Origin of the sequence: Amycolatopsis sp. FDAARGOS 1241 (assembly GCF_016889705.1) — a bacterium.
GTDB lineage: Bacteria > Actinomycetota > Actinomycetes > Mycobacteriales > Pseudonocardiaceae > Amycolatopsis.
The window spans coordinates 3615583-3727726 of sequence record NZ_CP069526.1; the positions used below are offsets into that span (position 1 = coordinate 3615583).

Consider the following 112144-nt stretch of genomic DNA (forward strand, 5'->3'; position numbering starts at 1 on the left):
GATAAATCAGCGATGGCTGTACTGTTCGGGACGTGCTGACGTGTGAGACGCGGGGTGCGGCGCTGGCCCGGCTGGGCAAGGCGCTGGCCGACCCGACCCGGTGCCGGATCCTGGTGGCGCTGCTGGACGGCGTGCACTACCCGGGCCGGCTGGCCGAGCAGCTGGGGCTTTCCCGGTCGAACGTGTCGAACCACCTGGCGTGCCTGCGCGGCTGCGGGCTCGTGGTCGCGACCTACGAGGGCCGGCAGGTGCGCTACGAACTGGCCGACGTGCACCTGCAGAAGGCGTTGAGCGAGCTCGTGCACGTGGTGCTGGCGGTCGACCCCGAAGAACCGTGCCTCAACGACGAGCCCGTCGCGGCTTCCGCGAAGGCGGCCCGGTGAGCGACTCCCGCGAGTCGCTGAACCGGCCGGGGGCCACCACGCAGCCGGCGGAGTGCGCGGACGGGTGCTGCGGGCCGGCACCGGTACCGCGGGAAGCGGACGGCTGCTGCGCGGCGCCTCAGGCACCGTCACGGGTGGCCGCCGCCCGCCGGGCGGTGCTGTCGCGCCGGGTGCGACTGCTGGTCGCGAGCACGATCACCTACAACGTGATCGAAGCGGTCGTGGCGATCCGCGCCGGCTCGGTCGCGTCCTCGACCGCGTTGATCGGCTTCGGGCTGGACTCGGTGATCGAGGTCGCGTCGGCCGCGGCCGTCGCCTGGCAGTTTTCCGGGCGTGCTCCCGAGGCACGCGAGCGCGCCGCGTTGAAAGTGATCGCCCTGTCGTTCTTCGCGCTGGCCGCCTACGTGACCGTCGCATCGATCCGCAGCTTGGCGGGTGCCGAGTCCGCCGAGCACTCGACCGTGGGGATCGTGCTCGCGGCCGTGTCGCTGCTCGTGATGCCGGTCCTTTCCCACGCGCAGCGCCGTGCCGGCCGCGAACTCGGGTCGGCCAGCGCGGTCGCCGACTCCAAGCAGACTCTCCTGTGCACTTACCTGTCCGGTGTCCTGCTCGCCGGGCTGCTGCTCAACTCGCTGTTCGGCTGGTCCTGGGCCGACCCGATCGTCGCGCTCGTCATCGCGGCCGTGGCCGTCAAGGAAGGCCGCGAAGCCTGGCGCGGCGAGCGCTGCTGCTGAAGCGCTGCGGTAGTGGGATAAAACGGCGCCGCGGCGGCCTTCGCCGGCGTTCGCGAACTGGCTAGACTGTCCAGTGAGGTGAAACCGTGGTGGACGTCGTCGTCGCCGGTGGAGGACCCGGTGGGATGCTCCTCGGGTACCTACTGGCGAGGGCCGGGGTCCAGGTGCGGGTGCTGGAGTCGCGGCAGGACTTCGACCGGGACTTCCGCGGCGATTCAATGCACCCGTACACGTTGGAACTGCTCGATCGGCTCGGGCTGGCGCAGGAGCTGCTGCGGCTCGACCACTTCAAGGGGCGCTCGTTTCGCTTCCACACCACGAAAGCCTCTTTCAGCGTCGCGGCGTACGACCGGCTCGACACGCCGTTCGACTACGTCGCCCTGATGCCGCAGGTGCGTTTCCTCGACTTCCTCGCCGCCGAGGCGGCCCGGCTGCCGGCGTTCTCCCTGGAGATGGGTGCGAAGGTCACCGACCTGCTCACGGACGAAACCGGCGCGGTCGCGGGAGTCCGGCACCGGCGCGGGGAAATCGGCTGCGAGCTTCTCGTCGGCGCGGACGGGCGCTTCTCCACGGTGCGCCGCCTGGCCGGCCTCCCCGCGCGATCGCTCGGCGCCACCACCGACATTCTGTGGTTCCGCCTCCCGCGCGATCCGGCCGACCCGCCCGGCGCCGACCTCGAGCTGTACTACGGACCGGAGAGCTACCTCGGCGTGCTCGGCGGCGTGCGTGACTGGCAGGTCGGCTACAGCGTCGCGAAAGGCGACTACGCGCGCCTGCGCGAGCGGGGGGTCGAACCGATCCGCGACTTCGTCAGCACGCGGGTGCCGTGGCTGGCCGACCGCGTGCACCTCCTGACGGACTTCGCCCAGACCACGCTGCTGTCGGTCGACATCTCCCGCGTGGACCGCTGGTACCGCCCGGGCCTGCTCCTGCTCGGCGATGCCGCCCACGTCATCTCACCCGTCGGCGGCAACGGCATCCTCATGGCCGTGCAGGACGCCGTCGCCGCGGCCAATCGCCTCGTTCCCGCCTTCCGCCACGGCACCCCGACCACCGATGACCTGGCCGCCATCCAACGCGACCGGCTGCCTGCCATCGAAAAGGTCCAGGCCCAGCAGGTCCGCGTCGAGCGCCGCTCCGCCCGGGCGCGAGCGCGCGGCCGTGGCGCCGAACCACCCGCCTTCCTGCGCCGCCTGTTCGCCATCCCGGCTCTGCGCGCGAAAGGCGCCCGGGACAACGCTTACGGCCCCTACCCGCCTCGCCTCGACCCGGTTGTCCTGTCCGCGCACTGAACACGACCGGCCGGTGCGGCGGGTGCGGGCAGGTTCGTGCCGGAGATCGTCAGCGGGTCCAGTGGCACCCCCGGCGCCGGTAGGGGCGGTGGCGCAGCCGGCCCCACCGGAAGTACGCGAGCGGCCCGGCGAAGTTGACGGCGATCATCGCCGCCCACAGGGCTTTCGGGCCGCGGACCTGATCCGCCTGCCGGTGCGCGAGGTCCCACCAGGCCATCGCGGCCAGGGCGAGCTGCACTGCCGCAGCGCCCGCCACGACCAGCCGCTCGACGGGGGACAGGTCGGCCCACCTCCGCCGGCCGGTGCGCGCGGCTCCGCGCGGGTTCACAGCACACCAGCTCGATGAGTTGCCGGCAGCACGCGTGGCTCCCTTCGTTGTCGTACCACCCGAACACCCCGCCGGCGCGACCGTCGGTCTTCGTGCGGCCCGCGTCGAACACGCTCGGCGCGGGGTCGCCGCCGACCGGGGTTCAGCGCCCGAGCGCGGCGCGCCGGCGTTCGTACTCGTCCTGGTCGATCTCCCCGCGGGCGAACCGCTCGCGCAGGATCCCCAGGGCTCGATCTTCCTCCGAAGTGGGCTTCGGAGCCCGCCGGACCAGCAGCGTGCCGAGGATCCCGGCGACGGCGAGCACGACCAGCAGCCCGATGATCACCAGGACGAGTCCGACCCAGCCGCCTCCTTCTCCGTAGTGCCAGTAAGGCATTTCGCCCACCTCTCGTTCCGGTCAGTGCCGCCGGCCGGCGCCGCCGGGCAGCGGCGCCGTGTCGAGCGGCGTCAGCACGTCCGCCAGGTCGCGGCGCCCCGTGGCGGGCAAGGGGTCCGCGTTCGCCGGCGCCCAGCCGACGCGCAGGACCATCTGCGGGAAGCTGCCGGCGCAGACCTCCTTCTCCACGGTGCGGCGGACGTCCGGCAGCTCGAGCGGTTCGGTCAGGGGACAGGACGCCAGCCCGAAGGCGGTGGCCGTGAGCAGTGCCGCGCTCGTGGCTTCCCCGGCGCGCAGCCGGGACATCAGGTCGTCGGACGCGGTGCTCAGCACCAGGAGCACGGTCTCGTCGTCCTCGCCGGCGGCGCCGGGAGCTTCGGTCAGCCCGGGGTCGGCGAACGGCCGGGCCGGGAGCGTCCCCGGGGTGTCGTCCGGCGCCGGGGTGTTGCGCGAGGGCACTCCGTCGGGCGCAGCACGCCGACCACTCCACGCCGCCAGCTCGAGGCGGTACGCGGGGTCGGCGTTGTGCCGCCGGCAGGCTTCTTCGATCGCTGTGGCCAAGTAGTAGCGCTCGGTGCCTTCGGCCATCCGCAGCACGACGCCCTCGTCGGCGACGGCCTCGGCGATCGGTTCGAGGTAGCCGCGCGGGACGTCCCACGAACTGTGGCGGCGCCGGTCGGTGCGGCGCCGCGGGATGGCGGCGGCGAGCGCGATCTCGCCGGCCGTGGGCTCGCGCCGGTGGAACTCGATCGCGGCGAGGTGGTCGGGCTCGCCCGGGTGGGGCAGGTGGTGCACGTCGGCCTCCCAGCCCAGTGCGGCGAAGCCGATGCGCGCATGGTGCAGCGCCGCGCCGCAGCTGATCAGGAGGTCGCGCCGGTCGGGGTCGGTCTGCGTGAGCTGCCGCGACGGGTCGGCGTAGAGGTGGAGCGTGCGGTAGCCGACGGCCCAGCGCCAGGGCTGGGAGTTGTGCACCGAAGGCGCGCGGATGGCCATGGCCACCGCGGTGTTGACGGTGAAGGTGTCGGGGAGTCCCTGGTCCATGGCACGCCCGCCTCGTCGTGTCGGGAGGTCATCGGCTCGAAACTGCCACTCGCGGACCGCTCCGTTGGAGAGTCGGAGTTCCCCGGGCGGTGGGACTTTCGCCGCTCGATGGCGGCGGTGGGCCCGGTGGGCTCCACGCGGGTCACCGTGGCCTCGACGAGGTGGAGGCCGCGCCTAGAGAGTCGGGGTTTCGACCACCACGGTCGTGGATTTGATGATCGCCACCGCCAGGGAGCCGGGCACCAGGCCCATTTCGCGCACAGCCTCCGTGCTCATCAGCGACACCACGCGTTCCCGGCCGCACTGGATTTCGACCTGGGCCATGACCGTGTCGGCGGTGATGTGGGTGACGAGGCCGACCAGGCGGTTGCGCGCGGAGCGCAGCACGGGCGACGGGTCGCGCACCGGTTCGGCCTGGTGGCGGGCCAGTTCGGCGAGTTCGGCGCCCTCGATGACCGAGCGGCCGGCGTGGTCCTTGGTCGCGGTGACGGCGCCGGCGTCGACCTGGCGGCGGAGGGTGTCGTCGCTGATCCCGAGGAGCTTGGCGGCCTCGGAGATCCGGTACTGCGGCATCGGCCGAGTATAAGCGGCTAAACTCGGGCCGGCCGCGACTGGCGAGGGTGGACGACCACCGGGGAGCGGCCGTGACCGGACGCGAGCGTCGACCGCCTGGGCGCCTCCGTCAGCGAAACCGCTGAGGAGGGCACGAAGTGGAGTTGCGCTACGGCACCAACCCGCACCAGGCGGCCCGGGCCGCGCCCGTGAGGCCCGGCCGGTGGCCGCTGCGGGTTGTGCACGGGGAACCGTCGTACGTCAACGTGCTGGACGCGCTCAGCGCGTGGCAGCTCGTGCAGCAGGCGGCTCGGGCGCTGGACAAGCCCGCCGCCGCGTCGTTCAAGCACGTGTCCCCGGCGGGTGCGGCCGTGGCGGGGCCGGTGGACGACGTGGTCACGAGCCGCTCCGGCGTCGGGCCCGTTGCCGGCGCGTACCTGCGCGCGCGGGACGCCGACCCGAAATCGTCCTATGGGGACTTCGCGGCCGTTTCGCACCCGGTCGACGAAGAGCTCGCCGAGGTGCTGAGCGGCGTCGTGTCCGACGGGATCATCGCGCCGGGCTACGAACCCGGGACGCTCGAGCGGCTCAGCCGCAAGAAGAACGGGCGATTCCTCATCCTCGAGGCCGATACGGCGTTCGTCCCACCGGAGCGGGAAGAACGCGAGGTGTTCGGTCTGCGCCTCACCCAGGACCGGGACTGGACGCCGATCTCCGCGGCACTGCTGAAGAACACCGGGCTGCCGGGCGCCGCCGTCGAAGACCTCGTGCTGGGGCTGGTGGCCGTGCGCTTCACCCAGTCCAATTCGGTCTGCTACGTCCGCGGCGGCACGACGCTGGGGATCGGTGCCGGACAACAGTCCCGGGTGGACTGCACGCGGCTCGCCGGAGCCAAGACCGCCACGTGGTGGCTCCGCCGCCACCCGGTCGTCCGTGCGCTCACCTTCCGGCCGGAGGTCCGCCGCCAAGACCGCATCACCTGGCGGATCCGCTTCGCCGAGGGTGACCTGATGCCGGGCGAAAACCGCCGCCTCGCCGAGTCGCTGGCCGAGCCGGCCGGCGAGCTCACCGCCGAGGACCGCGCGAGCTGGCTCGCCGCGCTCGACGGCGTCGCCTTCGTTTCGGACGGCGCCCTCCCGTTCCGGGACAACGTCGACCACGCACGCCGGCACGGGGTCCGCTACGTCGCCGAACCGGGAGGATCCGTCCGCTCACCCGAGGTCGAGGCCGCCTGCCGCGAGCACGGGATCACGCTCGTCCACACGGGACTGAGGTTGTTCCACCACTGAACCCGAGGTGTGGGGAGGACCGTGCCGATCCTCCCCACACCGGTCACATGTTCTTCGCGCCCGCGACGATCGCCTCGCGGATCCGGGCGTACGTGCCGCATCGGCAGATGTTGCGGATTTCGTCGAGGTCCTCGTCGGACACGTCGCGCCCGGCCGCGCGGGCCTGGCGCACCTTGGCCACCGCGGCCATGATCTGGCCGGGCTGGCAGTAGCCGCACTGGGCGACGTCCATCTGCAGCCACGCTTCCTGCATGGGGTGCAGGTCCTGGCCGACGGTGGCGGGCAGTCCTTCGATCGTGGTGATCTCGTCGGTCGCCTCGATCTTCGAGACGGGCACCGAGCACGGGTTGAAGGCCTTGCCGTTGATGTGGCTGGTGCAGGCCTTGCAGACGTCGAGCCCGCAGCCGTACTTCGGGCCCTTCACGCCGAGGCGGTCACGCAGCACCCACAGGAGCCGTTCCGTGTCTTCGGCCTCCACGGTGACCTGCTCGCCGTTGAGCTTGAAGGTGTGTTGGGGCACAGGGGACTCCTAGAAGGCGTGGTCGAGACCGTCGACGGGGGAGGGCGGGGTGGAGGGTTCGAGCGGCAGCGGCTCGAAGCTGAGCGTGCCGTGGTTGATCGGGAACGTGGTCGGCACCTTGCCCACCGCACGCGCGTACGCGCACGCGACGGCGGCGAACGACGGTGCGACCGCGAGCTCGCCGGCGCCGGAGGGAGTGTCCGAAGTGTTCGGCATGATGACGATCTTCGTCTCGAGCGGCGTGTTCCACTCGCGGGTGTAGAAGTAGTTGTCCCAGCTGCCTTCCAGCGGGATGCCGTCCTTGATGTGCAGGCTCGACGTCAGGCACATCGCGATGCCGTCGCTGAGGCCGCCGATCATCTGCGCTTCCAGCCCGCGCGGGTTGATCGCGAAGCCGGGGTCGACGACCACGAGCGCCTTGGTCACGCGCGGACCGGTGACCCCTTCGGTGACCTTGCGGTTCACCGTTTCGGGCCGGCAGTCGATCTCGATCAGCACCGCGACAGCGCCCTTGTACTCCGAGTGCAGCGCGATGCCCTGGGCCGTGCCGGACGGCATCTTGCGGCCCCACTCGCCGACCTGAGCGGCCTTGTCGAGGACCGCGCGCAGCCGGGGATCGCGCAGGAAGTCGCGCCGGAACTGCACGGGGTCCTTGCCCATCTTGGCCGCCAGCTGGTCGACCACGAGCTCCTCGGCCGTGACCACGTTCGGCGAGTAGATGTTGCGCATGCTGCCGGTGTTGAACTTCAGCGGGATCTCGTTGAGCAGCTGGGTGGTCACGCCGAAGTTGTACGGCGAAGACTGCGACAGCTCGAAGATCGACTCGGCGAAGCTGAGGTTGCCCCCGATGGGCAGCTTCGACGCCGTCGACGTGATCATCTCGCCGAGGCCGTGGCTGAACTCCGTCTGGACGCTGGTGTGGCGCTGCTCGAAGCTCACCACGTTGCCGAGCGCGTAGGTGGCGCGGACGCGCGACACGCACATCGGGTGCACGCGGCCCTGGCGGAAGTCGTCGGTGCGCGACCACATGAGCTTGACCGCTTTGCCCATCTTCTTCGACGCCTCGGCGGCTTCGAGCGCCGCGTCGTGGAACAGGTGCCGGCCGAACGAGCCGCCGCCCTGCGTCACGTGCACGGTGACCGCGCTCTGCGGCAGCCCCACGGCCTGCGCGATCTGCTCCTGCGCCACGATCGGCACCTTGAGGCACGACCAGATCTCGGCGCGGTCCGCGCGCACGTCGGCGATCGCCGAACCCGTCTCGAGCGGGCTGTTACTGGCGAAGGCGAACGTGAACTCCGCGTCGATCGACTGGGTCAGCACGCCGGGTACGGCCAGCGGCAGCTGCGCTGCCTTGAGCTTCTTCAGCACGGTCGCGTCGGACTCGCCGTCGACGGTGCCCGGGCCCCAGGTCACCTTGAGCGCGCGGATCGCGTCGATGCACTGGCCGAAGGTCTCGGCCCGCACGGCCACACCGTGCGAGATCGCCGCGATGTCGGTGACCCCCGGCATCGCCTTGACCTCGGACTCGTTGTCGATCGAGCGGGGGGTGCCGTTGATCGTGGGCGGGCGCGCGACCATCGTCGGCAGTGCGCCAGGGACGTCGAGGTCCAGGGTGTACTGCTTGCGCCCGGTCACCGCCTCGAGCGCGTCGATGCGGTTCTGCGCCGTGCCGAGGACCTTGAACGCCGAGCTCGGCTTGAGCTGCGCCGTGGCGGTGGCCGTCTTCGCGGCGGCCGCGGCCGTCGAAAGCGAGCCGTATGACGCCTGTTTGCCGCTGGAGTGGTGGACCACGCCGTCGGCGGTGCGCAGCTCGGACTCCGGCACGCCCCACTTCGCGGCGGCGGCCGCCACGAGCCGCGCGCGGGCGATCGCGGACGCGGTGCGGATCGGCGTGTACATGCTGCGCATCGAGTTGGACCCGCCGGTGAGCTGGTTCATCAGCAGCTCCGGGCGGGCGTCGGCGAGTGTGACGTCGATCTGCGAAAGCGGTAGGTCGAGCTCCTCGGCGACGATCATCGCCACTGCCGTCGTCATGCCCTGGCCCACCTCGCACCGCGGAACGGCGAAGGCCGCGCGCCCGTCGGTACCGATGTGGACGGTGATGAGGCCGGACGTGGGAGCGGCGGCGAGGTTCTGCAGATCGCCGAGGTCGAAGATGTCCTCGGGCTGCGGCAGCGTGGGAATGGCCGCGTCGGCTTCCTGCGGTGCCAGGGAGGCTTGGGTGATCTGCGCGGCGACGGCGAGCGTCGGCGCCGCCAGCACGAACCCGAGGAAACGGCGGCGGCCGAAGTGCCGGGGCGCGTCCGGGGCCGGCCGGGCGTACTGGTCCTGCTGTGCCATGTGCGGCGGGTTCCTCTCGAACGACGTTGTCGGAGAAGTGCGCGGGGAGTGTTCGGGGCGCGCCGCAGTGTTACACGCCTCATCCCGCGACGCCATGACCTGGCTGCCTACTTTTGGCGTAACGCGGCTGTGCGCGGTGCACAACCGCCGCCACTCATGCGGTGCGCCGAGGTGGGAGGAAGGGCAGCGCGCGCACGACAAGAGCCAGCTCAAGGGGGATGTCGCCGCTGTCGAGGCGGCGCCCGGTGAGCACCTCGACCCGGTGCATCCGGTTGAGCACCGTGTTGCGGTGGCAGTGCAGCAGCTGGCCGGCGCGCGTGGCCGATCCGCCCGTTTCCACCCAGGTTGCGAGGGTTTGGAGCAGGACACGCCGTTCGTCGCCGGCCAGCTCCAGCAGCCCGCGCAGCCACTGCTGCATCAGCGAAGCGGTGAGCTCCGGCGAGCTCAGGAGCATCGCCTCGGGCAGCCGCTCGGCCAGGCACACGACGGCTTCGTGGCCGTGCGGCACCGTCCGCAGCGCGAGGACAGCCTGCCGGTGGGCGGTGTGCACCTCGGCGAGCCCGTCGACGACGAGCGAAACCCCGACCGGCCCGCGGACGGCGCCGAGGACCTTCGTCAGGTCCCCGGTGTCGGACACCGGCAGCGCCGCGAGCCCGACGAGCACGTCGGCGCGCACCTGCCACGCCGAGCGGATGCCGGCGTCGTCGAGGCCGCGGCCGAGCTCTTCGGTGAGCTCGCTGGTCGCGAGCCGCCCCGGCGCGGTGACCGCGGCGTACGCCCCTTCCACCGGTAGCCGGAGGATCCGCGCTGCTTCGTACGCGAACGCGGCGTCGGACGCGCGACCCTGCAGCAGGCCCTCCCACAGCGCCGCGCGGCGCTGCTCGTCGGCGCGGACCAGTGTCTGCTCGGCGGCGTGGTAGGACGCCGCGACCTGCGCCGAGAGCGCGTCGACCAGCTCCCAGATCCGGGTCGCGAGGTCGAGCAGGTCATCGGGGTCGGCTTCGTGCTCGGCGCGGGCCTCGGCGATGAACGCCTGCCACAGCAGCCGGCCCCCGATGCGGAACGACCGCAGCAGGTCGTCCAGTGGCAGCCGCTGCTGCGCCCGCCGTTGCCCGGTCGTGCGGGCGGCGTCGAAGAACTGCGCCGTGCGCACGGCGTCGTCGCCGCACTCGGCGACGAGCTGCAGCACCCGCTCGAGGTTGTCGTGGCACGACTTCCACAGATCGTCGTCGGGCACGACGTTGAGCTGCCGGTACCCCGGGTTCTGGTCGTTGATGGTTCCGACCAGCTCGTCCGTCAGGTCATCCACCCGGCCCAGCAGCGCGGTGGCCAGCACGTGCGCAGCCGCGGCCTGCGGCCCCTCCTGACGCTCTCCAGAGCCCACGGCACACCACCACCCAGACCTCGACGGCCTCGCGGCCGGGCCTCGATGCTAGCCCGCTGGAGTGCCGGTCGCGGGCTGAACGCCCGCGTTGCCGCTGAGTCCACTGTGGATGATGTCCACCGCGGGTCAGCCGGCCACGCCGTAGCGGTTTCGGGACCGCAGTTCCTGAGACAGGCTCGCGGCCAGACCGGACAATTCCGCGGCCGTTTCCAGCAGGCGGGGCGCGAGCTCCTCCATGCGTGCGTCCGGCAGCTGCAGGCTCGGCCCGGCGATGCTGACGACCCCCAGCGGTGCTCCGTTGTCGGGATCGACCAGGGGAGTGGCCATCGCCGAAATGCCCTCCTCGACGCTGTCGTGGACGCGAGCCCAGCCCTTCGCGCGGGCTTCCTGGATCCTGGCCTGGACCTCGGCGAGGCTGGTGGGCGCGTTGTGGCCGGCGGGGTAACGCTCGTCGTAGTCCTGGCGCGCGACCAGGCGCAGGGCGTCGTTGTCGCTGAGGCCCGACAGCCACGCGACGCCGCTGGCAGTGGAGGCGAACGGGACCTCCGAGCCGTGGTCGGGGTCGTAGCGCAGGCCGGCCCGGGCGCCCTGGGACTTGGCGACCCACAGCAGCTGCTCGCCGTCGACGAGGCCGAGGCGCACGAGCTGCCCGGACTCCGTGGCGAGCCGGGCGAGCACGGGCACGGCCAGCTCGAAGATCGTGCTGCTGGCGAGGTGTTTGAGGCCCAGGCTGACGATCTTCAGCGTGAGCGCGTAGTTGCCGGTGGGCTCGTGCTGCCGGGCGAACCCCTCCTCGACCAGGGTGACCAGGATCCGGTGGGCCGCGCTCTTGGGCAGGTCCACGGCCTCCGCGATCCGGGCGAGTGGCAGGCCCTCCGGGTGGCCGACCAGGCACTGCAGCACGCCCAGCCCGCGCGCCAACGCCCCTGCTGCCATGGTTCCCCGCTCTCCGCCGCACCGGGGTCCGGCCACCGCGGCCGGGCGCACTCGGGTTGGTCATCGGTCGATTGACATAGTATCAGAACGGTGTTCCACTCTTGAAGACCGTTCCATCTTGTGGTGCACTGTCGGCCTCGCGGAGACACCGGGCCCACCCGAGAGCGGGCCCGAAGAACGAAAAGGAGCCGACGATGACTCCCGCCGACACCGTGCGCGAGCACTTCGCCTGACCCGTCCGGAGCTCGACGATGATCACTGGCAACGAAGCCATCGTCCCGAATGGACGGAACCCGCGGCCCCGGGGCGCCCGCAGCTCTTGCGGTGCAACGCCTTCTCGCCGACGGCGAGCCGGACGGCACAGCCCGCACCCGCGTCGCACCTGATCCGCCATCCCCACACACCGTCGCGCGGCCAGCGCAGCCGCCGGCTTGCCCGCACCTGTCGAACAAAGGAGTTTGGATGTCTTCGTCGCTGTCGGCAGCACAGGACGCGCCCCCGCCGAAGGACGCCCGGCCACCAGCGCCGCCGCCCGCCGGACGCTCGGCCGCCGCGCGCCGCCGGCGCGTGCGGCAGCGGATCTGGAGCGTCGTCCCGATCGCCACGTTCGTCGGCATCATCGCGCTCTGGGCGCTGGTCGTCGCCGTGCTGGACATCCCGAACTACCTGCTGCCGAGCCCGTGGGCGGTGTTCGAGCAGATCTTCACCGGCTGGCCCGTCCTGTGGGAGAACGCGCAGACGACGATCGCCGAGGTCCTGCTCGGCTTCGGCATCTCGATCGTGATCGCGATCCCGCTGGGGCTGCTGGTCGCCCGGTCGCTCGCGGCCAAGCAGATCATCTACCCGCCGGTGATGCTCGTGCAGCTCGTGCCGAAGGTCGCCGTCGCGCCGCTGTTCGTGGTGTGGCTCGGGCTCGGCTTCAGCTCGAAGCTCCTGCTGACCGTGCTGATGACGTTCTTCCCGTTGCTCGTCTCCAGCATCAGCGGGTTCTCCATCCTGGACACCCGGCTGCTCTACCTGACGCGGTCGATGGGGGCCGGCGGCTGGCAGACGTTCCGCTACCTGCGGTTCCCGGCCGCGCTACCGGTGATCTTCTCCGGGCTCAAGACGTCGGCCACGATGGCGGCCACCGCAGCGATCGTCGCCGAGTTCGTGGGGTCCAACAGCGGGCTCGGGTACGTGCTGCTGCAAGCCACCAACACCCTTGACGCCACGACAGTCTTCGCAGTCCTTGTGCTGCTGACCCTGCTCGGTGTGGTGCTGAACTACCTCGTCGAGCTGATCGAGTTCCTGCTGACCCCGTGGCAGCGCGCCAAGCTCACCTGACGCGGCGCCCGAGCCTCCCCGAAACCCCGCCCCGAAAACGAAAGGTCTTCCCATGCACGCCGCCTTCAGAAAGGCCCTCGCCGCCGGTGTCGCCGTCGGTGTCGCGACGCTCGGCGTCGCCTGCTCCTCCGACGGCTCCGGGTCCGCGTCCGCCGGCTCGGGCGGCACGAAGCTCAGCTTCCAGCTGAACTTCCCGCCGGGTGGCTCGAACGCCGGCTTCGCCGCGGCGCTCGAGGAGGGCTACTACAAGGCCGTCGGCCTCGACGTCACGATCGTGCCCGGCACCGGCTCGTCGCTGACCGCGCAGATGGTCGCCTCCGGGCAGGCTTCGATCGGATACGCCGACTCGACCGCCACCGCGCAGCTGATCGCCAAGCAGGCGCCGCTGTCGGTGCTGGCCACGGTGTACCAGTCGAACCCGAACGCGGTCCTCGCCCTCCCCGGCAGCGGTATCCGGTCGGTGAGCGACCTGAAGGGCAAGAAGGTCGGCACCCCGGTCCCGTCATCCCAGGCGACGATGCTGCCGCTGTTCCTCTCGGCCAACGGACTGTCCGCAAAGGACGTCGACCTGGTGAACCTCGCGCCCACGTCGCTGGTCCAATCGCTGCTGCAGCACCGGGTCGACGCCATCCTCGGGTCCACCGACGCCTACCAGGTCCAGCTCGAGCAGCAGAACGCCGGGCAGCTGTTCGTCGCGCCGTTCGCGACCAACGGGGTGCCCACGGTCAGCACGTCGATCTTCGCGAACAAGGGCTGGGCCTCGTCGCACGCGAACGACGTGAAGGCGTTCGTCAAGGCGTCGTTGCAGGGCTGGCACTTCGCCGCCACGAACCCGGACAAGGCGACCGCGGACGTGAACAAGCTGTGGGGTGCCAAGGCGGACAAGGCCTCCGGTGCCGAGCTGAAGGCCATCATCGGCAGCAACCTGCTGTGCGCGGGCGGCGCCAAGTTCCTCGGCAAGGCCGAACCCGCCCAGTGGGCCAAGACGCAGGACCTCCTCTCGCAGGTCGGGTTGCTGCCCAAGGGGATCGACCCGGCCAAGTACTACACCTACGACTACCTGCCGGCCGATCTGCAGCCGTGCCCCGTCAAGTGAGGACCGGCGTGATGACTCCGCGAACAGCACCCGCTCCCGGGAGGTCCCGATCATGACCGCCGCGCAGTCCGCCGGCCCCGGAATCCGGGCCGCGCGCACTCCGATCGTCGTCGACGGCGTCGGCAAGGTCTTCGGCGAGGAGACCGACAAACCCTTCGAAGCCGTGCGCACCGTGTCGATGGACATCGCCCCGGGCGAGTTCGTCTCGGTCGTCGGCCCGTCCGGCTGCGGCAAGAGCACGCTGATGCTCATGGTCGCCGGCCTGCTGGAGCGCTCGGCCGGCACCATCACCGTGGGCGGCGAGCCCGTCGACGGCCCGATCACCGACGTCGGCATCGCCTTCCAGGACCACCTGCTGCTCGACTTCCGCACGGCGGAGAAGAACGTGCTGCTGCAGGCCGAGATCCGCGGGCTGGACCGGGCGAAGCTGAAGGCCCGCTCGGACGAGCTGTTCGAGCAGCTGCGCCTCACCCACGCCAAGTCGCGGTACCCGCGGCAGCTCTCGGGCGGCATGCGCCAGCGCGTCTCGCTCATCCGGACGCTGGTGCACGACCCGTCGGTGATCCTGATGGACGAGCCGTTCGGCGCGCTCGACGCCCTCACCCGGCTGCAGGTGCGCACCGATCTGGAAGCGCTGTGGCTCGAACGGCGCCCGACGGTCGTGTTCATCACGCATTCGGTGGAGGAGGCGGTGGGCCTTTCCGACCGGATCTTCGTGATGAGCCCGAGTCCGGGGGAGATCGTCGACGAAGTCGTGGTCGAGCTGCCCCGGCCCCGGCCGATCGTGCTCGGCGAGTCGCCCGAGTTCTTCGCCTACGTGGACCGCATCTACAAGCAGTTCCAGCGGATGGGTGTCCTGCACGGGATCGAGGTGCCTGCCGCCGGCCGCGAATCGTGACGGCGCTGTCCCGGTGTTCGCCGCGGCGCGGGCACCGGGACAGCGGCGTGGTCAGCTCGGGGCGCCGAGTTCGGCGCGGGTGCGGATCTCCTGCGACAGGCTGCCGGCCAGGCCGGACAGCTCGGCGGCCGTTTCGAGCAGGCGGGGCGCGAGTTCCCGCATGCGCGAGTCCGGCAGCTGCAGGCTCGGGCCGGCGATGCTCACGACGCCCAGCGGCGCGCCGGTGTCGGGGTCGACCAGCGGGGTCGCCATCGCGGAGATGCCTTCTTCGACGCTGTCGTGGACGTGCGCCCAGCCGCGTTCGCGGGCTTCGTGGATGCGCGACTGGACCTCGGCCAGGCTGGTCGGTGCGTTGTGGCCGGCGGGGTGGCGCTCGTCGTAGTCCTGTCGCGCGACCAGGCGCAGGGCTTCGTCGTCGGTCAGCTGCGAGAGCCAGGCGACGCCGCTGGCCGAGGACGCGAACGGGATCTCCGAGCCGTGGTCGGGATCGGGGTCGTAGCGCAGGCCGGCCCGGGCGCCTTGCGACTTGGCAACCCACAGCAGCTGCTCGCCGTCGACCAGGCCGAGCCGGACGAGCTGGCCGGACTCGGTGGCGAGCCGGGCCAGCACGGGCACGGCGAGTTCGAAGATCGTGCTGCTGGCCAGGTGGCGCAGGCCGAGGCCGACGATCTTCAACGTGAGCGCGTAGTTGCCCGACGGCTCGTGCTGGCGCACGAACCCTTCTTCAACGAGGGTGACCAGGATGCGGTGTGCCGCGCTCTTGGGCAGGTCCTGCTCCTCGGCGATGCGAGCCAGGGGCAAGCCCTCCGGGTGCCCGACCATGCTCTGCACCACGCCCAGACCGCGCGACAATGCTCCTGCTGCCATCGCTCCCCGTTCTCCGCAGCACCGACGTCCGGCCAGCGTAGCCGAGCGCTGCCGCGGCGGTGCTCAGTGTGTTCTTCGACTGATTGACAAATTATCAGAACGGTGTTCCACTCTTGAAGACCGTTCCATTTGTGGTGCACCTGTGTCGAAGGAGCCCGTGTGCGTCCCGCCGAAACCGTGCTGAGCCAGGGGAGTTTCCTGCACCTGGACACCGGTGAGTTCGCGCTCGCCGCGGCCGATGCCGGGTTCGACGCGCTGGCCGTGTGGCGGCAGGCGCCGGGATACCGCGGCGCCCGCGCGACGGCGAACGCGGCCGCCCAGGCGGGTATTCGCGTCGACACGCTGTGCCGCGGCGGGTTCCTCGACCGGGCTGGGCACGAGGAGACCCTGCGGGCGATCGGCGAAGCCGCCGAGCTGGGTGCGGGTGTGCTCGTCGTGATCGCCGGACCACCGCGGCCGGCTGACCCGCGCGCCGCCGGCGCGGACCTCCACGCCGCGCTCGACCTCGCCTTGCCCGCCGCCGAACGCGCTGGAGTCGTGATCGCGCTGGAGCCGTTCCACCCCGTGCTGGCGGCCGACCGGTCGTGGCTGGTCACCCTCGCGCAAGCCGTCGACGTCGCCGAAGAGTTCGACTCGCCGCACGTCGGGCTCGCCGTCGACAGCTACCACCTGTGGTGGGACCCGCGGCTCGCGGCCGGCCTGCGCCGGGCCGGGCACCGGATCGCCGCCGTGCAGCTCGCCGACTGGGTCGTGCCCGAGCCGGGCCGCCTGCCGCCGCGGGGACTGCCGGGCGAGGGCGCGATCCCGCTCGGGGACTTCGTGAAGCTGACCCGGGAAGCCGGGTACGAGGGCGCGCTCGAGATCGAGGTGCTCGGTGACCGTGTCCGGTCGCTGCCGCCGCTCGAGGCCGCCCGTTCGCTCAAGACCGCTCTCGACCACACCGCTGTCGGGGCAGAGGAAGGAACTCACGCATGAGCAAGGAGATCCCCCGGCAAGGACTGCTGTACGAGGACCTGTCCGTCGGTCTCTCGTTCCGCAGCCCGGGCCGCACGATCACCGACGCCGACGTCCTCGGCTTCGCCGGGCTCACCGGGGACTACTCCGAGGTGCACACGAGCGACGTGTACGCCAAGGCCAGCCAGTTCGGCCGCCGGATCGCCCACGGCATGCTGGGGCTGGCGTACGCGCACGGGCTGATGTGGCCGCGCACGGAGCTGCTGCGCCACACCGCGATCGCGTTCCTGGGCATCAAGGACTGGCGGTTCGTCGCGCCCATCTTCCTCGGCGACACGATCTTCGTGAACTACTCCGTCGCCGAGATGCGCGATTCGAAGTCCAAGCCGGACCAGGCCATCGTGACCTTCGACGTCGAGGTGGTCGACCAGGACGGGCGCCTGTGCCAGCGGGGACAGAAGGTCGAACTGCTGTCCAAGGTGCCGCTGGCCGGCGTCACCGCGAGCGGGCAGGCCGGCTGATGGCCGGGCGGTTCGCCGGCAAGCGCGCGCTGGTCACCGGTGGCGGCCGGGGCATCGGCCAGGCGATCGTCGCGCGGCTCGCGGCCGAAGACGCCGAAGTCGTGGTGGCCGACGTCGACGCGGTGCGAGCCAAGTCCGTGGTGGAGTCCTTGCGGGACAAGGGGTTCACCGCCGAGGTGCGTACCTTGGACGTGGCCGATCCGGCGTCGTTCGACGCGGTCGGCGAGGGGCTGGACGTGGTCGTCGCGAACGCGGGCATCCAGACGTTCGCCCCTGCGAGCGAGCTGACCGTCGCCGATTGGGACCGCGTGCTCGACGTGAACGCACGCGGCACGATGCTCACCCTGCAGCTGGCCGCGCGGTGCCTGCGCGGGGGCGGCGCGGCGGTCACGGTCGCCTCCATCCAGGCGCTGCTGCCCAACGCCTTGTCGGCCGACTACGCGGCTTCCAAGGCCGCCGTGCTGAGCCTGACGAAGTCGTTCGCGGCCGAGCTCGCGCCGCGCGGGATCCGGGTCAACGCGGTGGCGCCGGGGCGGATCGACACACCACTGTCCGACTTCGGCAGCGACCAGGTCGGGCGCATCACCGGCCAGGACGCGGCCGAAGCGCTGGAGCGCCGGCTGTCGACCAACCCGCTGGGCCGGATCGGCCGGCCCGAAGAGGTGGCCGCGGCGGTGGCGTTCCTCGCGTCCGACGACGCTTCCTACATCACCGGCGAGTGCGTGAACGTGTGCGGTGGGGACGTGATGCTGTGATCCCGCTCGACGCGGCACCGTCCGGGCGGGACCGCACCAACGTGCACCTGTCGCCGGAAGAGGCGGTCGCGCTCGTGCCCGGCGGCGCGACCGTGGCGGTCGGCGGCACCGGCTCCCTGTTGCAGGTCCCCGAAACGCTGCTCGCGGCGCTCGAGCGGCGGTGGGAGGACGGCGGTTCGCCGGCCGGCCTCACCGTCGTGCACGTGATGGGCCTGGGCGACCACGAGGGCCGTGGTGTCGACCACGTCGCGATCCCCGGGCTCGTGCGCCGGTTCATCGGCTCGCACTTCGTGCTCTCGCCCCGGGAACAGGGCGTGATCGCGCGCAACGAGGTCGAGGCCATCGGCCTGCCCGCGGGCACGATCTCCTTGCTGTACCGGGAGATCGCCGCGCGCCGGCCCGGGCTGTTCACCGACATTGGGCTCGGCACGTTCGTCGATCCGCGGCAGCAGTGGGGCCGGATGAACGAGCGCACCACCACCGGCCTGAGCGAGCTGGTGACCGTCGGCGGTCGGGAGTGGCTGTTCTACCCGCGGTTCGACCTCGACGTCGCGCTGCTGCGTGCCACCGAGGCCGACGTCGACGGCAACATCGGCATGGACGACGAAGCCGCGATCGCCGACAACCTGGCGATCGCGCAGGCCACGCACAACAGCGGCGGACTCGTGCTGGTCGAGGTGAAGCGGCTGGTCGACCGCGGCGAGCTCCCGGCGAACCGTGTCCGCATCCCCGGGCCGCTGGTGGACCACGTGGTGCTCACCGACTTCCCGAACCAGACGCCGATCACGGTCGCCGACCCGCGGCGCACCGGCACGCTCCCGAACCGCCCGACGCAGGTCGAGGCGCTGCCGTTCGACCAGCGCAAGGTGGTCGCGCGCCGCGCGGCGACCGAACTGCACGAAGGAGACCTGGCCAACCTCGGCGTCGGCATGGCCAACGGCATCAGCTACGTCGCGCTGGAGGAAGGTTTCCTCGACCGCTTCACGCTCACCGTCGAGCAGGGGATCTTCGGCGGCCTGCCCGGCGTCGGCCTCGATTCGGGCACCGCGATCAACCCGTCGGCGATCGTGGACATGCCGAGCCAGTTCGACCTCTACGACGGCGGCGCGCTCGATTTCGCCGGGCTCGCCTACGCCGAGGTCGACCGGCACGGCAACGTCAACGTCGCCGCCGCCGGCGGTCGTCCCATCGGCCCCGGCGGGTTCATCGACATCAGCCAGAAGGCCCGCACGATCGTCTTCTGCGGCACCCTGCGCGGCGGCGGGCTGGAAGTCGGGATCACCGACGGGCAGCTCGTCATCACGAAAGACGGGCGCTATCCGAAGTTCGTCGACGAGGTCTCCCACATCTGCTTCAGCGCCGAACGCGCGCACGCGGCGGGCCAGGAGGTCCTCTACGTGACCGAACGCGCGGTGTTCCGGCTCGGGCCCGCCGGTGTGGAGCTCATCGAGCTCGCCCCCGGCGTCGACCTGCAGCGCGACGTGCTGGACCGGATGGGCTTCACGCCGGTGCTACGGGGCGAACCCCGGCTGATGGAGCCGCGCCTGTTCCGGCCCGAGCCGGCCGGGCTGAAACCGCGCCCGCGCCGGGACAAGACCGGCTTGACCAGGACGGGCCGGGCCAAGACCGGCCGCGATCAGACCACAGAAAGGCCGTAGTCCTCATGACCGATGCGTTCGAAGGCGTCCGCATCCTCGACTTCACCCAGCTCGAGCAAGGCCCGTCGGCCACCCAGGTCCTGGCCGACTTCGGAGCCGAGGTGATCAAGGTCGAGCGGATCGACGCCGGGGAGATCGGCCGCTTCCAGCCGCCGTTCCTGGCGAACGGGTTCAGCCCGCACTGGTCCGCGACCAACCGCAACAAGAAGAGCATCAGCGTCGACGTGAAGTCGCCGGAAGGCAAGGACCTCATCTACGCGCTGGCCAAGGACGCCGACATCGTCGCCAGCAACTTCCGCCCCGGTGTGATGGACCGGCTCGGCTTCGGCTGGGCCGAACTGTCCGAGCTCAATCCGCGGATCATCGTCGCGTACGCGTCGGGCTATGGGCTGTCCGGACCGTACGTGCACCGGCGGGGCCAGGATCTGGCCGCCCAGTCGATCAGCGGGCTGATGGCGCTGACCGGCAGCCAGGAGACGGGCCCGGTGCCCGTCGGCACGTTCATGGTCGACTACCTCGCGTCCATGCAGTTCGCGCAGGGCATGATGATCGCGCTCGCCGCGCGGGAGAAGACCGGCCGCGGCCAGGTCGTCGACTCGAACCTGCTCAACGCCGCGATCACCAGCCACCTGCAGGAAGGCACGACCTACCTCAACACGGGGCAGCGCTTCGACCGGCCGTCCGCCGGCATCGCCCACGCCCACAACACCGCGCTCTACGGCTACTACGAAGCCGCCGACGGCCTGTGGTTCACGCTCATCGGCGAGTTCTACGTCGACGAGCAGTGGCGGCGCTCGGCCCGTGCCTGCGGGCTCGAGCCGGCGGACGTCGACGACCCGCGGTTCCAGACGATCGAGGGCCTGCGCGAGCACACCGAGGAGACACACCGCCTGCTCGCCGATGCCATCCGGAAGTTCCCGCGCGCCGAGATCATGGCCCGCTTCGAAGCCGAAGACGTGCTCGTGGCGCCCGTGCACGAGTACGACGCGGTGTTCGACGATCCGCAGGTGCGCCACAACGGCCTCGTCCTCGAGTCCGAAGTGGACGGTGTCGGCCCGGTCAAGTGGGTCGGCATGCCCGTGGCGCTCTCGGACACCCCGGCCCGCCTGCGGCACGTCCCGCCGAAGATCGGCCAGCACAACGACGACGTCCTCACCGCCGCCGGCCTCACCCCCGACCGGATCGCGCAGCTGAAGGCCGCCGGTGTCGTCGGCTCCGAAGCCGACCGCGAACGCGCCGGCGGCGACCCCGCCTGGTCCTGACCCCAGCAAGGAGATCCCCCGCAGTGACGACCCTGAACTCGACCACGCTCGTCCTCCCCACGGCCGACGGCGGCACCACCCGGCACGTGATGCACGAGGCCGTCGACTACCCGCGCCACCCCGCGCCGTTCACCTCGCGCACCGTGCTCGCCGCCGCCCACGTGGTCGCCGACGCGCGAGCCGACTACCAGCCGGGCCAGGAACCGCCGGTGGACTGGGAAGCGACCGTCGCGTTCCGGCAGCACCTGTTCTCCTACGGCGTCGGCATCGCCGAGGCCATGGACACCTCCGAACGCGGGCCCGGCGGCCTGAGCTGGCGTCAGGCCCAGGAGCTCATCCGGCTCGGTGTTGCCGCCGCGCGCGAAGCCGGCGCCGCCGTGGTCGCCGGCGCGGGCACCGACCAGCTCACAGCCCCCGCCCCGGCGCTGAACCAGATCGTCGAGGCCTACCTCGAACAGCTGGAGTTCGTGCAGGCGCAGGGCAGCGCGGCCGTGCTGCGCGCTAGCCACGCGCTCGGGTCCGTCGCGAAGACCGCGGACGACTACCTGTCGGTGTACCGCGACGTACTCGCCAAGACCGACAAGCCCGCCATCGTGCACTGGCTCGGCACCGGGTTCGACCCGAGCCTGGCCGGCTACTGGGGCCACACCGACGTGCTCGCGGCGATGGACGTGGTGGTGCAGCTGGCGCGCGACAACGCCGAGAAGCTCGAAGGCATCAAGTTCAGCTTGCTCGACCACGAGCTGGAGCAGGAGTTCCGCCGCCGCCTGCCCGCCGGCGTGAAGGTCTTCACCGGCGACGACTACGGCTACACCGACCTCCTGCTGGGCGACGGCGATCACCACAGCCACGGCCTGCTCGGCGTGCTCGACCCGATCGCGCCCATCGCGTCAGCCGGGTTCGCCGCGCTCGACGCCGGCGACGAAGCCGGGTTCACGGAGACGATGAACCGCTCGATCCCGCTGGCGGTCAAGATGTTCGAGGCCCCGGCCGACCGCTACAAGGTCGGTACGGTGTTCGTCGCCTGGCTTTCGGGTCACCAGGACCACTACCGCATGGTCAGTGGCCGGGAAGGCATGCGGTCGCTGCAGCACCTGACCGACCTGTTCGTGCTGACCGACGAGCTCGGCCTGTTCCCCGACCCCGAGCTGGCCGCCCACCGCATGCGGCTGCTGCTGGCCACCGAGGGGATCGAGTGAGCCCGCGGGAGCTGCCGCCGGTTCGCGGCGTCCCGGCCGAGGCGGTCCGCGCCGCACTGGCGGGCGCCCGGCAGGTGGCGGTGCTCGACGACGACCCGACCGGCACACAGACCGTGCGCGACCTGCCGGTGCTGACGCGGTGGACCGTCGAGGACATCCGCTGGGCGCTGCGGCAGGGCCGGGCGGGGTTCTTCGTGCTGACCAACACCCGCAGCCTCGCCCCGGCCGACGCCGCCGCGCGCGATCGCGAGGTCGCCGAAGCGTGCCTGGCCGCGGCCGAGCAGGAGGGCGTGCCGCTCGCGTTCGCCAGCCGCAGTGATTCGACGCTGCGGGGGCATTTCCCGCTGGAGACCGATGTGCTGGGCGAGGTCGTGGCCCGGCACGGGCGGGCCGTGGACGGGGTCCTGCTGGCTCCGGCCTATGTGGACGCCGGTCGGGTGACGATCGATGGCACGCACTGGTTGCGCACCGGCGAGGGTCTGGTTCCCGTGGCCGAGAGCGAGTTTGCCCGCGATGCGACCTTCGGCTACCGCTCGTCGCGGCTGGCCGAGTGGGTCGAGGAGAAAAGCGGCGGGCGCATCCCCCGCGGTGCGGTCGCCGAGGTGACGCTCGAGGTGATCCGCACCGGCGCCACCGGCGCATTGCGCGAGCGCCTGGACCGCGCCCACGACGGTCAGGTGGTCACCCTCGACGCCGACGTGGACGACGACCTGCGGGCGAGTGTGCTGGCGATCCTCGCGGCCGAGGCGGACGGGAGGAGCTTCCTCTACCGCGTCGGCCCGTCGTTCGTGCGGGCCCGGGTGGGGCAGGACGCGCACCCGCCGATCGACGACGCCACGCTGGCGCAGCTGGTCCGGCGCGGCACCCACGGGCTCGTCGTCGCCGGGTCGCACGTCGGGCTGACCAGCCGCCAGCTGGCGCACCTCGCCGGGCAGCGGAAGTTCGTCACCGTCGAGCTCGACGTGCCGGCGCTCCTCGACGGCACCCGGGCCGAGCAGCACCTGCGCGACGCCGTGACCACGGCGACGGAGGCACTCACGGATTCCCTCGTCGTGGTGCAGACCTCGCGGACGCTGGTGACCGGCGCCGACGAGGCCCACAGTCTCGACATCGCCCGGCGGGTCAGCGCCGCGCTGACCCGGGTGGCGGGCGAGATCGTGGCCGCGCGGCGACCGTCCTATGTGGTCGCGAAAGGCGGCATCACGTCCTCGGACGTGGCCACGGAATCACTCGGCATCGACCGCGCGTGGATCCGGGGGTCGCTGTTGCCGGGGATCGTGTCGCTGTGGGAGCCCGCGTCGGGGCCGGCCCAGGGCCTGCCGTATGTGGTCTTCGCCGGCAACGTCGGCGACGAGACTTCCCTGGCCGACGTCATCGATCGACTGGAGAACGCATGAGCACCCGCATCGTCATCACCGGCGGCGCCGGTTTCCTCGGCGCCGTGCTCGCCCGCCGGCTGCTCGACGCGCCGGTCAGCCTCGGCGGCGCGCCCGTGGAGGAACTCGGTGAGCTGGTGCTGGTGGACTTGTTCGCCCCGCCGCCCGACCTCACCGAAGACCCGCGGGTGCGCGTGGTCACCGGTGACCTCATCACCGCGCTGGCCGGCCTCGGGCCGGTGGACGCGATCTTCCACCTGGCCGGGGTGGTCAGCGGTGCGGCGGAGGCCGATTTCGATCTCGGGATGCGCACCAACCTCGACGGCACCCGCGCGCTGCTGGAGTACGCCCGCGGGCTGGCCCGGCCGCCGGTGCTGGTGTTCTCCAGCTCCCTGGCGGTGTTCGGCAGCGACCCGGCGCTCGGTCCGGTCGGCGAGGTCGACGACGACACCCTGCCGCGGCCGCAGTCCAGCTACGGGATCCAGAAGTTCATCGGCGAGCAGCTGGTGGCCGACTACACCCGCAAGGGGTTCGTCCGCGGCCGCTCGGTGCGGCTGATGACCGTGTCGGTGCGGCCGGGCAAGCCCAACGCGGCCGCGTCGAGCTTCCTGTCCGGCATCATCCGCGAACCGCTGGCCGGGATCCGCGCCGCCTGCCCGGTCCCGCCCGACACGCCGATCGCGTTGTCCTCGCCCCGCAAAACGCTCGACGGGCTGCTGCGCGCGGCCGAGGTCGACGACACGGCGTGGGGCAGCCGCACCGCGATGAACCTGCCCGCCCTCACCACCACGCCGAAGGAGATGGCCGCCTCGCTCGACCGCGTCGCCGGCCCGGGCACCAGCGACCTCATCGACTGGACCGACGACGCGGGCGTCGGCGCCATCGTGCGCAGCTGGCCCGCCCGCTTCCACACCCCCCGCGCCAGTGCCCTCGGCCTCACCCCCGAACACACCTTCGACGACATCGTCCGCGCCTACCGCGCCGGCCTCGACTAAAGGAAGCTCTCAGATGACCTCGGTTGCACAGCCACTGTCCTGTTCGGACGGAGGCCCGACATGACCGTCGACGACGTGGAGTCCGACGTGTCGCGGCACACCGCGACGCAGGTGCGCCGGGTCGGCCTGGCCGGCGGCATCGGCACGCTCATCGAGTACTACGACTACGCCCTCTACGGCTACGTTTCGGCGATCATCGCGCCGTTGTTCTTCCCCGGCAAGGATCCCGTCGCGTCGCTGCTGGCGGTGCTGGCCGTGTTCGCACTCTCCTACGTGATCCGGCCCGTCGGCGGGATCGTCTTCGGCTGGATCGGCGACCGGTTCGGCCGACGGCGCGCGCTGCTCGTCACCGTCGTCGGCATCGGGCTCGCGAACACCGCCATCGGGATCCTGCCGACGTACGCCACGGTCGGGGTACTCGCCCCCGCGCTGCTGCTGGTCGTGCGGCTGGCGCAGGGCTTCTTCGCCGGTGGCGAGGTCGGGGGCGCCGCCACGGTCATCGCCGAAGCGGCCCCACCCGGCAAGAAGGCGCGCTACGGCGCGTTCACCCCGATGGGGACCAACGCGGGTTTCGCGATCGCGTCGGCCGCCGTCGGCATCGTGTCCGGGGGGCTGGCCACCGAGCAGCTGAACTCGTGGGGCTGGCGCATCCCGTTCCTCATCGGCCTCCCGCTGACGGTCGTGTGCTACCTCGCGCGGCGCACGCTGCCCGACATCGACCGCACCGTCGCGACGGCCAAGCACGGCTTCCCGCTCGCGTCCGCCCTGCGCTCGTACCCGGGCGCGCTGATCAAGGCCACCGCACTCGGTGTCGGTGTGCAGGGCGCGGCCTACATCGGCTCGACGTTCATCTCGATCTACCTCGTGACCGACCTGCACTACGCCAAGTCGCCGGTCTACTGGATCACCGCGGCGGTCACGCTCGTCGCGGTCGGGCTCATGCCGCTCACCGGGCGGCTCGCCGACCGCATCGGCCCGCTCAAGGTCGCGGTGATCGGACTGGGCGGCTACGCCGTGATCACCTACCCCGGCTTCCTGCTGATGGACGTGGGCAACCTGTGGCTCGCCGCGCTCGGCTACGTGCTGATCATGGTCAACATGGCGTTCCTCCAGGTCGCCTCCTACACCGTGACGCCCCAGCTGTTCCCCGACGAGGTCCGCTACACCGGCACCGCGCTGGCCACGAACATCTCGGTGGTCATCGCCGGCGGCACGGCGCCCTACATCGGGACCTGGCTGGTCAGCGCGACCGACGATCTGCGCTCGCCCTACTACTTCGTCCTCACCACCTCGGTCGTCGGGCTGATCGCGGTGGCGACGATGCGCACCCGCCGCCACCTGGCGGCACCCGTCGCCGCCTGAGACAGCCACGAGACCCCGGGTGGCCGCGACGTTTCGCGGCCACCCGGTACCACCGGAAAGGACCTGCCCGCCCGATGCGAGCGGCACTCGACGACCTGATCACCCTGGGGCTCGCCGGCCGCGCGGCTGTGCCCGCTTTCACCTGCTATGGCGCCGACACCGCACTGGCGGTGGTGAACGCCGCGGAAGGACTGGGCCTGCCGGTGATCCTGCTGGTCGCGCCGTCGTCCGCCGGCGCGGACACCGGGCCGCGGCTGATCCGGACACTGCGCGCCATCGCCGACGACTCGGCCGTCCCCGTGTGCGTGCAGCTCGACCACGCGAAGGACGCCGCGCTGCTCCGCACTGCGATCGCAGCCGGCGCCGACGCCGTGCTCGCCGACGGATCCCACCTGCCGGCGGACGAGAACGCCGCGTTCGTCCGGCAGGTGCGCGAGTTCGCGGCACCCCGAGGGGTGATCGTCGAAGCCGAACTCGGCAGCATCCCCGGCGCCGAGGACCACGCCTCGGCCCAGACCGCCGACGACGCCGGCAAGACCGATCCCGGTCTGGTCCGGGACTTCCTCGCCGAGTCCGGTGCACAACTGCTCGCGTGCGGGGTCGGCAACGTGCACGGCCGCTACCGCGGTGCACCCGCGATCGACTGGCCCCTGCTGGCCCGCCTCCGCGAGGAAGCCGGTTCGGTTCCGCTCGTGCTGCACGGCGCATCCGGCTTGCCCGCCGCCGACCTGCGCGCGTGTGGCGCGGCCGGCGTCGGGAAGGTCAACGTCAACACCGAACTGCGCACCGCGATGCTGGCGGCGGCCGAGGACCGGATCGGCCCGGCCCGCGCGGCGGGTGAAGACATGCTGACCTTTACGCGCACTGTCCTGGCCGCGGCCACCGGCGTAGCCCGCGACGTGCTGCGCACCCTGAGCGGCCGCTGACCGGGCCCGCCCCGCTCAGCCGTCGATCTTGGAGGGATGCCGCGCCAGTGGCGTGACGTGGATGTCCATGAACGGGAACAGCGGCAGGTTGCTCAGGATGCCGTGCAGCTCGTCGTTGTCCTCGACGTCGAACACGGAGAAGTTGGCGTACTCACCGGTGATCCGCCAGATCTGCGGCCACTTCCCCTTGCGCTGCAGCTCCTGGCTGTAGGCCATCTCGCGGGCGACCAGGTCGTCGCGCGCCGCGGCCGGGAGGTCGGCGGGCAGGCGCACGTCCATGCGTACGTGGAAGAGCATCGCGTCACGCCCGGTCGAGGACGAAGCCGTACTCGATGGTCTCGCCGGCTCCGGCGGGTTTCGGGTCCAGCATCAGCTCCGGCTTCACGGCCGAGGCGATGTCGTCGGCGTTGTGGACGTCGCCCGGGAAGTACAGCTGGGCCGTCAGCAGTTCGTGGCCCGGGGCCGACACCTTGACGTGCAGGTGCGCCGGGCGCCAGGCGTGCCAGCCGGCGGCGGCGATCAGCTTGCCGCACGCCCCGTCGGTCGGGATCTGGTACGGCGCGGGCCGGACGGTGTGGATCTCGAAGCGGCCGGAGTCGTCGGCGGTGAAGGTCGCGCGCAGGTTCCACTCCGGCAGGTCGGGAGCGAACTGCGAGTACAGGCCGTCGGCGTCGGCGTGCCAGAGCTCGATCTTCGCACCCGCCAGCGGGGCGCCGTCGGTCGAGGTCACGGCACCGGTCCAGACCAGGGGAGTGCCGGGCTCGTCGGCCCGCATCGGCACGGTGCCGGTGGCACCCCGCTCGGGCGCACCGGGGACGTAGTACGGGCCCTCGATGGTGCCCTTGTTGCCCTTGCGGTGCTCGGTCGCGACCTCTTCGACGACGTGCTCGACCCACACGTCGAGGAACAGTGGCCACTCACCGTCCTCGCCGACGCTGATCAGCCACGCCTTGAGCGCGTTGTACTCGGCGTAGGTGACCTTCTGCTCGCGGATCGTGGCGTGCACCGCCTCCAGGACAGAGCGGGCCAGCAGGCTCACGCGTTCCTTCGGGGTGTCGGCGACGCCGGTGGTCTTGTCGGTCTTGAACCGCTCGGTGGCGCTGGCGCCCGAAGCGGCGGCGGTCGGTTCGTGGTGGGTGGTCGTCACGGGAATCCTCCTTGATCCTCTGTGCTGTCCGGCTGCTGATCCGCTGACGGTGCTCAGCGGTCCTGGCGGTACAGCTCGAGCTTTTCCGGGTCGAGTTCGGCGCCGAGCCCGGCGCCGGGGCGGACGGTGACCTCACCGTCGGTGATGGTGAGCGGTTCGGCGAGCAGGTCGTCGGCCATGTCGAGGAAGTTGGACAGCTCACCGGGCCGGCGCGAGGTGAGCCGGAACGACGCTCCGAACGCGACAGTGCACAGTGAACCCAGCTGACCGTCGATCTGGTTGCCCATCACCACTTCCAGGCCGAGGCCCTCGGCGAGGTGGTGGGTGCGCTGCGACTGCGTGAACCCGGTGCGCGCGGTCTTGATGCTGATCGCCGTGGCCGAACCGCCGAGGATCTCGCGCGTGACGTCGGCGGGCGTCACGGCGGACTCGTCGGCGATGAACGGCACGTCGAGCTGCGAGACCAGCCAGCGGCGGCCCAGCACGTCGTCGGCCGGGCAGAGTTCCTCGGCGAACAGCAGCCCGAGGTCGGCCATCTCGTGCATCGCCCGCGCGGACTCCGCGGCCGTCCAGCCGCGGTTGCCGTCGACGTAGAGGTCCACCGAGTCGCCGAACGTCTCGCGCAGCGCCCGCACCACGGCGGTGTCGAGCGAGGCCGGCCGGCGCCCGACCTTCACCTTGAACGACGTGATGCCGTGGGTCTCGCGGATCCGCGACGCTTCGGCGACCATCGCGGCCGGTTCGTCGAACCCGAGCATGTGGGTCACGCGCATCCGATCGGTGTAGCCACCGAGCAATTCGGTCACGGACACGTCGAGCGTGCGGCCCAGCGCGTCCCACAGCGCCATGTCCAGCGCGGACTTCGCGGCCGGGTTGCCCACGGTCCGGGCGAGCCGCGCGTGCACGGTCTCGCGCTCCAGCAGGCTGAGCCCCACGACCTGCGGCGCGAAGATGTCCTCGAGCACCGCGACGATCCCGGCCTGGGTCTCGCCGTAGGTGAACGGCCGCGGCGGGGCTTCGGCGATCCCGACGACGCCGTCGTCGGTGTGCACCCGCACGAGCACGTGCTCGGCGGTGCGCACCTCGCCCGAGGCGAACCGCAACGGTTTCCGGTAGGGGATGGCGAACGGGATCGCCTCCACCTGAGTGATCTTCACCTGGTCACCTCGGCTGGGGAACGAGTGGGAAAGACGTCTTCGAGCACCTCCAGCACGGCGCCGACCAGCGGCGACGCGTGCTCGTGGTGCCACGCGAGCGCGAGCTGCACGGATTCGGCACCGGCGAGGTCGCGGAACACGACTCCGCCCAGGGGCAGCGACCGGGCCGAAGCGGGGACCACGCCGATCCCGAGCCCGCCCGCGACGAGCGCGAGCAGCACCGCCGTGCCGGCGGCTTCGTGCTCCCGGCGGGGCGCGAACCCGGCGGTGCGGCAGCTGCGCAGCACCGCGTCGTTGACCACGGAGTCCTTGCCCGCGTAGGCGATGAAGCCTTCGGTGCGCAGATCCGCCGTCGCGACGGTCGGCTCGCCGGCCAGACGGTGGTCCGCGGGGACCGCCAGGACGAGCGGCTCGCTCTCGATCACCCGCACGGCCAGGCCCTCACCGGGTACCGGAGGGCGCAGCAGCCCGAGGTCGAGCGTGCCGCTGCGCAGCCCGGCGCACTGCGTGGGCGTGAGCAGGTCGGCGTGGACCTCCAGCTCGACCTGCGGCAGCCGGTGCTGCAGCGTGCGGGCGAGCTGAGGCAGGTGCGAGAACGCGGCGGTGCCGGTGAACCCGATGCGGGCCAGTCCCATCCGGCCGGCGCTGATGCGCCGGACCGCCCGCACGCCGTTGTCCACGCCGTCGAGCACCCGGCGCGCCTCGGCGAGGAAGAACTCGCCGGCCGGGGTGAGCCGGACCTGACGGGTGGTGCGGGTGAGCAGCACGACGCCGAGCTCGTTCTCCAGCTGGCGCACCGCGTGCGAGAGCGCCGGCTGCGCCATGTGCAGCGCTTCGGCCGCACGGCCGAAGTGGCACGTCTCGGCGACGGCGGCGAAGTAACGCAGGTGCCGCAGTTCCATCCCGTTGCCTCCTCACCGGCGTCCGTCGGATTGATTCACGGTAAGTCCGGATATTGCGCCGACACAAAGACCGATTCACGCCGGACTCATAAGCGCGATCGATCAATGCCGACTCGACCAGTCGCGCCTCGTCGCGCGCGAATACGACCGCTCGCCGAGGAGATCCGGCATGGCCCGCAGGGACAGCGCGTCGTGATGGCCCGTGGCCGGCTGAACCTGCTGACCGACCGGATCGACGACGCGCGCGTCGACCTCGAAAATCCCGGTGCGAGCTGATCGCCGCACAGGCCCGTGCGCTCCGACGAGGCCCGCATCGACTGCGTCCACGGCCGGCCGCTGAGCCGCCTCGGCCGCGCCGGCGCCGCGCTGACCGCCGGCCGCGAAGGCTTCGCCACGCTCGGCGCCACCACCCACGTCGCCCGCTGTGCGCGCGAAGTCAAAGCCGGCGGCCACATCCTCCGCGCTGGCCGGGGCGACCTGACGCCGCAAGAGGAAGCGGTCGTGCGGCTCGTTTCGTGCGGACCCGCACCGGCGGCTGAGTCATTGGTCGAGGTAGGTCCGGATCACCGAGAAGCGCACGTATTCGTCGTTGACGTGGACGATCGTGACCGCGACGGGCAGCTCGTTCGCCTGGACGTGGGTGTGGCGCAGCCGCAGCACGGGGTGGGCGGGGGAGAGGTCCAGAGCGGCCGCGACGGCGGGCGGGGGCAGCACCGGCCGGACCTCGGCGACGGAGTAGCAGACGGGCAGTCCGGTGTCGATCTCGACGAACTCGAATGTGGAGCTTCGCGGGTCCCGGTCTTCGGGGTGCTCGCCGAGCAAGCCCGCGGGAACGTGGTCGACGCTGTGCACCGCCGGGCGGCCGTCGGCTTCGAAGACGCGCTCGATGCGCAGCGCCCGCGAACGCGGCGAGACCTCCAGCGAGGCGGCGAGGTCGTCGTCGAGCTCGACGACGTGCTGGCCGATCGTGCGCACGCCCGGCTCGTACCCCGCTTGCCGGAGCAGGTCGACGAACGGGCTCGCGTCGGCGAGGTTGGCGGTGACCCCGATCGCGTGCCGGTTGATGAACGTGCCGTGCCCGTGCAGCCGCCGGATGCGGCCCTCCTTCTGCAGCGAGTGCAGCACCGAGCGCAGCGTGGCCCGGCTGACGCCGAGCGCCGTCGTCAGCTCCGCCTCCGACGGCAGCCGGAACCGTCCCTCCTCGGCCAACCGGCTGATGGCAGCGCGCAACCGCTCCTTCGTCTGCCGATAGGAGTCGGCCGCGACCGTCTCGATGCCCGCCCGGCCGGCGCGACCACCTGCGGTCATCGGGACTCCTCGAGCAGCGCGCTGATCACCATCCCCCGATCGTAGTGAACCGGCGCCGCCCGGGTGGGGAGCAGCGCCGCTCAGCCCACGACCCGTGCGCTGCGCCACCGCGGCTCCCACGCCTCCAGCTGCGCCAGGGTTTCCTGCTCGCTCCACTCCGTCAGCCCCGCGAACCGCGCCCATCCCGCCGACGAGGTTCGCGAGGTCGCATGCTGCTGCCGGCCCACTGCACCTCGGGCGGGGAGGCCCTGCTCGCCGAACTCTCCGGCGACGAACTGCGCGCCCTGTACCCGCGCGACCTCCTCGACTCACCCGCCGGCTCCGCGATGCGCCGCGAAGCCCTGCAACGCCGCTTGGCGACGGTTCGCCGCCGTGGCTGCGCCACCAACTTCGAGGAGAGTGAACGCGGCATCGTCGCGGTCGGCGTGTGCGTGCGCGACACCGCGGGCCGGGCGGTGGCCGGCCTCGCGACGGCGGTGCCGTCGGCGCGGTGCACGCGAGCCGACGTGCCGGCTCTGGCGAAGGCCGTCCGCGCCGCCGCCGAGGCGGCGACCGCGGACCTCTGAGCGCGCTCGGCGCAAGTCCGAGCTGCGGAACGGGAAACGGGCCGTGGTGACGCTGACGTGGTACTGCGGCGGGCCGGGTTCAGAACGAGCCGGTAGCCGCCTGCAGGCCGAGGCTCGTGGCGGCGACGGCGATCCACAGCAGGCCACCCAGCAGGAGCGGGCGGGGCCCGGCGCGGCGCATGTCGGCCAGGCGCAGGGAAAGCCCGATGCCCGCCAGGGCGGTCGTGATGAGGAACGTGCCGAGCGTGGACAGCGCGGGGTGCCAGGACTCGGGCACGACGCCGAGGCTGTCGAGCGCGGCGGCGGCGATGAAGCCGAGCAGGAATACCGGGACGATGCGGCGCCACGGCATCGCGCGGATGCCGAACTCCCCGGAACCCGCGTTCTGCCGGGCTTCGCGGCGGGCGGTGAGGAACGCCAGCACGATCACGATGGGGATGAGCGTGAGAGTGCGGGTCAGTTTGACGACGATGCCGTACGAACCGGCGTCGCCGCCGTAGGCGAAGGAGGCGGCGACGACCGAGGAGGTGTCGTTGATCGCCGTGCCGGCCCACAGGCCGAAGTTGTGCGAGCTCATGCCGAGCAGGTGGCCCAGCGGCGGGAACAGCAGCACGGCGGCGATGTTGAAGGTGAAGATCGTGCCGATGGCGTAGGCGACGTCGGTCTGCTTCGGCTTGATGACGGCGGTGGTGGCGGCGATCGCGGACGCGCCGCAGATGCCCGTGCCCACACCGATGAGGGTGCGGGTGTCACCCTTCACACCGAGCCAGCGGCCCAGCAGCCAGGCGCCGCCGAGGGCGACCGTGAGGGTGCCGAGCATGACCGGCAGCGACTGCACGCCGACGCGGACCACTTCCTGCAAGGACAGTCCGGTGCCGAGCACGACGATCGACAGCTGCAACACGGGCTTCGACGCCACGCCGTACCCCGGCGCCCACCGCGCCGCCCGCAGTCCCGGCACGACGGCCGCGGCGAGCGCACCCAGCAGGATACCGAAGACGGGTCCGCCGACGATCGGGACCAGCAGTCCCAGCGCGGTGGCGAGCCCGGCGACGAGCACTGCCACCAGCAGGCCCGGAGCGACTTCGCGGACGCGGGTCGAAGCGGGGGGCCGGTCGGTGGTCCGGTCTTGGGTGGCGGTCACCGGCTCGCCCGTTCGTTCGCGTGCCCCATCGACGCTCCCTCCACGGCCGCAAATGTACGTACATTGAACGTAGACTATGTCCGCACATTTGGCTACGGGTAGTGTCGGGCCCGACAGCCCGGAGGAACCGATGGCCCCACGAACGCTGAGCCGGTCCGGCTCCGAGCCGCTCTGGCGCCAGCTCCAGCGCGAGCTGTTGACCAGGCTCGACGCCGGTGAGTTCACTGACCAGTTCCCCGGTGAGCTCGCACTCGCCGACGAGTACGGCGTCAGCCGGCACACCGTGCGCCAGGCGCTGCGCCAGCTGCGTGCCGATGGCGTGGTCGTCGCCGAGCGCGGCCGTCAGCCGCGGGTCGCCCCGCCGGCGGAGATCGCGCAGCCGCTGGGCGCGCTCTACAGCCTCTTCACCTCCGTCGAGGCGGCGGGACTGGCGCAGCACAGCATCGTGCGCACCTTCGACGTCCGCGCCGACGCGCTCGTCGCCGAGCGGCTCAGCCTCGAAGCCTCGACACCGCTGGTCTACCTCGAACGCCTCCGCCTGGCGGGCGACGAACCGCTGGCCCTTGACCGCGTCTGGCTTCCCGCCGATGTCGCGAAACCGTTGCTGCAGGCCGACTTCACGCACACCAGCCTCTACAACGAGCTCGCCCGCCGCACCGGGATCCGACTCGATCAGGGTCGCGAAGAAGTGCACGCCGTCATCCCCACCGCCGCCGAACGCACGCAGCTGGCTTGCGCCCACGACGTCGCGGCTTTCGCCATCAACCGCCTGAGCCACTCGAAGGGCCGCCCGGTGGAGTGGCGCCACACCCTCGTCCGCGGCGACCGCTACGCGCTGACGGCGGAGTTCTCCGCGGCCGGGTACCGGCTGGTCAGCCAGACCTGACGGAGCCGCGCACCGGGAGGTCGGCGTCGCGCACGCCGATCCCCGGGCGCCAGCCGAGCCGGCGCGAAATGCTGAACGCGCTGGCCAGCACTGGCGCCACGGCCGTCGACAGGTCGAGCGAACCCGTCCGCACCACCACCGAGAGCGCCGCGACGACCCGGCCGTGCCCGTCGGCGATGCGGGCACCGACCGAGTCCGCACCCTCGGTCATTTCGCCGCGCACGGTGGCCGTGCCGGAGCGCCGGCAGGCCGTCAGCTCGGCCCGCAGGTCCGCCGGATCGGTGACGGTCCGTGACGTGTACCGCGCGGGCCCGGCGGCGAGGTAGGCCTCGATCAGCGTGCGCCCGGCGTGCGCGAGCAGCACCTTCCCGACGGCCGAGCTGTGCAGCGGCAGCCGCCCGCCGACGTGCGAGGCCAGGTCGACGGCGTCGCGCGCGGAGAAGCGTTCGACCACCACGGCCTCGTGGCCTTCGAGGACGGCGAGCTGCACGTGCTGGTGCAGCGCGGCGTGCAGGTCTTCCAGGAACGGCAGCGCGACGGCGCGCAGCGGTACCGACAGCGGTGCGAGCGTGCCCAGCTCCCACAGGCGCAGGCCGACGGTGAAACGGCCATCCGGCGTGCGGTCGAGGGCGCCGGCGGTGCGCAGCTCGTGCACGAGCCGCCGGACAGTCGCGTGGGGGAGCCCGGTGCGGCGGGTCAGGTCCGCGAGGGTCAGGGTGCTGTCCTCGGGCGTGAACGTGAACAACACCTGCAGCAGCCGGGAGCTGACGCTGCGGCCGGGTTCGTTCGTGCGGGGCATGGTGCCCGCAGCCTACGCGGGTGTCCATTGGATGAACATCGGTGTTCCCGGGCGGGCTCCGGTGCGGTCACACTCACCGCCACCTGACCCGACAGGAGGGAAACGCCGGTGCCTGAACTGCGGATCGCCGTCGTCGGAGGGGGCATCGGGGGGCTGGCAGCCGCCGCGTTCCTCAGCCGGGCTGGGCTGGGGTGCACGGTCTACGAGCAGGCAGCCGAACTCGGCGAGGTCGGCGCGGGGCTCGTCGCCAGCCCGAATCTCGTGCGCCTCCTGCGCCGGCTCAGGGTCGCGGACGAACTGCTCGCGCGAGCCGTGGCGATCGAGGTCGGGTGGGAGTTCCGCCGCTGGGCCGATGGGAGCGTGCTGTCCGCGGAGAACCTCGCCGAGGCGTGCGAGCGGCGCTACGGCGAGCGCACGTACACCGTGCACCGCGCGGACCTGCTCGGCGTCATCCAAGCCGCGGTGCCGCCGGACGCGATCCGGCTCGGCGTGAAGTGCGTGGGCCTCGAGGCCGGTCACGACGGCGCGGTCCTGTCGTTCGCCGACGGCACCACCACGACCGCCGACGTCGTGATCGGCGCAGACGGCGTGCACTCGACGATCCGCAACGCCCTGCTCGGGCCTTCACCCGCGACGTTCTCGGGCCTGTGTGCCTTCCGGGCCCTCGTCCCGGCAGCCGACGCTCCCGGGTTCGCCCTCCGCGCCGCCCACACCCTGTGGCTGGGGCCCGATCACCACCTGGTCCACTACCCGATCTCGGCGGGCAAGCTCATCAACATCGTCGCCTTTGCTCCGGCCGGCGAGGACGTCGTCGAATCCTGGAGCGCCACCGCGACCCACCGGGAGTTCGCGACCGAGTTCGAGGGCTGGGACCCGCGCCTGCGCGAGCTCATCGCCGCGGCCGGCACCCCGGGCCGCTGGGCTCTGCTGGACCGCGCGCCGCTCGCGCGGTGGAGCCACGGTCCGGTGACTCTGCTCGGCGATGCCGCCCACCCGATGTTCCCGTTCTTCGCCCAGGGCGCCGCGCAGGCGATCGAGGACGCGGCCGCGCTCGCGGTGTGCCTCGCGGCCGACGGCACCGATCCGGCCCGCGCGTTGCGCCGCTACCAGGCCGCCCGCCGCGACCGCACCGCGCGCCTCCAGACCGTGTCCCACGAGCGCGCCCACCTCAACCACCTTCCCGACGGCCCGGAGCAGCAAGCCCGCGACGCGTCGCTGTCCGGGCAGGACCCGCTGGCCGCCAACGCCTGGATCTACGGCCACGACGCCGAACTCGTCCCCTGACCGTCCTTTGCGGACCCCGGAAAGATCGGAAAACCCCATGACCGAGTACACCCCGTTCCGGCAGCTGTTCATCACGCCGGTGCTGCCGTTCCTGCGCGACGGCTCGATCGACGAAGCGGGGTACCGTGCGCTGCTGCGCCGGTTCCTCACGCCGGAGAACCTCGACGCGGGCGTCGCGATCGTCGCGAACCCCGAAGCCGGCGAGATCTACACGCTCGACCGCGCCGAGCGCAACCGCGTCGTCGAGATCACCCTCGAAGAAGTCGCGGGCCGGACCCCGGTGCTGGGCGGGGTGGCGCACGTGACGACTGCCGGCATGGTCGAGTGCGCGAAAGACGTGGAGGCCGCCGGCGTCGACGGCCTGTTCATCCTCCCGCCGATCGATTCCGCCGACATCACGCTGTCGTGGAACGCCGACGCCTACCCGGAGGTCTTCCTCGACGTCTCACGGCGATCGCGGACGCGGTCGACCTGCCGCAGGTGATCCACCCGGTCGGGCAATTCTCGGCCCGCTACGGCCCAGGGCTGTCCGCGGACGTCACGCGGCGGATCATCGCCGCGGTGCCGCAGGTCGTCGGCTGGAAGATGACCTACAACTACGACGGGTTCCGCGAGATCGCCGGCGTGCTGCGCGCCGCGGGGCGGCCGGTCGGGATCTACGGCGCGGTCGGGAAGTACTTCCACGAGAACCTCGCCAACGACACGCTCGACGGCACCAGCGCCGGGTCGTTCAACTTCGCGCTGGAGCGGATGGTCGAGCACATCTCGGCGTGGCGCAAGGGCGACGTCGCCCGGGCCACCGAGATCTGGCGCGGCGGCCTGGCGGCGTTGCAGGACTACATCTTCTCCGACTTCGGCCGCCTGCACATCCGGTACAAGGCCGCGACGTGGCTGCGCGGGTTCATCGACAACCCGCTGATGCGCCCGCCGGTTCCGGCCCCGCGCCGGCAGGAGATCGGCGACCTCACCCGGCTGCTGCGTGGAACCGACCTCACCACACGGCCGGACGACGAGATCTCCGAACTGGCCGCGGAATTCGGCCTCAAGTAGCCCCGGCCTTTCGGTCAAGGGAGAACAGCCATGACGAGATCCCAGCTCCCGGCCGCCGCGCTGCCCGGACCGGAGCGGGCGCGCGAGGCGGCCAAGATCGCCGCGCGCGTCGACCGCATTCCGGCCGGCCGGTTCCACGCCCGGCTCGCCTCGCTCGTCGGCGTCGGGACCTTCTTCGACGGGTTCGACGCCATCTCCCTCGCCGTGCTCCTGCCGGTGGTGGTGAAGGGGTTCGGCATCAGCCTGGCCGACGCCGGCCTGATCATCAGCGCCGGCTACCTCGGGCAGTTCGCCGGCGCGATCGCCGTCGGCCTGCTCAGCGACCGCGTCGGGCGCCGGCGCACGTTCCTGCTGTCGCTGGCGATCATCGGCGTGCTCGCGGTGTTCTGCGCGTTCGCGTGGAGCTCGCAGAGCCTGCTCGTGTTCCGGCTGCTGCAGGGGATCGGGCTCGGCGCCGAGGTGCCGATCGCCGGCACGATCATGAACGAGTTCCTCGGCCGCACGAGCCGCGGGAGGATCGGCGTCGTCTACCAGTCGCTGTTCAGCTGGGGACTGTTCTTCGCGCCGCTGATCGCGCCGCTGCTCACGTCTTCGCTCGGGCCCGGCACCGGGTGGCGGGTGCTGCTCGGGCTCGGTGCGCTGCCGCTGATCGTCGTCGTCCTCGGGCTCGTCGCGCTGCCGAATCGCCGCGCTGGCTGGCCCAGCAGGGCCGGCTCGCCGAGGCCGACGCCGTCGTGTCACGCGTGGAGGCCGGGAAGGACCTGCCCCCGCCCCCGCTCCTGCACCCGTCGCCGAAGACCGGCCCTTCATCCCGCGCGAAGTCCTGCGCGGCGAGTACGGGCGCCGCACGCTCCTGCTGGTCGTCCTGTGGTTCCTGGCCTTCTTCGTGACCTACGGCTACTCCTCCTGGCTCCCCACGATCTACGTGTCGGTGGGGAAGCTGAGCGCCACGTATTCGCTGACCCTGACCGTCGTCCTCGGCGCGATGCAGGTCCTGATGTGCTACGTCGTCGCCTGGTGCGTCGAGCACCTGGGGCGCAAGCGGTCCCTCGCCTACGGGTTCGGGCTGTCGGTGGCCGGCGGCTTGTTCGGCTTCGTGAACATCGTCCTGCTGGGCAACACCACCTGGCCGTACCTCTTCGCCACGGGCATCGTCATCGGCGTCGGGATCATCTTCCCGGCAACGTCGCTGTACGTGTACACGGGCGAGCTGTACCCCACCCGCATGCGCGGCTTCGCGACGTCCTTGACGAGCAGCTTCGCCCGCCTCGCCAGCATCGTGTCACCCCTGGTCTTCGGTTTCCTCCTCGGCGCGCCCGGCGGTGGCGGCCTGGTGTTCGCCGTCCTGGGCGGCGCCGCGCTGATCGGCACGCTGACCGTGGCGTTCGCGGGCATCGAGACCCGGGCGAAGAGCCTCGAAGAACTCTCGGACTGATTTCTCCGCCGCCGCCGGCAGTTCCCCTCCTCGTGTCAACCGGCGAGGACTCCCCGACGCCTTGCCGGTTGACGTGTCGTCTCTTCTCCTGCTCTACTGATCAGAGCTTAGTTCTGCTAGACAGAGATCGGCCAGCGATGGCCTGAGGAGAGTCGACGATGACGGACCAGTCCGGCACCCTGTCCGACGTGCGGCGGGGCATGATCCCGGCGCACATCTACAACGACCGGGAGATCTTCGAGCTGGAGAAGGAGCGCGTGTTCGGCCGGGCGTGGCTTTTCGTCGCCCACGAGTCGGAGATCGCGAAGCCGGGCGACTACGTGGTGCGGCGCGTGCTGGATGACTCGTTCATCGTCACCCGCGACGAGAAGGGGGAAATCCGCGCGCACTTCAACATGTGTCTGCATCGCGGGATGCAGGTCTGTCGTGCGGAGATGGGCAATGCGTCGCACTTCCGGTGTCCCTACCACGGCTGGTCGTACCGCAACGATGGGCGCATCGTGGGCCTGCCCTTCCACCAGGAGGCCTACGGCGGCGAGGCCGGGTTCAAGCGCAAGGGGCAGCGGCTGCTGCCGGCGCCGAACCTGGACATCTACAACGGCCTGATCTTCGTGAGTCTCGACCCCGATGCCGAACCGCTGGCGGACTTCCTCGGCGACTTCCGCTTCTACCTCGACTTCTACACCAAGCAGAGCCCCAGCGGCATCGAACTGCGCGGCCCGCAGCGGTGGCGCGTGAAGGCGAACTGGAAGATCGGCGCGGAAAACTTCGCCGGCGACATGTACCACACGCCGCAGACCCACACGTCCGTCGTCGAGATCGGCCTCTTCCGCGAGCCCAAGGCGGAGAAGCGCAAGGACGGCGCCACCTACTGGGCCGGCAACGGCGGTGGCACCACCTACAAGCTGCCGCCGGGCGGGTTCGACGAGCGCACGCGCTACGTCGGCTACCCCCAGGAAATGGTCGACCGCATGAAGACCACCTTCACCGAGGAGCAGCAACGCGTCATCGGCGAGGACGGCTTCATGATCTCGGCGGCGTCGGTGTTCCCGAACCTCTCGTTCGTGCACAACTGGCCGCGCGTCGCCGACTCCGACGACGTGCTGCCGTTCATCTCGATCCGCCAGTGGCAGCCCATCAGCGAGAACGAGACCGAGGTCCTGTCCTGGTTCGCCGTCGACGCCGAGGCGCCCGAGGAGTACAAGGCCCTGTCCTACAAGGCCTATCTGATGTGCTTCGGCTCCACCGGCATGTTCGAGCAGGACGACGTCGAGAACTGGGTCTCGCTCACCAACACGGCCGCCGGCTCGATGGCGCGGCGGCTCAAGCTCAACAGCCGCATGGGCATCCTCGAGGACGACACGGAGGTCGTCCCCGCTCTCACCCCGGAGCAGTTCCACGGCCCGGGCACCGCCCACACCGGCTACGGTGAGTACAACCAGCGCGAACTGCTCATCCGCTGGGCCGACCACCTCGACCGGCCGGTCAAGGCGCCCACGACCCTGGAAGTCGGCGCCGAGAACACCCGCAACGCCGAGGCGGTGCAGGCATGACGACCGGCACGACGACCACCGGAACCCACTCCAGCCGCTCCGCGCTCGGCGCCCACGCGTCGCGCGTCCAGCGCACCGGCGGACCCCTGCCCTTCGACGACGCGCGCCACCTGCAGGCGCACCAGTGGCTCGTCGACGAGGCCTGGCTACTCGACGCCCAGGACTACGAGCAGTGGCTCACCCTGCTCACCGACGACATCCACTACCTGATGCCGGTGCGCGTCACCACCGCGCTCGGCGCCGGGTTCGACACCGCACCGGGCATGGCCCACTTCGACGAGGACAAGTACTCGCTGTCGCGCCGCGTAGCCCGGTTCCTCACCGAGCACGCGTGGACCGAGGACCCGCCGTCGCGGCTGCGGCACCACCTCTCGAACGTTCGCACGTTCGCCGCCGACGACCCGGACCACCTCGTCGTGGAATCGGCGACGCTGCTGTTCCGCAGCCGCGGCGACGTGCTGCCCGGCTCGATCGTCTCGGCCGGCCGCGAGGACCTGCTGCGCCGCGGTCCCGACGGCTGGCTGCTGGCGCGGCGCACGATCCTCGTGGACGACTCCGTGATCCGCATGCAGAACCTGGCGATCTTCCTGTGACGCTCTCGTGGGAAGGCGAGGCCGAGGCCGCCCGCGCGGCGGCCGCGGCTGCCGCGGAACACGACGAACTGATCGCGCACACCACCGGCGAGGTCATCCGGCTCGGCAACGAGTTCGCGGAGATCGTGGTGCGGCGCGTCGAAACCCGCAACGGCGCCCGGCTGCTGGTCGAGTCGCCCAAGTCGGGCCAGTGGGTGGCGCTGTGCCCGCTGGAGCTGGAGGCACTGACCTGGCAGAACACCGAGACGTTCTCCGCCATGATCGGCCACCCCTTCGGCCCGCTCGTGCCGGCGGAGGACGAGTCGTGACGGGCTGGCTGGACGGCCGCCGCGCCCTCGTCGTCGGCGCCGGCTCCGGGATCGGGCGCGCGGTGGTCGACGCGTTCCGCGAGGAAGGCGCGCGCGTGGCCGTGCTCGAACGCGACGCGGCCAAGGCGAAGGTGCTCGTGGCCGAGGCTCCGGACGTACCGGTCACCGTCGGGGACGCCACGACTCGGGCGGCCAACGACGCGGCGGTCGCGGCCGCGGTGACCGCGTTCGGCGGACTGGACGTGCTGGTCAGCTGCGTGGGCGTGTTCGACTTCTACCGCAGCATCGAGGACCTCGACGCCGGCGTGCTCGACGACGCGTTCGACGAGATGTTCCGCACCAACGTCAAAAGCCACCTGCACTCGGTGAAGGCCGCGCTGCCCGAGTTGAAGCGCTCGGGTCGCGGGGTGGTGCTGCTGACCGAGTCGACGTCGTCGTACTACCCGGGGCGCGGCGGCGTGCTCTACCTGTCCTCGAAGTTCGCCGTGCGCGGCCTCGTCACCGCGCTCGCGCACGACCTCGCGCCGGAGGTCCGGGTGAACGGCGTGGCACCCGGCGGCACCCTCGGCACCGACCTGCGCGGTCTGCCGAGCCTCGGCACGGCCGAGCGCAGTCTCGGCGACACCCCGCGCCGAGCCGAAGAACTCGCCGCGCGCGTCCCGCTGCACGTGGCGCTCAGCGGCGAGGACCACGCGTGGAGCTACGTGTTCCTCGCCTCCGACCGCGCCCGCGGCATCACCGGCCACGCCGTTCATCCCGACGGCGGCATCGGGGTGTCCGCGCCCCGCAAACGATCCTGAACCACTGTCAATCGAACGGAAACAGCGATGGCCAAACTCACCGCCGACACCGGTCTCTGCCAGGGCTACGGCAACTGCCTCACCACCGCCTCCGATGTCTACGACATCGACGACGACGGCAAGGTGGTCCTGCTGACCGAAACCATTCCCGACGCCGACCGCGCCCGCGTCGAAGCGGCTGCGCGCAGCTGCCCCGTCAAGGCGCTCGCCGTGGTGGACGGATGAGCGGCACCGTCGTGATCGTCGGCGCGTCGGTCGGCGGCGTGCGCACGGCGCAGGCGCTGCGGGCGGAAGGGCATGCGGGCCGCATCGTCCTCATCGGAGCCGAGCCGCACCCACCGTACGACAAACCGCCGCTGTCCAAGCAGTTCCTCTCCGGCGCGTGGGAGCACCCGCGGCTCGCGCTGCTGAGCGAGGAGGAGGCGGCCGCCGCCGCGATCGAGCTGCGGCTCGGCGTGGCGGCCACCGGGCTCGACCCGGCCGCCCGCGAGGTCGAGCTGGCCGACGGCACTCGGGTCGCGTACGACACCCTCGTCGTCGCCACCGGTGCCGAGGCGAGACCGTCGCCGTGGCCCGCCCCCGGGGTGCACGTGCTGCGGTCCCTTGTGGACGGTGCGGGGCTGCGTGCGGCGCTCGCCGAGGATGGCCCGGTCGTGGTCGTCGGCGGTGGGTTCATCGGCGCGGAGGTCGCGGCCACGGCACACGCCGCCGGCCGGGCGGTGACGATCGTCGACCCGCTGCCGGCCCCGATCGCACGGGTGCTCGGCGACGAGGTGGGCCGGCTGGTCGGTGAGGTGCACCGCCGCCACGGCGTCGAAACGCGCTTCGGGACCGCGGTGCGGGACGTCACCGGCCGGGCCGGCGCGTTCGAGGTGACCCTCACCGACGGGACGGTGCTGCCGGCCGGCACGGTGGTCGTCGGCATCGGCGCGGTCCCGGCCGTCGGCTGGCTGACCGGTTCCGGCCTGGAGCTGGCCGACGGGCTCGTGTGTGACGAGTACTGCCGCGCCACCGGGCACCCGGAGATCTTCGGGGTCGGCGACGTCGCGCGCTGGTTCCACGGCGGCCACGGGGAGCACGTGCGCGTCGAGCACTGGACGAACGCGGTCGAGCAGGCCGCCTGTGTGGCCCGCACCATCACCCACCCCGCGGCGCCGGTGGCGTACCGGCCGACCGAATACGTGTGGAGCGACCAGTACGACTGGAAGATCCAGATCGCCGGACGGCCGCAGCGGGCCGACGGGTTCGAGCTGGCCGGCGACCCGGCGGCCGACCCGCCGCGGTTCGCCGCGCTCTACCGCAGCAGCGGCGCGCTTTCGGCCGTGGTCACCGTGAACTGGCCGAAACTGCTCGTCAACGCGCGGCGCCTCATCGCCGCGGGAACCCCCTACGAGGAAGGACTTTCCGTGCTGGACAAGCTGATCACGCCGGTGGGTGCGGCATGAGCGGGTACGCGGACGAGCGTCAGCTGGTGTCCGACGCCTGCCGCGTGCTCGCCGCCCGCGGCCTGGCCGAAGGGTTCCTCGGGCACGTTTCCCTGCGCGTGGACGAGAATCGCCTGCTCGTGCGCTGCCGGGGACCGCGCGAGCGCGGGCTCGCCTGGACGACACCCGAGGACATCCGGCTCGTCGACCTCGACGGCGCGGCCGCGGCGCCCGGGGAACTCGACGGCTGGTGGGCGCCCAAGGAACTGCCGCTGCATACGGAGGTGCTGCGGACCGATCCGGCGGTGACGGCCGTCGTCCACGCGCACCCACCCGCCGTGGTGGCGGCCGACCTGGCGGGGCTGGCGATCCGGCCGATCATCGGCGCGTACGACATCCCCGGCGCGCACCTCGCGGCCGGCGGCGTGCCGGTGTACCCGCGCGGCGTGCTGGTGCGGAACCGGACGCTGGCGGGGGAGATGGTGGCCGCGATGGCGGGCCGTCCGGTCGTGCTGCTGCGCGGGCACGGCCTCACGAGCAGCGGCGGATCGGTGCAGGAAGCCGTGCTGCGGGCGGTGTCGGTCGACACGATCGCGCGGATGGCCTTGTCCGTGGTGAGCGCGGGCGGGCAGCTCACCGACCTGCCGCCCGAGGATCTGGCCGAGCTGCCCGACATCGGCCCGGCGTTCAACGAAGGCGTCGCGTGGAGCCACGAGCTGGCGCGGCTCGGCACGCCGGGCTAGTGCAGGAGTGGTGCGGCCTCGGCGATCGTCTCCTTGAGCCGCTCGCCGATGTGCCGCACCTCCGCGCGCGAGAGCCGCCCCACCGGCAGCGACACGTTGATCGCGAGCCGCACCGGGAGGTTCCCGGCGGGGAAGGCGACAGCGACCGACGCGACGCCTTCCTCGCTTTCCTCGTTGCTGGTCGCGTACCCGCGCCGGCGCACGCCGTCGATCTCCAGCTCCAGCTCGCTTCGGGTGCCGATCGAGTTGGGCGTGAGCGTCTCCAGCTGCTCGCCGGGGTACATGCGGCGCAGGTCGTCGGTGGAGAACTCCGCGAGCAGCGCCTTGCCCGTCGACGTGCAGTTGGCCGGCATGGCCTGCCCGAGCCGCGAGGCGACCCGCACCGCGCGGGGGCTTTCGAGGGCTTCGATGAAGCGCACGGTGGTGCCGTCGAGGATCGCGAGGTGCACGGTCTCGGCGAGCTCGCTGTTGAGCTTCTCCAGGAACGGCCGCAGCGTCTCGCGCACGTCGAACCGTTGCAGGATCGCGAACGCGACGGCGGTGAGCGACGTGCCGGGCCGGTAGGCCTTCGTGCGCGAGTCCTGCCGGATGAAGCCGCGGTACTGCAGCATCGCCAGCAGCCGGTGCGCGGTGGAGGACGCCACCCCCAGGTACTCCGCCACGTCCGTCATCCGCAGCTCGGGGCGATCCCCCAGCAGCAGGAGGATCCGAAGAGCCTTGTCCACCGAATCGATCGGGTACTGCGGTGCAGGCGAGTGGGCACCGGCGGCGTCGAGAGCAGGCTTCTTCATAGCAGAAGCGTACGGCAACCGGACGATCCGGCCGAGCGGTGATCAGCTTCTCGGGTCCGGACGGACACTCGCGCGGGGGTGTCGTCGATCGCTTCTTCGTCGCGGTGGGTGGGCAAAGCCCGCCGGTTCGACGGCAGAGACGGGCTCCGTGCGCGCGAGACGCCGCCGGGGCGTGGCCTCACCCCGGGGCGCCACCCTCGGCCCGTTGCCCGTGCGTCTTGACCCCGACCACAACCTCTGTTAGACAGAGCGCGCTTCTTCATCGCAGAAGAAACTGGTGAACCATGACCGTTGCTGTTCAGTTCTCCTCCTCGCCGCGAGAGTCCCCGCCGCGGCGCCGCCTCGGCGCCCTGATCGCAGCGATCGCCCTCGGGGCCGCCGGGTGTTCCGCGTCGGCCGCGTCCGGGGACTCCGGCGCGTACACCCTGGGGCTCATCACCAGCCAGACCGGGACCGGCAGCCAGCTCGGCGTCGGCGAGCTGCAGGGCGCGCAGCTGGCGGTGGACCAGATCAACGCCCGCGGCGGCGTCAACGGCAAGCAGCTGCGCCTGCGCACCGCGGACGACCAGAGCAACCCCGCCCAAGCCGTGCTGCAGACGCGCAAGATGCTGGGCGGTGTCGACGCGCTCGTGGGGCCGTCGCTGTCCGGGCCGTGCCAGGCCGTGATTCCCCTGGCCACCAGCGCGCAGCTGATCGACTACTGCCTGTCGCCCGGCGTGAAGCCGAAACCCGGCTCGTACCAGTGGTCGGCCAGCGCCCCGACCGCCACGCTCGCCGACCGGCTGCTCGCCTACTGGAAGGGCCAGGGCCTCACCCGCGTCGGGCTGATCTACACCACCGACGCGAGCGGTCTCGACGGCGCGCACGCCGTCCAGCAAGCCGCGGCGCACACCGGTGTATCCGTGGTGGGGCAGGCGAGTTACAGCCCCAGCGCGGTTTCGGTGACGTCGCAGCTGCAGGCCGCCACCGCCGGCAAACCGCAGGCGCTCGTGGTCTGGAGCAGCGGCGCGGCTGCGGGTGTCGCGTTCAAGGGGATCGATCAGATGGGGCTGAAGCTGCCCGTCGCCACCACCGACGGCAACCTCACCTACGCCTTCCTGCGCCGCATCGCCGACTACACGCCGGACACGCTGCTGATCCCGGCGACGCGTGATTTCTGGTGGCAGCAGCAGAACCCGGGCGCCCCGGTGCAGCAGCTGGAACGCGGCTACCACGACGAGTTCCGCGCCCGCTACGGCGCCGACCCGGACTTCGGCCCGGGCGTCGCCTACGACGGGGTGCTCCTCGTCGCGCAGGCTCTCGAGAAGGCCCACGGCGACGTGACCCACGCCCGCGACGCGCTCGAGAGCTTGCGCGGGGTGTCCGGCGTCGTCGGCACCTACACCTTCGCCCGGGACGACCACCGCGGCATCGACGCCGAGGACGTCGGCATCGTGCGCGCGGTGAACGGCCGGCTGACCTTCGTCGGGAGATGAGCTCGACCATGACCGGACTGATCCAGGTCCTCATCGGCGGTCTCGCCGACGGGGCCGTGTACGCGCTGATCGCGCTGGGCGTCTCGCTCGTCTATTCGATCAGCCGCATCATCAACCTCGCCCAGGGCGGCTTCGTCGTCCTCGCCGCCCTCCTGGCCGTGTCGATCCAGCAGTGGCTGGGTGTGCCGCCGCTGGTCACGGTCGTGATCGTGGTGCCGTTGTTCGCGCTCCTGATGGCCGGCGTCGAACGCCTCGTGATGGCACCCGCCGCCGCACGGGCCACGCCGGACCGGATGCTGCTGGTCACCGTCGGCGTGCTGCAGGCGATCGGCGGGTTGCTGCTGCTCGCGTGGGGCAATCTGCCCTACACGATGCAGCCGTTCAGCGGGGACACGGCCATCACCATCGGCGGGGTCCGCATCGTTTCGCAGTACCTGTGGATCATCGGCGCGCTCGTCCTCACGGTCGTGGCGCTGTGGTTCCTGGTGCAGCGCACGAACCTGGGCCTGACGATGCGCGCCACGGCGAGCAACCCCGAAGCCGCCTCGTTGCAGGGCATCAACGTCGGGCGCGTGCGGCTGCTCGCGTTCAGCATCGCCGGAGCCATGGCCGCGCTCGCGGGCACCACGGTCATCCCGGCGACGTTCCTGCAGTTCTCCACCGTCACGCCGTACGCGGTCGCCGGGTTCATCGCGGCGGTCGCAGGCGGGCTCGGCAGCACGGCCGGCGCGGTCGTCGGCGGGCTGGTTCTGGGGCTGCTGCAAGGACTGTTCAGCCGCTACACCAGCGGTGACCTCGCGCAGGTGATCGCGATGGCGGTGCTCATCGTGCTCCTGCTCGTGCGACCGACCGGGCTGCTGGGGAAGACGAGCGAGGTGCGCCGATGACCACGCAGGAACGAACCACTCCCACCACCGCGATCGCGTCGCGCCCACGGCCCGGCCGTTCGCCCGCACGCCTGGCCCTGGTGGCGCTCGGCGTGGTCGTCGCGCTCGTGCTGCCGATGCTGGTGCCCGGCTGGCTGGGCCTGCTCGTGATCGCCGGGATCTTCTTCCTGATCGTGCTCGGGCTCAACCTGCTCATGGGCTACGCCGGGCAGGTTTCGCTGGGCCAGACACTGTTCATGGCGCTGGGCGGTTACGGCGCGGGCCTGCTCACCCTGCGCTGGCACTGGCCGACCCTCGTCGCGATGGTCGTGATGGCGGTCGTCTCCGCCGGCGTCGCAGCCGGGCTCGGCACAGTGTTCCTGCGGCTGCGCGGCTACTACCTCGCGCTCGCGACGCTCGGGCTCGCCGTGATCACGGAGTCGCTGGCCTCCGGGCTCACCGGGTTCACCGGCGGCCCGTCGGGGCTGGTGGGGGTGCCGAGCCTGCGGCTGGGCACGTTCGACGTCTTCAGCGACCAGGCCAACTACTACCTGCTGCTCGTGGTGTGCGGGCTCGGCGCGTGGTTCGTCGGCAATCTGCAGCGGTCGCAGACCGGGCGCGCGCTGTCGGCGATCGCCGCCGACCCCGCGGCCGCGACGATGCTCGGCATCAACTCCTCGCGCTACAAGACCGGCGCGTTCGTGGTCTCCGCCGTCTACGCCTCACTCGGTGGCAGCCTCTACGCGTACTACCTGCGGTTCATTTCGCCGGAAGTCGTCGGCGTGACGGTGGCGCTGAGCATCGTGATCATGCTCGCGCTGGGCGGCGCCCGCACGATCGTCGGGCCGCTGCTGGGTGCGCTCGTGATCCAAGGGCTGCCGGAGGTCGGGCAGAGTTTCGCGTCGTGGTCGCCGTTCGTGGCCGGCGTCGTGCTCATCCTCGTGATCACCTACCTGCCCCGGGGGATCTGGGGCACCGTCAAGAAGGCGGCGCAGCGATGACGACCGAGACCCCGCTGCTGGCCGTCCACGGCCTGACCCGCCGCTTCGGCGGGGTCACGGCTGTCGACAACGTCAGCTTCACCGTCGCGGAGGGTACGGTGCGGGCCATCATCGGCCCGAACGGCGCCGGCAAGACGACGCTGCTGGACCTGATGACCGGCTTCACCGCACCCGACGCGGGTCGCGTCGAGTTCGCCGGCCGCGACATCACCGGTATCCGGCCGCACCGGCTGCCCGCGCTCGGTCTCGCGCGCACGTTCCAGTCCGCGCGCCTGGTGGGCACGCTGACGGTGCGCGAGAACGTGATGCTCGGCGGCTACCGCTTCACCCGCGCGCGGTTCCTGTCCGACGGGCTGCGGCTGCCGCGGACGCGCCGCGAGGAACGCGCGCTCGGCCGCCGCGCGGACGAGCTGCTGGAGTTCCTGGAACTCGGGGCGTTCGCGGACCGGCCGGCGGGGGAGCTGCCGGCGGGCGCGCAACGGCTCGTCGAGGTCGCGCGCGGCCTCGCGGGCGGCCCGACGTTGCTGCTGCTGGACGAACCGGCCGCGGGTCTCGACGATACGGAGACCGGCGAGCTCGCCGCGGCGCTGCGGGCGGTGTGCGCCGGCGGGATTTCGCTCGTGGTGATCGAGCACAACATCGAGCTCGTGATGACCGTCAGCGACCACGTCACCGTTCTCGACGCGGGTCGCGTGATCGCTGACGACGTGCCGCAGGGGGTGCAGGCGGACCCCGCCGTGATCGAGGCCTACCTGGGAGCGAAGCCATGAACCTGACCGTCCGCGGGCTCGACGCCCGCTACGGCTCCACCCGTGTGCTGCACGACGTCTCGTGCGAGGTGCCGGACGGCACGATGGTCGCGATGATCGGCGCAAACGGCGCGGGCAAGACGACGCTGCTGAAGTGCATCGCGGGCCTGCACCGCCCGGCGAAGGGCGAGATCACGCTCGGCGGCTCACCGGTCACCGGCCTCGCCGCGCACCACGTGGCCCGCCGACGAGTGTGCCTCGTTCCCGCCGGGCGGCAGCTGTTCGGGGATCTGACCGTCGCGGAGAACCTCCGGGTCGGGCTGGGCAGCCGCGGTGAATCGGGGCGGCTGGAGCGCGTGTACGCGCTGTTCCCGGTGCTGCGGGAGTTCGCGGACCGCCAGTCGGGCCTGCTGTCCGGGGGACAGCAGCAGATGCTCGCCATCGCGCGGGCTCTGGTGCGGGAGCCGGAGGTGCTGCTGCTGGACGAGCCGTCGCTGGGGATCGCGCCGCTGCTCGTCACGGAAATCCTCGGTGTGCTCCGGCAACTCGCCCGCGACGGCGTGACGATCCTGCTCGCGGAGCAGAACGCCGCCGCGGCCCTCGCGATCGCCGACCACGGCGTCGTGATGGAGAACGGCACCATCACCCGCACTGACACGGCCGCGGCGCTGCTCGCCGACGAGGACGTGAGCCGGCACTACCTCGGCACTTCCGCCGATCCCGTCTCCGTCGGCCACGCGCGGGCTCTGCCGGCCGGTCTGCGGGAGCCCTTGTAGTCCACAATGGAGGATCAGTCATGAAGCTCGTTCTGGTGCACGGCGGCTGGCAGGGCGGCTGGGCGTGGGACGCCGTCGCCGACCACCTGCGCGCGGCCGGTCACGAGGTGTTCGCGCCCACGCTGCGCGGACTGGAGGACGGTCCGGTGGACCGCGCCGGCGTCACCCTCACCACGATGGTCGACGACCTCGTCCGGCAGCTGGCGGACTTCGACCGCTTCGTCCTCGTCGGCCACAGCGGCGGTGGCCCGGTGATCCAGCTCGTCACCGAGCGCCTGACCGGCCGCGTCGAGCGCACAGTGTTCGTCGACGCGTGGGTGCTGCTGGACGGCGAGTGCATCAACGACGTGCTGCCGGCCGAACTCGTCTCCGGAGTGCGCGCGCTGGCCGAGCAGTCCGCCGACAACACCATCGACCTGCCGCCCGCGTTGTGGTCGGCGTCGTTCATGCAGGACGCCGACGCCGCCACCGCGGACGCCGTCACCGCGCGGCTGGTGCCCACGCCGTTCGGGTGGTTCACCGAACCGGTGCGGCTGTCGCGGTTCTTCACCTCGGGGGTGGCGAGCAGTTACGTGTACCTGCTGGAGGACCAAGCGGTGCCGCAGACCGTCTACCAGGCAGCGGCGGCTCGGCTCGCGAACCCGCGGATCGTCTCGTGTGCGGGCAGCCACGAAGCCATGCTGACCAACCCCGGAGAGCTCGCCGACGCGCTGCTCAAGGCGATCGCATGAGCTTTTCGGGCTCGCTGTACTACGATGAGCTGCTCCCGGACGGCCCGCCGGCGGGCACCGCCGTCCTCGTCCACGGCGGCAGCCTCACCGGGGCCTGCTACCTGTCCACTCCGGACGGTCGCCCGGGCTGGGCGCCGGCGTTCGCCGCCCGCGGTTACCGCGTGCTGGTGCCGGACTGGCCCGGCACCGGCCGCAGCGCCACCGTCACGCCGGACGACGTGACGGGTGAGCTGGTGTGCGCTGCGCTCGGCCGGCTGCTTCAGGAGCAGGAGTCGCCGGTTGTGCTCATCGTGCACTCCATGTCCGGCCCGTTCGGGTTCCGTTTGCTGGCCACGCATTCCGCGCACTTATCCGCCCTCGTCGCCCTCGCCCCCGGCCCACCAGGCGACATCCAGCCGGAACCCACCGTGCTCCGGTCGACTCCCGACGAACTCGAAATCCAGGGGGAGTACCTGCGCTGGCGCCTCCCTCGCCGTGGTCTCTGGTGGCCCACCGAGGCGTTCGCTCGCACGAAGATGATCGGTGCCAGCACGCGGTTTCCGTCAGGTGCCTTCGACGCGTTCCGCCGCCAGCTCGTCCCCATCCCCGCCGGGCTTCTCTCCGAACGCCAGAACGTCGACGGCCGCCAGCTCCGCACCGCGGGCCCCGTACCCGGCACCCCGGCCCTCGTGCTGACCGGCGATCACGACACCGACCACCCACGGGAAGCCGATGCCGCCACGGCTCGGTGGCTCGCGGACCTCGGCGCCGCCGTCACGCACCGCTATCTCGACGACGCGGCCCACACGGGCAACGGGCACCTCCTGATGAGCGAGGACAACAGCGACGAGCTCGCCGAGCTGGTCATCGGGTGGCTGGAACAGGCTCACTGACCGGCTGCGGCGGAATCGTTCCCCGCCGCGGCAACGGGTCCCTGGTGACGACGGTCCACGCGTGCAGATTCCGGGGTTCGGCCGGCCGGTCGAACCCCTCCGTGACTTGGTCGTGGACGACCAGCGCGTGGCTGCACGCTTCGTGCCACGCGCTGATACGTTGCTCGCGGGTTGCTGCGTGGCGCGCGATCTCGGCATTCATGCCGAGCAGGCAGTGCGCCGAGTGCAGGAACGCGGCGGCCTTCGGATCGTCCGCGTGCTCGAGCTCGAGGGGGGTGCGACCTGCGCAGACCGCGCAGGCGCACGACCACAGCTGGTCGATCGCCGGGGTGTTCGTGAAGATGCGCCGGCACGTTTCGTACCTGTGGTAGCCGAGCAGCGCCGGCACGAATGCCGAATCTCCGGACGAGAGGTGCGGCCGGGCCCGCCCTGATGGGGTGGAGGTGGCGCAGCGAGCCGGTGGTGCCCATAGCGGCGGCGTGTGCGCCGTGGCGGGGCGCGCCGATCGCGGAGAGGTCGCACCGCAGCAGGAGCACGGGGACAACGCTCGCTTCCAGCAGCCGGAGAACACCGCGGACGACGAACTGAGTGCCGCAGGGGTCGTTGCCGTGCTCCAGGACCAGCGCCAAGGGGACGGCGTGACGGTTGATCTCGGTGCCGAGGGCGGTGCCGATCGCCGCCGTCGCAAACCACCGGGCAGCCAGGGGAAGCACGGCGACGTGGGTTCGGGTTGCCTGGCGGCGGAGCGCAGGATCGAGCGGAGGCCGTTGATGTCGCGAGGTGCCAGGTAACCCGAGTCGGTGAGCGGAAGCAGGCCCGGTTCGCGTTGGCGCCGGGACCACGCGGGGTACGTGCCACGGCAGGCGCTGATCCGCCGTTTGCCGGAGTACCGGTCGGCGTCACACAGGATCGGGCCGGCGAACTCCCGGTCGCGCAGGTACCGCTGTGGCTGGCAGGTAACCGGCAAACACGGCAAACCCCTCAGCGACGCTGTCCGGACAGCGTCTGAGGGGTTCAACCGAAGTTCAATCCCGGGCCACACACCGGAACCCCCCGCGCTCAACCGCCGCGACAACTCTGGCTGGGTTCCCACCACGGTTCCCCGAAGCCGGAAGGATTTTCGATGAGCACCTCCCCGGAGGCCGGACACGGCCTGACCCGCCGCAGAGTCCTCGGTGCCGCCGCGGCGGCCGGTGGGCTGGCCGCCGCCGCGACGGTGTTGCCGCCCAACGTGCGCACCGCGCTGGCGTCGCCGCCGCCGAGCGGGGCGAAGCTGGGTGACATCAAGCACGTCGTGATGCTGATGCAGGAGAACCGCAGCTTCGACCACTACTTCGGGACCCTGTCGGGGGTTCGCGGGTTCGACGACCCGCGCGCGCTGCGGCTGCCGAACGGCCAGTCGGTGTTCCACCAGCCCGATCCGTCCAATCCGGACGGTTACCTGCTGCCGTACCGGCTCAACACGAAGATCAGCGCGGCGCAGGCGATCCCGTCGACGAGCCACGCGTGGGGCGTGCAGCACCAGGCGTGGAACGGCGGCAAGATGGACAACTGGCTGCCCGCCCACCTCGCGGCCGACGGCGCCACCAAGAGCCCCTACACGATGGGCTACTTCACCCGCGAGGACATCCCGTTCCAGTACGCGCTGGCCGACGCGTTCACCATCTGCGACGCCTACCACTGCTCGGTGCTGGGCCCCACCTGGCCGAACCGCTACATGTGGCTCTCGGGCACCATCGACGCCGACGCGCAGTTCGGCGGGCCGTCGCTCGAGACCGGGAAGGTGCCCGACGGTCACTTCACGTTCAAGACCTACCCCGAGCGGCTCACGGAAGCGGGCGTCAGCTGGAAGGTCTACCACTCGCCGGGCGGCGCGACGGGTCTGCCGCCGTTCTCCGCGATCAAGCAGTACCACGACGCTAAGCCCGGCGACCCGCTGTACGAGCAAGCCATGAAGACCACGCCGCTGGGCCAGTTCGAGTACGACGCGATGAACGACCAGCTGCCCACCGTCAGCTGGCTGCTGCCGCCCAGCGCCTACGACGAGCACCCGGCCAACCTGCCCGCCGCGGGCGCCACGTTCGTCGCGAGCAAGATCGACGCCATCGCCGCCAACCCGGAGGTCTGGGCCAAGACGGTGTTCATCCTGTCCTACGACGAGAACGACGGCCTCTTCGACCACGTCCTGCCGCCCACGCCGCCCGCCGGCACGCCCGGCGAGTTCGTCACGGCCACCTCACCGAGCGGCATCAAGGGCGGCGGCCTGCCCACCGGCCTCGGCTACCGCGTGCCCTGCATCGTCGTCTCGCCCTGGACGGCGGGCGGCTGGGTCAGCTCGGAGACGTTCGACCACACCTCCCAGCTGCGGCTGCTGGAAAAGATCACGGGCGTCGCGGAGCCCAACATCTCCGCGTGGCGCCGCGAGACAGTCGGGGACCTGACGTCGGTCTTCCGCTTCACCGACTCCCGCAAGGCCCCGCCCGTCCTGCCGGACACATCGGGCGTCTACACCCTCGCGCAGTACGAGGTGGCCCAGCTCCCCAAGCCGACGGCGCCGACGAGCGGACAGGAGGTGCCGCACCAGGAACGCGGGCACCGGCCCCACGTGAGCTGAAGTCCGCTTGCGACGCCAGGAAAGGTGACCGCGACAAGGGCTTGGCGGAACGTGCGACCGGAGAGTGGCCGATGCAGGTGACGAACTCGGAAGTACTGGATATCTGCTCGCGGCCGACGAGCGGGTGTCGCGACGCGGGGAGACGTAGGCTGGGCGCGCCATTACCGTCGACGCGCTGACGACGACGTGGACCCTCGAGGTGGGGAAGCCGTCGTTGCCGGGCCTGGAACTGGCCGGCGTCCTGATCGAGTTCGGCAACCTCATCGACCGGCTCGCGGGACTGTGGCGGTCCTTCGGCGAGGGTTCGCTGCCGCGAACGACGTTCGATGACCAGTTCGAGGACGTCGTGGTGGCCCTGGAGTCGTGGCTCGCCGCGCGGCCGGCTCGGTCAGCCGGCCGCCCGGCGTAGCGCGTCGGTGGTGGTTTCCGGGGACGTGGTGAAGCAGAACGCAATCCCGGGGACCAGCCGCGTGAGGAGGTTCACCACGCGCTCGAACCGCAGCGTGTGCTCCGCCGCCATCGGCACGGCCCCGCCGATGATGGCGACGCGCGGCGGGTTCGCGGCCACCACGGCGCGGACCCGCTGCGCCGCCTCGTCCGGATCGGCAGGAACCAGAAAGGAGACGATGCCGAAACCCGCGTCGCGCAGCGCCGCTTCGGCGGCGGCGATGCGGGCCGGCAGGGTCGCCTCGTCGAGACCGGGGTGGCGGCTGTAGTCGAGGGCGCTCGGACGCAAGCCGAGCGAACGGATTCCGGTCACGGCAGGGAGCTCATGGCCTCCGGACGGCGCCGCCGGCCGCGGGCCGATCGATCCGACGTCACACAGCGCGGCAACCGCCCTGACCGCTAGCCCAGCGTGATCGCAGTGACGCCCGCCGCCGCGATGAGGAGGCCGGTGGCCTGCGTGCGGTTCCAGCGTTCGTGCAGCAGCACCCGCGCCAGGATGATCGTGATCGCCGGGTACAGCGACGTGACCACCGCCACGACGGCCAGCTGCCCGGCCCCGGTCGCCGCGACGAACAGCAGGTTGGCCGCGCCGCCGAGGACGCCGCCTGCCGTCGCGGGCCAGAAGGCGCGCGGCAGGGAGCCCCGCTGCGGCCGGAACCAGAACGCCGCGGCGACCAGCAGCACCGTCCCGACCGCCTGACCGGTCACGAGCGGCCAGCTGCCCGCGCCCGTGCCCGCCCGGTCGAGGCCGATGAAGAGCAGCGCGAACCCAGCCCCGGCGATGATCCCCTCCACGGCGCCGGACCGCCGCCGCTGCGGCTCGTCGCCGACGTGCTGCGACACGAGCGCGATGGCCGGCAGCACGAGCACGATCCCGGCCCACGACAGCCACGACAGCCGGTCGCCCGTGGCGAAGCCGACGAGGGCGGGCAACGCCGCCGCCAGCACCGCCGACACGGGCGCGACCACGCTCATCCGCGCCGTCGCGAGGCCCCGGTACAGCGCGAACGTCCCGACGGCCGTGCCGACCCCGCTCACCGCACCCCACACCAGCTCGGCCGGCACCGGAAACCGGGGCCCCGTCACCAGCACCGCGACGAGTGCCGCCAGCAGGCTCCACGGCTGCGCGAGCACCGCGATCGCGTTCGGGTCGCTGCGGCGCCCGCCCACGCCGGCGACGAAGTCGGAAGCGCCGTAGCTCAGCGCGGACAGCAACCCCAGGAAAACTCCCACCCCGCCCATTGTGCAGGCCGCCCGCGGTCACCGTGCGTGCGGCGATAGACGACTCCGGCACGCCGGGCGCCGCGCTCGGTGCGGCACCCCACGTGAGCAGGGACGGACGTCGACCGCGGACCGGGTTCACCCTCGCGGCACGCGACGCCCAGGAGCTCGCGCGGCATTCGACATCAGCAAACCCGTCCGACGCCCGCAACGCCGTCGCGAGTTCCGCCACTTCACCTGCCGGCCGACAAGATCCCGGCCGCCGCCTGGCTCGGCACGGCGAGTGCGCATTCGTCCACGGTGCGCGAACCCGCGGGCGTGATCGGCGCGACCAGGCCCGTACCTGCCGCCCGGGGGTGGCCGACCTGGCCGTGGTCGGCCCGCAGCGTCAGGCGGTCAGGCAACACCACGCGCCGTCGATCATGGTGGAGGAGGAACGGCGCGAGACGCCAGGGGTCAGCCGGGCCGTCGCCGGCGGCCGCGAGGATTGGCACCACCAGCTGGCTGATCGGCGTCGGGACGCCGTGCGCCCGGCCGCGGCGCAGCACGACACCGTTGCGGGTGTCCCACTCGAGCGGCCGGCCGGCTTCGCGGTCCGCGAGGATGGAGGTACCCACGTCGGCGGGGTACGCCCGGAAACCGTCGGCGATCTCTTGCGGCACCTGGTCGCTCAGGACCGCGCCCTCGGCCCGGGCGACCGCCAGGCACTCCCGGAGGTAGGCCAAGGACAGCTCGGCGACATCGGCCCGGGCAACATGCCGTCGCGGCGGCCCGTGAGGACCATCAGCCCGGCGACCGCGTTCTGCAGCAGCTTGCGCCACGCGACGGACGTGAAGTCCGCGGCCAGGTCGACCGAGCACCGAGTGCCGCGCAGCGCCTCGAGCACCACGCGGGATGCCGGCGCGTCCGGCAGCGTGAGGCGCGCTTCGCCACGCAGCCACGCCGAACCGTCGGGCTGTGCTTGGGCGGGGAACCACACGACCGAGGGGATGACCCGCACGCCGGGCACGTGCGGCGCGACCATCGATTCCTGCTCGACGCCGTTCTGCAGGACACCGACGACGGTGTCCGCACCGCACAGCGCCGTCAGCCACGGTGCCGCCGCCTCGAGCTGCGTCGACTTGACGGCGAGCAGGACGAGGTCGACCGCGCCGCCGGCCTGTGCCGGGTCGACCCGCACCGGCCCCGACACGACGACGCGACCTTCTGCCGAGTGCAGCTCCAGGCGTGCACGCGCGGGGCGGCCGCACATCCTCGGGGTACGGCCGACCTCGTGCAGCGCCGCCGCCACGTCGTGCCGATCGCCCCCGGACCCACGACGGCGACGGTCGGCTTCCCCGGCATCATCATCTCCCCAGAGTTGTCCCGGCCGGTCGAGCGGCACCGGGCGGGACCGCCACACCGTCGCCTTCGGATCACCGGAAACGGTTCAGCAAGACGGCGCGGCCACCAGCCGCCCGGGCCGGCTCGGGCGGATCATGCCTGAGGCACCTCCGGAAGCCGAACCCGGCGATGTGCACAGCCTCGCGCACGCTCCTGGGCGCATCGCACCGCGACCGGCGCCACCTGGCCCACCTACGGTGCGGGGGACCGTCCCCTGATCCGGATCAGGAGGTCGGCGTGGCTCAGCGGTCGGTGTCGACGACCACGCCCTGACGAGAGTGCCGGCGAGCGCCCGGTACTCGCGGTGGTCCGTCGCGGTCCAGCGGTTCGGCCAGGTGTCCGCCCTGTCGTAGTCCCTGCTCGGAGCCACCGTCGGCTTCGGCGTGGGGTTCTGGCCGGCGGTGCCGGCCTTCACCCTCGGCTCGGTGATCCTCGAGCTCATCACGATCCTCGTGGGCGTCATCGGCGTCCGCGAAGGGCTGTCCACGTCCATGATCGCGCGCTGGATGGGCTTCGGCCGCGGCGGGTCGCGCTCGTCGGGCCGGCGATCGGGATCAGCCTCATCGGCTGGTCTCGGCATCCAGTCGGCCGTGTCGGCCGAGGGACTCGTCTCGCTGATCGGCGGGCTGCTCGAATGGGCGTGGGCGCTGGCGTTCGGCCTGCTCGTCACCGCGATCGTCGTTGGTTCCACTCCATGGCCTGGACGGCCTACGTCACCGTGCCGGCGTTCCTCGTCCTCGTCGGCTATCGATCATCTCCGAGCTGACCCGGCACGCGTCGGCGCGCTCGTCGCCTCCGCCTCGCCGCCACTCGCGCGGAAACCGGCCACTCGCTCCACGTCGATCAGCTGGGCATGGCACAGCTGCTCCTCGAGTGGACCCGCACCGACACGGTCGAGCCCGCGGCCCGCGCGCTCGTCGCGCCGTTGCGCGACGTCCCCGGTCCCTTGCTGCGGCCGCTCGCCGCGTACCTCGACGCGGAGTCGTCGCTCGCCGAGACGGCGGCAGTGCTGGGCGTGCACCGCAACACGGTGGCCGTGCGCGTGGCGCGGATCGGGTCGCTGCCGGGTGTGGATCTCTCCGCGGCCGGACGAACGGCCGGCGCTGCAGCCGGCCTCGCGGGCGGTGATCCTCGCCGATCCGCCGCCTTCGTGAGGCCAGCGCCGCGAACGGGCATGTCACGCTCGGGCTCGCCGATTGTTTTTTCGGGCGGGTGTCGAATGGCGCCGGGTGCCTTCGTAGCCAGGGTGGGAGGCGGTCGTTCGCGGTCCGTCTCCGCCCATCCGATCAACGGCACGAGGAGACCATCATGACCGCCACCTACACCTTCGACGTGTTCACCAGCCTCGACGGCTTCGGCTCCCACACCGGCGACTGGGGCGGCTACTGGGGCAAGCAGGGCCCGGAGCTGCTCGAGCACCGCCTCGCCTCGTACGACCACCCGCAGCGGATGGTCTTCGGGGCCACCACGTACCGGTCGTTCGCGGAGATGCTCGCGCCCGGCGGCGAGCTGGCCGAGGCCCTCGATCCGTGGGTCACGCGGATGCGGAACCTGCCGGCGACGGTCGTGTCGAGCACGGTGCGAGAGCCGCTCGACTGGCCCGACGCGACCGTCGTGAGCGGCGATGCGGTCGAGATCGTCAAGCGGCTCAAGGAGGAGTCCGACGTGCCGCTGCGTTCCCACGGCAGCCTGTCGCTCAACCACGCGCTGCTGGCCGCCGGCCTCGTCGACCGCGTCCAAGTGACGGTTTTCCCGGTGATCACCGGGAAAACCGGCGCGGACCCGGTCTTCCGGGGCGCGGCCGACTTCGACCTCGAGCTCCTCGAGAGCCGGACGCTCGACGGGCACACCCAGGAGCTCGTCTACCGGCCCACCCTGCACGGCTGAGACATTCGCACTCCGACCGGCGGGTCCGAAGTGGACCCGGCCGGACGGCGGGTAGGCGCCGTCCGGCCGGGCGACTCAGCCGGTGAAGTGGATGTAGCGGAAGTCGCGGGTGGCGATGTCGTGGACGAGGTAGTGGCCGTCGCCCGTCCAGTTGTAGTCCTCGACGGTCGCGGTGGAGCCGTGGACGGAGTCGACGACGGCGACGTGGCCGTAGCGGCCCGCGTCGGTCTGGGCGATGGCGCCCGGGGTGGCGTGGAGTCGACGCGGTAGCCGTGTTTGCGGGCGTTGTCGTCCCAGTACTCGGCGTCGCCGTAGTTGTTGGCGCTGGCGCCGCGGCGGGAGATGGTGAGGCGGCGCACGAGACGCACTCGCGGTTGTACATCTTCCAGTCGTCGCCGACCGGGTCGTGCGGGATGTTGCGCCACTTCGCGGGGTAGTTGTCGCCGATGAGGTCGACCTGCGCCGCCGGCGCGAGCGTGCCCAGCGACTGCGCTCAGCGCGGCCGCGGCGGCCAGGGTGGTCAGGATCCGGGGGAGACGGCGCATCGCGGTGCCTTTCCGGGGAGAACGGGCGGGGTGGGGAGGCCGTTGCGGACGGTAACCAGCCTCTGAACCCTGCGTGCCAGACTCAAATGGACACCCGGTGCTCACCACGGTGGATCCGCAGGTCGGCGGTCCGTGTTCACAGAACTGGCGACCCCGCAGCAGCGTCACCAGGTCCAGCACGCGCCGTGGATCCCGGGCCGCACGTCCCGCGTCGCGAACGTGACGGCGTGCGTCGTTCCCGCGCGCAGGGGCGCGCCGGTGCGGTGGGGTCCGTCGGGGCGGCGCCGTTCGAACGACCGTACCTGCCGCGGCAGCCGCAGGCCGAGCTGGACCTCGCAGACGTACTAGGGCACGGGCCGCGTGAAGCGCCGGCCGTATTCGCGGGCCGGCGAGCCCGGCGGGAGCACGATCTCGTACTCCACGGCCGTGACCTCTCCCGCGGCGAGCACACGGTCCAGCAGCAGCTCCCCGGCCGTCATGCCGGTCTCCCGGTCCACGCTCACCCGCCCGACGCGGGCGAAGCGCACGCCCTGGTAGCGCGGCTCGGCGGGAAGCGGCCCGTCGGCCTGGTGGTAGGTCCTCATGCGGTCGACGCCGTCCATGCCCTCGTCGTCGATCGCCACGTGGTCGTGCACGGACCGGAACGCGAGCTGCCCGTCCGGCGCCGCTCCACCCGGGCCGGCGCGTGCCCGAGCCACCGCCCGCGCGGTGCCTTCGCGCCGAGCAGCGATGTCAGCGAGCCGGGGGAGAGCTCCAGCACGGCTTCGAGCTGCGTCACGGCGAGAAGCGACATCTCGCGTTCCGGGCGGGACCGGCCCCGGCGTCAGTAGGGCAGCGCCGAGCGCGACAGCGTCACGCAGCGCGCGGCGAGGTGGTGCCGGAACCGGTCGAGGGACAGCCCGGATTCTTCGATGGCGGCGTCCAGCGTGACCGCGAACGAACCGGAGTGCTGCGCAGACACGCGATCAGCATGATCAGGACAACCGGGATGCGGAACTCGCCGACAGTCCTGTGCGCGGGCTCTGCCGTCCCATTGACCGGATGGGCAGAATCGGTCTCAACCTTTGCGGAGCCTCACTCGTCCGACCGGGAGGAAAGAGCCACCGAAGAGCTGGGGAAGTGCGTGCCGCAGGGCGAAGACCGCGGCGGGGAACCGCTGCGCGCGTCGTGGAAACCGTTGCCGGAGCCGAAATCCGTGACCAAAAAGGGAGTTCTGCGCACCTACGGGTGGCAGGTGTACGCGGTGCCGGTGCTGCTCGTGCTCACCGTGCTCGTGGTGGTGAACACCGCGACGGCACCGCCCTCGTCCACCGCCGCTCAGCCGCCGCCGCACGAGGCACCGGTGGTCGCGCAGGAAGCACCGGCTGAACCGGGCGTCACGGAGAACCCGGCGACACCCGTCGACGTCACCGCCCCGACCGCCGAACTCCCCGCCGGCGGCCCGTTCACGCAGACCGGGCAAGGCAAGTGGCACGCCGTGCCGGGCTCGGGCCCGAAGATCGGCACCGGCCGGCGCTACCGCTACACCGTCGAGGTCGAGAACGGCATCGACCCCGCCTCCTACGCCGGCGACGACAGCTTCGCCGCCGCCGTGCAAGGCATCGTGTCCGGCGCGAAGAGCTGGACCGCCGACGGGAAAGTCGCCCTGCAGCGCGTGGACAGCAGCGTTGCGGACCCCGACTTCCGCGTCAGCCTGACGACACCCGACACCACCCACCGCGCCGACGCCTGCGGCTTCTCCATCGTGTACGAAGCGTCGTGCCACCGCTGCAGCATGCGCCGCGTGCTGATCAACCTGTCGCGCTGGGTACGCGGCGCGAAGGCGTACGGGGCGAACCTGGCGGCCTATCGCGAGGACGCGATCAACCACGAAGTCGGCCACGCACTGGGCCACTCCCACGTCGGCTGCGGTGGCAACGGTGAGTCCGCGGCCGTGATGTGCCCGGCGGGGACCGGGGCGCCGTCCCGGTGGATCACCGCGTGTGCGTCACGAATTCGTGGCCTTTCCCGCAGGGACGCCGAACCGTATAACGGCCTATACAGCGTCGGTCGATCCGGTGCCACGGTGCACCGAAGAACCCTGCGGCGATCACGGCAGAACGGCGATCTCCAGCTTCGCGAGCCGGTCCGGGTCGGCGATCACCTCGTACGCCGTGACGCGTCCGGCCACCACGGTCACCTTCAGCGCGCCCACCAGCCGGCCCGCCGGCGCGAGCACGAGCCCGGCCGTGCCGTCCACCAGGGCGAGTTCGGCCAGTGCGGCACGGCCGGCGAAGGCGCGCGTGCCGCGGGCCACCGCGTCGGCGCCACGCAGGACAGCGGCGGCGCCCGGAGGCAGGGCGGCGGCGTCGGCGTGGCGGACGACGTCGGGGGCGAGCAGCGACAGCAGCGCGGCCAGGTCACCGCCGCGGGCCGCGAGGAGGAACGCCTCCACAACCTGCCGATCGCGCGCCAGTTCGGGCGCGGGCAGCGCCGGGGTGCCGCGTACGCGCAGGCGCGCGCGGCTGGCCAGCTTCTTCGCCGTCGCCGGCGTGCGGTCGAGGATCGGCCCGATCGCGTCGAACGGCACCGCGAACAAGTCGTGCAGCACGAACGCCACCCGCTCGGCCGGCGCCAGCGTCGCCAAGACCACCAGCAGCGCCCGGCCCACCTCGTCGGCCAGTTCGACGTCGCCCTCCGGACCCGCGACGCCGCGGTCGGGCACGTGCTCGGTGGGCGTTTCGCGGCGGGCGCGCAGCAGGTCGAGGCAGATCCGCGAGACGACCGTCGTGAGCCAGGCCGCGAGGTTGTCCAGCTCGGGCGCGGCCGCCAGTCGCAGCCAGGACTCCTGCACGGCGTCCTCGGCTTCGGCCGCGGAGCCGAGCATCCGCCGCGCGAGCGAGCGCAGCCGGGGCCGTTCCGCTTCGAACCGGGCGGCGAGGGTCTCGGGCATCAGGTCACCTTTCCTCTTCCTCGTGCGTCGGGTGGGTGAGCGGAGCCGACCGGAGGAGAGGAACCGGATGACCGACATGCTAGCGCCCCTGCTGCGCATCGACTCGAGCGCCGACGGCGAGGAGTCCGTGACGCGGCGGCTGACGTCGCTGTTCGCGAAGCACTGGCCCGGCGAGGTGCGCCACCGCGACCTCGCCGCCGACCCCGTGCCGCCGATCAGCGAGGCCTACGCCCGCCTCGGCCGCCGCGTCGAACGGCGGGGAAGCGTGCCGCTGCCCGAGATCACGGCGCTGGCCGCCGACGACGCCGAACGCCGCGAATGGGAGCTGACCCTCCCGTTCGTCACGGAGGTGCGCGAGGCCGGCGCGGTCCTGCTGGGCGTGCCGATGTACAACTTCTCCGTGCCAGCCGCGTTGAAGGCGTGGATCGACCGGCTGACCTTCCCCGGGGCGTTCGCGGATGCCCTGCGCGACACCAGGTTCGTGGTGGTCTGCGCTCGCGGCGGCGCCTACGGGCCCGGCACGCCGCGCGAGGGCTGCGACTTCCAGGAGCCCTACCTGCGCACGTACCTGACCAATCTCGGCGTCGCGCAAGAGCACCTGACGTTCGTGGTCGCCGAACTCACCCGCGTCGCCGACATCCCGGCGCTCGCCGGGCTGGAGCACCTCGCGGAGGAGTCGTTCGCCGCCGCCGAACGCCGCGTCCTCGAGCTGGTCGCGTGAAAAAACGGCCGCCCGCGGGGGAAACTCCCGCAGGCGGCCGTGGTTCAGCGCGTCAGGTCAGATCCGAACACTCGAGGGCGTCCGGATCTTTCGCTCCGCCGGGCGACCACCGCACATTCGCGAACGAAGCCGAGAACGGGCCGTCGGTGTACACCAGGAACGGCGTGTTGATGTTCTCGAAGTCCAGCCCGTTGGCGAAGCACGACAGCGGGATCTTCACCGTCGACTTCTGGCCCGCGGGCAGATCCGTGAACAGCTTGGTGGCGTTGACCTCCGAGAAGCACGGATAGACGCAGTGCATGCTCACCACCGTGCGGTTCACCGGCGGCGAGTTCACGATCACGTCGAACTCGAGCGCCCCGTCGGCGTTGAGGTACCCGCGCAGATCGCTGGTCTGCGGGCTCTGCAGGTACAGCTGCGCCGCGCCGGTGCCGGTCCACGTCGTCTTGAGGCCGTCGGCCTGGACGTTGACGTCGGCCGGGGTCACCGAGATCTCCGGGTGCTCGGCGGTCCCGTCCGGCCCGATCTCCGTGCCGCCCCAGTTCGAGGCCGAGCCGAGGTAGCTCTTGTACGGCGCGACGTCGGTGCGGTCGAAGATCGGCAGGTCCTCGGTCGCGGTCCCACCGCCCCCGGTCGACCCGCAGGTCGTCGGGCCCTCGGTTTCGTCGAGCTGACCGATGGTGGTGCGCTGCCCGGTCTTGAGGCCGTAGCCGAGCTTGAACAGCGGGTCGTAGTCCGGGCTCCACGGGTTGAGCGGCGTCTGGCACGCGCTGCGCGGCCAGGAGTACGACAGCTTGCCCTGGTAGCCCGTGCCGTCCTTGCCCTTGACCATCATGTCCGCGACGCCGCCACCCTCGGTGCCGGGCAGCCACGCCGCGACGAACGCGTCGGAGCGGTTGATCTCCTTGTTCAGGTACAGCGGCCGGCCGCCGACGTACACGGTCACGACCGGCACGCCCTTGCCGCTGACCTTGTCCAGCACGGCGAGGTCCTCGGGGTAGAGCTTCGCGGCCTCCAGCGACTTGCGCTGCAGGTCACCCACACCCTCGGCGTAGGGCGTCTCGCCGATCACCGCGATCACCGCGTCGTAGCCGGCCGGGTCGACGTCACCCTTCTCGTCGAAGGTCACGTTGGCGTCGCCGAGATCTTCCCTGAGCCCGCCCAGGATCGAGGTGGCGTTGGGGAAGTCGGCGTTGGTGTTGCCCGTGCCCTGCCACGACAGCGTCCAGCCGCCGGTCTGGTTCTGGATGCTGTCGGCGCTCTTGCCGACGACCAGGACCTTCGACTTCGGCTTGAGCGGCAGCACGTTGCCGTTGTTCTTCAGCAAGGTCTGCGACTCGCGCACGGCGTCGCGGGCCAGCCACTTGTCGGTGAGCGCCTCGTCGGAGTTCGCGTACGAGCGGTCCGAAGGCTTCTGCTCGTCGAGAATCCCGGCGCGCAGCTTCACGCGCAGGATACGGGTGACGGCGTCGTCGATGCGCGCCATCGAGATCTGGCCGGCACGGACCTGCGCGACGGTGTTGGTGATGAAGGCCTTCCAGTCGTTGGGGACCATCACCAGGTCGATGCCGGCGTTGATCGCCTGCGGGCAGCTCGAGTTCGTGCAGCCGGTGACCTGACCGATGCCGTTCCAGTCGGACACGACGAGGCCGTCGAAGCCCATCTTGCCCTTGAGGATCTGGTTCAGCGCCTTGTCGCTGCCGTGGATCTTGCCCTCGTTGATGCCGAGGTCGGCATTGGTCCAGCTGTTGAACGACGCCATCACAGTCTGGGTGCCCGCGGCGAGCGCGCCGTAGTAGCCCTGGCCGTGGATGTTGATCATGTCGGCCTCGGACGAGGCGTTCACGCCCTGGTCCTGGCCCTTGATCGTGCCGCCGTCACCGATGTAGTGCTTGGCGGTGGCGATCACGCCGTTGTAGTCGATGCGCTTGGTAGCGCCGTCCTGCAGGCCGTTGATGGCTTCGTAACCGTACGCGCGGGTGATGCGCGGGTCTTCGGAGAAGCCTTCGTACGTGCGGCCCCAGCGGTCGTCCTGCACGACGGCCAGCGTCGGCGCGAACGCCCAGTCCTGGCCGGTGGCGCGGATCTGGCGCGCGGTGGCGTTCTCGACGTCGCGCACCAGGCACGGGTCGTGGGCGGCACCGAGCGCGATGTTCTGCGGGAAGACGGTGGCGCCGTAGACGTTGTTGTTGCCGTGCACGGCGTCGATGCCCCAGATCACGGGGATCTTCGTGCGGCTGGTCTTCGACGCGCTCCAGTAGGCGTCGGCGAGGTTCAGCCAGTCCTGCTGCGTGGCGTGCTTGTTGCCGCCGGGCCACGAGCCGCCGCCGTTGAGCACGGAGCCGATGGCGTACTGCTTGACCTCCGCGGGTGTGATCGCGTTGATCTCGGCCTGGGTCATCTGCCCGACCTTCTCCTCCAGCGTCAGGCCGGAGAGGATCTTCGCGATGCGGGCCTCGTCCTTCGGGTTCTTCTGCATTTTGCTGTCGACCTTCGGCCAGTCCGAAAGCGTCGGCAGGGAGTCTTCGATGCGCGCGCAGCCGTTCTTGTCGAGCGCGGGCTGCCCGATCTCGGGCTGGGTCGCGGCCGGGGTGTCCGCGACGGCGGGGGCGGGCGCCGCGTGCGCGACGCCGCCCAGGAGGGTGAGGCTCGCGAGCGCGGCGAACGTGGTTCTGCGGGCCCGGGACCACCCGGGGGATCTTCTGGCCATCGACAGTCCGTTCTGCAGAGGGCGGCGGGAAGGGCCCAGAAGGGCCCTGGCGATCCTCACCGGACAAACAGGATGGCGTCAATAGGTTCAGACCCTACGGAAGTCTGTTAATTCTCGACTCGAATTAAGGTCTGACCGAGGGATGCTCACCGCTGGACCAGACCAGTGCTGGAGGGCAGGGTTCCGTGGCCGCACAGGCAGAGTTCACCGCGGACCTCAGCGGATCGCGCCGGTGGGGAGTAGCGCGTGCACGCCCCACGTCTCGTTCGCGATCTGCGTGACGCGCAGGTCGACCACGGGGCTCGCGAGCGCCAGCGCCGTCGGGCGGTCGAGGTCGTAGAGCGACTGCAGCCACGTGAGCATCGCGCCGAGCGCTTCCGCGGTGGCCTTGTTGAGGTCCGCGGAGAACCCGAACGTGATCCGGCCGGCGGGGGCCTCGGCGTGGATTCCGGGCACGGGCCGGCCGGTGACGACGTCGAGCGTGAGCTCCGTGGTCATCGGGCACTCGATGGCCGTGCCGCCGACCTCGCCGTCGCCCTGCGCCGCGTGGCCGTCGCCGACGTGCAGGTTCGCGCCGGAGACCGTGACCGGCAGGAACAACGTGGAGCCGGCCACGAGCTCTCGGCAGTCGAGGTTGCCGCCGCCCTCGGCGCGGGGCGGGATCGTCGAGTGGTCGCCGGGTTCGGCGGGCGGCAGGCCGAGGACGCCGAGGAACGGCGCCAGCGCCATCGTGTGGCCGAAGTTGTTCGTGCCGGTGGCCCCGGCGAGTTCCCACAGCAGCTGCCCGCGCGGACCGCCGGCGACACCTAGCTCGCGCGTGAGCCAGTTGTCCTTCGCCGCGGCGGTCGTCCAGCCCCATTCGCCGGGGCGCAGCGCGTCGAGCCGCACCGCGAGCACGGTGCCGGGTTCGGCGCCGCGCACGGCGATGGGACCGGTGAGGCAGTGGCCGCGGCTCAGGTCGAACATCCGCGGCCGCGCCTCCCCGGGCGTGTGCTGGCGCTCCAGGAACCCGTGGGCGTCGAGCGACCCCGCGACCACCGTGTCGCCCGGGTCGACGGTCAGGACGGGTGCGGTGTCCCGGCTGAAGGCGTCGATCGTCGTGGCGGGCGTGGGGTCGAGGTGGTGCCGGGCCATGCGGGCGCTCCCTGCGGTCGATGCGATCCCCGGATCTTGGCACGGCGGCCCGGCGTGCGGCGCCACCGCGTGAGCAACACCGCCAGCCGGCCGTTTCGGGTGTCCGCCGTCCGGCGGTCGCGGTCGGTCTCGTGCTCCAGCTGCCAGGCCAGGTTGAGGGTGATCACAGCTTGCCTCCTGTCGTCGTCCTCGTCCTGACGACTCCCGGGTGGGTCGGCATTCGACAACTGGGTCCGGTTTTCCGTGATGGATCCGGCGATCACCGACGCGAAGACACTCAGCGCGACGATCACCTCGGCCCACAGGAACGCCGTGTAATCGAGCAGCGAGCCGATCGGCGACGGGCGCCGCGTTGCGGAACGCGGCCAGTGCGAACAGGGACGCGGCCATGAACCCGAACGCCGGCCACACCAGCCCGCGCCGGCGCGAAATCAGGTGGCGCGCCCCGAGCGCCACCGCGACCGTGATCGCCCACATCACGAACATCATGAACAGCCCGAACACGAGCACGCTGGTGGTGCGGGTGAGGTGGACCTCCAGGCCGGCGTCGGCGTCGCCGGTGATCGAGAGGCTGAACAGGCTGTCGACCTTGTCCAGCGTGAGCTGCACCGGCATCGGCTTGCCGCCCAGCACGGCCTCGAACTGGATGCGGCTGTCGTAGCCGTCGAAGGGGTTGTCGGTCACCGCGCCGCCGGCGAGCGCGATCGGCAGGTCGGTGCTCGCGATGCGTTCGTGGGCGGGGAAGGTGTGGTCGCCGCGCAGGCTCGAGGAGTTCAGCTGCGTGAGGTCCGCCGCCGGCGCCGCCCCGTCGTCCTCGCCGAGGCTCCCGCGCGGCTGGACGAGCACCCGCACCGTCACCTCCCGCGCGACGGCGTCCACTTTCTGCACCGTGGCGTACACGTCGACCCGGGTCGGGCTCGTCGGCGCCCACCGAGTGCCACGTGTCGCCCGCCGTGCGCTCCGCCGCGTGCACCCACACCCCGGCCCCCGCCGCGACGACGATGCCGGCCACCACGACCCCCGCCGTCCACACCGGACCCCGCCACCTCATGGCGGTGATCGTGGCACCGGGAACGGTGGCGCGCGCGTGCTCTCACGTCCCCGGGGTTACGGCCGGGTTGAAGGAGAGACGAACCGGTTCGTATCCTCAACACATGGCGTTCTTCAGGGTGGCCAAGCGACGGCAGTGGACTTTCCTGGACCCGCGTGGCGAGCCGTTCCCGTCGATCGGTGTCGCGCACGCGCACGACACGAATCTGCGTTACGGGCACAACCTGGACATCTGGCGGGAACGCTACGGCGGCGACCGTGCGAAGTGGCTGCGGGACGGGCTCGGCAAGGACCTGCGCGAGTGGGGTTTCACCACCGTCGGCGCGACAGGGGAGTACATCAGTGGCACCGGGCTCGGCGTGACGGGCATGGTGGTCGACCTGGGCCACGCGGAGGACCTGCCCGGGGTGGAGGTCGCGGAGGCGGGGTTGCCGTACGTGCAGGCGTTGCGCGTCGCGGAGATCGAGGCGTGGAACGGCTATCCGGCATTCCGCGATCCCCGCTCGGCGGCGTTCGCCGAGTACTGCGATCACCTCGCGCGCACGCTTTGCCGGCCGGACGATCCGCTGCTGCTCGGGTACTTCCTGGTCGACGGGCCGGCCTGGGCGGGCCACCCGACGGGCGCGGGCTGGGCCGGGCCGCTCGCGGAGATCGCCGAGGCGTACTACGCGACGGCCACCGCGGCGATCCGGCGCCACGACCAGAACCACCTGATCCTCGGCGACCGGTACGGCACGAAAGCGGGCGCACCGGGCGAAGTGCTCGACGCGGCCGCGAAGCACGTGGACGTGCTGTCGGTGCAGACGTTCCCGAAACCCGGCGGCTTGGCCCAAGCGCTGGAGACGATCGAGCGCTGGCACACCCGCACCGGCCTGCCCGTGCTGGTCGCCGACACCGGCAACTGGTGCCCGACGCGCCTGAGCCCGCACCGCACCGGCAGCGCAGGCGACCAGGCCGAGCGCGCCGAGGGCTACGTCCACACGGCCGAAACCCTTGCCGCGCTGGACTGGTGCCTGGGCTGGCATTGGTGCGCGTACGTGGAGAACCCGCAGCGCGGCTGGGGGCTCAAGGACCCGTGGGACGAACCGTACGAAGCGCTCACCGGCCCCGTCGCCGAGACGAACCGGCGCCTCGCCGGCGCCTGGGCGGCCCGCCGTGCCTGACGAGACCCGCCGCAACCCGCACGTCCACCGCGCCATCCTCGACGCCGCCTGGGACCTCACCGCCGCCGGCGGCTGGGCCGCGGTGAGCGTCGACGCGATCGCCGCCCGCGCCGGCGTCGGCAAGCGCACGGTCTACCGCTGGTGGCCGAGCAAGGCGGCCGTCGTGCTGGAGGCGTTCCTCGACCGGGCGCGCGTGAACCCGGTGATCACCCGCGCCACCACCGCCGAAGGCCTGCTGCGCGCCCACGCCCGCCACTTCGTCGACCTCTACGTGGACACCGAACTCGGCCGCGTCTTCACCGGCCTGCTCGGAGCCGCCCAGCAGGACCCCGACCTCGCCGCCCGCCTCGGCGAGCACTGGTTCGAGCCCCGGCGCGCGCCTTTGCGCACCTCCACGGAAGCGGCCCTCCCGCCCGGAACCGACGTGGAGTTGTTGCTGGACTTGGTGTTCGCGCCGCTGCACTACCGGCTGCTCACCGGGCGCCGTCCGCTCGACCACGCGTATGCGGACGCCGTCGTCACCGCGGTCCTGCTCGGCGGCACCGGGAACTGACGGCGTAGGTTGGCGCTCGAGAACCCGATTGCCTGATCGACAGGAGTGACATGCGCAAGGAGAAGGTGGACGTCCCGGCCGGTGACGGGGTCGCCGACTCGTACCTGGTCGTGCCGGACGGCGGGCCGCACCCTGGGGTTCTGCTGTTCATGGACGCGTTCGGGTTGCGGCCGCGCATCGAGGAGATGGCGGACCGCATCGCGGAGGCCGGCTACGTCGTGCTCGCGCCGAACCTGCTCTACCGCGGCGGGCGGTCGCCGCAGTTCGACCTTTCGGGGCTGGGCGATCCGGACAAGCGGGGCGAGATCTTCGGCAAGATCATGCCGCTGATCCAGGCGCTGGGCACGGACAACGCGATCCAGCGCGACGCCGAGAAGTACCTGGATTTCCTGGCCGCGCAGGAGGGCGTCGCCGCGGGGCCGGTGGTGATCACCGGGTACTGCATGGGCGGGACGAACGCGCTGCGGGTGATCGAGGCGTTCCCGGACCGCGTCAAGGCCATCGCGGCCTTCCACGCGGGCGGCGTGGTCACCGACGGGCCCGACAGCCCGCACCTGGGTGTCGGCTCCATCACCGGCGAGGTGTACTTCGGGCACGCCGACCAGGACCATTCGATGTCGCCCGAGCACATCAAGACGCTGGAGGCCGCGCTGGACGAGGCCGGCGTCACCTACCGCTCCGAGGTGTACGAGGGCGCGACCCACGGCTACACCATGTCCGACACCGCCGCCTACAGCGAAGCCGGCGAGAAGCGGCACTGGGACAACCTGTTCGCGCTGCTGGAACGCGTGAAGTGAGCCGACGGCGGGGTGGCTCGCGAGGAGCCACCCCGCCGCGCGGTCAGTCCCGGCTGCGGTGGAACAGCATCCGATAGGCGACGAGGATGATCAGCGCGCCGAGGATGGCCAGGCCCCACGTGCGCAGGTCGAAGAACGTGCCGAGTTGCACGTGGAAGAGCGTCTTGCCGACCCAGCCGCCCACGAAGGCGCCACCGATGCCGAGCAGGATCGTGATGATGCAGCCGCCGGGGTCCTTGCCCGGCATGAGCGCCTTCGCGATGAGGCCCGCGATCAGGCCCAGCACGATCCAGCTGATGATTCCCATGACTGTCCTCCCGGCCGCGGTGCGGCGTCGTCCTCCGGCGCGAACCGCGCGTTCGTGAGCGCACAGGATGTCAGGCGCCCGAACGGGTGGCGCGCCGAGTGGTCCCGACGTGAGCTGGATCTCATCGCCTCCGCCGCGAGACTCCACAGTGGACCGGACCGCGCTGCGCCGACCTCGCTCGATCGGCAGGCGCGGCGAACATCTGGGATCGTGGAGGGAGAACCAGTCCGGCCACCGCGAGCACGCCGAAGCAGAGGAGCGGTCCATGCCCCAGCCCGCACCGGTCACCAAGAATCCCGACAAAGGGTATCTGGCCGTGCTCGGCTGGAGTCTCAACGCGGTCGAAGCACTCGATCGCTTCGACCGCCGCTACCTCGTGGTCGCGCCGGACTGGGCCGAGGAGTACTGCGCCGAACACGAAATCCCCTACCTGCCGTGGAACTTCGAGCGGCTCAACGACCGGTCGATGGAGATCGCCGAAACCCTCAAGCGGGAAGGCGTCGACGTCGCCATCCCGCTGTTCGAGGAGACGGTGGAGTGGGCCGGCGCGATCAACTCCGTGCTGCTGGACAACCCGCGTCTGTTCGGCCAGGCCATGCTGCTGCGTGACAAGGCACTGATGAAACGCCGCGCACAGCTCGGCGGCATCCGCGTCGGGATCTTCGAGGAGGCCCACGCGCGCGACGACGTGGTGCGGTTCCTCAAGCGCGTCAACCAGACGCTGCTGAAGCTCGACGGGGATCCCAACGATCCGATCCACCTCAAGGCGTTCGACAAGGCCGGCTGCCTGGGCCACCGCGTGATCCGCACGCCCGACGAGATCGACATGATCCCGGAGGAGGAATTCCCCGTGCTCATGGAATCCCACCTCGATGGCTGGGAGTTCGCCGTCGAAGCGTGGATCCACCACGGGAAGATCAAGTTCCTCAACATCTCCGAGTACGTCACGCTGGGGTACTCGGTCCTCGTGCCCGCGACACCGGAACTGGAGCGCTACCGGCCGCAGATCACGGCGCAGATCCAGAAGCTCGTGAAGACGTTCGACATCGAGTTCGGGTTCGTGCACCCCGAGTACTTCGTGACCAGCGACGGCGAGATGTACTTCGGTGAGGTCGCCTACCGGCCGCCGGGGTTCAAGGTCTTCGAGCTGCTCGAACGCGCCTACGGGTTCAACGCCTACCAGGGCCTCGCCCTGGCCTTCGACCCGAAGACCACGGAGGAGGAGATCGACGCGTTCTTCCCGCGCGAGGTCGTGGACGCCTCCGGGGTCGCCGGCTGCTTCGGGGTCTATCCTCGGCGCCGGGTCGTGAGCGAACTGCAGATCCCCGAGGAGACCGAGGACCACGACTACTACGAGTCCCACGACCTCTCGGCTCCGCTGGAGGAAACGGTGACCAAGCGGACCGCGTTCGGCACCCACTGGGGACTGCTGTACTTCTTCGGCGACGACGCCTACCGCATGCGCGAGGTGTTGAAGAAGCAGGAAGAGCTCGACTTCTACGTCTGAGCACCCCGCGGGAGATCCGAGGAACGCCAGTGAATCCCACCAGCGACGCCAGGGGTGGCGCCACTCTCGCCAAGCGGCTGGCTTCGCTCGACGACGCCGTCCGGGTGATGGCCGAGACCCGGGACTTCGGCAAGCACACGAAGCTGCGCCGGGTGCTGGAGGCGCTGCGGCGCGTGCTGCTGCAGCCCGGCGGTGCCGCCGCCGTCCAGGAGCGGGCGCAGGCCCTGGAGGAAGCCGGCCTGTACCTGGGCACCGACTGGGCCACGCCGGAGATCCTGCTGCCGGCCCTGGTCGGGCCAGGGCTGCACAGCGGCGACGCCGACACGGTCGTGATCGAAGCGACCAGCGAGCTGCGGATGCTCGCGGTCGCGCTGGGTGAGTACGAGCACCCGACGCTGCCGGCCGAGGACGCCCGCGCGTTCCTCTCGCAGGTGCTCGCGATGAACCTGGAACTGCTGTTCACCCCGCCCACCGAGGCCGAGCGGACGTACGAGGGCCGCACCGCGCAGCTCATCCGCGCCCTCTTCCGCCACCTCGCCGACAGCATCGGCTACGCGAGCGTGCTGGACAAGCTGGTCGAGGAGATCTGGCGGATCCTGCGCCAGCGCCCGATCCAGGTCGACCAGGTCCAGTCGCTGATCACCCGGATCGCCGTCTACCGCGGCGACCCCGACGTCGACCTGGGCGCGAAGTCGGGCCAGGGCCTCGACCGGCTCATCACCAGCCTGTTCGGGACCACCGAGGCGTGCCGGGAGGATCCGGGTTTCGACGTCTTCCGCTCCCGCCTGGAGGCGATGGACGCCGGCGGCCTGCAGTACGAGGCGTCCGGTTTCGCCCGGGCGATGCACGACACCGGGCTGGTTTCGCCCTACCACGCGGAGCTGCTGCGGTTCGTGCGCCACGAGGGCGACTACCTCGTGGCCGAAGCGCTCGGGCTGTCCGACACCGGCCGCAACTGCCTGCTGCGCTACCGCGATCTCGTGCACCAGCTCATCGAGGAGGCGGTGCACCCGCAGACCGCGCAGTGCGTCTACGGGCTCGCGCTGCTGCTCGACCGCGGGATCCTGCACGAGCCCCCGGTGGTGCCCGCGCTGTGGCGCCAGCTGTCGCTCACGCTCGGGCCGGCCGCGCGCGAGCAGCTGACGTCGGTGTTCGGCGCCGAGCCGGACGCGAAGGCACGGCTGACCGCCGGCGTGCTGTCGATGCTGGGCCTGCCACTGGGGGTGGGCCAGGGTGACAACCCGACCTGCCAGTCGGCCCGCGCGCTGTCGATGTGGGCGGCCAACGACCCGGACTACCTGTTGCAGGTCGTCGTGTGGGCCGCGCGCGACGACGAGATCACGATGCACTTCGAGGGGCAGCCGATCTCGTCGCGCGAGACCGAAGGCGGCGTGGCGCGCACACTGCCGACGGACCTCGATCCCGTGTCGCTGCTGGTGGTGCCCCACCTCGACCGGATCTACGCCGAGATGGGCCGGCGCTGCGCCGACCGGCCCGGTGACCCGCACCGCTGGGTCAACCCCGAATTCCACGGCTGGTGGGCCTTCCGCGGGTTCCACATCAACGTCGACGTGGCGACCGGCAACCTGATCGACCTCGACGAGTTCCTGCGCCACTTCCACGCGAGCTACCACCCGGCCTACAACGGCGACCAGCCGCTGATTCACCCGCAGCCGGCCGGGATCGCCGTCACCGACAGCGCGGCGCGCTACGTCGGCTGGCACGCGATCACGATCCTGCGGGTCGCGCCGGACCCGCAGGACGTGATGCGCGTGTACTTCTTCAACCCCAACAACGACAGCGGGCAGGACTGGGGCGCCGGCGTGGTGGTGTCCACCTCGGGCAACGGCGAGCGGTTCGGCGAGGCCTCGCTGCCGTTCGATCAGTTCGCGTCCCGGCTCTACATCTTCCACGTCGACCCGCTCGAGCACGGCGAACCCGAGAAGGTGCCCGGCGAGGACGTCGCGCGCATCATCGGCTACATCGAGCGCAGCTGGGGCGTCGACCGGCTGCCCGCGGGGAGCCCGGAGGCTGGGCCGCCCCCTCACTGAGCCAGGTAGCCGCCGTCGACGACGAGCTCCGAACCCGTCACGAAGCTGGATTCGTCACTGGCGAGGAACAACGCGCCGTTCGCGACCTCCTGCGGGTCGCCGGCACGGCCCATGGGCGTCTGGCCGATCACGAACTCGTTGATCTCCGGGTCCTGTGCTTCGGTGAGCGGGGTGCGGATGAAGCCGGGGTGCAGTGAGTTGACGCGGATGTTCTCGCGCGCGTAGGTGATCGCCGCGCTCTTCGACATGTTGCGCACCGCGCCCTTCGTCGCGTGGTAGGCGTGCGCGCCCGCCACCGCCACGCTGCCCCAGATCGACGAGACGTTGATGATCGATCCACCGCCGGTGCGCTGCATGTGCGGCACGACCTCGCGCATGCCGAGCCACACGCCGGTCTGGTTGATGGCCACGACCTGCTGCCACGACTCGACCGTGAGCTCGTGCAGCGATTCGTAGGCGATCACGCCGGCGTTGTTGGCCAGCACGTCGACCCGCCCGTGGCGGCCGGTTACCTCGCCCACGACGCGGGCCCAGTCGGCGTCGCTGGAGACGTCGAGGCGGTGGTACTCCACGCCGTCGGCGAACCCGTTCGCCTCGCTGCGGCCGGTGGCGATCACGGTGGCGCCTTCGCGGGCGAAGGTGTCGGCGATGGTGCGGCCGATGCCGCGGCCGGCGCCGGTGACGAGGGCGACCTTGCCCTGCAGTCGGTTCATGGTTCCTCGCTCGAAGCTCGAATGGTGTGCACCCAGCTTCGCCCGTCGCGGGGCGGCCCGGTCGCTCAGTGTGAGACGGCGATGTGTCATTTTGCGACACCTCGTGGCAGGCGCCGCCGCTGTGGTGATGCTGGGGAAGACCGGCGGCCGGACAGGTGCCGGAAACCCCTGCGACCTCGCTGCTGAAGCGGGAATTCCCTCCAGGAGAGCCCATGACAGAGCTCGTGCCACCGCCCGGGCCGACGGATCCGCTCGCCGAGATCTACGCCGGGTGGGCGGTCGAGATGAACCGCCACCCGGACATGTCGGTGGAGCTGCTGCGGATCGTCTTCGACGACTGGCAGCGCGCGACCGCGGAGCCCGAAGGCGTGACCTACGCCCACACCGAACTCGGCGGCGTGCCGGGCGTGTTCGTGACACCCGAGGGCGCCGACGGCGACCAGGTGCTGCTGTTCTTCCACGGTGGCGGGTTCGCCCTCGGTTCCTCGGCCAGTCACCGGAAACTCGCCGGCCACCTCGCGAAAGCCTGTGGTGCCACGGCATTCGTCGCCGACTTCCGCCTCGCACCCGAGCACCCGTACCCCGCGGCGCTCGAGGACTGCGTCAAGGCCTTCGACGCACTGGTGGCCCGCGGTCACCGCGTCGCGGACATCACCCCGGTCGGCGACAGCGCCGGCGGCAACCTCGCCGTGGCCACCGTGCTGAAGCTGCGCGACCTCGGCCGCCAGCTGCCCTCGCAAGTCATCACGCTCTCGCCGTGGCTCGACATGGAAAACACCGGCACCACCATCGAGACCAACGACGACACCGACTTCCTCATCGCCCGCGAGGGCCTGCAGGCCAACATCGACCGCTACCTCAGTGGCGGCGCCGACCCCACCGACCCGCTCGTGAACCCGCTCTACGCCGACCTCTGCGGCTTCCCGCGCCTGTACATCAGCGCTGCGGACACCGAATCGCTCTACGAGGACAGCGTGCGCTTCCACGCCCTGGCGGCCAAGTGCGGCGTGGACGTCACCTTCGTCGTCGGCGAGGGCATGCAGCACGTCTACCCGTTCCTGGCGGGCCGCCACCCGCGGGCGGACCAGGAGATCCGGACCATCGCGGACTGGTACCGCGCGGGCCGCTGACCTTTTCCACCACGCAAGAAGGGACCACCATGCCGTCCACACAGGACACCAGCTTCGACGCCATCGTGATCGGCGCCGGTTTCTCGGGCCTCGCGATGCTGCACCACTTCAACCAGATCGGCCTGCGCACGGTCGTGCTCGACTCCGCGGACGGCGTCGGCGGCACCTGGTACTGGAACACCTACCCGGGCGCGCGCACGGACAGCGAGTTCTACTACTATTCGTTCTCCTTCTCCAAGGAGGTCCGCGAGGAGTGGACCTGGAAGGAGCGCTACCCGGCGCAGCCGGAGGTGAAGGCGTACCTGGAGTTCGTCGCGCGCCGCCTCGACCTGTACAAGGACATCCGCTTCGGCACCACCGTCGAGAGGGCGGTGTACGACGAGGCCGCCAACGCCTGGACCGTCACCACCGCCGACGGACAGGCGCTCACCGCGACGTATCTGGTCAGCGGCATGGGCGTGCTGTCCGCCCCGAACCTGCCCGACATCCCGGGCGCGAGCACGTTCGCCGGCGAGAGCTACCACACCTCGCGCTGGCCGCGCGACCGGGAGGTCGACCTTCGGGGCAAGCGCGTGGGAGTGATCGGGCTCGGCGCTTCGGGGGTGCAGCTCGTGCCGGTGGTCGCCGAGACCGCGAGGGAGCTGTTCGTGTTCCAGCGCACGCCGAACTACGTCGTCGCGAGCTCCAACCGCGAGGTCGACGAGCAATGGATGGCCCAGGTCAAGGAGAACTACGACGAAAGCTTCGAGCGGGCCTTCGACCACGGGTTCGCCGTGCCGTTCGTGAAGCCCGAACTCGGCGCGAAGGACGCGAGCCCCGAAGAGCGCGAGCGCGTGTTCGAGCAGGGCTGGGCCGAGGGCGGCTTCCACTTCATGCTCGAGACGTTCAACGACCTCGCCGTGGACCAGGAGTCCAACGACCACGCTTCGGACTTCATCCGGCGCAAGATCCGCGAGACGGTCACGGACCCGGCGACCGCGGAACTGCTGTGCCCCAAGGACTACCCGTTCAACGGCAAGCGCCCGCCGGGCGGCCACGGCTACTACGAGGCCTACAACCGCGACAACGTCCACCTGATCGACATCAAGTCCACGCCGATCGACGAGATCACGCCGGAGGGCATCGTCGTCGGCGGGCAGCTGTACGAACTGGACGTGCTCATCTTCGCCACCGGCTTCGACGCGATGACCGGCACGCTGACCCGCATCGACATCGTCGGCCGCGGCGGCGAGGTCCTGCGCGAGCACTGGGCCGACGGCATCAAGACCAACCTCGGTGTCTCCGTGCACGGTTTCCCGAACTTCTTCATGATCCTCGGGCCGCAGACGCCGTACGCGAACCTGCCGGTCGCCATCCAGGCCGGTGTGGGCTGGGTCGCCGACGCCGTCGAGTACGCCCGCGAGCACGGCATCGAGCGGCTCGAGTCCACGGCCGAGGCCGAGCAGGAGTGGGCCGACGAGGTCCGGCGCGCGGGCTCGGCGACGATCATGGCCAGCGGCGCCAAGGCCAACGCCTGGTTCATCGGCGCGAACATCCCGGGCAAACCGCTCGAGTTCAACGTCTACATGGGCGGCGCGGACGCGTACTTCCGCCGCTGTGCGGAAGTCGCCGACGCCGGCTATCCCGGCTTCGTGTCCGAGACCGCCAACGCCTGAAGCAGCGGGGAGGGATCCACATGCCCCGCTTGGCGGGCAAGACGGCGATCGTCACCGGTGCGTCGTCGGGCATGGGCCGGGCGACCGCGGAGCTGTTCGCCGCCGAGGGCGCTCAGGTCGCTCTCACGGACGTCGACGCGGGCAAGGGGGCGGCGGCCGCGGCCGAAATCGGGGCCGCCGCCCGCTTCTGGCCCGTCGACGTGCGCGACGAGGGCTCCATCGAGCGCGCGTACGGCGAGATCGTGGCGTACTTCGGCAAGCTCGACGTGCTCGTCAACTGTGCCGGGGTGATCGGCGTGGACAAGCCGACGCACGAGGTGACCGAGGCCGAGTGGGACCAGCTCTTCGCGGTCGACGTGAAGGGCGTCTTCTTCTCGACCAAGCACGCGGTCCCGCACCTCATCGCGAACGGCGGTGGCAGCATCGTCAACTACTCGTCGATCTACGGCCTGGTCGGCAACGACGAGTTCACGCCCTACCACGTGGCCAAGGGCGCGGTGACGATGCAGACCAAGCAGGACGCGGCGATGTACGGCAAGTACGACATCCGCGTGAACTCGGTGCACCCGAGCACGGTGCTCACGCCGCTGGTGGAGGGCATAGCCGCCGCGTACGAGGGCGGGCTGCCCGCGTACGAGCGCATGATGACCGCCAACCAGTCGCTGCGCCGGCTCGGCCGCCCGGTCGACGTCGCCTACGCCGTGCTCTACCTCGCCTCTGACGAAGCCTCCTGGGTCACCGGGGTGAACCTCCCCGTCGACGGCGGCTACACCGCGCGCTGAGCGCGCCGAGAAAGGACGACACCATGACCGCACTGGCCGAATCCCCGGCCGGGCTCTTCGCCGGGCACGAGGTCCCGCTCGGCTTGTACCTGGGCGGCGAGTGGACGCACCCGGGAAAGACGTTCGAGGTGCTCAATCCCAGCACCGGCCAGGTTCTGGCCGAGGTCGCCGACGGCGGCCCGGACCACGCGCTGGCCGCGCTCGAGCACGCCGTCGCCGCGCAGGACGCGTGGCGGCATTGGTCCCCGCGCCGCCGCGCGACGCTGTTCCACCGGGCCCACGCGCTGCTCCTCGAGCGGGCGGACGCGTTCGCCGACGTGATGGTGCTCGAGAGCGGCAAGCCGCGCGCCGAAGCAGCGGGGGAGTTCGCGTTGTCGGCGGGCTTCTTCCTCTGGTACGCCGAGCAGATCGCGCACCTGCACGGCACCTTCGCACCCGGCTCGCCCGGCGGCTACCGCGTGGTGACCACGCACCAGCCGGTGGGTCCGAGCTTCCTCGTGACGCCGTGGAACTTCCCGCTGCTGATGGTGGCGCGCAAGGGCGGCGCGGCGCTGGCCGCCGGCTGCACGGCTGTGGTCAAGTCGGCGAAGGAAACTCCGCTGACCGCTGCGCTGTTCGTCAAGACGCTGCACGACGCCGGGTTCCCGCCCGGTGTGGTGAACCTCGTCCACACCAGCGACTCCGCGGCCGTGTCCGACGTGGTGCTCGCCGACCCGCGGCTGCGCAAGATCAGCTTCACCGGCTCGACCGGCGTCGGCAGCCTGCTGCTGGCCAAGGCGGCCAAGCACATCGTGAACTCCTCGATGGAGCTCGGCGGTGACGGCCCGTTCGTGGTGCTCGACGACGCCGACGTGGACCTGGCCGTGCGCGAGGCCATCGCGTGCAAGTTCCGCAACGCGGGCCAGGCGTGCGTGGCGGCGAACCGGATCATCCTGCACCGCGCCATCGCCGCGGAGTTCACGGAGAAATTCGTGGCCGCCACGAAGGAGCTCAAGGTCGGCGACGGGTTCGACGACGGTGTCGACGTCGGCCCGATCATCACGCCCGTGCAGCTGGAGCGCGTGCAGTCCCTCGTGGACACCTTCACCGCGGCGGGGGCCGAGGTGCTCGCCGGTGGCCGGCGCGTCGAGTCGGTGGGTAACTTCTACGAGCCGACCGTGCTGCGGTTGAGCGACGCGGATCCCGCGCTGTGCAACCAGGAACTGTTCGCACCGGTCGCCGCTCTGTTCACCGTGGACTCCGTGCGCGAGGCGCTGGCCTTCGCCAACGACACCAGCTACGGGCTCGCGTCGTACCTGTTCACGAAGGACCTGTCGCGCGCGTTCGCGATCTCCGAACGGCTCGACTTCGGCATGGTCGGGATCAACCGCGGCATCATGGCCGATCCGGCCGCCGCGTTCGGCGGGGTCAAGGAGTCGGGGCTGGGCCGCGAGGGCGGGCACGACGGCATCTACGAGTTCCTGGAGCCGAAGTACCTCGCCGTGACCGTGAACGAAGAGGAGGTGGGCGAGTGAGCACCGAAACCCTGGGGCTGTTGCGCCAGCCGAAGACGGTCCTGTTCGGACCGGGCCGCCGCGCCCAGTTGCCGTACCTGCTGAAACCGCTGGGCGCCACGGTGCTCGTCTGCACGGACGAGCGGATGGCCGGCAGCGCCGAGTTCGCCGGCATCCGCGACTCGCTGACCGCCCACGGGCTCGACGTGCGGGTGTTCCCGCGTGTCGAACCGGACCTGCCGCGCGAGAACGTCGAAGCGCTGCTCGCCGAAGTCGACGGCGGCGAGATCGACGTGGTGCTCGGCGTGGGCGGCGGCAGCTGCCTCGACTTCGCCAAGGTCGCGTCGATCATGGTGCGACGCGGTGGGAACGTCGCGGACCTCTACGGGGAGAATCTCGTCGAAGGGCCGGGCTTGCCGCTGGTGACCGTGCCGACGACGGGCGGCACCGGGGCGGAGGTCACGTGCATCGCGGTGGTCTACGACGCGGACAGGGGCATGAAGGTCGGTGTCGCGAGCCCGTACCTCGAGCCGTACGCCGCGGTCGTCGATCCCGAGCTCACGCTCACCTGCCCGCCCGGCCTGACCGCGGCGACGGGTGCGGACGCGTTGTCGCACCTGGTCGAATCGTTCACCGGCCGGGAGAAGCACCCGGACCCCGAACACCTGCACCGGCACCTCTACGCCGGCAAGAACGTGCTCACGGACATGTACGCGCTGCGCGGATTCACGCTGCTCAACAGCTCGCTGGAGCGTGTGGCCCAGGACCCTTCGGACCTGGCCGCGCGCACCGACACGATGCTGGGCGCGTTGAGCGCGGGCATGGCCATCAACACCGCGGGCACGGCGGGCGCGCACGCCATCCAGTCGCCGATCGGCGCGCTCACGCACACCTCGCACGGCTTCGGCGTCGGCGCGCTGCTGCCATACGTGATGCGCTTCAACCTGCCGGTGCGGGAGGCGGAGTTCGCCGAGATCGGCGTGGCGTTCGGGATCACCGATCCGGCGCTGTCGCAGACCGCACGGGCGCACGCGGCGATCGAGCGCATGGAGGAGATCCTCGGCGCGCTCGGCGTGCCGCTGAACCTGCGCGACCTGGGTCTCGAACCGGACCAGTTCACCTACGTGGCCGAGCAGGCCATGTTGGCCACGCGCTTGACGGCCAACAACCCGCGCGACCTGAGCGAGGCCGCGATCGTCGAGATCCTCAAACGCGGGTACGCCGACGACCGCACGTGGTGGGAACTGTGACGGACCGTTCCGTCGCGGTGGTGGGCACCGGGGCGATCGGCGTGGGGTTCCTGGTGCTCTTCGCCCTCGCCGGCGTCCCGGTCCGCGCGTGGGACGCGGACGCGGCGGCGTTCGACCGCGCCCGCGCGGCTGTCGGAGACCGGCTGGCACTGCTCGGAAAACACGACTTGCTGCCGGCGACGCTCGGGGAGATCTCTTACCACGAGGACCTCGCCGACGCCGTCGCCGGGGTGGCACTGGTGCAGGAGTGCGCGCCGGAGGACGTGGCGCTGAAACGGGCGCTGTTCGCCGACCTCGCCGTGCGCACCCGCCCGGACACCGTGCTCGCGAGCTCCAGTTCGGCGCTGGTCCCGAGCTCGTTCGGCACGGGGCTGGGCGGGCGCGTGCTCGGCGCGCACCCGGGAAACCCGCCCTACCTGCTGCCGGTGATCGAGCTGATCCCGGCGCCGGACACGCGCCCGGAGATCCTGGCTAGCGCACGGGAGGTGTACGAGGGCGCCGGCCTGAAACCCGTGCTGGTGCGCAAGGAGGTCGAGGGGTTCGTCTTCAACCGCCTGCAGGGCGCGCTGCTGCGGGAGGCGTACTGCCTGCTGCGCGACGGCGTCGCGTCGGTCGAGGACATCGACGAAGTCGTGCGCAGCGGGCTCGGCCGGCGCTGGAGCGTGCTCGGGCCCTTCGAGACCGTCGACCTCAACACCCGTGGCGGCATCGAGGCGCACGCGGCGCGCATGGGCCCGGCGTATGCGCGCATGGGCGCCGAACGCGGTCAGCACGACCCGTGGACCGACGACCTCGTCGCGCTCGCCACGCAGCAGCGGCGCGCCCTCGTGCCGCTGTCCGATTGGGACGCTCGCGTGAGCTGGCGCGACGAACAGCTGATGCGGCTGCGGGCCGCGCTGCGCCGGGAGCGCTGAACTCCTGAAGCCCGGCAGCCGCTCAGGGCACAGCGTGGGGATCGGTGGTGTGTGCGGCAGGTCGACGAGGGCGAGGATGCGGTGTGCGACGCCGCTGGTCGGGGCTTAGAGCCGTACCGGAGTGCCGGCGGTCGCGTCGTCCGGTGACCGCCCGTCGGCGGTGGACCGGTGCCGGACGGCCACCGCGGCGCCAGCCAGGTGGCTCACCGAGGTCAGGTCGACGGTGAGTTCGTGGGTGCCGCCCAGGGTGAGCCGGTGCAGTTCGCCGGCGAGCCGGCCCGAGCTCGTCGCATCGAGCGGGCCGTGGACGGCGACGCGGCTGCCCGGCGCGTGGGGGTGGTCGAGGTTCAGCAGCACGTCGGGCACCGGCTCGGGCCGGCGCGGCTCGCCGTGGTGGATCTGGTCGACGGTGATCAGCCGCGCCGGGTGCGCCGGCCGCCGCCGCACGGACGCGGTGGTGCCGTGCTCGTCGCGGTCGATCACGAGCTCGTCGACGAGGGTGCGGGTCATGGCGAGCCCGAGGCCGTGGTCCCGGCGGAACCCTTCGCCGGCGGGGCGGGCCCGGTCGCGCCAGCGGCCGTCGTCGGCGACGCTGAACCGCGCGACGCCGTCGGTACCGAGTTCGGCGGTGAGGGTGATGGTGCCGTCGATCGGTCGGGGTGGCTGTACTCGGCGGCGTGGGTGACCAGCTCCACGATCGCGTGCGCGAGCGCGTCGACGTCCTCGTGGCCCGCGTCGTGCCGGCGGAGCCGGCGCGCGACGGCCACCCGAGCAGGGGCCGGCGCGCCCAGGTCGGCGGCCGGCCACAGGCGCGGCGGCGCCGGCAAGCTCACACGCTGCGCGGCGAGGAGGGTGATGTCGTCGCTCTGCCCGGTCGCAGGCACCAGCAGTTCGAGGACCTTCGGACACTGTCTATCCACGGTGGACACAACAGTGTACTCGAATCCCGCCCGGCCACGCTGTGCGTGGCGACCTGCGCCAGCTCGACCGTGGCTGTGGCCGAGGCCCGCCCGCGGCGCTCGATGATGCCGTCGCTGTAGAGCAGCACCGCCTCGCCGGGTTCGAGGCGATCCGTCGTGAGGGCGTAGCCGGCTCACGTGTCCAGCGGGCCGCCACTCCCCGTCGCCAGGTACCGACTGGCGTCCGCGTCCACAACGCACGGCGGCAGGTGGTCGGCCGCACAGACCACGCCGACGACCAGCGCGACCGGGCCGTCCGGCAGCGGGACGGCGTCGAACCAGGCGCCGCCCGCGGCGGTTTCGGTGTCCGCCGGCAGGTAGCTGCCCGCGATGCGGACCGCAAGAAGGACGGGGAGCCCGGGCGTGAGCAACCGCCGCTGCAACGCACTTCGCGTGCCCACCCGTAGCGTTGCTCGGCCTCCGCGGCTTGCCGCGGCATGCGCCACTGCTCGAGGACCCGGTCCGTGGTGTCGACGCTGTAGCACGTGAGACCGGCGACCGTGCCGTGCTCGTGCACTCGGGGCGAGACCGTGAAGTCGAAGTATGCGCGGACGTCGCCGGCGCCCGGTGAATTCGGACGAGCGGCGCGCGCGTTCGGTGGGAAAAGAACGGGATGTGTCAAATTGACACGCCGGAGTCTCAGAGTGACCGGCGCCGGTACGCCTGTGGTGACTGACACTTTTGCCGACTCGGGGGCGGAAAATCGGAAGGCGAACAATGACGATCAAGAAGAGGAACGCGCTGGTGGCGCTCTCGGCGGCACTGCTGCTGGGCGGTTGTGCCACGGGTGCGCCCGCGGGCTCCGGCAGCGGTGATGCGAGCAACGCGGCGCAGCAGCAGAAGGTCGGGGTGGTGGGCACCCAGGACCAGATCCAGGACGTGAAGAAGTTCTGCGGCACCAAACCGCTGACCGTCGCGTTCGCCGACGGGTTCGGCGGCAACTCGTGGCGCAAGATCACGCGCAAGCTGTTCGAAGAAGAAGCCGCGAAGTGCCCGAACATCACCAAGGTGCTCTACACCGACGCACAAGGTGACACGCAGAAGGCGATTTCGGATCTCAATTCCCTCGTCGCGCAGAAGGTGGACGTGATCGTCACCTTCGTCGACGGCGGGGAAGCGCTGCTGCCCACGATCAAGAAGGCGACCGCGGCCGGCGTGAAGGTCGTGCCGTTCGTCGGCTCGCCCGGTGGCACACCGGGCAAGGACTACGTGGACTTCGTGTCCGAGGACATCAAGACCTACGGCTCGGCGCTCGCCGAGTGGACCGTGAACGCCATGCACGGCAAGGGGAACCTGGTGATGCTGGGCGGCATCGCCGGCAACTCCTACTCCCAGGGCGTGTACCAGGGCGTGCTCGACGCGGTGAAGAAGCACCCGGACGTGAAGCTGCTCAACACGGACGGCCCCGTGGCCACCGACTGGGAGCCGGGCAAGACCCAGCAGGTCGTGGCCGGGCTCATCACCAAGTACGGCGCCATCGACGGGATCGTCTCGGACTACGGCGGCGGCTCGGTCGGTGGTGTGCGCGCCTTCATCGCGGCCGGCAAGCCACTGCCGGTGTGGTCGGCCAACGACTCCAACGAGTTCGGCTGCCTCTGGTACCAGTACAAGGCGAGCCAGCCGAGCTACCAGATCGCCACGGAGTCCTCGCGCAACTGGATCGTGAACGTCGCCCTCCACAAGGGACTCGCGGCCGCCAACGGCATCGCGGACGACGAACCGTCCACCTACGACCTGAAGATCATCGAGGACTCGACCGGCCCGGCCAAGCAGCCGAAGTGCGAGAAGTCGCTGCCGCCGGACGCGATCCTGTCCTCGGGGCTCTCGGTCCCGGACCTGCAGGCGCTGTTCAAGTGACCACCCGGCCGCCGGCAGGAGCGAGGGACGCAACACCATGACGAAGTTCGAAGCACCGCTGGTCGAAGATCCCGGCGTGGCCGTGGCGGCGCCCGCCGCGCTGGCCCTGACCTCGATCTCGAAGTCGTTCGGCCCCGTCAAGGCGCTGACCGGCGTCGACCTCGAGATCCGGCCCGGCGAGGTCCACGCGCTGGTCGGTGAGAACGGGGCGGGCAAGTCCACGCTGATGGCCGTCGCGTCGGGGGTGCTGGCCCCCGACGCGGGCACGGTCGTCATCGGCGGCGAGGCGCTCACGTCGGCCTCCCCGCAGCGGGCCCGGGAGCTGGGGCTGGGCATCGTGCGCCAGGAACCCGCGCTGCTGCCCGACCTGACCGTGGCGGAGAACATGGCCGTGGCGGTCGGCTACGGCCGCGTCGGCGGGCTGCGCCGTGCTCCGGCGTGGGCGCAGGACCAGCTCGATCCGTGGGGCATGGGCATCCGCGCCCGCAGCCGCGTGTCGGAGCTGAGCGTGGAGCAGCGGTTCGTGGTCGAGATCGCGAAGGCGCTCGCGCTCGGGCCGAAGGTGCTGATCCTCGACGAACCGACCGAGCACCTCAGCCTCGACGAGGTCCAGACGTTGTTCGACCGGGTCCGCGAATGCGTGCGCGCCGGCGCGGCCGTCGTGTACATCTCGCACCGGATCCCCGAGGTGAAGCTCATCGCAGACCGGATCACGGTGCTGCGCGACGGTGCGGTGCGCGGCACGTTCGCGGCGTCCGAAGTGGACGAACAGCAGATCGTCGAGCGTGTGATCGGCCGGGCGCTGGAGACGGTGTTCCCGCCCAAGGGCGGCGGCACCGGCGACGCCGAGCTGCTGCGCGTGGCCGGTCTGTCCGGCGTGGACTTCTCCGACGTGGCGTTCACGGTGCGGCCGGGGGAGATCGTCGGACTGGCCGGGGTGCAGGGCAACGGACAGAGTTCGGTCATCCGGGCACTGGCCGGGCTCGAACCGGCCGCTGGGACGGTGACCGTCGCGGGCCGGTCCGTACGGCTGGGCAGCAACGCCTCGGCCGCCCGGGCCGGCACGGTCTACGTCCCGGCCGACCGGCACGGCGAAGGCGTCTTCGGCGCGCTCGGGGTCGGGGAGAACACCGTGCTCGCCACGCTCGAGGACGTCGCCACCGCGGGGCTGGTGTCGAGCCGGCGCGTCGAGTCCGTCGCGCGCGGCGAGGTCGACCGGCTCGGCGTGAAGACTCCCGGGGTCGCGACGCCGATCTCCGCGCTGTCGGGCGGCAACCAGCAGAAAGTCGTGCTGGCACGGGCGTTGCTGGCGCAGCCGCGGCTACTGCTGGCCGAGGAGCCGACGCAGGGTGTCGACGCGGGTGCGCGCGTGGACATCTACCGCATCCTGCGCGAAGCGGCCGACGCCGGCGCGGCCGTGGTGCTGCTGTCCTCCGACGGCGTCGAGCTGGAAGGGCTCTGCGACCGCGTGCTCATCATGTCCCGTGGCTCGATCGTCGCCGAGCTGGCGGGCGACGAGGTGCAGGAGGCCGCGATCACGCAGGCGGCGCTGACCGCCACCACGGTCCGGGCGCGCATGGCGGCGCGGGCGCGCCGGTGGGTCACCGCGCACCGGTGGCTGCGCGGCGACCACACGCCGGCTGCCGTGCTGACGCTCGTGTTCCTCCTGCTCGGGCTCGCCGTCGGCAGCGGGAGCGCGAGCTACTTCTCGGAGTTCAACCTCTACAACCTGCTGTTCGCCGCGGCGCCGCTGATCCTCGTCGGCACGGCGCAGCACGTGGTGGTGCTCGGCGCGGGCATCGACCTGTCGGTCGGACCGCTCATCGGGCTCCTGGTCGTGATCGCGTCGTTCTGGGTCGTCGCCGGAGGACCGGCGGGGATCGGCTACGCGCTGATGTTCGGCGCCGCGCTGCTCGTCGGCGTGGTCAACGGCGTGCTCGTCACCAAGTTCCGCGTCAACGCCGTGGTCGCCACCTTGGCGACGTACATGGCGCTGCAGGGGGTGTACCTCACACTGCGCAGCACGCCCGGCGGAGTGTTCCCCGACGGCGTCACCGCGCAGATCTCGCTGCGCGTCGGGGTGCTGCCGGTCGTCACGATCGGCGCGGTGTTGCTGATCGCGGCACTGGAGTGGGCCCTGCGGCGCTCGCGCTGGGGCGTGGAACTGCGGGCGGCCGGGTCCAACCGCACGGCCGCCGAACAGCTCGGCATCCGCGTGGGCCGCACGCAGCTGCTGTCCTACGTGGCCTCGGCACTGCTGTGCTTCCCGGCGGCGGTGATCGTGATGGCGCAGATCGGCATCGGCGACGGGCGGCCGAGCCTCACTTACACGCTCTCGTCGATCACGATCGTCGTGCTCGCCGGGGCGAGCGTGTTCGGCGGGCGCGGATCGTTCGTCGGCGTGCTGGCGGCGGCCCTGCTCGTGCAGCAGCTGGTGACGGCGTCGCCGTTCCTCGGGCTCTCGCAGGCCTGGTCGTACTGGTTGCCCGGGCTCATCACGCTGGGGGCGGCCCTGCTGTATGCCCGGCTGCGCGGCGGAAGGAGCCGGGCATGAGCACACCGTCCGGAGTGGACCGGTTCTGGACCCGCCTGGCCGGCGGCCGGTCCACCGCCATCTGGGTCGCGTGCGTGGCCCTGTTCGCGATCAGCCCGCTGGTGGCGCCAGGCAGCCTCGGCCCGGCGCCGATCCTGAGCATGCTGCCGTTCGCGGCGGTCCTCGCGATCGCCGCGGCCGGGCAGACGCTCGTGGTGCAGCAGCGCGGGCTCGACCTGTCGGTGCCGGGCATGATCGCGCTCGCCGCGGCGCTCGGCACGGGGCTGCCGCAGAACCACGGCTGGCCCGTGTTCGCGGCCGTCGTCGCCGGCGTACTGGGCCCGGCCGTGGCGGGACTGCTCAACGGCCTGCTGGTGACCGTGTTCCGGGTGATGCCGCTCGTCGTCACGCTCGGCATGAACGCCGTGCTGCTCGGCACGGTGTTCTCGGTGGCCGGCGGAACCCCGGCGGGCGCGCCGCAGTCGCTCAACCAGTTCGCGCTCGACCGCACGGGGGGCATCCCGAACACGGCGCTCATCGCGATCGTGGTCGTCGGCGTCACCGGGGTCCTCGCGCAGCGCTCGACGTTCGGCCGGCGGCTGACCGCCGTCGGCGTCAGCGAACGCGCGGCCGCCGCGACGGGCATCCGCGTGCCGGCGCTGCAACTGCTCGCCTACGGGTTCGCCGGTCTGTGCTACGGCCTGGCCGGCGTCTTGCTGGCCGGCTACACGAAAACGCCACCGCTGTTCCTCGGCGACTCGTACCTCCTGCCCACGGTCGCCGCCGTGGTGCTGGGCGGCACGGCGCTCACGGGCGGGCTTGCGAGCGTGGTCGCCTCAGGCGCCGCCGCGCTGTTCCTGACGCAGCTCGGCCAGCTGCTGCGCGCGGTCGGCTGGCCCGACTCGACGCAGCTGGTGGCGCAGTCCGTGGTGCTGGTGGCGGTGGTGCTGGCCCGCGAGCTCGTGCCCGTGCTGGTGCGCAGGCTGCGCCGGCCCCGGCCGGTGGCCGCGGCGGTCTGACGATGAACCGGGCCCTGCCGGCTCGCGGCGGACTCCGGTCACGCCGTGAGCCGGTAGGCCTTCATCTTGCGGTACACCGTCGCGCGCGAGATGCCGAGGATCTCTGCCGCCTTGCCGCGGTTGCCGCCCGCCTCCTGCAGCGCCCGCTGGATCGCCTCCAGCTCCATGCGCTCGATCATGGTGAGTGGCTGCGCCTTCTGCAGCGCGCGCGGCAGGTCGGCCGGCTCGACCGGCCCCTTTCCGCGGGTCTTGACCGCCTGCGTGAACACGGCCTTCAGCTCGCGGACGTTGCCGGGCCAGTGGTAGGCGCGCATCAGCTCGAGCGTCTCGCGGCTCGGTGCGCGGCCCACGCCGGGCGCGGCCGCGACCGCGAACGCGTGCCACAGCACCGAGATGTCCTGCGGCCGCTCGCGCAGCGGTGGGACCCACAGGTGCGCGATGCCGAGCTTCAGCGCGAACGCCTCGGCGGCCGCCTCGTCGGCGGCGGTCAGCGTCAGCACCACAGGTCCGCTCGCCGGCGTCGACTCGACCACCGAGCGCAGCCCGGCGAGCACCTTCTCCTCGAGCGTTCCGACGCCCCGGATCACCAGCGGCTCGGCCCCGGCGAGCCGGCCGGCCACGTGCTGCAGCCAGGCCTGCGCGCCGGACACGTGCGCCTCGGCGGCGTCGACGATCCGGCCGCTGCGGGCGTGCACCTCGGGCCGGAACGGCGCGCCGAGCGCGAGCGACGTCTTCCCGGACCCCGGCTCGCCCGCGACGATCAGCGGCGTGCCCCCCTCGCGGTGCGCCGCGACCTCCCGCGCGACCCGCAGCCAGCCGGACGAGTGGCCGGCGAGCTCGTCGCGCCGCGGCCGCTCGGGTGCCGGCGCGGTGTGGGGAGCCGGTGCGGGCGTCTCGCGGGGGAGCAGCACCACGATGCGGTTGCCCGGGTCGAGGTTGGTCACGGAGATCGTGGCCGGCCCGTTCGACAGCGGCACGGAGTGCTTGCCGTCGCGCATCCCGTCGTCGCACAGCTCACGGATCAGCCCGATGTCGTCGGTGGAGAGGCTGCCTGCGAGAGGGTTCTGGATCAGCAGACCCTCGGGCCCGAAGGCGAGCACCGGCGAGGACTGCGCGCGGGTCGCGGTGAGGAAGGCGTTGAACGTGTGCCGGGCCGAGGGCTGCTCGACGTCGAGCACATGCTGCTCCAGCTGCGTCGTCACGGACCGCAGCAGCGGGCGCAGGAAGTCGGTGCCCGGGCGGACGTCGCACGAGATCGTGACGACCGCGAGCAGCTTGCCGGTCGCCGGGTGCAGCACCGGCGCGCCGGTGCAGACGGCGTTGCGGTACAGGTCGGCGAAGTGCTCGGCCCCGCGGATCTGCACGCTCTTGCCCGTGACGGCCACCGTGCCGACGCCGTTGGTGCCCACGGCGTTCTCCGCCAGCACCGCACCGCGCGACGTGCCGATCCGGTCCAGATGTGCGGCGGCGGAGGTGTCTTGGCACCAGCGCTGCAGGATCCGGCCGCTGGAGTCGGCGAGCAACACGGCCAGGCCCGTGCCGTCGAGGCTGTCGGAGAACCGGGCCAGCGGGGCGCGGAACACCTCGAGCAGGTGCGCGTCGAGCAGGTCTTCGCCGACGTGAGGTACGTCGGTGACCATGTCGGGGGTGCCGATGGCGAGCTGCGAACGCTGCCAGGAGCTCATGAGCTCGACGTCGTGCCACCGTTCGGGCGCCGGCGAGGCGAAGAATTCGTCCTTAGCGCGCTGGATCCGGCTGTCTTCGTCGTCGTGGGCCACGGTCGGACTCCCTGGGGATGGCCGTCGCGTCCGGGCTCGGCGCACGGCTCAAGCCGGCGCCCCGACCCTGGTGATGCTGGCGACATTGGCAGTAAGGTGGGTGGCGGGGATCGTAATACGATCAGACAATCATACGAGGGGGCGGGCGTGAACACAAAGGTAACCGTTCCGGAACCGGGATGTCACTCACCGAGCGGGAACGAGGTCTGCTGCTCATGAGCCTCGAGCGGCACGCCGCTCCGCTGCGCCAGCAGGTCGTCCGGCAGCTGCGGAGCGAGATCCTGGACGGGGTGCGCAAGCCGGGTGAGCGGCTCGTCGAGACCGCGCTGTGCGAGGCGTACGACGTGTCCCGCACGGTCGTGCGCGAGGCGCTGCGCCAGCTGGAGTCCGAAAGCCTCATCACCATGCGGCCCAACCGCGGGCCGATCGTCACGGTCCTCACCCCCGAGGACATCGAGGCGCTGTACGAGGTGCGCCAGAACCTCGAGGGCCTCGCGGGCGAGAAGTTCGCCCAGCGGGCGTCGGACGACGACGCGAAAGCGCTGGTGCGGCAGCTGGACCGGATGGAGGCCGCGTTCCCCGCCGGTGACGTGGCTTCCCGGGGCCGGGAGAAGGACGAGTTCTACCGGCTGCTGCTCGAAGGCGCCCACAACCCGGTGCTGGCCGACCAGCTGCGCGGCATCCATTCGCGGATCAGCATCTTCCGCCACTTCGCGTTCGTGGACGACCGGCGCGCCGAGCTTTCGCTGCGCGAGGTGCGCGCGATCGTCACGGCCGCCGCCGTGCACCGCGACCCGGCCGAGGCTCGCCGCGCGTGCGAGGAGCACATCCGGGTCGCCGGCGAGCTCGCCATCGTGGAGTACGAGACCCGCCGCGAAGGCGGCTCGGTCGCGGTCTGAGCGCTCCGCCGTGGCATCATGACCAGGCGGAACACTGTTCCGCTCAGGAGGGAGAGCTGCCGGTGAACGAGGCGCGCGCGAAGCGGGCGGACGCCCGGCGCAACGAGGCGTCGCTGCTGGACGCGGCGGCCGCCGTGTTCGTCGCGTCGGGCGTCGACGCTCCCGTGCGCGACATCGCCGCCAAGGCGGGCGTCGGCATGGGCACGATCTACCGCCACTTCCCGACCCGCGCCGACCTCATCATCGCCGTCTACCGCCACCAGATCGAGGCGTGCGCCGTGGCGGGGCCGGCGCTACTGGCCACCAGCCCCTCCCCGCACGCCGCACTGGGCCGCTGGATCGAGCAGTTCGTCGATTTCCTGGTCACCAAGCACGGCCTCGCCGCCGTCCTGCAGTCTGACGAGACCGGCTTCGAGGCCCTGCACACGTACTTCCTCGACCGCTTGCTGCCGGTGTGCGCGGCGTTGCTCGCCGCCGCGGCCGAGTCCGGCGAGATCCGCGCCGACGTGCAGGCCTACGAACTCCTGCGCGGCGTCGGCAACCTCTGCATCGGCGCCGAGAACGACGAGCGCTACGACCCGCGCCGGCTCGTGTCCCTGCTCGTCGCCGGCCTCAAGCGCGCGGCGTGACCGGTCCGCTGGACCGGCTCGTCTAGACTCCGCCGTCATGACCGGGTCGACGACCATCCCGCACCGGGAGAAGCTGCTGCGCGAAGGGATGCGCCAGCTCTACGCCCACGGCTTCCACGGCACCACGATCGACGGGATCCTCGACGGTTCCGGTGTGCCGAAAGGCTCGTTCTACCACCACTTCGGGTCGAAAGAAGCGTTCGCCAAGCAGGTGCTCGCCCGGTACATGCAGTTCCAGCTCGACCAGCTCGGCGAATGGAGCGGGCGCGCCGACCTCGCGACGCCCGCGCTGCTGTCGGGCTACTTCCGCGCGATGGCCGAGCGGTTCATCGGCTCGAGCCACGAGCGCGCCTGCCTGGCGGGCAAGCTCTCGACGGAGCTGGCCGCGGGGCACGAGGCGTTCCGCGCACAGCTCGCCGAGGACCTGGGTGTCTGGAAAGGACGGATCGTCGAGCTGCTGCGCACCGGCCAGCGCCGTCGCGACGTCCGCGGGGACCAGCCGGCCGAGGTGCTCGCCGACGCCGTGCTCGCCTTGGTGCAAGGGGCTTTCGTCGTCGCCTTGGCTTCCCGCGACGACGCCTCGCTGGCGTCGGTCGCCACGGCGCTGGAGCTCCTGGTCGCGGCCGGCTGAATCCACAGTGGACTGCCGCGCGGTCAGAACACGAGCACGCCCTGCCGGGCCGGCTGGAGTGTGCCGACCTGCACGGACTTGATCGGGAACTGAGGCACCTGGACGGGCTGACCGTCGGTGCCGACGAGGTCGACGGTGATCGTTCCCGTGGCCCCCGGCGGGGTCAGCTCGAAGTTGTTCGCGACGAGCGCGTCGGGGTCGGCCTTGTCGCCGAGGGTCCACTTGACGCCGGCGAACGCGGCGGTGCCGGGCTTGAGCGTGACGCCCGTCGGCGGGCCGGGGATGTCGACCTTCCGGATCGGGAGGTCCAGCGGTGAGCCGTCGCCGCCGAGGAACCGCAGCTCGGGCGAACCCGAGACCGTGATCGTGGACTTGCCGCGGTTCTCGAGCGTGAGCAGGGCAACGCTCTCGTCGGGCTGCAGGGTGAGCTCCGCGTGGAAGTCGGCGGCTGTCGCGGTCTTCGCCGTCTTCGTCGTGTGCGCGGGCGGTTTCGCGGTCGTGGTCGGGGTGGCGCTCGTGGCCGGTGCGGACGCCGGTGCGGACGCCGACGCGGTGGCGTTGCGGGCCACGAGCTGGTCGGGCGAAGCCGAACCGCCGGTGGTGCCGGTGCAAGCCGTGAGGGACACGGCGAGCGCGGCGAAGGAGACGACGGTGGCCACGGTGGTGACGCGCATGGGGTGGGCAGCCTTTCTCGAAGTGCCGGATCGTGCCGTCCGGTTCACCGGGCATCACGGACTCCGCCGGAAAACGGTTCACCGCAACGGTTTCCGCAGGTCGGCGAGGTGCCCGGCGGTCGTCGGTGCTCGGCTCGCCCGGCCGGCGGACGGCGCGGGTGCGACGCGCCGGTGGACCGGGCCCACCCGGTGGTCTCGGGGGAGGGGGCTTACGCTGAGCGTCATGGCGGATCGCGCGCTGTGCCTGGAGCCACTGGAGCTTTCCGGGCGGGAACGATCGGTCCTGCGGAGCGTTGCGGTCCGTAGGGCGAAGTCGTCGTTGTACTGCGAGCTGCAGGCAGGGCACGGCCAGGAGCACGTGGCGGGCGTCCGTGGTGACACTGGTGCCGGCCCGGCGTGGTGGCTGCGCTGGTGGCCCGGCCGACGCGTGCTGGAGACCCGGGCGGAGTGCGGCGCGGTGGCCGAAGACGGCGCGGCGTGTCGCGTGCCCGGTGGGCACGAGGGTGGGCACACCTACGACCTCGCCGACCTCGCCACCGCCGAAGAGCTGGCCGACGCCGGGTGGCCCGGCGGGTCTCGGTAGAGTCGCGGGTCATGCGCGAAGGCTTCCAGGACGACCTCGGCCTGCTCGACGATCGGCTCGCTCGCATGGGCGAGGCCGCGGCCGAGGCGATGCGCCGGGCGACCCGCGCGTTGCTCACTGCCGACTTGCAGCTGGCCGAGCAGGTCATCGGCGCCGACTCCGCGCTCGACGACCAGCGCGCGGCGTGCGAAGAGGAGGCCTACGCCCTGCTCGCGCTGCAGGCCCCGGTGGCCGGCGACCTGCGCGGCGTGCTCGCGGTCGTGTATTGCGCCGAGAAGATCGAGCGCATGGGCGACCTGGCCGCGCACATCGCGAACACCGCCCGGCGCAGCCACCCCGACCGCACCGTACCCGCCGACCTCGAACCCACCTTCGCCGAACTCGGCGACGTCACCGCCCGCATGGCCGACCGCCTCGTCGAACTCATCCGCAACGGTGGCGAAGAGGGCGGCTACCGCGAACTCAGCCGCGCCGACGAAACCGTCGACGCCCTGCACGCCAAGGTCCTCGCGACCATCACGTCCGCGAACTGGCCGCACGGCCAGCGCACCGCCGTCGCCGCCACGCTGCTCACGCGCTTCTTCGAGCGGTTCGCCGACCAGACGGTGTCGGTGTCGAAGCGTCTGGAATTCGCGGCCACGGGCGCTCTGCCGCACTGATCTTCTCGCTGCGGCCATCCATTGTGGATGGACAGCCGCGGCGGCTCCAGGTCGGCACCTCGACGCTGATGCCGCCTGCGCCGATCGGGCGCTGATGAATCACCGCACCGCCGCCAGGGTCGGCTTCAGGCCCGCGGTCGAGGTGGCGAGCCCCGGCCTTTCCACTGAGGTGCGCAAGTCTTGGCGTCGCCGAGCACGCGCGCTCGGCTGGGAGTGTGCCGGATTTCGCGACTGCCCGGCGGGTCCCGCACTGACCATCACGCTCGACCTTTCGTTGTGGGCGGGCCGTGTGCTTGCGGAGGCGCGGCGAAGCTGATGCGGGGTTCGCTGAGGTGCCGAAGGCGGTGACGCCGCATGCGCCAAGCTGCGGTGCCGGGGGGCGAGGCCGGCGACTCTCGCGCGCGTGACTGTCCGTTGTGGACGGTCAGCGCCCCTGAGGCGGCCGTCGCAGGGGCTGGTCGGGGTAGGGGCGCGGGGTCGGGTGGCGTGGTGCCGGCGGCTGGTGCCGGGCCGAGGCGGGCCGAGGTACGGGTGGGAACTGCCGGGTCGGTGTGGTGGCACCCGGGTGGCGGCGCGGCAGGCCCGGAGACGGGCGGGGACCGCGGGCGGCGGGGCCGTGGTCGGCTGAGGGGCGGGGCTGGCGGGCGCGGGTGAGGACAGCCGGCGCAGGGGTGGGGCGCGTGATCAGTTCGGTGGGGTCGTCGTCGAGCCGAACCTCGGCACTCGGGCCGAGCAGGTGCGCCGGGACTCGGTCGGCGACGCGCGTCACCAGGGCGGTGACGCGGGCGAGTGCGTAGCGGTTCAGCAGAGCCGCGACGCCGGCGCCGAGGCAAAGGCCGACGAGGACGTCGTGCGGGTAGTGGGCGCCGACGAAGATGCGGGAGAAACCCATCGCCGCGGCGAGGGCGCAGAGCCAGGGCCACGCGCGGCGCCAGGCGAACACGACCCCGACGGCGGCCGCGGCGGCGATCGTCGAGTGGTTGCTGGGGAAGGACCAGTCGCCGGGTGACGGGCACTCGCCGGCGATCGCCGAGGCGGGCAGGCCGCGGCACGGGCGTTCTTCGTGCACGAAGCTCTTCACGACCTCGCTGACGACGTAGGCCACCGCGGTGCCGATCGGCGCCAGCAGCGCGAGCGCCATCCGCTCCGCGCCGCCTTCGGTGCGGGCGCGCCACCACACCCAGGCGAACAACGGCACCACCAAAACCAGTCCGTAGCCGGTGTACGCCAGCGCCAGGTCCCGCAGCCAGCCGGGCGTCGAGACCCCGAACGCCGTGATCGCGTCGTACAACCCGCTGCCCGAGCCGGTGGGGCGCAGCGCGATCGGCATTCAGTTCTCCTTACCCGGCGCGTCCGCTACCGGTAACCTCGTGTTCACCTTGATCTTGAGGTTACCGATCCGGCGACACGCCGTCGCAAGGCCCTCGGTGTCGCCCGCTTCAGTCCGCTGTGGACCTTCCGGTGAGCGGGAAACGCCGAGGTTGCGGCGATTCCGGCGTCAGTCCAGGCATTCGCGCACGGCGGTGACGAGCCGCGTGGCGCGTGCGTCGCCGTGGCCGACCATGCGGTTGGCGACGTAGGCGAAGGCCACGCCGTGCTCGTCGTCGCCGAACGCGAACTGGCCGCCGGCGCCGTCGTTGCCGAAGCTGCGGGCGCCGAGCATCGGGCGGAACGCCGAGTGGAGCAGGAACCCCGAACCCCAGCGGGCACCCGCGTCGAACCCGAACCAGTCCGGCCCGGCCGACACCTCGCGCACCACGTCGGTGACGGTCTCCCGGGACAGCAGCCGCGGGCTGCCCTCGATCCCCGTCACCGCGGCCGCGTACACGCCCGCCAGCCCGGTCGCCGACGCCGTCGCGCCCGCGCCAGGCAGCTCCATGCCCAGCAGCGCCGGATCGTTCCAGCCGTGCGGTTCGTCGAGGCCCGGGAACACGAGCGCGCCGTTCATCGTGACGATCCGGGTCAGGATGTGCTCGGGCGGCGGCATCGGCGGCCGGCCTTCGGCTTCGACGAGCCGCGCGCGCCGCGCCATCTCGGATGGGGGCAGGCCCAGCCAGGCCCGTAGCCCCAGTGGTTCGCCCACGGTGTCGCGGAAGTACCCGCCGACGGTCCGCCCGGTGATCCGGCGGACGACCTCGCCGAGCAGGAACCCGAAGACGTGCCCGTGGTAGGCGTGGGTGGTTCCCGGCTCCCACAACGGTTTCTGCTCTTCGATCGCGCGGATCACCGGCGCCCACCCGGCGATCTCCCCGAACGGCACGGTCCGGTCGAGCACGGGCAGCCCGGCCCGGTGCCCGAGCACCATCCGCGTGGTGATGTCCGCCTTGCCGTGCTCCGCGAACTCGGGCCAGTAGCGGCTGACCGGTGCGTCGAGGTCGAGCTGGCCGTCCTGCGCGAGCAGGTGTCCGGCGAGGCTCACGATGCCCTTGGCGCACGAGAAAACCGGCACCACCGTGTCGCGCTCCCAGGCCCGGCCGGTGCCGGCGTCGGCGACCCCGCCCCACAGCTCGACGACCTTGCGCCCGCCCGCGAATACCGTGACCGCGGCGCCCAGTTCGGGGAAGTCGGCGAAGTTCCGCTCGAACGCGTCGGCGACGGCGCCGAACCGTTCGACGGCTTCCCCGTGGCGGATCGTGCTCACTGTTGCTCCTTCAGGCCGCAGACACCTCGAACGCCGCGCCGGACAGTACGGGCCGCACCACCGGGCCGACCACCGAATTTGCCGCCGGTCACCCGCTGGTGCCAGGATCCGCGCATGCCGACCTTCGCCGCCCCGGACGGGACCGCGCGCGCGTACCGGGTGCTCGGCGAAGGCCTCGGCGATCCGGTGGTGTGCTTGCCCGGCGGCCCGATGCGCGCCGGCGCGTACCTCGGTGACCTCGGCGGACTCGCGGCGCACCGGCCGCTGGTCGTGCTCGACCTGCGCGGCACGGGGGAGTCGGCGGAGCTCGCGGACCCGGCCACGTACCGCCGCGACCGGCAAGTGGCCGACGTCGAAGCCCTTCGCGAGCACCTCGGCGCGGACCGGCTGGAGCCGCTCGGCCACTCCGCGGGCGCAAGCCTGGCGGTGAAGTACGCGGCCGCGCACCCGCGCCGCGTCGGGCGGCTCGCGCTGATCACGCCGAGCGCGCGGTCCCTCGCCCTGGACCCGTCGCCCGGTGAACGCCGCCTCGCGATCGCCCGCCGGTCGGCGGAATCGTGGTTCCTGGAGGTCTCCGGGGCGTACGAAGCCATCGCGGGCCGCCGCGCCACGAGCGCCGACTGGGCCGCCGTTGCGCCGCTGTACTACGGCCGCTGGGACGACGCGGCGAAGGCGCACCACGCTACGGAAGCCGGGCAGCGCAACGCGAAGGCGGCCCCGGTGTACAACTCCGACGGCGCGTTCGATCCGGTGCGCACCCGGGCGGAACTGGCCAGGGTCACCGCGCCGGTGCTGGTGCTCGCGGGCGCGCTCGACTGGATCACCCCGTCCGGCGTCGCGTCTGCGATCGCCGCGCTGTTCCCCGGCGCGGTGCTCGAGGCGCAGCCGGGCGTGAGCCACTACCCGTGGGTGGACGACCCGGCGGTCTTCACCGGGAACGTCGCGAACTTCCTCGCCTGAGCGTTACTTGTCGGTGGTCTTGGTGCAGGTCACCGGTTTGCCGGGGGCGGGAGCGGTGGCCTTCGCGAGCACCTTCGTGCCGTCGAGCAGGATCCGGCACGACAGCGTGGCGTCGCCGGTCGGAGTGGCCGTGACCTTGGCGTCGCGGCCCGCGCTGATGATCACGTCCTGCTTCCACGGCAGCCCGAGCGGCCCCGTGAGCTGGTGGTCCGACGAGTCGTTCTGGTAGCGGTCGACCGACTGGGCGTAGGTGATCCCGGTCGTCGTGCCGCTACCGGTGACCTCGTAGCTGATGGCCCAGGACTTCCCGGTGGGGTTGCTGCAGCTGACGAGACCGAACGCCGCGGTGAGCGCGACCGCGGCCGTGAGTGCCTTCTTGATCACGCGGCGAGCGTACTGGCAGTCCGGTTGGTCCGCTGACGGGCTCCAGGGGCAGGATCAGGGGTATGACGGAGTCGACTGAGCTCGCGCGGACGAGGCGTTCACTGCACGGCGTAGCCGAGTTGCTGCTGGCCGGACCCCAGTTCCGCAGTTCTGGACGGATCGAGCTGCGCGTGGTGGGGGAGGGGTTCGCGACGATCGCCGAGCCCGCGCTCACCGTCGACGGACCACGGCTGGTCACGCCTTCGGGGGCAGTCGATCTGCCCGGCCGTACTTATCGCGAGGTGGCGGCGGAGATCGGCGTCGAGGCCGGCGACCTCGCCGACGTCTACTCCGACGGGCCGGGCGTGCGGCCGGACGAAACGATCGAGCTCGGCGCCGGCGCATTGAGCACCTTGCTGCGGGCGTTCGCCGCCGGGGACCGCGCGCTGCGGGCGTTCGCGCCCGGCGAGACCCCGGTGCTGTGGCCCGAGCACTTCGACGTCGCGATCACCGTCGCGGAGGTCAACTACGGCGTGTCGCCCGGCGACACGTTCCTGTCCGAGCCGTACGCGTACGTCGGCCCGCACGAGCCGCGGCGGGGCGAGTTCTGGAACGCGCCCTTCGGCGCCGCGCACCCCGTGCGCGAGGTGCCGGACCTGGAGGCGTTCTTCCGCGAAGGCCAGGCGCTCGCGGGGTGAGGGTGTGTCGCTGACGTCCGAGCTGGCCGACCCGGCGAGCGTCCTCTCGCGGTGGTGCGCCCGCGTCTTCACCGGCACGCCGGCCGTGGCGGCGCACGTCGAAGCGGCTGTGCAGGACGTGCGGCCGGTGCGCCCCGTGCACAAGCAGGTGCCGCGTCGGCACTGGGCCGAGCTCGGCGGGGCGTTCGGCCAGCGGATCGCCGACCTCGTCCAGCCCGCGCCGCCGTACTACTCGCTGCTGGGCTTGGTGACGGCGCAGTGGGCCACCGGAGCGTGGGCGCACCGCCAAGCCGCCGAGTACCGGACGCACCGCGGGCTGCCGGCGGAATTCCGTGCCCGCGCGCTCGGCGTGCGGCCCGCGGCGACGACCTGGCTCGACCTCGGGGAGCAGCTCGGCGGCGCGGTCGCCGGGCCGGTGCCCGGGGCCGCCGAGGTGTGGGCGGAGCTGTTCGGCCGCGCCCGCGCGTACCAGGAGCGGCACGCGCCGCCCGGCACTCTCGGGACGCCCGGCGTCGAGGCCGGCCTCGCGCGGACGAACTGGGTCCTCTCGGCGTGCGAGGACGTTTACCGGTCGGGCGCGATCGACCCGCGGCTCGCGCGGGCCGTCGACGGCGGCGGGATGAGCGTCGACGCGTTGCGTGGCCTGGCCACCGCGGACCAGGTCACGGAGCTGGCCGAGCTCGCCAAGCGCCTGCACGATCGCGGGGCGTTGTGGGAGCTGCGGCGGCTGGGCGGCAACCCGCCCGAAGGTGAGCAGCTGGGCATCGCCGGGCCGACGATCGTCCCCGGTTGGGCCGACGGCGATGTGCTGCTGGGCGCCGTCGACCCGGCGCGCGGGATCGGCGACGGCACCGCGACGCTGCTCGACGTGAAGACCGTGGTCGGCCTCCGCGACCCCGGGAACGTGGGCCGGTGGCTGTGGCAGCTGCTGCTCTACGCGTGGCTGGACGTCGGTGACCTCTACCGGATCCGCGACGTCGGGCTGCTGCTCGCGCGCCACGGCACCGTCGTCACCTGGTCCGTCGACCAGCTGGCGGAAGACCTGCTCGGGTCGCCCGACGTCATCGAGTTCCGGCGCGACGAGCTGCGCGAGCTCGTGGGCGGAATCCTCGCTTCGGCAGGGCTGGCGTTCCCGGAGAGCTGACGTCCCGCGGTGCGCGGCCGGCGAAGCACACCGCCGCGACGACGATTACGCACCCGGCCAGCTGCAGCACCGTGGGGTCCTCGCCCAGCAGCACGATGCCGTAGACCACCGCGCCGATCGGCTGCAGCAGCATGAGCGTCGAGCCCGTGGCCGCCGACATCCGCGGCAGCCCGGCCGCGATGAGCAGCCAGCCGACGACCTGGCCCACGAAGGCGAGCGCGACCAGCCAGCCGAACCCGGGCCACCCCGGCGTGAAGTCGAGGCGGTGGAAGGGCAAACCGAGGACCACGGCGACGGTGCCGGCCGAAACCGTCGCGAGCAGCAGGGACCGGATTTGCGTGGCAGGGCCGCTGCTGAGGCGGATGAACAGCAGGTAGCACGAGTAACCGGCGCCGGCGGCAAGCGCGAGCAGGGCGCCCGACAACGGATCGGAGCCGACGGCGGACTCGCCGAGGAACCCGCCGCTGAGCACGATGCCGACGAGCAGCACCGGGGTGGTGAGCAGGAACTGGCGGCCCGGCCGTTCGGCGAGGAACAGCAGCGCGAGCAGGGGCACGATGACGACCTGGACACCGAGCAGGACCGTCGCGATCCCGGCGCCGACGCGCGGGATCGACTCGCCCCACAGCACGAAGTCGAGCCCCAGGCCCAGGCCGCCCAGCAGCGGGAACAGGACCTTCGAGCGAACGCCGGTGCGTCGCCACTCCCAGTAGGCGAGCGCGGCCAGCACGGGCAGTGAGAACAGGCAGCGCCAGAACGAGCTGGTCGCCCCGCTCGTCCCCGAAACCTTGATGAACACCGACGACAGTGCGATGCAGAGACTGCCGGCCGCGGCGAGCAGCCGCGGGTCGACGCGTCCGGTGAGCACCGTGATGGGGCCGGCCGCGGGGGGACGGGAGGGCAGGTCGGTCGTGGTCACACGTCAAGCGTGGGGTCCGCAACTGTCAAGGACAAGCGAATGTTCCTGCGTCGAATTCGGTAGCATTCCTACTGTGTTCAGCCTGGACCGGATGCGCGCGTTGCACGCGGTCGCGCAGCACGGCTCGGTCGCCGCGGCGGCCGCTTCGCTGCACGTCACGCCGTCGGGGGTGTCGCAGCAGCTGGCGAAGCTGGAGCGCGAGGCCGGGCAGGTGCTGCTGGAGCCGCGCGGCCGCAGCGTCCGGCTCACCCGTGCGGGCCGCGTCCTGGCCGCCCACGCCGAGCGCGTGCTGGCCCAGCTGGCCCAGGCGCGGTCGGACCTGGAGCTGCTCAACGAGGAAGTGCTGGGCCCGCTGCGCATCGGTGCGATCCCGACGACCGTCCACGCGCTGCTGCCGCCGGCCCTCGCGACGCTGGCCACGCAGCACCCGCGGCTCGAGGTGACGCTGCGCGAAGGGGAAGCCGAGCAGACCATCCCGCAGATCGTGACGGGCGACCTGGACATCGCCGTCGCCGAGAGCTGGGCCGACCGCCCGACGGTGCTCCCGCCGACCGTCAGTGCCATCACCCTGTTCTCCGACGTCGCCGACTTGGTGCTGCCCGCGGGCCACCGCCTGGCCCACCGCCGCACCGTCGATCTCGTCGAGGTGGACGACGTGCCGTGGATCGCCTGGACGGCCGGCTCGGGCTGCTACGAGTGGCTCGTGCACGTCCTGCGCGCGCAGCAGCTGGAACCGAAGATCAGCTGCACGGTCGGCGGATACCCGACGCAGCTGGCGCTGGTCGCGGGGAACGCCGGAGCCGCCTTGGTGCCGCGGCTCGCGCGGGGTGCGCCACCGGCCGGGGTGCGCGTCCTGACGACGCGGCCGGCGTTGTCGCGCACGATCATCGCGATCTGCCGGGCGGGGGAAGAGCAGCAACGCGGGGTGCGGGCGGCGCTGGACGCGTTGCGCGCGGCTTCGGCCCGGTTCGTGGCGGAGGCGCAACCGGTGCGGTGAGGCACTCTCGCGTGGTCACGCTCGGCGGCCGGGGTCGTTGGGGTGCGGTTCGAGCGGGGTGACGGCCAAGGTCATCCAGTCGTGCAAGGGCAGTGTGCCGAGGACGTTGCGGCGCAGGTCGGCTTCGTCGTCGGCTCGCCCGAGGCCGACGCTGCGCAGTTCCCCGATCGTCGCGAACATCTGCTGCGTCGCCGGCTCGGGCTCGGGGAACTCGAAGGGCACCGGTCCGCCGTGCTCGGCGGCCGGGCTGGGCAGCCGCCCGGTCGGGCTGATCGCCTGCGCGGTCGGCTGGGCTGGGCGGTGACAGCGGCTCGCGCGAGGCGATTCAGCAGCGCCTGCGGCGCACGGCAAGAATCAGGCGCGGTGAAAATTTGTGAGGCTGCGGGCCGGTCTGGGCACGGCCCTGGTCGGGTTGATCACCGGCGAGTCGCCTGCTCTGTGACGATCGCTCGCCGACGACGAATCTTCAGCGGCTGCGGCGCAGGACAAGAGCACCCGCTGCGGCGAAGTTCTGTTGTCGGGTGGCTGCGCGGCCGGGCTGGGCAGCCGCCGGGTTGGGGGCGCTCACCCGCGCGGCGGACTGCGCTGCGCGGTCACGATCGGTCACCGAGGGCGGATCTTGCGGCTGTGGCTGGGCGCGGGCGTGCCTGCCGCGTTAGTTCCGTGGGCGGCCGGGCTGTGTGGTCGGGCCGGTCGCGCGCACGGTCGTTGGTCGGCAGCGCGGCGCGGTGAGTCGCGCTCTGTGGTGACGTTGGCTCGCCGGGGCGGATCTTGCGGCTGTGGCTGGGCGCGGGAGTGCCTGCCGCGTTAGTTCCGTGGGCGGCCGGGCTGTGTGGTCGGGCCGGTCGCGCGCTTGGTCGGTGGTCAGCGGCACGGTGAGGTGCGTCGTGCCGCTGACCGTCGCTCGCCGAAGGCGCCTCGGCCGCCGGCTGTGGCTGCGGCGCAAGACCGTCCACCGTAGTGAAACTTGCCGGCGGCGGGACTGCGTGCTGAGCGGGCGCCCGGTTGGGGCTGGTCGGCCGCGCGGTGAATCGTGCTGCGGTGACGATCGCTCGCCGGGGCGGATCTTGCGCGGCTGTGGCAGGGAGCAAGAGCGCCCACTGCGGCGAAAGTCGTCGGGCGGTCGGGCTGGGGCAGGCGCCCGGTGGGGCTGATCGCCGGCGAGTCGCTGCCTGGTGACGGTCTCTGGCCGAAGGCGAATCGGCGGTGGCTGTGGCTGCGGCGCAAGCCGGCCACCGTGGTGAAACTTATCGGCGGCGGGGCTGCGAGCGCCGGTCGCGTGGTGAATCGTGCTGCGCGGTGACGACGGCTTGTCGAGGGCGAAGAATCTTGCCTGGCGGTGGCAGGGCGCAAGAGCGCCTACGGCGGTGAAAGTCGCGGGCCGGGTTGTCCGGGCAGGCCGGGGCAGGCGCCCGGTCGGGTTGGTCAGCGACACGGTGAGACCGCTGTGTGGTGGCAGTCGATCATCGGAAGGGGAGTCGGCCGCGGGTGCGTGGCACGACCCGCGGTGAAAAGCCGCGTCCGCTATGGCGCCGGCCGAGCGCGCACAGCTGACCGGACGCGTTCGGGCGGCTCGCAAGGAAGGTCAGCCGCGCAGTGCCCCGTCGTGTCAACCCAGCTGAGCGCCGGGGAGGTGGCGCGACCCGGCTGGAGCCCACCCCCAGGGCGAAGATCAGCTCCGGCGTTCCACCAGCCATCCTGGGATCCGGCTGCGCGAGCTGAACCCCAGCTTCCCCAGGATGTGGTCCACATGCGACTCCACCGTGCGGCGGCTGATGACCAGGCGCTGGGCGATCTCCTTGTTCGTCAGGCCCTCCGCCACAAGTTCGGCGACCTCCAATTCGCGCGTGGTCAGCTCGGGCTCCGACGGCTCCCGCGTGACCGGCGCGGCCGGGGTCGGCGCGGGGACGTTCTCGCCCAGGATGTGGGCCAGTGCGGCTTCGAAGCTGGTCGCGGCTTCGGCTCCGCGCTTGAAGGCGGTGCGGTAGCGGGCGTCGCCGAGGGCTTCGCGGGTTTCGTGTTCGCAGGTGGCGTGCTGGGCGAGCGCGCGGGGCTGGCCGAGCAGCACCTTGCCGCCCACCAGGGGCCACACGCGGTCGGCCACACCGAGCCGCTCGGCGGCCAGCTCGGCGCGGCCCATGGCGGCGGCGGTCCACGCCAGGAACGCGATGCATATCGCCGCGCTGAGGATGTCGTTGAACTGCCTCGCCGTGCGCACTCCGCGCAGCAGGCCGGCCTCTGCGGCGTCGTGGTCGCCGAGCATCCACTGGCCCAGGGAACGGGCGTACAGCAAGTGGGTGCGGGCGCGCAGTTCCCCGGTGCTGTCGCAGATGGCCAGGCCCCGCTCGGCCACGGCGATGGCCGTCGCCGGGTCGCCGGCCCACGCCTCGGACTGGCCGATGGTCCCGAGGCTCAGCACCTTGATGCTGGTGAACCCGGGAATGGCCGAGAACCGTTCGTTCGCCTCGCGAAACAGCGTGGTCGCGTTGTGGAAGTCGCCCTGCAGGAAGTGGCACGCGGCGGTGATCATCTCGGTGTGGCCCAGCACCACGACATCGTTGTGGCGGCGGCCCCACTCGTCCGCCTCCTGGAGGAGTGGCAACGCCGCGCGCGGCTCGCCCATCAGGCAAGCCGCGTACCCGCTGATCCACAACGCCCGTGCGCGGTTTCGGCTCGCTCCTTCGTTCACGCCGAGAGCCCGCGCGAGCCACAGCCGCCCTTCGGTGAGGTGCCCGCAGTGCAGCCAGAAGAAGTGCAGCGTCACCACCAGGTCGAGACCCGCGGCGTACCGGCCGGGCGTGCTGAAGTCGTGTTCGAGCGCGGTCCGCAGGTTCGCGTGGTCGCGCCGCGTGGTCGTGTACACCTGCACCTGGTGCGCTCCGGTGTCCCAGTCGCGCTGCGCGTTCGCGGCCAGCCGGTGGAAGTACTCGCTGTGCCGGTCGCGCATCGTGGGTTCGTCACCCGCCTCCGCCAGCTTCTGCCGCCCGTACTCGCGGATCGTCTGCAACATCCGGAACCGCGTCGGTGCGCGGTCGTGCGTGGTCTGCACGAGGGACTTGTCGACGAGCGCCGCCACGAGCGCGAGCACGTCGGCGCGCTCGATGCCGTCGCCCGCGCACACCTCCTCGGCCGCGTCGAGGTGGAACCCGCCCGCGAACACCGAAAGCCGCGTCCACAGCAGGCGCTGCCGCGGGGTGCACAGCAGGTAGCTCCAGTCGATCGTGCCCACCAGCGACTTCTGCCGCTGTGGCGCGAGGGCGTTGCGGCTCAGCAGCTGGAACGTGTCGTCCAGCCGGTCGAGCAGCTCGTCGACGGACAGCGTGCGCACCCACACCGCCGCCAGCTCGATGGCCAGCGGCAGCCCGTCCAGGCGCCGGCACACCTCGACGACGCCGGCCCAGTTGTCGGCGTCGAGCGAGAACCCGCTCGAGACCGCGGTGGCGCGCTCGGTGAACAGCGTCACCGCGTCGAGGCTCACAGCGTCGGCGAGGTCGCGCACGGGCCGCACCGCGAGCGGTTCGACGGCGTACACGCGCTCGCCTTCGACGGCGAGCACGTGCCGGCTGGTGGCGAGGATCCGGATGTCCGGTGCCGCCGCGAGGAGGTCGCGCGCGAACCGGGCGCACGCCTCGGCCAGGTGCTCGCAGTTGTCGAGCACGAGCAGCATGCTCTTGCCGCGCAGGTACTCCGTGAGCCGCGCGGGCGGATCTTCGTCGGCGTCACGGATCCCGAACGCGGCCGTGACGGTCTGCGCGAGCAGCGCAGGATCGTGGAGGTCGCCGAGTTCGATCAGCCACGCGCCGTCCGGGAACGTGTGCCGCACCTGGTCCGCGACGCGCACGGCCAGCCGCGTCTTCCCGACGCCCCCGGCTCCGGTGAGCGTGATGAGGCGACTCGCGGAGAGCAGCCTGCGAATCTCGGACAGTTCCCGCTGGCGGCCGATGAAGCTGGTCAGCTCCGCAGGCAGCGTCCCCATCGAGACCACCTCCACGCGTCGGAGTGAGCGTACGTCGCGCGGTGGCCGATGTCAGGTTTCTCCGGTTCATCCGGGCAGCACCGAACCCCGTACCACGTCTTGTCTCCGTGGTACGGGGTTCAGCCGGGGCTCACTCGGTCGGGGGGAGAGCGAGCACCTCCTTTTTCCGCGGGATCGTCGGCTTTCTCCTTTCAGGCAGCCAGATCCGGTGCGGGCGGTCTGGTGTCCGATGCGGGGGAGTGCAGTGCTTCCCGGTCGCGCCCGGCGGGCTCGCAACCGGGGCGCCAGGTACCGACGTGCGTCCACTGCCGACCCCACGTGTAGCTGATGAGGACCGTGGACCGGAAGCAGACCGGGCACGGCTGGCGAGGGCTGTCTATCGCCATCGGGCACCTCCGTGTCGGGTTTCGCTTCGCACCTCTCAGAGTGGCGCGCGGCCGCTGCCGGCACATCCGGAGACCTACGGAGAAATTACGTACGCAGGCGTGTGCGGGCGGGGTTCGGCAGAGGTTCACCGGCGCTCCAGCCCGCCGACAGGTCCGGGCCCACGAGACGGGGTGGAATCTCCCGGATCCGCTTGACGCAAGGGAGAAGCCCACCGTGTCCACCTCTTCCCGTCCCCGCCGGGCGCTCGTGGCGGCCGTCGTCGCCGCAGGCGCGGCGGCGGTTCTGTCACCCGTCGCCGAGGCTGCGGTGCCCGGTCTGGCCGGCTACACCTGGACCACCGACGCCGTCGCGCCCGGGGTCACCGTCCGCACCGGTGTGCTGACGCAGCAGAACCACAGTCCGTTCTGGACGGTGACGATCACCGCGCCCGCGAAGAACGTGCTCACAGGCGCCGCGACCACGGCCGAACTCGGCGACGCGCAGTGGGCCCGCGACACCGCCGCGCGGCTGACGGCGGCGGGGTACCCGGTGCGGCAGGACACCGTCCGCTGGCCGGGGTTCTCCGACACCCCGCGCGGAGTCGAAGGCTTCCGCGTGCGCACCGGTTCCTACGCCACGCAGGCGGAGGCGACCGCCGCCGCGGCGAAGCTCAAGGCGGCCGGCTTCAGCGCCCTCGCCGAGTGGACCGGGTACGACGCCGACCAGGCGGCCGACGCCGAACGCGTCCACGTCGCCGTGATCGACCGGAAGGGCTTCCACGGCACGATCCAGGCGACGCACGACGGCACCGTCGCCCAGCGCGAGCCCACCTCGTCGATCGCCGCGAAGGCGGGCGCGCTCGTCGCCGTGAACGGCGGCTTCTTCGTCACCGCCGACGCCGACGGGTTCCAGGGCGTGCCCGCGGGCCTGGCCGCCTACGACGGCAAGATCCAATCGCTCTCGTCGGGCGCCCGCGCGGCGCTCGTGCTCGGCCGCCACGGCGACGTGGGCATCGAAAACCTGACGTCTGCCGTCACGCTTCGCTCCGGAGCGGCGAGCCACGCGGTGAACGGCGTGAATCGCAAACCCGGTGTCGTGCGCGACTGCGGCCGCCCCGGCCTGACCCCGACCACGCAGCCGCGGCAGGACTTCACCTGCACCACCACCGACGAGCTCGTGCTATTCACCCCCGAGTTCGGGGCCGCCCTGCCCATCGGTGCCGGCACCCAGGTCACGCTCGACCGCACCGGCCGGGTGCTGTCGGTCGGCGCCCGCTTGGGCGCGGTACCGGCCGGCGGTTCGGTCGTGCAGGGGATCGGCGCGTCGGCCGACTGGCTCACGGCCCACGCCGTTGCCGGCCGGCGGCTGACGGTCGACGGGCGCCTGCGCACCGCGTCGGGCCGGCCGGTCGACCTGCGGGCCGGTGACGGCATCGTCAGCGCGGCGCCGGTGCTGCTGCGCGACGGCCGTCAGGCCATCGACGCGGCCACCGAAGGGGTGCTCGACCCGAGGGACCTGTCGTTCGGCTACGCGTGGGCCGAGCAGCGCCAGCCGCGCACGATGGCCGGTCTCGACGCGCAGGGCCGGCTCCTGCTGGTCACGGTGGACGGCCGCCAGCCGGGCGTGAGCGAAGGCGTGACCGTCGAGGAGGGCGCGCAGCTGATGCGCAGCCTCGGCGCCGTCGACGCGCTCAACCTCGACGGCGGCGGCTCCACCGCCATGGCCGTGAACGGCGCGCTCGTCAACCACCCGTCCGACGCCGCCGGGGAACGTCCGATCGGCGACGCCGTGCTGGTGCGGTGACCCGCCACGCCGGGGCTCGTCCGCCACCCGCGGCCGAGCTCCGGCGCCGACGTCCCCGTAACTGATCCGGGTACCGACATCGATGTCAGCGTGGCCGATTCTTGTCTGACTTGTCGTCTTGACGGGCGGGTGCACGGCCGGGAAGCTTCCTGGCAACGTTGTCACCCGTCGACGTCGACGCCCCCTGGCCCCGCGTCACGTGGACGGGATCTGTCTCGGAGAGCGGGAGATCCCATGACGTTGGACCAGAGGCGTGCGCCGGGCGCGGAGTCGTCGCTGTCGAGACGGCACCTGCTGGCCGCCGGCACCGGGTTGCTGGCCGGGTTCGGCCTCACGGTCGTGCTGCCCGGCGTGGCTTCGGCGGCGTCGGCCGTCCCGGCGGCGCCCGACGGGCAGACCCCGGCGGACCTCGCGCTCTCCCGACCCGTCCAGGTGTCGTCCACCGACTACGCGGCCACGCCCGCGGAGTTCGCCGTGGACGGCCTCGCGCAGGTCGGCGTGCAGGGTTCCGGCTGGCGCGCGGCCAAGGGCGACTCGCAGTGGATCACCGTCGACCTGCAGGGCCGCTGCGACATCACGTCCGTGGTCCTCACGTTCGAAGCCCGCCCCGGCGACCCGGCGTTCGACGCCGCGGGCTCGCGCAGCCACACCACCGGCGCCGAGGTGCAGTCGAGCTACCCCGTGGTCTTCGACCTGGACGTCTCGGCCGACGGCCAGGCCTGGCGCACGGTGCACTCGAGCGACGCCGGGACCGGCGGCGTGGTGACCGTCGCGCTGGACAAGCCGGTCAGCGCGCGCTGGGTGCGGCTGACCTCCGGCAAGCTCTCGACCACGAACCCGTTGGGACTCAACGGATTTCAGGTCTACGGCACCAGCCACGGCACCCGCCCCGCGGTGCAGGGCTGGACGTCGTGGCCGGTCCGCAACCACGACAACCCGCCGGCGCTCGCCGTGGCGGCAGACGGCACGGTGCTCCTGGAGTCCGGCTGGGCGCTGACCATGCAGGACTGGGCCCCGAGCACCGACGGTGCCGTGCTGTCCGGCCCGTCGATCGACACGCGAGGCTGGCTCCCGGCCAGCGTGCCGGGCACGGTCCTGGGCTCGCTCGTCGAGCAGGGCCACCTGCCGGACCCGGTGTCGGGCATGAACAACATGCACATCCCCGAGGCGCTGTCGCGGCACTCGTGGTGGTACCGCCGCTCGTTCGGCGTGCCGCGCGGCCTCGACACGCGCGCGGGCCGCTACGTGTGGCTGGAATTCGACGGCATCAACCACGCGGCCGACATCTGGCTCAACGGCAAGCACGTGGGTTCCGCGTCGAACCCGTTCGGCCGCGCCGTCTTCGACATCACGCCGGCGCTGAACGGCTCCGGCGACCAGAACCTCGCCGTCAAGATCACGCCGATGCCGTTCCCGGGCAGCCCCGGGGACAAGGGCCCGGCCGGACAGTCGTTCGTCGACGCGGACAGCACGATGTTCACCAACTCGCCGACCTACCTCGCGGTGTCCGGCTGGGACTGGATGCCCGCGGTGCGCGACCGCGCGTCCGGCCTCTGGGACCACGTGCGCCTGCGCTCGACCGGCGCCGTCGTCGTCGGCGACGCCCGTGTGGACACCAAGCTGCCGAACCTGCCCGACACGAGCGCGGCGGAGCTCACCATCACCGTTCCGGTGCGCAACGCCAGCGGTGTTACCCAGCGCGCGAAGGTCACCGCCGAGTTCGACGGCGTCAGCGTGTCGTCCACGATCACCCTCGCCGCCGGCGCGGCGGGCGCCGCTACGTTCGCCCCGGCCGACTTCCCGCAGCTGCGGCTGAAGAACCCGAAGCTGTGGTGGCCCAACGGCTACGGCGACCCGGCTCTGCACGACCTCACCCTCACCGCCGCGATCGGCGCGGCCGTGAGCGACCGGCGCGCGGTGAAATTCGGCATCCGCAAGATCGATTACCAGTACGACGTGCCGATCGTGCCCGTCAACGGCGTCGCCGGGCAAACCGTGGACTTCGCTCCCCAGACGTCCCGGTTCGTGCGCCTGCAGTGCGACCGCCGCGCCACCGGCTGGGGCTTCTCGTGCTGGACGTTGTCCGTTGTGGACAGCGCGACGCCCGCAACGGACCTCGCGCTGGGCAAGTACGCGACCAGCTTGAGCGTGGCCGACGGCAACCCACCCGAGAACGCCGTGGACGGCAATCCGGGCACCCGGTGGACCTCGGAGTACGCGGACAACCAGTGGCTGCAGGTCGACCTCGGCTCGGCCGTGTCCTTCGACCGCGTGGTGGTCGCGTGGGAGACGGCCTACGCCCAGACGTTCCGCATCCAGGTGTCGCAGGACGGGCAGAACTGGACCGACGTCACCTCGGTCGACAACTCCGCCAAGCCGCTGACGATCATCGTCAACGGCGTCAAGGTGTTCATCCGCGGCGGCAGCTGGGGCTGGGACGAACTGCTGCGCCGCATGCCGGCCGAGCGGGCCGACGCCGTGGTCGCGATGCACCGCGACATGAACTTCACCCTGATCCGCAACTGGGTCGGCACGTCCTACCGGGAAGAGCTCTTCGCGGCCTGCGACAAGTACGGCATCCTGCTGTGGAACGAGTTCTGGGACGGCTGGTCGACCGACCCGGCCAACCACGACGTCTTCCTTGCACAGGCCGAGGACACCGTGTTGCGCTACCGCCACCACGCGTGCGCCACGGTGTGGTTCGGCTGCAACGAGGGCTCCCCGCCGGCCGCGCTCGACCAGGCGCTGCGGGAGATCGTCACGGGCAACACCGACCTGTTGTACCAGAGCAACTCCGCGGGCGGCGTGATCACCGGCGACGGCCCGTACCGCTGGCTGGACCCGAAGCAGTACTTCACCGGCGAGGCCACGGGCGGCAAGTCCGGGTTCTGGAGCGAGATCGGCATCCCGACCGTGTCGGTGGTCGAGAGCATGCGCAACCTCGTGGGCGAAGGCGACCCGGGCTGGCCGATCGGCGCGCCGTGGTTCCTGCACGACTGGTCCACGCAGGGCAACCAGTCGCCGCAGGGCTACCTGGCGGCGATCGACGCTCGGCTCGCACCGTCGTCGAGCCTCGAGGAGTTCTGCCGCAAGGCGCAGTTCGTCAACTACGAGAGCATGCGCTCGATCTTCGAAGCGTGGAACTCGAAGCTGTGGAACGACGCCACGGGCGTTCTGCTGTGGATGTCGCACCCGGCGTGGCACAGCACGGTGTGGCAGACCTACGACTACGACCTCGACGTCAACGGCAGCTACTACGGCTCCCGCAAGGGCTGCGAGTCCCGCCACGTGCAGGCCGACCTCTCGACGTGGCAGGTGCGGGCGGTCAACCACACACCCACGGCCCTGACCGGCCTCACCGTCACCGCGCAGCTGCACGGGCTCGACGGCACGGCCCTCGGCGCGCCGCAGCAGCAGAAGCTCGACGTCGGCCCGATCTCCGCGACGCCGGCGTTCACGGTGCCGTTCGGCGCGGACCTGCCGGCTCTGCACCTGCTGCGACTGACGCTCACCGACGCCCACGGCGGGGTCGTCTCGGAGAACACCTATTGGCGTTACCGGACGGACACCGCGATGCGCGCGCTGAACCAGCTCGGGCGCACGCAGCTGGATGCGAGCCTGCGTGCGGCCGGCAAGGACGGCTACACCGCGACGATCCGCAACGCCGGCAAGACCGTGGCCGCGATGGTGCGGCTGTCGCTGCGCGAGAGCAACGGCAAGGACCGCGTGCTCCCGACGCTGTACGGCGACAACTACTTCTGGATGCTGCCGGGGGAGTCGCGCACGGTCACAGTGGCGCCACGCAAGTCGGTCAAGTCACCCCGCCTGCAGGTGGAGGCCTACAACGTACCGGCGAAGCTGAGCTGACTCCCCGGTGCCGGAGCCTGTCCGCGAGGCGGCTCCGGTACCGGGCTCAAGAGCTCCTGACGAAACGATCGTGGACTAGCCTGATCACCTGTCTGTTGGTCGAGACGTGAGGAAGGGTCAGCTGCCGCCGTGGATCGTGTCCGATGAGTTGTGGGCACGCATCCAGCCGTTGCCGGTCGTCCCACGACGTGCCGATCATCCTGGTCGCAAGCGCCTGGACGATCGCACGGTGCCCCGCGGCATCCTGTTCGTGCTCTCCACCGGGATTCCCTGGGAGTTTCTGCCGCAGGAACCAGGCTTCGGTTCGGGGATGACCTGACTGGCGACGCCTGCGGGACGGGAATGACACGGGAGTCGGGCAACGCCTGCACGGATCGCTTCCGACTGCCGTGCACAAACCGCCGACACACTCGACTGGTCACGGACGGTGATCGATGGCTCTCACGTGCGAGCCCGGCAAGGTGACCTGAAACCGGACCGAGCCCGGGTTGACCGTGCCC

General features: G+C 71.7%; 109 protein-coding genes and 3 pseudogenes (1 of these 112 cut by a window edge). 70 read left to right on the forward strand and 42 right to left on the reverse strand.

The features are described from left to right. The first annotated feature begins 32 nt into the window (after positions 1-32). The 3 genes from I6J71_RS17735 to I6J71_RS17745 all read left to right on the forward strand — a co-directional run bounded on the left by I6J71_RS17735 (position 33) and on the right by I6J71_RS17745 (position 2409). Positions 33-383, forward strand: coding sequence for a helix-turn-helix transcriptional regulator (locus I6J71_RS17735; protein WP_204095710.1), 351 nt, complete (start codon positions 33-35; stop codon positions 381-383). A 134-nt stretch (positions 384-517) separates the two neighbouring features. After that, positions 518-1117 carry a cation transporter gene (locus I6J71_RS17740; protein ID WP_204097115.1) on the forward strand — a complete coding sequence of 200 codons (600 nt, stop codon included), beginning with the start codon at positions 518-520 and terminating at the stop codon, positions 1115-1117. 86 nt (positions 1118-1203) lie between these two features. Continuing rightward, positions 1204-2409 carry an FAD-dependent oxidoreductase gene (locus tag I6J71_RS17745; protein WP_239154972.1) on the forward strand — a complete coding sequence of 402 codons (1206 nt, stop codon included), beginning with the start codon at positions 1204-1206 and terminating at the stop codon, positions 2407-2409. 49 nt (positions 2410-2458) lie between these two features. Here I6J71_RS17745 and I6J71_RS17750 read toward each other — a convergent pair whose 3' ends face one another. The 4 genes from I6J71_RS17750 to I6J71_RS17765 all read right to left on the reverse strand — a co-directional run bounded on the left by I6J71_RS17750 (position 2459) and on the right by I6J71_RS17765 (position 4727). Next, positions 2459-2737: a PLDc N-terminal domain-containing protein gene (locus I6J71_RS17750; protein ID WP_204095711.1), complete on the reverse strand. Its 279-nt coding sequence runs from the start codon at positions 2735-2737 to the stop codon at positions 2459-2461. A gap of 142 nt (positions 2738-2879) precedes the next feature. Then, positions 2880-3113 (reverse strand): SHOCT domain-containing protein, encoded by a 234-nt coding sequence (locus I6J71_RS17755; RefSeq protein WP_204095712.1) that lies wholly within the window; start codon positions 3111-3113, stop codon positions 2880-2882. Positions 3114-3134: 21 nt separating this feature from the next. Beyond that, positions 3135-4154 carry an NAD(P)H nitroreductase gene (locus I6J71_RS17760; RefSeq protein ID WP_204095713.1) on the reverse strand — a complete coding sequence of 340 codons (1020 nt, stop codon included), beginning with the start codon at positions 4152-4154 and terminating at the stop codon, positions 3135-3137. 174 nt (positions 4155-4328) lie between these two features. Continuing rightward, a complete protein-coding gene (locus tag I6J71_RS17765; protein ID WP_204095714.1) occupies positions 4329-4727 on the reverse strand; it encodes a molybdopterin-binding protein in 399 nt (132 codons plus the stop codon). Positions 4728-4864: 137 nt separating this feature from the next. On the opposite strand from I6J71_RS17765, the gene I6J71_RS17770 reads away from it, so the two are divergent. Continuing rightward, positions 4865-5995 carry a phosphoribosylaminoimidazolecarboxamide formyltransferase gene (locus I6J71_RS17770; RefSeq protein WP_204095715.1) on the forward strand — a complete coding sequence of 377 codons (1131 nt, stop codon included), beginning with the start codon at positions 4865-4867 and terminating at the stop codon, positions 5993-5995. Between the two features lie 43 nt (positions 5996-6038). Here I6J71_RS17770 and I6J71_RS17775 read toward each other — a convergent pair whose 3' ends face one another. From I6J71_RS17775 to I6J71_RS17790, 4 genes are all read right to left on the reverse strand, one after another. Then, positions 6039-6515: a (2Fe-2S)-binding protein gene (locus I6J71_RS17775; RefSeq protein ID WP_204095716.1), complete on the reverse strand. Its 477-nt coding sequence runs from the start codon at positions 6513-6515 to the stop codon at positions 6039-6041. A 9-nt stretch (positions 6516-6524) separates the two neighbouring features. Then, the gene (locus I6J71_RS17780; protein WP_204095717.1) at positions 6525-8855 is read right to left on the reverse strand and encodes a molybdopterin cofactor-binding domain-containing protein; all 2331 of its coding nucleotides are present in this window, start codon (positions 8853-8855) and stop codon (positions 6525-6527) included. A 154-nt stretch (positions 8856-9009) separates the two neighbouring features. Continuing rightward, on the reverse strand, positions 9010-10239 hold the full coding sequence (locus I6J71_RS17785) for a CdaR family transcriptional regulator (RefSeq protein WP_204095718.1): 1230 nt from the start codon (positions 10237-10239) through the stop codon (positions 9010-9012). Positions 10240-10365: 126 nt separating this feature from the next. After that, entirely contained in the window at positions 10366-11175 is an 810-nt protein-coding gene (locus I6J71_RS17790) for an IclR family transcriptional regulator (protein ID WP_204095719.1), read from the reverse strand. Between the two features lie 462 nt (positions 11176-11637). On the opposite strand from I6J71_RS17790, the gene I6J71_RS17795 reads away from it, so the two are divergent. The 3 genes from I6J71_RS17795 to I6J71_RS17805 are packed head-to-tail and all read left to right on the forward strand — an operon-like array spanning position 11638 to position 14495. Further along, the gene (locus I6J71_RS17795) at positions 11638-12501 is read left to right on the forward strand and encodes an ABC transporter permease (protein ID WP_204095720.1); all 864 of its coding nucleotides are present in this window, start codon (positions 11638-11640) and stop codon (positions 12499-12501) included. A gap of 52 nt (positions 12502-12553) precedes the next feature. Next, the gene (locus I6J71_RS17800) at positions 12554-13597 is read left to right on the forward strand and encodes an ABC transporter substrate-binding protein (protein ID WP_204095721.1); all 1044 of its coding nucleotides are present in this window, start codon (positions 12554-12556) and stop codon (positions 13595-13597) included. Positions 13598-13649: 52 nt separating this feature from the next. Continuing rightward, positions 13650-14495, forward strand: coding sequence for an ABC transporter ATP-binding protein (locus I6J71_RS17805; protein ID WP_204095722.1), 846 nt, complete (start codon positions 13650-13652; stop codon positions 14493-14495). Positions 14496-14546: 51 nt separating this feature from the next. Here the strand turns inward: I6J71_RS17805 and I6J71_RS17810 are convergent, their stop codons facing one another. Beyond that, a complete protein-coding gene (locus tag I6J71_RS17810) occupies positions 14547-15362 on the reverse strand; it encodes an IclR family transcriptional regulator (protein ID WP_204095723.1) in 816 nt (271 codons plus the stop codon). A gap of 159 nt (positions 15363-15521) precedes the next feature. Between I6J71_RS17810 and I6J71_RS17815 the strand changes: the two genes are divergently transcribed. From I6J71_RS17815 to I6J71_RS17860, 10 genes are all read left to right on the forward strand, one after another. Continuing rightward, positions 15522-16337 carry a sugar phosphate isomerase/epimerase gene (locus I6J71_RS17815; protein WP_204095724.1) on the forward strand — a complete coding sequence of 272 codons (816 nt, stop codon included), beginning with the start codon at positions 15522-15524 and terminating at the stop codon, positions 16335-16337. Continuing rightward, positions 16334-16837 (forward strand): MaoC/PaaZ C-terminal domain-containing protein, encoded by a 504-nt coding sequence (locus tag I6J71_RS17820; RefSeq protein WP_204095725.1) that lies wholly within the window; start codon positions 16334-16336, stop codon positions 16835-16837. The genes I6J71_RS17815 and I6J71_RS17820 overlap by 4 nt, the downstream gene beginning before the upstream one ends. Then, positions 16837-17592, forward strand: a complete 756-nt coding sequence (locus I6J71_RS17825) for an SDR family NAD(P)-dependent oxidoreductase (RefSeq protein ID WP_204095726.1) — start codon at positions 16837-16839, stop codon at positions 17590-17592. Before I6J71_RS17820 ends, I6J71_RS17825 begins: the two co-directional genes overlap by 1 nt. Next, on the forward strand, positions 17589-19250 hold the full coding sequence (locus I6J71_RS17830) for an acyl CoA:acetate/3-ketoacid CoA transferase (RefSeq protein ID WP_204095727.1): 1662 nt from the start codon (positions 17589-17591) through the stop codon (positions 19248-19250). The genes I6J71_RS17825 and I6J71_RS17830 overlap by 4 nt, the downstream gene beginning before the upstream one ends. Before the next feature lie 5 nt (positions 19251-19255). Then, entirely contained in the window at positions 19256-20512 is a 1257-nt protein-coding gene (locus I6J71_RS17835) for a CaiB/BaiF CoA-transferase family protein (RefSeq protein ID WP_204095728.1), read from the forward strand. 23 nt (positions 20513-20535) lie between these two features. Continuing rightward, a complete protein-coding gene (locus I6J71_RS17840) occupies positions 20536-21711 on the forward strand; it encodes a DUF993 family protein (RefSeq protein ID WP_239154975.1) in 1176 nt (391 codons plus the stop codon). Further along, entirely contained in the window at positions 21708-23108 is a 1401-nt protein-coding gene (locus I6J71_RS17845; protein WP_204095729.1) for a four-carbon acid sugar kinase family protein, read from the forward strand. Before I6J71_RS17840 ends, I6J71_RS17845 begins: the two co-directional genes overlap by 4 nt. Next, positions 23105-24082, forward strand: coding sequence for a D-erythronate dehydrogenase (gene denD / locus I6J71_RS17850; RefSeq protein WP_204095730.1), 978 nt, complete (start codon positions 23105-23107; stop codon positions 24080-24082). Before I6J71_RS17845 ends, denD begins: the two co-directional genes overlap by 4 nt. A gap of 60 nt (positions 24083-24142) precedes the next feature. Then, entirely contained in the window at positions 24143-25444 is a 1302-nt protein-coding gene (locus I6J71_RS17855; RefSeq protein ID WP_204095731.1) for an MFS transporter, read from the forward strand. A 74-nt stretch (positions 25445-25518) separates the two neighbouring features. Continuing rightward, positions 25519-26370, forward strand: a complete 852-nt coding sequence (locus I6J71_RS17860) for a class II fructose-bisphosphate aldolase (protein ID WP_204095732.1) — start codon at positions 25519-25521, stop codon at positions 26368-26370. A gap of 15 nt (positions 26371-26385) precedes the next feature. Here I6J71_RS17860 and catC read toward each other — a convergent pair whose 3' ends face one another. The 6 genes from catC to I6J71_RS17890 all read right to left on the reverse strand — a co-directional run bounded on the left by catC (position 26386) and on the right by I6J71_RS17890 (position 30884). Next, positions 26386-26667, reverse strand: coding sequence for a muconolactone Delta-isomerase (gene catC / locus I6J71_RS17865; RefSeq protein ID WP_204095733.1), 282 nt, complete (start codon positions 26665-26667; stop codon positions 26386-26388). Between the two features lie 4 nt (positions 26668-26671). After that, positions 26672-27517: a catechol 1,2-dioxygenase gene (gene catA / locus I6J71_RS17870; RefSeq protein ID WP_204095734.1), complete on the reverse strand. Its 846-nt coding sequence runs from the start codon at positions 27515-27517 to the stop codon at positions 26672-26674. A 53-nt stretch (positions 27518-27570) separates the two neighbouring features. Then, complete coding sequence (locus I6J71_RS17875) at positions 27571-28674, reverse strand: mandelate racemase/muconate lactonizing enzyme family protein (RefSeq protein WP_204095735.1); 1104 nt, start codon at positions 28672-28674, stop codon at positions 27571-27573. Further along, positions 28671-29576, reverse strand: coding sequence for a LysR substrate-binding domain-containing protein (locus tag I6J71_RS17880; RefSeq protein WP_204095736.1), 906 nt, complete (start codon positions 29574-29576; stop codon positions 28671-28673). Before I6J71_RS17880 ends, I6J71_RS17875 begins: the two co-directional genes overlap by 4 nt. A 102-nt stretch (positions 29577-29678) precedes the next feature. Continuing rightward, entirely contained in the window at positions 29679-30065 is a 387-nt protein-coding gene (locus I6J71_RS17885) for a hypothetical protein (protein WP_204095737.1), read from the reverse strand. Between the two features lie 51 nt (positions 30066-30116). Next, a complete protein-coding gene (locus I6J71_RS17890; RefSeq protein ID WP_204095738.1) occupies positions 30117-30884 on the reverse strand; it encodes a GntR family transcriptional regulator in 768 nt (255 codons plus the stop codon). 209 nt (positions 30885-31093) lie between these two features. Between I6J71_RS17890 and I6J71_RS17895 the strand changes: the two genes are divergently transcribed. Further along, on the forward strand, positions 31094-31450 hold the full coding sequence (locus I6J71_RS17895) for an IclR family transcriptional regulator C-terminal domain-containing protein (protein ID WP_204095739.1): 357 nt from the start codon (positions 31094-31096) through the stop codon (positions 31448-31450). A 79-nt stretch (positions 31451-31529) separates the two neighbouring features. Here I6J71_RS17895 and I6J71_RS17900 read toward each other — a convergent pair whose 3' ends face one another. Then, positions 31530-32594, reverse strand: a complete 1065-nt coding sequence (locus I6J71_RS17900) for a YeiH family protein (protein ID WP_204095740.1) — start codon at positions 32592-32594, stop codon at positions 31530-31532. Positions 32595-32724: 130 nt separating this feature from the next. Here I6J71_RS17900 and I6J71_RS17905 point away from each other — a divergent pair, with 130 nt between their 5' ends. After that, positions 32725-33480, forward strand: a complete 756-nt coding sequence (locus I6J71_RS17905) for a GntR family transcriptional regulator (RefSeq protein WP_204095741.1) — start codon at positions 32725-32727, stop codon at positions 33478-33480. On the opposite strand, the gene I6J71_RS17910 is transcribed toward I6J71_RS17905, so the two are convergent. Beyond that, positions 33467-34279, reverse strand: coding sequence for an IclR family transcriptional regulator (locus I6J71_RS17910; RefSeq protein WP_204095742.1), 813 nt, complete (start codon positions 34277-34279; stop codon positions 33467-33469). The two genes, I6J71_RS17905 and I6J71_RS17910, sit on opposite strands and share 14 nt — an antisense overlap. Before the next feature lie 108 nt (positions 34280-34387). Between I6J71_RS17910 and I6J71_RS17915 the strand changes: the two genes are divergently transcribed. The 3 genes from I6J71_RS17915 to I6J71_RS49780 are packed head-to-tail and all read left to right on the forward strand — an operon-like array spanning position 34388 to position 36613. Beyond that, positions 34388-35563 (forward strand): FAD-dependent monooxygenase, encoded by a 1176-nt coding sequence (locus I6J71_RS17915; protein WP_204095743.1) that lies wholly within the window; start codon positions 34388-34390, stop codon positions 35561-35563. A 37-nt stretch (positions 35564-35600) separates the two neighbouring features. Beyond that, positions 35601-36047, forward strand: coding sequence for a dihydrodipicolinate synthase family protein (locus I6J71_RS49775; protein WP_204095744.1), 447 nt, complete (start codon positions 35601-35603; stop codon positions 36045-36047). Further along, on the forward strand, positions 36044-36613 hold the full coding sequence (locus I6J71_RS49780; RefSeq protein WP_204095745.1) for a dihydrodipicolinate synthase family protein: 570 nt from the start codon (positions 36044-36046) through the stop codon (positions 36611-36613). The genes I6J71_RS49775 and I6J71_RS49780 overlap by 4 nt, the downstream gene beginning before the upstream one ends. A 14-nt stretch (positions 36614-36627) precedes the next feature. Here I6J71_RS49780 and I6J71_RS17930 read toward each other — a convergent pair whose 3' ends face one another. Continuing rightward, positions 36628-36879 (reverse strand): hypothetical protein, encoded by a 252-nt coding sequence (locus tag I6J71_RS17930; protein ID WP_204097639.1) that lies wholly within the window; start codon positions 36877-36879, stop codon positions 36628-36630. On the opposite strand from I6J71_RS17930, the pseudogene I6J71_RS50820 reads away from it, so the two are divergent. From I6J71_RS50820 to I6J71_RS17970, 9 genes and pseudogenes are all read left to right on the forward strand, one after another. After that, positions 36836-37249: pseudogene (locus tag I6J71_RS50820) on the forward strand (MFS transporter); the annotation flags it as partial. The gene I6J71_RS17930 and the pseudogene I6J71_RS50820 sit on opposite strands and share 44 nt — an antisense overlap. A gap of 250 nt (positions 37250-37499) precedes the next feature. Then, complete coding sequence (locus tag I6J71_RS17935; RefSeq protein ID WP_239154976.1) at positions 37500-38048, forward strand: MFS transporter; 549 nt, start codon at positions 37500-37502, stop codon at positions 38046-38048. Between the two features lie 158 nt (positions 38049-38206). Continuing rightward, entirely contained in the window at positions 38207-39601 is a 1395-nt protein-coding gene (locus tag I6J71_RS17940) for a Rieske 2Fe-2S domain-containing protein (protein ID WP_204095746.1), read from the forward strand. Further along, a complete protein-coding gene (locus I6J71_RS17945; RefSeq protein WP_204095747.1) occupies positions 39598-40194 on the forward strand; it encodes a 3-phenylpropionate/cinnamic acid dioxygenase subunit beta in 597 nt (198 codons plus the stop codon). Before I6J71_RS17940 ends, I6J71_RS17945 begins: the two co-directional genes overlap by 4 nt. After that, positions 40191-40502: a hypothetical protein gene (locus I6J71_RS17950; protein ID WP_204095748.1), complete on the forward strand. Its 312-nt coding sequence runs from the start codon at positions 40191-40193 to the stop codon at positions 40500-40502. Before I6J71_RS17945 ends, I6J71_RS17950 begins: the two co-directional genes overlap by 4 nt. After that, positions 40499-41302 (forward strand): 3-(cis-5,6-dihydroxycyclohexa-1,3-dien-1-yl)propanoate dehydrogenase, encoded by an 804-nt coding sequence (gene hcaB / locus I6J71_RS17955; protein WP_204095749.1) that lies wholly within the window; start codon positions 40499-40501, stop codon positions 41300-41302. The genes I6J71_RS17950 and hcaB overlap by 4 nt, the downstream gene beginning before the upstream one ends. A gap of 27 nt (positions 41303-41329) precedes the next feature. Next, a complete protein-coding gene (locus I6J71_RS17960) occupies positions 41330-41527 on the forward strand; it encodes a ferredoxin (protein WP_204095750.1) in 198 nt (65 codons plus the stop codon). After that, positions 41524-42747: an NAD(P)/FAD-dependent oxidoreductase gene (locus I6J71_RS17965; protein WP_204095751.1), complete on the forward strand. Its 1224-nt coding sequence runs from the start codon at positions 41524-41526 to the stop codon at positions 42745-42747. Before I6J71_RS17960 ends, I6J71_RS17965 begins: the two co-directional genes overlap by 4 nt. Next, positions 42744-43469, forward strand: a complete 726-nt coding sequence (locus I6J71_RS17970; protein WP_204095752.1) for a class II aldolase/adducin family protein — start codon at positions 42744-42746, stop codon at positions 43467-43469. Before I6J71_RS17965 ends, I6J71_RS17970 begins: the two co-directional genes overlap by 4 nt. Here the strand turns inward: I6J71_RS17970 and I6J71_RS17975 are convergent. Continuing rightward, entirely contained in the window at positions 43466-44260 is a 795-nt protein-coding gene (locus I6J71_RS17975; protein ID WP_204095753.1) for an IclR family transcriptional regulator, read from the reverse strand. The genes I6J71_RS17970 and I6J71_RS17975 overlap by 4 nt on opposite strands. Positions 44261-44544: 284 nt before the next feature. Between I6J71_RS17975 and I6J71_RS17980 the strand changes: the two genes are divergently transcribed. Genes I6J71_RS17980 through I6J71_RS18010 form a run of 7 tightly spaced genes read left to right on the forward strand, consistent with a single transcriptional unit; the run spans position 44545 to position 50730 of the window. Further along, positions 44545-45735: an ABC transporter substrate-binding protein gene (locus I6J71_RS17980; RefSeq protein WP_204095754.1), complete on the forward strand. Its 1191-nt coding sequence runs from the start codon at positions 44545-44547 to the stop codon at positions 45733-45735. 8 nt (positions 45736-45743) lie between these two features. Next, entirely contained in the window at positions 45744-46622 is an 879-nt protein-coding gene (locus I6J71_RS17985) for a branched-chain amino acid ABC transporter permease (RefSeq protein ID WP_204095755.1), read from the forward strand. Further along, entirely contained in the window at positions 46619-47602 is a 984-nt protein-coding gene (locus tag I6J71_RS17990; protein ID WP_204095756.1) for a branched-chain amino acid ABC transporter permease, read from the forward strand. The genes I6J71_RS17985 and I6J71_RS17990 overlap by 4 nt, the downstream gene beginning before the upstream one ends. Then, positions 47599-48372 (forward strand): ABC transporter ATP-binding protein, encoded by a 774-nt coding sequence (locus tag I6J71_RS17995; protein ID WP_204095757.1) that lies wholly within the window; start codon positions 47599-47601, stop codon positions 48370-48372. The genes I6J71_RS17990 and I6J71_RS17995 overlap by 4 nt, the downstream gene beginning before the upstream one ends. Continuing rightward, positions 48369-49127 (forward strand): ABC transporter ATP-binding protein, encoded by a 759-nt coding sequence (locus I6J71_RS18000; protein WP_204095758.1) that lies wholly within the window; start codon positions 48369-48371, stop codon positions 49125-49127. The genes I6J71_RS17995 and I6J71_RS18000 overlap by 4 nt, the downstream gene beginning before the upstream one ends. Before the next feature lie 20 nt (positions 49128-49147). Then, entirely contained in the window at positions 49148-49858 is a 711-nt protein-coding gene (locus I6J71_RS18005; protein ID WP_204095759.1) for an alpha/beta fold hydrolase, read from the forward strand. Further along, entirely contained in the window at positions 49855-50730 is an 876-nt protein-coding gene (locus tag I6J71_RS18010) for an alpha/beta fold hydrolase (RefSeq protein ID WP_204095760.1), read from the forward strand. The genes I6J71_RS18005 and I6J71_RS18010 overlap by 4 nt, the downstream gene beginning before the upstream one ends. On the opposite strand, the gene I6J71_RS18015 is transcribed toward I6J71_RS18010, so the two are convergent. Then, the gene (locus I6J71_RS18015; protein ID WP_204095761.1) at positions 50702-51118 is read right to left on the reverse strand and encodes a hypothetical protein; all 417 of its coding nucleotides are present in this window, start codon (positions 51116-51118) and stop codon (positions 50702-50704) included. The genes I6J71_RS18010 and I6J71_RS18015 overlap by 29 nt on opposite strands. A gap of 735 nt (positions 51119-51853) precedes the next feature. Here I6J71_RS18015 and I6J71_RS18020 point away from each other — a divergent pair. Both I6J71_RS18020 and I6J71_RS18025 read left to right on the forward strand, forming a co-directional pair. Then, positions 51854-53344: an alkaline phosphatase family protein gene (locus I6J71_RS18020; RefSeq protein WP_204095762.1), complete on the forward strand. Its 1491-nt coding sequence runs from the start codon at positions 51854-51856 to the stop codon at positions 53342-53344. A 199-nt stretch (positions 53345-53543) separates the two neighbouring features. After that, on the forward strand, positions 53544-53753 hold the full coding sequence (locus I6J71_RS18025) for a hypothetical protein (protein WP_204095763.1): 210 nt from the start codon (positions 53544-53546) through the stop codon (positions 53751-53753). On the opposite strand, the gene I6J71_RS18030 is transcribed toward I6J71_RS18025, so the two are convergent. The 4 genes from I6J71_RS18030 to I6J71_RS18045 form a co-directional block, all read right to left on the reverse strand. Beyond that, entirely contained in the window at positions 53733-54104 is a 372-nt protein-coding gene (locus I6J71_RS18030) for a hypothetical protein (protein ID WP_204095764.1), read from the reverse strand. The genes I6J71_RS18025 and I6J71_RS18030 overlap by 21 nt on opposite strands. A gap of 86 nt (positions 54105-54190) precedes the next feature. Further along, positions 54191-55024 carry a DMT family transporter gene (locus I6J71_RS18035; RefSeq protein WP_204095765.1) on the reverse strand — a complete coding sequence of 278 codons (834 nt, stop codon included), beginning with the start codon at positions 55022-55024 and terminating at the stop codon, positions 54191-54193. Positions 55025-55245: 221 nt separating this feature from the next. Beyond that, positions 55246-55737 carry a ketopantoate reductase C-terminal domain-containing protein gene (locus I6J71_RS18040; protein WP_204095766.1) on the reverse strand — a complete coding sequence of 164 codons (492 nt, stop codon included), beginning with the start codon at positions 55735-55737 and terminating at the stop codon, positions 55246-55248. Then, positions 55683-56264 carry a 2-dehydropantoate 2-reductase N-terminal domain-containing protein gene (locus I6J71_RS18045; protein WP_239155386.1) on the reverse strand — a complete coding sequence of 194 codons (582 nt, stop codon included), beginning with the start codon at positions 56262-56264 and terminating at the stop codon, positions 55683-55685. Before I6J71_RS18045 ends, I6J71_RS18040 begins: the two co-directional genes overlap by 55 nt. A gap of 984 nt (positions 56265-57248) precedes the next feature. Here I6J71_RS18045 and I6J71_RS18050 point away from each other — a divergent pair. Continuing rightward, entirely contained in the window at positions 57249-57707 is a 459-nt protein-coding gene (locus I6J71_RS18050) for a helix-turn-helix domain-containing protein (RefSeq protein WP_239154978.1), read from the forward strand. Beyond that, complete coding sequence (locus tag I6J71_RS18055; RefSeq protein WP_204095768.1) at positions 57704-58282, forward strand: dihydrofolate reductase family protein; 579 nt, start codon at positions 57704-57706, stop codon at positions 58280-58282. The genes I6J71_RS18050 and I6J71_RS18055 overlap by 4 nt, the downstream gene beginning before the upstream one ends. Positions 58283-58357: 75 nt before the next feature. On the opposite strand, the gene I6J71_RS50825 is transcribed toward I6J71_RS18055, so the two are convergent. From I6J71_RS50825 to I6J71_RS18065, 3 genes are all read right to left on the reverse strand, one after another. Continuing rightward, positions 58358-58579, reverse strand: coding sequence for a CHAP domain-containing protein (locus tag I6J71_RS50825; protein ID WP_370542219.1), 222 nt, complete (start codon positions 58577-58579; stop codon positions 58358-58360). Positions 58580-59171: 592 nt separating this feature from the next. Then, positions 59172-59525 carry a hypothetical protein gene (locus I6J71_RS18060; protein WP_204095769.1) on the reverse strand — a complete coding sequence of 118 codons (354 nt, stop codon included), beginning with the start codon at positions 59523-59525 and terminating at the stop codon, positions 59172-59174. A 125-nt stretch (positions 59526-59650) separates the two neighbouring features. Next, positions 59651-59788: a hypothetical protein gene (locus I6J71_RS18065; RefSeq protein WP_204095770.1), complete on the reverse strand. Its 138-nt coding sequence runs from the start codon at positions 59786-59788 to the stop codon at positions 59651-59653. Positions 59789-60304: 516 nt separating this feature from the next. Here I6J71_RS18065 and I6J71_RS48345 point away from each other — a divergent pair. Continuing rightward, positions 60305-60709: pseudogene (locus I6J71_RS48345) on the forward strand (DUF3152 domain-containing protein); the annotation flags it as partial. A gap of 207 nt (positions 60710-60916) precedes the next feature. Here the strand turns inward: I6J71_RS48345 and I6J71_RS18075 are convergent. Next, positions 60917-61759, reverse strand: coding sequence for a sigma-70 family RNA polymerase sigma factor (locus I6J71_RS18075; protein WP_204095771.1), 843 nt, complete (start codon positions 61757-61759; stop codon positions 60917-60919). A 67-nt stretch (positions 61760-61826) separates the two neighbouring features. On the opposite strand from I6J71_RS18075, the gene I6J71_RS18080 reads away from it, so the two are divergent. Next, entirely contained in the window at positions 61827-62480 is a 654-nt protein-coding gene (locus I6J71_RS18080; protein WP_239154980.1) for an FMN-dependent NADH-azoreductase, read from the forward strand. A 52-nt stretch (positions 62481-62532) separates the two neighbouring features. On the opposite strand, the gene I6J71_RS18085 is transcribed toward I6J71_RS18080, so the two are convergent. Beyond that, complete coding sequence (locus I6J71_RS18085) at positions 62533-65190, reverse strand: exo 1,3/1,4-beta-D-glucan glucohydrolase (protein ID WP_204095772.1); 2658 nt, start codon at positions 65188-65190, stop codon at positions 62533-62535. A gap of 216 nt (positions 65191-65406) precedes the next feature. Next, positions 65407-67224, reverse strand: coding sequence for a DUF4436 family protein (locus I6J71_RS48350; protein ID WP_239154982.1), 1818 nt, complete (start codon positions 67222-67224; stop codon positions 65407-65409). Positions 67225-67478: 254 nt separating this feature from the next. Here I6J71_RS48350 and I6J71_RS18100 point away from each other — a divergent pair, with 254 nt between their 5' ends. From I6J71_RS18100 to I6J71_RS18110, 3 genes are read left to right on the forward strand one after another with little or no spacing between them, the layout of a single operon-like run. Continuing rightward, positions 67479-68537, forward strand: coding sequence for an agarase (locus tag I6J71_RS18100; protein WP_204095774.1), 1059 nt, complete (start codon positions 67479-67481; stop codon positions 68535-68537). Then, on the forward strand, positions 68530-69090 hold the full coding sequence (locus I6J71_RS18105; RefSeq protein WP_204095775.1) for a TetR/AcrR family transcriptional regulator: 561 nt from the start codon (positions 68530-68532) through the stop codon (positions 69088-69090). Before I6J71_RS18100 ends, I6J71_RS18105 begins: the two co-directional genes overlap by 8 nt. 50 nt (positions 69091-69140) lie before the next feature. Then, a complete protein-coding gene (locus I6J71_RS18110) occupies positions 69141-69887 on the forward strand; it encodes a dienelactone hydrolase family protein (protein WP_204095776.1) in 747 nt (248 codons plus the stop codon). A gap of 43 nt (positions 69888-69930) precedes the next feature. On the opposite strand, the gene I6J71_RS18115 is transcribed toward I6J71_RS18110, so the two are convergent. Continuing rightward, positions 69931-70194: a GlsB/YeaQ/YmgE family stress response membrane protein gene (locus I6J71_RS18115; RefSeq protein WP_204095777.1), complete on the reverse strand. Its 264-nt coding sequence runs from the start codon at positions 70192-70194 to the stop codon at positions 69931-69933. Between the two features lie 265 nt (positions 70195-70459). On the opposite strand from I6J71_RS18115, the gene I6J71_RS18120 reads away from it, so the two are divergent. Together I6J71_RS18120 and I6J71_RS18125 are read left to right on the forward strand one after the other, a co-directional pair. Next, positions 70460-71701 (forward strand): acetyl-CoA carboxylase biotin carboxylase subunit family protein, encoded by a 1242-nt coding sequence (locus I6J71_RS18120; RefSeq protein ID WP_204095778.1) that lies wholly within the window; start codon positions 70460-70462, stop codon positions 71699-71701. A gap of 29 nt (positions 71702-71730) precedes the next feature. After that, positions 71731-73752 carry a hypothetical protein gene (locus tag I6J71_RS18125; protein ID WP_204095779.1) on the forward strand — a complete coding sequence of 674 codons (2022 nt, stop codon included), beginning with the start codon at positions 71731-71733 and terminating at the stop codon, positions 73750-73752. Here I6J71_RS18125 and I6J71_RS18130 read toward each other — a convergent pair. Then, positions 73746-74465 (reverse strand): SDR family NAD(P)-dependent oxidoreductase, encoded by a 720-nt coding sequence (locus I6J71_RS18130; protein ID WP_204095780.1) that lies wholly within the window; start codon positions 74463-74465, stop codon positions 73746-73748. The genes I6J71_RS18125 and I6J71_RS18130 overlap by 7 nt on opposite strands. A gap of 212 nt (positions 74466-74677) precedes the next feature. On the opposite strand from I6J71_RS18130, the gene I6J71_RS18135 reads away from it, so the two are divergent. Genes I6J71_RS18135 through I6J71_RS18160 form a run of 6 tightly spaced genes read left to right on the forward strand, consistent with a single transcriptional unit; the run spans position 74678 to position 81689 of the window. Further along, complete coding sequence (locus tag I6J71_RS18135; RefSeq protein WP_204095781.1) at positions 74678-75595, forward strand: alpha/beta hydrolase; 918 nt, start codon at positions 74678-74680, stop codon at positions 75593-75595. 29 nt (positions 75596-75624) lie between these two features. Continuing rightward, positions 75625-77250: an NAD(P)/FAD-dependent oxidoreductase gene (locus tag I6J71_RS18140; RefSeq protein ID WP_204095782.1), complete on the forward strand. Its 1626-nt coding sequence runs from the start codon at positions 75625-75627 to the stop codon at positions 77248-77250. 20 nt (positions 77251-77270) lie between these two features. After that, positions 77271-78032 carry an SDR family NAD(P)-dependent oxidoreductase gene (locus tag I6J71_RS18145; protein ID WP_204095783.1) on the forward strand — a complete coding sequence of 254 codons (762 nt, stop codon included), beginning with the start codon at positions 77271-77273 and terminating at the stop codon, positions 78030-78032. A 23-nt stretch (positions 78033-78055) separates the two neighbouring features. After that, positions 78056-79546, forward strand: coding sequence for an NAD-dependent succinate-semialdehyde dehydrogenase (locus I6J71_RS18150; RefSeq protein WP_204095784.1), 1491 nt, complete (start codon positions 78056-78058; stop codon positions 79544-79546). Next, a complete protein-coding gene (locus I6J71_RS18155) occupies positions 79543-80775 on the forward strand; it encodes an iron-containing alcohol dehydrogenase (RefSeq protein ID WP_204095785.1) in 1233 nt (410 codons plus the stop codon). Before I6J71_RS18150 ends, I6J71_RS18155 begins: the two co-directional genes overlap by 4 nt. Further along, positions 80772-81689 carry a 3-hydroxyacyl-CoA dehydrogenase gene (locus I6J71_RS18160; RefSeq protein ID WP_204095786.1) on the forward strand — a complete coding sequence of 306 codons (918 nt, stop codon included), beginning with the start codon at positions 80772-80774 and terminating at the stop codon, positions 81687-81689. The genes I6J71_RS18155 and I6J71_RS18160 overlap by 4 nt, the downstream gene beginning before the upstream one ends. 105 nt (positions 81690-81794) lie before the next feature. On the opposite strand, the gene I6J71_RS18165 is transcribed toward I6J71_RS18160, so the two are convergent. Then, positions 81795-82598, reverse strand: a complete 804-nt coding sequence (locus I6J71_RS18165) for an ATP-binding protein (RefSeq protein WP_370542160.1) — start codon at positions 82596-82598, stop codon at positions 81795-81797. A 184-nt stretch (positions 82599-82782) separates the two neighbouring features. Beyond that, positions 82783-83049, reverse strand: a complete 267-nt coding sequence (locus I6J71_RS18175) for a hypothetical protein (RefSeq protein ID WP_204095789.1) — start codon at positions 83047-83049, stop codon at positions 82783-82785. Between the two features lie 316 nt (positions 83050-83365). Here I6J71_RS18175 and I6J71_RS18180 point away from each other — a divergent pair, with 316 nt between their 5' ends. The 3 genes from I6J71_RS18180 to I6J71_RS18190 are packed head-to-tail and all read left to right on the forward strand — an operon-like array spanning position 83366 to position 88057. Beyond that, a complete protein-coding gene (locus I6J71_RS18180) occupies positions 83366-84505 on the forward strand; it encodes a substrate-binding domain-containing protein (protein ID WP_204095790.1) in 1140 nt (379 codons plus the stop codon). A gap of 37 nt (positions 84506-84542) precedes the next feature. After that, on the forward strand, positions 84543-87059 hold the full coding sequence (locus I6J71_RS18185; protein ID WP_204095791.1) for an ATP-binding cassette domain-containing protein: 2517 nt from the start codon (positions 84543-84545) through the stop codon (positions 87057-87059). Further along, on the forward strand, positions 87056-88057 hold the full coding sequence (locus I6J71_RS18190; RefSeq protein WP_204095792.1) for an ABC transporter permease: 1002 nt from the start codon (positions 87056-87058) through the stop codon (positions 88055-88057). The genes I6J71_RS18185 and I6J71_RS18190 overlap by 4 nt, the downstream gene beginning before the upstream one ends. 38 nt (positions 88058-88095) lie before the next feature. On the opposite strand, the gene I6J71_RS18195 is transcribed toward I6J71_RS18190, so the two are convergent. Next, positions 88096-89835: a sigma-54-dependent Fis family transcriptional regulator gene (locus tag I6J71_RS18195; RefSeq protein ID WP_204095793.1), complete on the reverse strand. Its 1740-nt coding sequence runs from the start codon at positions 89833-89835 to the stop codon at positions 88096-88098. Between the two features lie 179 nt (positions 89836-90014). Here I6J71_RS18195 and I6J71_RS18200 point away from each other — a divergent pair, with 179 nt between their 5' ends. The 3 genes from I6J71_RS18200 to I6J71_RS18210 all read left to right on the forward strand — a co-directional run bounded on the left by I6J71_RS18200 (position 90015) and on the right by I6J71_RS18210 (position 91994). After that, positions 90015-90734, forward strand: coding sequence for a GntR family transcriptional regulator (locus tag I6J71_RS18200; RefSeq protein ID WP_204095794.1), 720 nt, complete (start codon positions 90015-90017; stop codon positions 90732-90734). Positions 90735-90796: 62 nt separating this feature from the next. Then, positions 90797-91363 carry a TetR/AcrR family transcriptional regulator gene (locus I6J71_RS18205; RefSeq protein ID WP_204095795.1) on the forward strand — a complete coding sequence of 189 codons (567 nt, stop codon included), beginning with the start codon at positions 90797-90799 and terminating at the stop codon, positions 91361-91363. Between the two features lie 37 nt (positions 91364-91400). Beyond that, positions 91401-91994 carry a TetR/AcrR family transcriptional regulator gene (locus tag I6J71_RS18210; RefSeq protein WP_204095796.1) on the forward strand — a complete coding sequence of 198 codons (594 nt, stop codon included), beginning with the start codon at positions 91401-91403 and terminating at the stop codon, positions 91992-91994. Positions 91995-92017: 23 nt separating this feature from the next. Here the strand turns inward: I6J71_RS18210 and I6J71_RS18215 are convergent, their stop codons facing one another. Further along, on the reverse strand, positions 92018-92668 hold the full coding sequence (locus I6J71_RS18215) for a DUF4232 domain-containing protein (RefSeq protein WP_204095797.1): 651 nt from the start codon (positions 92666-92668) through the stop codon (positions 92018-92020). Between the two features lie 223 nt (positions 92669-92891). Between I6J71_RS18215 and I6J71_RS18220 the strand changes: the two genes are divergently transcribed. Both I6J71_RS18220 and I6J71_RS18225 read left to right on the forward strand, forming a co-directional pair. Then, positions 92892-93251 carry a hypothetical protein gene (locus tag I6J71_RS18220; protein ID WP_204095798.1) on the forward strand — a complete coding sequence of 120 codons (360 nt, stop codon included), beginning with the start codon at positions 92892-92894 and terminating at the stop codon, positions 93249-93251. Positions 93252-93262: 11 nt separating this feature from the next. Further along, complete coding sequence (locus tag I6J71_RS18225; RefSeq protein WP_204095799.1) at positions 93263-93910, forward strand: PhoU domain-containing protein; 648 nt, start codon at positions 93263-93265, stop codon at positions 93908-93910. Positions 93911-94334: 424 nt separating this feature from the next. Here the strand turns inward: I6J71_RS18225 and I6J71_RS18230 are convergent, their stop codons facing one another. Next, the gene (locus I6J71_RS18230) at positions 94335-95240 is read right to left on the reverse strand and encodes a phosphatase PAP2 family protein (protein WP_239154984.1); all 906 of its coding nucleotides are present in this window, start codon (positions 95238-95240) and stop codon (positions 94335-94337) included. A gap of 168 nt (positions 95241-95408) precedes the next feature. Continuing rightward, positions 95409-96551, reverse strand: coding sequence for a serine hydrolase (locus I6J71_RS18235; protein ID WP_204095800.1), 1143 nt, complete (start codon positions 96549-96551; stop codon positions 95409-95411). 114 nt (positions 96552-96665) lie between these two features. Here I6J71_RS18235 and I6J71_RS18240 point away from each other — a divergent pair, with 114 nt between their 5' ends. Beyond that, positions 96666-97511: an alpha/beta fold hydrolase gene (locus I6J71_RS18240; RefSeq protein WP_204095801.1), complete on the forward strand. Its 846-nt coding sequence runs from the start codon at positions 96666-96668 to the stop codon at positions 97509-97511. Between the two features lie 3 nt (positions 97512-97514). Here the strand turns inward: I6J71_RS18240 and I6J71_RS18245 are convergent, their stop codons facing one another. Continuing rightward, on the reverse strand, positions 97515-97895 hold the full coding sequence (locus I6J71_RS18245) for a hypothetical protein (protein ID WP_204095802.1): 381 nt from the start codon (positions 97893-97895) through the stop codon (positions 97515-97517). Between the two features lie 62 nt (positions 97896-97957). Here I6J71_RS18245 and I6J71_RS18250 point away from each other — a divergent pair, with 62 nt between their 5' ends. Further along, positions 97958-98572 (forward strand): hypothetical protein, encoded by a 615-nt coding sequence (locus tag I6J71_RS18250; protein ID WP_204095803.1) that lies wholly within the window; start codon positions 97958-97960, stop codon positions 98570-98572. Between the two features lie 4 nt (positions 98573-98576). Then, on the forward strand, positions 98577-99716 hold the full coding sequence (locus tag I6J71_RS18255; protein ID WP_204095804.1) for a hypothetical protein: 1140 nt from the start codon (positions 98577-98579) through the stop codon (positions 99714-99716). On the opposite strand, the gene I6J71_RS18260 is transcribed toward I6J71_RS18255, so the two are convergent. Continuing rightward, entirely contained in the window at positions 99634-100635 is a 1002-nt protein-coding gene (locus I6J71_RS18260; protein ID WP_204095805.1) for a DMT family transporter, read from the reverse strand. The genes I6J71_RS18255 and I6J71_RS18260 overlap by 83 nt on opposite strands. A 73-nt stretch (positions 100636-100708) precedes the next feature. On the opposite strand from I6J71_RS18260, the gene I6J71_RS18265 reads away from it, so the two are divergent. Then, positions 100709-101632, forward strand: a complete 924-nt coding sequence (locus I6J71_RS18265) for a LysR family transcriptional regulator (protein WP_204095806.1) — start codon at positions 100709-100711, stop codon at positions 101630-101632. 15 nt (positions 101633-101647) lie between these two features. On the opposite strand, the gene I6J71_RS18270 is transcribed toward I6J71_RS18265, so the two are convergent. Continuing rightward, entirely contained in the window at positions 101648-101854 is a 207-nt protein-coding gene (locus I6J71_RS18270; protein ID WP_239154987.1) for a muconolactone Delta-isomerase family protein, read from the reverse strand. 1450 nt (positions 101855-103304) lie between these two features. Next, positions 103305-105608 (reverse strand): LuxR C-terminal-related transcriptional regulator, encoded by a 2304-nt coding sequence (locus I6J71_RS18275; RefSeq protein WP_204095807.1) that lies wholly within the window; start codon positions 105606-105608, stop codon positions 103305-103307. A 600-nt stretch (positions 105609-106208) separates the two neighbouring features. Here I6J71_RS18275 and I6J71_RS18280 point away from each other — a divergent pair. The 3 genes and pseudogenes from I6J71_RS18280 to I6J71_RS18290 all read left to right on the forward strand — a co-directional run. Continuing rightward, positions 106209-107777, forward strand: a complete 1569-nt coding sequence (locus tag I6J71_RS18280; RefSeq protein WP_239154988.1) for a phosphodiester glycosidase family protein — start codon at positions 106209-106211, stop codon at positions 107775-107777. Positions 107778-108011: 234 nt separating this feature from the next. Next, the gene (locus I6J71_RS18285; RefSeq protein WP_204095809.1) at positions 108012-111644 is read left to right on the forward strand and encodes a discoidin domain-containing protein; all 3633 of its coding nucleotides are present in this window, start codon (positions 108012-108014) and stop codon (positions 111642-111644) included. 121 nt (positions 111645-111765) lie between these two features. Beyond that, a pseudogene (locus I6J71_RS18290) lies at positions 111766-112144 on the forward strand (IS5 family transposase) (it continues 432 nt past the right edge of the window).

What these genes read in the sequence shown, in the direction of transcription:
- I6J71_RS17755 (WP_204095712.1), bottom strand. Translation starts at nt 3,113, where the DNA reads ATGCCTTACTGGCACTACGGAGAAGGAGGCGGCTGGGTCGGACTCGTC.
- I6J71_RS17760 (WP_204095713.1), bottom strand. Translation starts at nt 4,154, where the DNA reads ATGGACCAGGGACTCCCCGACACCTTCACCGTCAACACCGCGGTGGCC.
- I6J71_RS17765 (WP_204095714.1), bottom strand. Translation starts at nt 4,727, where the DNA reads ATGCCGCAGTACCGGATCTCCGAGGCCGCCAAGCTCCTCGGGATCAGC.
- I6J71_RS17780 (WP_204095717.1), bottom strand. Translation starts at nt 8,855, where the DNA reads ATGGCACAGCAGGACCAGTACGCCCGGCCGGCCCCGGACGCGCCCCGG.
- I6J71_RS17790 (WP_204095719.1), bottom strand. Translation starts at nt 11,175, where the DNA reads ATGGCAGCAGGGGCGTTGGCGCGCGGGCTGGGCGTGCTGCAGTGCCTG.
- I6J71_RS17795 (WP_204095720.1), top strand. Translation starts at nt 11,638, where the DNA reads ATGTCTTCGTCGCTGTCGGCAGCACAGGACGCGCCCCCGCCGAAGGAC.
- I6J71_RS17800 (WP_204095721.1), top strand. Translation starts at nt 12,554, where the DNA reads ATGCACGCCGCCTTCAGAAAGGCCCTCGCCGCCGGTGTCGCCGTCGGT.
- I6J71_RS17805 (WP_204095722.1), top strand. Translation starts at nt 13,650, where the DNA reads ATGACCGCCGCGCAGTCCGCCGGCCCCGGAATCCGGGCCGCGCGCACT.
- I6J71_RS17810 (WP_204095723.1), bottom strand. Translation starts at nt 15,362, where the DNA reads ATGGCAGCAGGAGCATTGTCGCGCGGTCTGGGCGTGGTGCAGAGCATG.
- I6J71_RS17820 (WP_204095725.1), top strand. Translation starts at nt 16,334, where the DNA reads ATGAGCAAGGAGATCCCCCGGCAAGGACTGCTGTACGAGGACCTGTCC.
- I6J71_RS17825 (WP_204095726.1), top strand. Translation starts at nt 16,837, where the DNA reads ATGGCCGGGCGGTTCGCCGGCAAGCGCGCGCTGGTCACCGGTGGCGGC.
- I6J71_RS17835 (WP_204095728.1), top strand. Translation starts at nt 19,256, where the DNA reads ATGACCGATGCGTTCGAAGGCGTCCGCATCCTCGACTTCACCCAGCTC.
- denD (WP_204095730.1), top strand. Translation starts at nt 23,105, where the DNA reads ATGAGCACCCGCATCGTCATCACCGGCGGCGCCGGTTTCCTCGGCGCC.
- I6J71_RS17855 (WP_204095731.1), top strand. Translation starts at nt 24,143, where the DNA reads ATGACCGTCGACGACGTGGAGTCCGACGTGTCGCGGCACACCGCGACG.
- I6J71_RS17860 (WP_204095732.1), top strand. Translation starts at nt 25,519, where the DNA reads ATGCGAGCGGCACTCGACGACCTGATCACCCTGGGGCTCGCCGGCCGC.
- catC (WP_204095733.1), bottom strand. Translation starts at nt 26,667, where the DNA reads ATGCTCTTCCACGTACGCATGGACGTGCGCCTGCCCGCCGACCTCCCG.
- I6J71_RS17880 (WP_204095736.1), bottom strand. Translation starts at nt 29,576, where the DNA reads ATGGAACTGCGGCACCTGCGTTACTTCGCCGCCGTCGCCGAGACGTGC.
- I6J71_RS17890 (WP_204095738.1), bottom strand. Translation starts at nt 30,884, where the DNA reads ATGACCGCAGGTGGTCGCGCCGGCCGGGCGGGCATCGAGACGGTCGCG.
- I6J71_RS17895 (WP_204095739.1), top strand. Translation starts at nt 31,094, where the DNA reads ATGCTGCTGCCGGCCCACTGCACCTCGGGCGGGGAGGCCCTGCTCGCC.
- I6J71_RS17905 (WP_204095741.1), top strand. Translation starts at nt 32,725, where the DNA reads ATGGCCCCACGAACGCTGAGCCGGTCCGGCTCCGAGCCGCTCTGGCGC.
- I6J71_RS17910 (WP_204095742.1), bottom strand. Translation starts at nt 34,279, where the DNA reads ATGCCCCGCACGAACGAACCCGGCCGCAGCGTCAGCTCCCGGCTGCTG.
- I6J71_RS49775 (WP_204095744.1), top strand. Translation starts at nt 35,601, where the DNA reads ATGACCGAGTACACCCCGTTCCGGCAGCTGTTCATCACGCCGGTGCTG.
- I6J71_RS17930 (WP_204097639.1), bottom strand. Translation starts at nt 36,879, where the DNA reads ATGATCAGGCCGGCGTCGGCCAGGCTGATGCCGAACCCCTTCACCACC.
- I6J71_RS17940 (WP_204095746.1), top strand. Translation starts at nt 38,207, where the DNA reads ATGACGGACCAGTCCGGCACCCTGTCCGACGTGCGGCGGGGCATGATC.
- I6J71_RS17945 (WP_204095747.1), top strand. Translation starts at nt 39,598, where the DNA reads ATGACGACCGGCACGACGACCACCGGAACCCACTCCAGCCGCTCCGCG.
- I6J71_RS17960 (WP_204095750.1), top strand. Translation starts at nt 41,330, where the DNA reads ATGGCCAAACTCACCGCCGACACCGGTCTCTGCCAGGGCTACGGCAAC.
- I6J71_RS17965 (WP_204095751.1), top strand. Translation starts at nt 41,524, where the DNA reads ATGAGCGGCACCGTCGTGATCGTCGGCGCGTCGGTCGGCGGCGTGCGC.
- I6J71_RS17970 (WP_204095752.1), top strand. Translation starts at nt 42,744, where the DNA reads ATGAGCGGGTACGCGGACGAGCGTCAGCTGGTGTCCGACGCCTGCCGC.
- I6J71_RS17975 (WP_204095753.1), bottom strand. Translation starts at nt 44,260, where the DNA reads ATGAAGAAGCCTGCTCTCGACGCCGCCGGTGCCCACTCGCCTGCACCG.
- I6J71_RS17980 (WP_204095754.1), top strand. Translation starts at nt 44,545, where the DNA reads ATGACCGTTGCTGTTCAGTTCTCCTCCTCGCCGCGAGAGTCCCCGCCG.
- I6J71_RS17985 (WP_204095755.1), top strand. Translation starts at nt 45,744, where the DNA reads ATGACCGGACTGATCCAGGTCCTCATCGGCGGTCTCGCCGACGGGGCC.
- I6J71_RS17990 (WP_204095756.1), top strand. Translation starts at nt 46,619, where the DNA reads ATGACCACGCAGGAACGAACCACTCCCACCACCGCGATCGCGTCGCGC.
- I6J71_RS17995 (WP_204095757.1), top strand. Translation starts at nt 47,599, where the DNA reads ATGACGACCGAGACCCCGCTGCTGGCCGTCCACGGCCTGACCCGCCGC.
- I6J71_RS18000 (WP_204095758.1), top strand. Translation starts at nt 48,369, where the DNA reads ATGAACCTGACCGTCCGCGGGCTCGACGCCCGCTACGGCTCCACCCGT.
- I6J71_RS18005 (WP_204095759.1), top strand. Translation starts at nt 49,148, where the DNA reads ATGAAGCTCGTTCTGGTGCACGGCGGCTGGCAGGGCGGCTGGGCGTGG.
- I6J71_RS18010 (WP_204095760.1), top strand. Translation starts at nt 49,855, where the DNA reads ATGAGCTTTTCGGGCTCGCTGTACTACGATGAGCTGCTCCCGGACGGC.
- I6J71_RS18020 (WP_204095762.1), top strand. Translation starts at nt 51,854, where the DNA reads ATGAGCACCTCCCCGGAGGCCGGACACGGCCTGACCCGCCGCAGAGTC.
- I6J71_RS18045 (WP_239155386.1), bottom strand. Translation starts at nt 56,264, where the DNA reads ATGTGCGGCCGCCCCGCGCGTGCACGCCTGGAGCTGCACTCGGCAGAA.
- I6J71_RS18050 (WP_239154978.1), top strand. Translation starts at nt 57,249, where the DNA reads ATGGCACAGCTGCTCCTCGAGTGGACCCGCACCGACACGGTCGAGCCC.
- I6J71_RS18055 (WP_204095768.1), top strand. Translation starts at nt 57,704, where the DNA reads ATGACCGCCACCTACACCTTCGACGTGTTCACCAGCCTCGACGGCTTC.
- I6J71_RS18075 (WP_204095771.1), bottom strand. Translation starts at nt 61,759, where the DNA reads ATGCCCGAGACCCTCGCCGCCCGGTTCGAAGCGGAACGGCCCCGGCTG.
- I6J71_RS18080 (WP_239154980.1), top strand. Translation starts at nt 61,827, where the DNA reads ATGACCGACATGCTAGCGCCCCTGCTGCGCATCGACTCGAGCGCCGAC.
- I6J71_RS18085 (WP_204095772.1), bottom strand. Translation starts at nt 65,190, where the DNA reads ATGGCCAGAAGATCCCCCGGGTGGTCCCGGGCCCGCAGAACCACGTTC.
- I6J71_RS18100 (WP_204095774.1), top strand. Translation starts at nt 67,479, where the DNA reads ATGGCGTTCTTCAGGGTGGCCAAGCGACGGCAGTGGACTTTCCTGGAC.
- I6J71_RS18110 (WP_204095776.1), top strand. Translation starts at nt 69,141, where the DNA reads ATGCGCAAGGAGAAGGTGGACGTCCCGGCCGGTGACGGGGTCGCCGAC.
- I6J71_RS18115 (WP_204095777.1), bottom strand. Translation starts at nt 70,194, where the DNA reads ATGGGAATCATCAGCTGGATCGTGCTGGGCCTGATCGCGGGCCTCATC.
- I6J71_RS18120 (WP_204095778.1), top strand. Translation starts at nt 70,460, where the DNA reads ATGCCCCAGCCCGCACCGGTCACCAAGAATCCCGACAAAGGGTATCTG.
- I6J71_RS18130 (WP_204095780.1), bottom strand. Translation starts at nt 74,465, where the DNA reads ATGAACCGACTGCAGGGCAAGGTCGCCCTCGTCACCGGCGCCGGCCGC.
- I6J71_RS18135 (WP_204095781.1), top strand. Translation starts at nt 74,678, where the DNA reads ATGACAGAGCTCGTGCCACCGCCCGGGCCGACGGATCCGCTCGCCGAG.
- I6J71_RS18140 (WP_204095782.1), top strand. Translation starts at nt 75,625, where the DNA reads ATGCCGTCCACACAGGACACCAGCTTCGACGCCATCGTGATCGGCGCC.
- I6J71_RS18145 (WP_204095783.1), top strand. Translation starts at nt 77,271, where the DNA reads ATGCCCCGCTTGGCGGGCAAGACGGCGATCGTCACCGGTGCGTCGTCG.
- I6J71_RS18150 (WP_204095784.1), top strand. Translation starts at nt 78,056, where the DNA reads ATGACCGCACTGGCCGAATCCCCGGCCGGGCTCTTCGCCGGGCACGAG.
- I6J71_RS18180 (WP_204095790.1), top strand. Translation starts at nt 83,366, where the DNA reads ATGACGATCAAGAAGAGGAACGCGCTGGTGGCGCTCTCGGCGGCACTG.
- I6J71_RS18185 (WP_204095791.1), top strand. Translation starts at nt 84,543, where the DNA reads ATGACGAAGTTCGAAGCACCGCTGGTCGAAGATCCCGGCGTGGCCGTG.
- I6J71_RS18190 (WP_204095792.1), top strand. Translation starts at nt 87,056, where the DNA reads ATGAGCACACCGTCCGGAGTGGACCGGTTCTGGACCCGCCTGGCCGGC.
- I6J71_RS18200 (WP_204095794.1), top strand. Translation starts at nt 90,015, where the DNA reads ATGTCACTCACCGAGCGGGAACGAGGTCTGCTGCTCATGAGCCTCGAG.
- I6J71_RS18210 (WP_204095796.1), top strand. Translation starts at nt 91,401, where the DNA reads ATGACCGGGTCGACGACCATCCCGCACCGGGAGAAGCTGCTGCGCGAA.
- I6J71_RS18215 (WP_204095797.1), bottom strand. Translation starts at nt 92,668, where the DNA reads ATGCGCGTCACCACCGTGGCCACCGTCGTCTCCTTCGCCGCGCTCGCC.
- I6J71_RS18220 (WP_204095798.1), top strand. Translation starts at nt 92,892, where the DNA reads ATGGCGGATCGCGCGCTGTGCCTGGAGCCACTGGAGCTTTCCGGGCGG.
- I6J71_RS18225 (WP_204095799.1), top strand. Translation starts at nt 93,263, where the DNA reads ATGCGCGAAGGCTTCCAGGACGACCTCGGCCTGCTCGACGATCGGCTC.
- I6J71_RS18230 (WP_239154984.1), bottom strand. Translation starts at nt 95,240, where the DNA reads ATGCCGATCGCGCTGCGCCCCACCGGCTCGGGCAGCGGGTTGTACGAC.
- I6J71_RS18240 (WP_204095801.1), top strand. Translation starts at nt 96,666, where the DNA reads ATGCCGACCTTCGCCGCCCCGGACGGGACCGCGCGCGCGTACCGGGTG.
- I6J71_RS18250 (WP_204095803.1), top strand. Translation starts at nt 97,958, where the DNA reads ATGACGGAGTCGACTGAGCTCGCGCGGACGAGGCGTTCACTGCACGGC.
- I6J71_RS18275 (WP_204095807.1), bottom strand. Translation starts at nt 105,608, where the DNA reads ATGGGGACGCTGCCTGCGGAGCTGACCAGCTTCATCGGCCGCCAGCGG.
- I6J71_RS18285 (WP_204095809.1), top strand. Translation starts at nt 108,012, where the DNA reads ATGACGTTGGACCAGAGGCGTGCGCCGGGCGCGGAGTCGTCGCTGTCG.